101 protein-coding genes, 1 tRNA gene, 2 pseudogenes and 1 riboswitch (2 of these 105 running past the window's edge) are annotated in these 115,343 nt (G+C 36.5%); of the genes and pseudogenes, 56 read left to right on the top strand and 48 right to left on the bottom strand.

Annotated elements, in window-relative coordinates; genetic code table 11:
* The 4 genes from MMF97_RS09305 to MMF97_RS09290 form a co-directional block, all read right to left on the bottom strand.
* Positions 1-363: the 5' portion of a pyridoxal-phosphate dependent enzyme gene (locus MMF97_RS09305; RefSeq protein WP_243361786.1), read on the bottom strand. It extends 999 nt beyond the left edge of the window; the window shows 363 of its 1,362 coding nt (coding positions 1-363); its start codon is at positions 361-363; its stop codon lies beyond the left edge, outside the window.
* A gap of 131 nt (positions 364-494) precedes the next feature.
* Positions 495-1,586 (bottom strand): DNA-processing protein DprA, encoded by a 1,092-nt coding sequence (gene dprA / locus MMF97_RS09300; RefSeq protein ID WP_243361785.1) that lies wholly within the window; start codon positions 1,584-1,586, stop codon positions 495-497.
* 239 nt (positions 1,587-1,825) lie between these two features.
* Complete coding sequence (rsmG, locus tag MMF97_RS09295) at positions 1,826-2,461, bottom strand: 16S rRNA (guanine(527)-N(7))-methyltransferase RsmG (protein ID WP_243361783.1); 636 nt, start codon at positions 2,459-2,461, stop codon at positions 1,826-1,828.
* Positions 2,462-2,476: 15 nt separating this feature from the next.
* Positions 2,477-3,598, bottom strand: a complete 1,122-nt coding sequence (locus MMF97_RS09290) for a glycosyltransferase (protein ID WP_243361781.1) — start codon at positions 3,596-3,598, stop codon at positions 2,477-2,479.
* Positions 3,599-3,766: 168 nt separating this feature from the next.
* Between MMF97_RS09290 and tgt the strand changes: the two genes are divergently transcribed.
* The 5 genes from tgt (at position 3,767) to MMF97_RS09265 (ending at position 11,801) form a co-directional block, all read left to right on the top strand.
* Positions 3,767-4,897 (top strand): tRNA guanosine(34) transglycosylase Tgt, encoded by a 1,131-nt coding sequence (gene tgt / locus MMF97_RS09285; protein WP_243361779.1) that lies wholly within the window; start codon positions 3,767-3,769, stop codon positions 4,895-4,897.
* Complete coding sequence (locus MMF97_RS09280; RefSeq protein WP_243361777.1) at positions 4,898-6,001, top strand: LptF/LptG family permease; 1,104 nt, start codon at positions 4,898-4,900, stop codon at positions 5,999-6,001.
* A gap of 1,370 nt (positions 6,002-7,371) precedes the next feature.
* On the top strand, positions 7,372-10,008 hold the full coding sequence (locus MMF97_RS09275; protein ID WP_243361775.1) for a TolB family protein: 2,637 nt from the start codon (positions 7,372-7,374) through the stop codon (positions 10,006-10,008).
* A 21-nt stretch (positions 10,009-10,029) separates the two neighbouring features.
* On the top strand, positions 10,030-10,314 hold the full coding sequence (locus tag MMF97_RS09270) for a LapA family protein (RefSeq protein WP_243361773.1): 285 nt from the start codon (positions 10,030-10,032) through the stop codon (positions 10,312-10,314).
* A 182-nt stretch (positions 10,315-10,496) separates the two neighbouring features.
* Positions 10,497-11,801, top strand: coding sequence for a sensor histidine kinase (locus MMF97_RS09265; protein ID WP_243361772.1), 1,305 nt, complete (start codon positions 10,497-10,499; stop codon positions 11,799-11,801).
* Here MMF97_RS09265 and MMF97_RS09260 read toward each other — a convergent pair whose 3' ends face one another.
* The gene (locus MMF97_RS09260; RefSeq protein ID WP_243361770.1) at positions 11,802-13,253 is read right to left on the bottom strand and encodes an ATP-dependent DNA helicase; all 1,452 of its coding nucleotides are present in this window, start codon (positions 13,251-13,253) and stop codon (positions 11,802-11,804) included.
* A gap of 52 nt (positions 13,254-13,305) precedes the next feature.
* Here MMF97_RS09260 and MMF97_RS09255 point away from each other — a divergent pair, with 52 nt between their 5' ends.
* Positions 13,306-14,133: a DUF3822 family protein gene (locus tag MMF97_RS09255; RefSeq protein WP_243361768.1), complete on the top strand. Its 828-nt coding sequence runs from the start codon at positions 13,306-13,308 to the stop codon at positions 14,131-14,133.
* Positions 14,124-14,657, top strand: a complete 534-nt coding sequence (locus MMF97_RS09250) for an RsmD family RNA methyltransferase (protein WP_243361766.1) — start codon at positions 14,124-14,126, stop codon at positions 14,655-14,657. Before MMF97_RS09255 ends, MMF97_RS09250 begins: the two co-directional genes overlap by 10 nt.
* Positions 14,658-14,716: 59 nt before the next feature.
* On the opposite strand, the gene tamL is transcribed toward MMF97_RS09250, so the two are convergent.
* Positions 14,717-17,134 carry a translocation and assembly module lipoprotein TamL gene (gene tamL / locus MMF97_RS09245; RefSeq protein ID WP_243361763.1) on the bottom strand — a complete coding sequence of 806 codons (2,418 nt, stop codon included), beginning with the start codon at positions 17,132-17,134 and terminating at the stop codon, positions 14,717-14,719.
* On the opposite strand from tamL, the gene MMF97_RS09240 reads away from it, so the two are divergent.
* From MMF97_RS09240 to MMF97_RS09220, 5 genes are all read left to right on the top strand, one after another.
* A complete protein-coding gene (locus tag MMF97_RS09240) occupies positions 17,125-17,877 on the top strand; it encodes a TrmH family RNA methyltransferase (RefSeq protein WP_243361761.1) in 753 nt (250 codons plus the stop codon). The genes tamL and MMF97_RS09240 overlap by 10 nt on opposite strands.
* A gap of 75 nt (positions 17,878-17,952) precedes the next feature.
* Positions 17,953-18,023: transfer RNA gene (locus MMF97_RS09235), tRNA-Cys, on the top strand.
* A 39-nt stretch (positions 18,024-18,062) separates the two neighbouring features.
* The gene (locus MMF97_RS09230) at positions 18,063-18,233 is read left to right on the top strand and encodes a spore protein (protein ID WP_243361759.1); all 171 of its coding nucleotides are present in this window, start codon (positions 18,063-18,065) and stop codon (positions 18,231-18,233) included.
* Between the two features lie 60 nt (positions 18,234-18,293).
* Positions 18,294-18,354, top strand: a riboswitch (Fluoride riboswitch).
* 29 nt (positions 18,355-18,383) lie between these two features.
* Entirely contained in the window at positions 18,384-19,625 is a 1,242-nt protein-coding gene (locus tag MMF97_RS09225; protein WP_243361757.1) for a chloride channel protein, read from the top strand.
* A 24-nt stretch (positions 19,626-19,649) separates the two neighbouring features.
* Positions 19,650-20,075 carry an SRPBCC family protein gene (locus MMF97_RS09220; protein ID WP_243361756.1) on the top strand — a complete coding sequence of 142 codons (426 nt, stop codon included), beginning with the start codon at positions 19,650-19,652 and terminating at the stop codon, positions 20,073-20,075.
* Here the strand turns inward: MMF97_RS09220 and MMF97_RS09215 are convergent.
* Positions 20,072-21,100: a quinone-dependent dihydroorotate dehydrogenase gene (locus MMF97_RS09215; RefSeq protein WP_243361755.1), complete on the bottom strand. Its 1,029-nt coding sequence runs from the start codon at positions 21,098-21,100 to the stop codon at positions 20,072-20,074. The two genes, MMF97_RS09220 and MMF97_RS09215, sit on opposite strands and share 4 nt — an antisense overlap.
* A gap of 150 nt (positions 21,101-21,250) precedes the next feature.
* Positions 21,251-22,663, bottom strand: a complete 1,413-nt coding sequence (locus MMF97_RS09210; RefSeq protein WP_243361754.1) for an APC family permease — start codon at positions 22,661-22,663, stop codon at positions 21,251-21,253.
* A 269-nt stretch (positions 22,664-22,932) separates the two neighbouring features.
* On the opposite strand from MMF97_RS09210, the gene MMF97_RS09205 reads away from it, so the two are divergent.
* Positions 22,933-25,182, top strand: a complete 2,250-nt coding sequence (locus tag MMF97_RS09205; RefSeq protein ID WP_243361753.1) for a sodium-translocating pyrophosphatase — start codon at positions 22,933-22,935, stop codon at positions 25,180-25,182.
* 112 nt (positions 25,183-25,294) lie between these two features.
* The gene (locus MMF97_RS09200) at positions 25,295-26,725 is read left to right on the top strand and encodes an amino acid permease (RefSeq protein WP_243361752.1); all 1,431 of its coding nucleotides are present in this window, start codon (positions 25,295-25,297) and stop codon (positions 26,723-26,725) included.
* Between the two features lie 86 nt (positions 26,726-26,811).
* Here the strand turns inward: MMF97_RS09200 and MMF97_RS09195 are convergent, their stop codons facing one another.
* Together MMF97_RS09195 and MMF97_RS09190 are read right to left on the bottom strand one after the other, a co-directional pair.
* Positions 26,812-27,018, bottom strand: a complete 207-nt coding sequence (locus MMF97_RS09195; RefSeq protein WP_243361750.1) for a hypothetical protein — start codon at positions 27,016-27,018, stop codon at positions 26,812-26,814.
* A gap of 58 nt (positions 27,019-27,076) precedes the next feature.
* Complete coding sequence (locus tag MMF97_RS09190) at positions 27,077-27,589, bottom strand: PH domain-containing protein (RefSeq protein ID WP_243361748.1); 513 nt, start codon at positions 27,587-27,589, stop codon at positions 27,077-27,079.
* A gap of 88 nt (positions 27,590-27,677) precedes the next feature.
* Here MMF97_RS09190 and MMF97_RS09185 point away from each other — a divergent pair, with 88 nt between their 5' ends.
* Positions 27,678-28,253, top strand: a complete 576-nt coding sequence (locus MMF97_RS09185; protein ID WP_243361746.1) for a MarC family protein — start codon at positions 27,678-27,680, stop codon at positions 28,251-28,253.
* Positions 28,254-28,391: 138 nt separating this feature from the next.
* On the opposite strand, the gene MMF97_RS09180 is transcribed toward MMF97_RS09185, so the two are convergent.
* From MMF97_RS09180 to MMF97_RS09160, 5 genes are all read right to left on the bottom strand, one after another.
* Positions 28,392-29,561, bottom strand: coding sequence for an RsmB/NOP family class I SAM-dependent RNA methyltransferase (locus tag MMF97_RS09180; protein ID WP_243361745.1), 1,170 nt, complete (start codon positions 29,559-29,561; stop codon positions 28,392-28,394).
* Positions 29,562-29,566: 5 nt separating this feature from the next.
* Positions 29,567-30,802 (bottom strand): ABC transporter substrate-binding protein, encoded by a 1,236-nt coding sequence (locus MMF97_RS09175; protein WP_243361743.1) that lies wholly within the window; start codon positions 30,800-30,802, stop codon positions 29,567-29,569.
* Positions 30,759-32,285, bottom strand: coding sequence for a glutamine-hydrolyzing GMP synthase (guaA, locus tag MMF97_RS09170; RefSeq protein WP_243361741.1), 1,527 nt, complete (start codon positions 32,283-32,285; stop codon positions 30,759-30,761). Before guaA ends, MMF97_RS09175 begins: the two co-directional genes overlap by 44 nt.
* A gap of 86 nt (positions 32,286-32,371) precedes the next feature.
* Positions 32,372-32,827 carry a deoxycytidylate deaminase gene (locus MMF97_RS09165; RefSeq protein ID WP_243361740.1) on the bottom strand — a complete coding sequence of 152 codons (456 nt, stop codon included), beginning with the start codon at positions 32,825-32,827 and terminating at the stop codon, positions 32,372-32,374.
* On the bottom strand, positions 32,820-34,100 hold the full coding sequence (locus MMF97_RS09160) for a sugar MFS transporter (RefSeq protein ID WP_243361739.1): 1,281 nt from the start codon (positions 34,098-34,100) through the stop codon (positions 32,820-32,822). Before MMF97_RS09160 ends, MMF97_RS09165 begins: the two co-directional genes overlap by 8 nt.
* Before the next feature lie 209 nt (positions 34,101-34,309).
* On the opposite strand from MMF97_RS09160, the gene MMF97_RS09155 reads away from it, so the two are divergent.
* Positions 34,310-34,936, top strand: coding sequence for a LysE family translocator (locus tag MMF97_RS09155; protein ID WP_243361737.1), 627 nt, complete (start codon positions 34,310-34,312; stop codon positions 34,934-34,936).
* A 70-nt stretch (positions 34,937-35,006) separates the two neighbouring features.
* Here the strand turns inward: MMF97_RS09155 and MMF97_RS09150 are convergent, their stop codons facing one another.
* From MMF97_RS09150 to ubiE, 14 genes are all read right to left on the bottom strand, one after another.
* Positions 35,007-36,908: a class II glutamine amidotransferase gene (locus MMF97_RS09150; RefSeq protein ID WP_243361734.1), complete on the bottom strand. Its 1,902-nt coding sequence runs from the start codon at positions 36,906-36,908 to the stop codon at positions 35,007-35,009.
* A gap of 113 nt (positions 36,909-37,021) precedes the next feature.
* Positions 37,022-37,846, bottom strand: coding sequence for a glutamate racemase (gene murI / locus MMF97_RS09145; protein ID WP_243361733.1), 825 nt, complete (start codon positions 37,844-37,846; stop codon positions 37,022-37,024).
* Between the two features lie 58 nt (positions 37,847-37,904).
* Positions 37,905-38,513: an OmpH family outer membrane protein gene (locus MMF97_RS09140; protein ID WP_243361731.1), complete on the bottom strand. Its 609-nt coding sequence runs from the start codon at positions 38,511-38,513 to the stop codon at positions 37,905-37,907.
* Positions 38,514-38,549: 36 nt separating this feature from the next.
* Entirely contained in the window at positions 38,550-39,080 is a 531-nt protein-coding gene (locus tag MMF97_RS09135; RefSeq protein ID WP_243361729.1) for an OmpH family outer membrane protein, read from the bottom strand.
* A gap of 16 nt (positions 39,081-39,096) precedes the next feature.
* Entirely contained in the window at positions 39,097-41,634 is a 2,538-nt protein-coding gene (gene bamA / locus MMF97_RS09130; protein WP_394801160.1) for an outer membrane protein assembly factor BamA, read from the bottom strand.
* A 63-nt stretch (positions 41,635-41,697) separates the two neighbouring features.
* Positions 41,698-42,438 carry an isoprenyl transferase gene (locus MMF97_RS09125; RefSeq protein WP_243361727.1) on the bottom strand — a complete coding sequence of 247 codons (741 nt, stop codon included), beginning with the start codon at positions 42,436-42,438 and terminating at the stop codon, positions 41,698-41,700.
* A 23-nt stretch (positions 42,439-42,461) separates the two neighbouring features.
* Positions 42,462-43,265, bottom strand: coding sequence for a type IX secretion system protein PorG (gene porG, locus MMF97_RS09120; RefSeq protein ID WP_243361725.1), 804 nt, complete (start codon positions 43,263-43,265; stop codon positions 42,462-42,464).
* Between the two features lies 1 nt (position 43,266).
* Entirely contained in the window at positions 43,267-44,148 is an 882-nt protein-coding gene (locus tag MMF97_RS09115; RefSeq protein WP_243361723.1) for an NAD kinase, read from the bottom strand.
* Between the two features lie 4 nt (positions 44,149-44,152).
* A complete protein-coding gene (locus tag MMF97_RS09110) occupies positions 44,153-44,815 on the bottom strand; it encodes a CBS domain-containing protein (RefSeq protein ID WP_243361721.1) in 663 nt (220 codons plus the stop codon).
* Positions 44,815-45,579, bottom strand: coding sequence for an alpha/beta fold hydrolase (locus MMF97_RS09105; protein ID WP_243361719.1), 765 nt, complete (start codon positions 45,577-45,579; stop codon positions 44,815-44,817). The genes MMF97_RS09110 and MMF97_RS09105 overlap by 1 nt, the downstream gene beginning before the upstream one ends.
* 106 nt (positions 45,580-45,685) lie before the next feature.
* Positions 45,686-46,132 (bottom strand): GatB/YqeY domain-containing protein, encoded by a 447-nt coding sequence (locus tag MMF97_RS09100; RefSeq protein WP_243361717.1) that lies wholly within the window; start codon positions 46,130-46,132, stop codon positions 45,686-45,688.
* Between the two features lie 11 nt (positions 46,133-46,143).
* Positions 46,144-46,902, bottom strand: a complete 759-nt coding sequence (locus MMF97_RS09095) for an SDR family oxidoreductase (RefSeq protein WP_243361716.1) — start codon at positions 46,900-46,902, stop codon at positions 46,144-46,146.
* 46 nt (positions 46,903-46,948) lie between these two features.
* Positions 46,949-47,698 (bottom strand): type IX secretion/gliding motility protein PorT/SprT, encoded by a 750-nt coding sequence (gene porT / locus MMF97_RS09090; protein WP_243361714.1) that lies wholly within the window; start codon positions 47,696-47,698, stop codon positions 46,949-46,951.
* Positions 47,695-48,423, bottom strand: a complete 729-nt coding sequence (gene ubiE / locus MMF97_RS09085) for a bifunctional demethylmenaquinone methyltransferase/2-methoxy-6-polyprenyl-1,4-benzoquinol methylase UbiE (RefSeq protein ID WP_243361712.1) — start codon at positions 48,421-48,423, stop codon at positions 47,695-47,697. The genes porT and ubiE overlap by 4 nt, the downstream gene beginning before the upstream one ends.
* Before the next feature lie 113 nt (positions 48,424-48,536).
* On the opposite strand from ubiE, the gene yihA reads away from it, so the two are divergent.
* Positions 48,537-49,172 carry a ribosome biogenesis GTP-binding protein YihA/YsxC gene (gene yihA / locus MMF97_RS09080; protein WP_243361710.1) on the top strand — a complete coding sequence of 212 codons (636 nt, stop codon included), beginning with the start codon at positions 48,537-48,539 and terminating at the stop codon, positions 49,170-49,172.
* Between the two features lie 21 nt (positions 49,173-49,193).
* On the top strand, positions 49,194-50,051 hold the full coding sequence (locus tag MMF97_RS09075) for a UbiA-like polyprenyltransferase (protein ID WP_243361708.1): 858 nt from the start codon (positions 49,194-49,196) through the stop codon (positions 50,049-50,051).
* Here the strand turns inward: MMF97_RS09075 and MMF97_RS09070 are convergent.
* Positions 50,048-52,024 (bottom strand): KUP/HAK/KT family potassium transporter, encoded by a 1,977-nt coding sequence (locus MMF97_RS09070; protein ID WP_243361707.1) that lies wholly within the window; start codon positions 52,022-52,024, stop codon positions 50,048-50,050. The genes MMF97_RS09075 and MMF97_RS09070 overlap by 4 nt on opposite strands.
* A 200-nt stretch (positions 52,025-52,224) precedes the next feature.
* On the opposite strand from MMF97_RS09070, the gene MMF97_RS09065 reads away from it, so the two are divergent.
* From MMF97_RS09065 to bcp, 4 genes are read left to right on the top strand one after another with little or no spacing between them, the layout of a single operon-like run.
* Positions 52,225-52,740: a T9SS type A sorting domain-containing protein gene (locus MMF97_RS09065; RefSeq protein ID WP_243361705.1), complete on the top strand. Its 516-nt coding sequence runs from the start codon at positions 52,225-52,227 to the stop codon at positions 52,738-52,740.
* 26 nt (positions 52,741-52,766) lie between these two features.
* Positions 52,767-53,378, top strand: coding sequence for a fumarylacetoacetate hydrolase family protein (locus tag MMF97_RS09060; protein ID WP_243361703.1), 612 nt, complete (start codon positions 52,767-52,769; stop codon positions 53,376-53,378).
* Between the two features lie 3 nt (positions 53,379-53,381).
* Entirely contained in the window at positions 53,382-55,133 is a 1,752-nt protein-coding gene (locus MMF97_RS09055) for a M23 family metallopeptidase (RefSeq protein ID WP_243361702.1), read from the top strand.
* A gap of 11 nt (positions 55,134-55,144) precedes the next feature.
* Complete coding sequence (gene bcp / locus MMF97_RS09050) at positions 55,145-55,606, top strand: thioredoxin-dependent thiol peroxidase (RefSeq protein ID WP_243361700.1); 462 nt, start codon at positions 55,145-55,147, stop codon at positions 55,604-55,606.
* Positions 55,607-55,663: 57 nt separating this feature from the next.
* Here the strand turns inward: bcp and MMF97_RS09045 are convergent, their stop codons facing one another.
* From MMF97_RS09045 to MMF97_RS09030, 4 genes are read right to left on the bottom strand one after another with little or no spacing between them, the layout of a single operon-like run.
* The gene (locus MMF97_RS09045; RefSeq protein WP_243361697.1) at positions 55,664-57,646 is read right to left on the bottom strand and encodes an OmpA family protein; all 1,983 of its coding nucleotides are present in this window, start codon (positions 57,644-57,646) and stop codon (positions 55,664-55,666) included.
* A gap of 9 nt (positions 57,647-57,655) precedes the next feature.
* Entirely contained in the window at positions 57,656-58,630 is a 975-nt protein-coding gene (locus MMF97_RS09040; RefSeq protein ID WP_243361695.1) for a PorP/SprF family type IX secretion system membrane protein, read from the bottom strand.
* Positions 58,631-58,634: 4 nt separating this feature from the next.
* Positions 58,635-59,816 carry a gliding motility-associated C-terminal domain-containing protein gene (locus MMF97_RS09035; RefSeq protein ID WP_243361693.1) on the bottom strand — a complete coding sequence of 394 codons (1,182 nt, stop codon included), beginning with the start codon at positions 59,814-59,816 and terminating at the stop codon, positions 58,635-58,637.
* 5 nt (positions 59,817-59,821) lie between these two features.
* Positions 59,822-61,966 (bottom strand): collagen-like domain-containing protein, encoded by a 2,145-nt coding sequence (locus tag MMF97_RS09030; protein ID WP_243361689.1) that lies wholly within the window; start codon positions 61,964-61,966, stop codon positions 59,822-59,824.
* 213 nt (positions 61,967-62,179) lie between these two features.
* On the opposite strand from MMF97_RS09030, the gene MMF97_RS09025 reads away from it, so the two are divergent.
* Genes MMF97_RS09025 through MMF97_RS09005 form a run of 5 tightly spaced genes read left to right on the top strand, consistent with a single transcriptional unit; the run spans position 62,180 to position 65,708 of the window.
* Positions 62,180-63,025, top strand: coding sequence for a transketolase (locus tag MMF97_RS09025; protein ID WP_243361687.1), 846 nt, complete (start codon positions 62,180-62,182; stop codon positions 63,023-63,025).
* 47 nt (positions 63,026-63,072) lie between these two features.
* The gene (locus MMF97_RS09020; protein ID WP_243361685.1) at positions 63,073-64,032 is read left to right on the top strand and encodes a transketolase family protein; all 960 of its coding nucleotides are present in this window, start codon (positions 63,073-63,075) and stop codon (positions 64,030-64,032) included.
* 5 nt (positions 64,033-64,037) lie between these two features.
* Complete coding sequence (locus tag MMF97_RS09015; RefSeq protein ID WP_243361683.1) at positions 64,038-64,589, top strand: RNA polymerase sigma factor; 552 nt, start codon at positions 64,038-64,040, stop codon at positions 64,587-64,589.
* Positions 64,590-64,631: 42 nt separating this feature from the next.
* Positions 64,632-65,255 carry a hypothetical protein gene (locus tag MMF97_RS09010; RefSeq protein ID WP_243361681.1) on the top strand — a complete coding sequence of 208 codons (624 nt, stop codon included), beginning with the start codon at positions 64,632-64,634 and terminating at the stop codon, positions 65,253-65,255.
* Between the two features lie 3 nt (positions 65,256-65,258).
* Positions 65,259-65,708 carry a hypothetical protein gene (locus tag MMF97_RS09005; protein WP_243361679.1) on the top strand — a complete coding sequence of 150 codons (450 nt, stop codon included), beginning with the start codon at positions 65,259-65,261 and terminating at the stop codon, positions 65,706-65,708.
* A 13-nt stretch (positions 65,709-65,721) separates the two neighbouring features.
* Here MMF97_RS09005 and MMF97_RS09000 read toward each other — a convergent pair whose 3' ends face one another.
* The 3 genes from MMF97_RS09000 to MMF97_RS08990 all read right to left on the bottom strand — a co-directional run bounded on the left by MMF97_RS09000 (position 65,722) and on the right by MMF97_RS08990 (position 69,509).
* Complete coding sequence (locus tag MMF97_RS09000; protein WP_243361678.1) at positions 65,722-68,412, bottom strand: hypothetical protein; 2,691 nt, start codon at positions 68,410-68,412, stop codon at positions 65,722-65,724.
* A gap of 1 nt (position 68,413) precedes the next feature.
* Positions 68,414-69,187, bottom strand: coding sequence for a GLPGLI family protein (locus tag MMF97_RS08995; protein ID WP_243361676.1), 774 nt, complete (start codon positions 69,185-69,187; stop codon positions 68,414-68,416).
* A 67-nt stretch (positions 69,188-69,254) separates the two neighbouring features.
* Complete coding sequence (locus MMF97_RS08990) at positions 69,255-69,509, bottom strand: hypothetical protein (RefSeq protein WP_243361674.1); 255 nt, start codon at positions 69,507-69,509, stop codon at positions 69,255-69,257.
* Positions 69,510-69,656: 147 nt separating this feature from the next.
* On the opposite strand from MMF97_RS08990, the gene MMF97_RS08985 reads away from it, so the two are divergent.
* From MMF97_RS08985 to MMF97_RS08975, 3 genes are read left to right on the top strand one after another with little or no spacing between them, the layout of a single operon-like run.
* Positions 69,657-70,847, top strand: coding sequence for an aspartate aminotransferase family protein (locus tag MMF97_RS08985; protein ID WP_243361672.1), 1,191 nt, complete (start codon positions 69,657-69,659; stop codon positions 70,845-70,847).
* Between the two features lie 30 nt (positions 70,848-70,877).
* Entirely contained in the window at positions 70,878-71,555 is a 678-nt protein-coding gene (locus tag MMF97_RS08980; RefSeq protein WP_243361670.1) for a response regulator transcription factor, read from the top strand.
* A gap of 4 nt (positions 71,556-71,559) precedes the next feature.
* Positions 71,560-72,879 carry a sensor histidine kinase gene (locus MMF97_RS08975; RefSeq protein ID WP_243361668.1) on the top strand — a complete coding sequence of 440 codons (1,320 nt, stop codon included), beginning with the start codon at positions 71,560-71,562 and terminating at the stop codon, positions 72,877-72,879.
* A gap of 159 nt (positions 72,880-73,038) precedes the next feature.
* On the opposite strand, the gene MMF97_RS08970 is transcribed toward MMF97_RS08975, so the two are convergent.
* A complete protein-coding gene (locus MMF97_RS08970) occupies positions 73,039-73,959 on the bottom strand; it encodes a DUF58 domain-containing protein (protein ID WP_243361666.1) in 921 nt (306 codons plus the stop codon).
* A gap of 47 nt (positions 73,960-74,006) precedes the next feature.
* Here MMF97_RS08970 and MMF97_RS08965 point away from each other — a divergent pair, with 47 nt between their 5' ends.
* Positions 74,007-74,942: a DUF3078 domain-containing protein gene (locus MMF97_RS08965; protein WP_243361665.1), complete on the top strand. Its 936-nt coding sequence runs from the start codon at positions 74,007-74,009 to the stop codon at positions 74,940-74,942.
* An 82-nt stretch (positions 74,943-75,024) separates the two neighbouring features.
* Here MMF97_RS08965 and trxA read toward each other — a convergent pair whose 3' ends face one another.
* Together trxA and dnaE are read right to left on the bottom strand one after the other, a co-directional pair.
* A complete protein-coding gene (gene trxA, locus MMF97_RS08960) occupies positions 75,025-75,342 on the bottom strand; it encodes a thioredoxin (protein ID WP_243361663.1) in 318 nt (105 codons plus the stop codon).
* Between the two features lie 74 nt (positions 75,343-75,416).
* Entirely contained in the window at positions 75,417-79,847 is a 4,431-nt protein-coding gene (gene dnaE, locus MMF97_RS08955) for a DNA polymerase III subunit alpha (protein WP_243361662.1), read from the bottom strand.
* Between the two features lie 144 nt (positions 79,848-79,991).
* Between dnaE and MMF97_RS08950 the strand changes: the two genes are divergently transcribed.
* The 7 genes from MMF97_RS08950 (at position 79,992) to MMF97_RS08920 (ending at position 85,731) form a co-directional block, all read left to right on the top strand.
* Entirely contained in the window at positions 79,992-81,422 is a 1,431-nt protein-coding gene (locus tag MMF97_RS08950) for a right-handed parallel beta-helix repeat-containing protein (protein ID WP_243361660.1), read from the top strand.
* Positions 81,423-81,535: 113 nt separating this feature from the next.
* The gene (mdh, locus tag MMF97_RS08945) at positions 81,536-82,474 is read left to right on the top strand and encodes a malate dehydrogenase (RefSeq protein WP_243361659.1); all 939 of its coding nucleotides are present in this window, start codon (positions 81,536-81,538) and stop codon (positions 82,472-82,474) included.
* A gap of 1 nt (position 82,475) precedes the next feature.
* A complete protein-coding gene (locus MMF97_RS08940) occupies positions 82,476-82,898 on the top strand; it encodes a retropepsin-like aspartic protease (RefSeq protein ID WP_243361657.1) in 423 nt (140 codons plus the stop codon).
* Positions 82,899-82,908: 10 nt separating this feature from the next.
* Positions 82,909-83,565: a peptidoglycan recognition protein family protein gene (locus tag MMF97_RS08935; protein ID WP_243361655.1), complete on the top strand. Its 657-nt coding sequence runs from the start codon at positions 82,909-82,911 to the stop codon at positions 83,563-83,565.
* A gap of 47 nt (positions 83,566-83,612) precedes the next feature.
* Positions 83,613-84,146 carry an SRPBCC family protein gene (locus MMF97_RS08930; protein ID WP_243361653.1) on the top strand — a complete coding sequence of 178 codons (534 nt, stop codon included), beginning with the start codon at positions 83,613-83,615 and terminating at the stop codon, positions 84,144-84,146.
* 186 nt (positions 84,147-84,332) lie between these two features.
* The gene (locus MMF97_RS08925; RefSeq protein ID WP_243361651.1) at positions 84,333-85,121 is read left to right on the top strand and encodes a sulfite exporter TauE/SafE family protein; all 789 of its coding nucleotides are present in this window, start codon (positions 84,333-84,335) and stop codon (positions 85,119-85,121) included.
* A gap of 7 nt (positions 85,122-85,128) precedes the next feature.
* Complete coding sequence (locus tag MMF97_RS08920) at positions 85,129-85,731, top strand: methyltransferase domain-containing protein (RefSeq protein ID WP_243361649.1); 603 nt, start codon at positions 85,129-85,131, stop codon at positions 85,729-85,731.
* A gap of 108 nt (positions 85,732-85,839) precedes the next feature.
* Here the strand turns inward: MMF97_RS08920 and MMF97_RS14675 are convergent.
* From MMF97_RS14675 to MMF97_RS08900, 5 genes and pseudogenes are all read right to left on the bottom strand, one after another.
* Positions 85,840-85,982, bottom strand: a pseudogene (locus MMF97_RS14675) (RHS repeat-associated core domain-containing protein); the annotation flags it as partial.
* Positions 85,983-86,297: 315 nt separating this feature from the next.
* Complete coding sequence (locus tag MMF97_RS08915) at positions 86,298-88,274, bottom strand: RHS repeat domain-containing protein (protein ID WP_243361647.1); 1,977 nt, start codon at positions 88,272-88,274, stop codon at positions 86,298-86,300.
* Positions 88,275-89,096: 822 nt separating this feature from the next.
* A pseudogene (locus MMF97_RS14670) lies at positions 89,097-89,471 on the bottom strand (DUF6443 domain-containing protein); the annotation flags it as partial.
* Between the two features lie 288 nt (positions 89,472-89,759).
* The gene (locus MMF97_RS08905) at positions 89,760-90,323 is read right to left on the bottom strand and encodes an outer membrane beta-barrel protein (protein WP_243361644.1); all 564 of its coding nucleotides are present in this window, start codon (positions 90,321-90,323) and stop codon (positions 89,760-89,762) included.
* Positions 90,324-90,516: 193 nt separating this feature from the next.
* Positions 90,517-91,677, bottom strand: coding sequence for an AraC family transcriptional regulator (locus tag MMF97_RS08900; RefSeq protein WP_243361642.1), 1,161 nt, complete (start codon positions 91,675-91,677; stop codon positions 90,517-90,519).
* Between the two features lie 189 nt (positions 91,678-91,866).
* Here MMF97_RS08900 and MMF97_RS08895 point away from each other — a divergent pair, with 189 nt between their 5' ends.
* The 6 genes from MMF97_RS08895 to MMF97_RS08870 all read left to right on the top strand — a co-directional run bounded on the left by MMF97_RS08895 (position 91,867) and on the right by MMF97_RS08870 (position 99,477).
* Positions 91,867-94,293: a heavy metal translocating P-type ATPase gene (locus MMF97_RS08895; RefSeq protein ID WP_243361641.1), complete on the top strand. Its 2,427-nt coding sequence runs from the start codon at positions 91,867-91,869 to the stop codon at positions 94,291-94,293.
* 215 nt (positions 94,294-94,508) lie between these two features.
* The gene (locus MMF97_RS08890) at positions 94,509-95,429 is read left to right on the top strand and encodes a ketopantoate reductase family protein (protein WP_243361639.1); all 921 of its coding nucleotides are present in this window, start codon (positions 94,509-94,511) and stop codon (positions 95,427-95,429) included.
* A gap of 10 nt (positions 95,430-95,439) precedes the next feature.
* Positions 95,440-96,375 carry an NADP-dependent oxidoreductase gene (locus MMF97_RS08885; protein WP_243361637.1) on the top strand — a complete coding sequence of 312 codons (936 nt, stop codon included), beginning with the start codon at positions 95,440-95,442 and terminating at the stop codon, positions 96,373-96,375.
* A 223-nt stretch (positions 96,376-96,598) separates the two neighbouring features.
* Positions 96,599-96,787 carry a hypothetical protein gene (locus tag MMF97_RS08880; protein ID WP_243361635.1) on the top strand — a complete coding sequence of 63 codons (189 nt, stop codon included), beginning with the start codon at positions 96,599-96,601 and terminating at the stop codon, positions 96,785-96,787.
* Between the two features lie 141 nt (positions 96,788-96,928).
* Positions 96,929-97,708, top strand: coding sequence for a hypothetical protein (locus MMF97_RS08875; RefSeq protein ID WP_243361633.1), 780 nt, complete (start codon positions 96,929-96,931; stop codon positions 97,706-97,708).
* Positions 97,709-97,719: 11 nt separating this feature from the next.
* Positions 97,720-99,477 (top strand): hypothetical protein, encoded by a 1,758-nt coding sequence (locus MMF97_RS08870; protein ID WP_243361631.1) that lies wholly within the window; start codon positions 97,720-97,722, stop codon positions 99,475-99,477.
* Positions 99,478-99,637: 160 nt separating this feature from the next.
* Here MMF97_RS08870 and MMF97_RS08865 read toward each other — a convergent pair whose 3' ends face one another.
* Both MMF97_RS08865 and MMF97_RS08860 read right to left on the bottom strand, forming a co-directional pair.
* Positions 99,638-99,940: a hypothetical protein gene (locus MMF97_RS08865; RefSeq protein ID WP_243361629.1), complete on the bottom strand. Its 303-nt coding sequence runs from the start codon at positions 99,938-99,940 to the stop codon at positions 99,638-99,640.
* A gap of 11 nt (positions 99,941-99,951) precedes the next feature.
* Complete coding sequence (locus MMF97_RS08860) at positions 99,952-102,870, bottom strand: FAD-binding and (Fe-S)-binding domain-containing protein (RefSeq protein WP_243361627.1); 2,919 nt, start codon at positions 102,868-102,870, stop codon at positions 99,952-99,954.
* Positions 102,871-103,258: 388 nt separating this feature from the next.
* Between MMF97_RS08860 and MMF97_RS08855 the strand changes: the two genes are divergently transcribed.
* The 6 genes from MMF97_RS08855 to MMF97_RS08830 all read left to right on the top strand — a co-directional run bounded on the left by MMF97_RS08855 (position 103,259) and on the right by MMF97_RS08830 (position 107,184).
* Positions 103,259-104,086 (top strand): hypothetical protein, encoded by an 828-nt coding sequence (locus MMF97_RS08855; protein ID WP_243361625.1) that lies wholly within the window; start codon positions 103,259-103,261, stop codon positions 104,084-104,086.
* A gap of 291 nt (positions 104,087-104,377) precedes the next feature.
* On the top strand, positions 104,378-105,022 hold the full coding sequence (locus tag MMF97_RS08850) for a hypothetical protein (protein WP_243361623.1): 645 nt from the start codon (positions 104,378-104,380) through the stop codon (positions 105,020-105,022).
* Between the two features lie 80 nt (positions 105,023-105,102).
* Entirely contained in the window at positions 105,103-105,507 is a 405-nt protein-coding gene (locus MMF97_RS08845) for a hypothetical protein (RefSeq protein WP_243361621.1), read from the top strand.
* Between the two features lie 50 nt (positions 105,508-105,557).
* Positions 105,558-106,439 (top strand): hypothetical protein, encoded by an 882-nt coding sequence (locus tag MMF97_RS08840; RefSeq protein WP_243361618.1) that lies wholly within the window; start codon positions 105,558-105,560, stop codon positions 106,437-106,439.
* A gap of 231 nt (positions 106,440-106,670) precedes the next feature.
* Entirely contained in the window at positions 106,671-106,925 is a 255-nt protein-coding gene (locus MMF97_RS08835; protein WP_243361616.1) for a type II toxin-antitoxin system Phd/YefM family antitoxin, read from the top strand.
* Between the two features lies 1 nt (position 106,926).
* A complete protein-coding gene (locus MMF97_RS08830; protein WP_243361613.1) occupies positions 106,927-107,184 on the top strand; it encodes a Txe/YoeB family addiction module toxin in 258 nt (85 codons plus the stop codon).
* A 155-nt stretch (positions 107,185-107,339) separates the two neighbouring features.
* Here MMF97_RS08830 and MMF97_RS08825 read toward each other — a convergent pair whose 3' ends face one another.
* The gene (locus MMF97_RS08825) at positions 107,340-107,543 is read right to left on the bottom strand and encodes a hypothetical protein (protein WP_243361612.1); all 204 of its coding nucleotides are present in this window, start codon (positions 107,541-107,543) and stop codon (positions 107,340-107,342) included.
* Positions 107,544-108,055: 512 nt separating this feature from the next.
* Between MMF97_RS08825 and MMF97_RS08820 the strand changes: the two genes are divergently transcribed.
* From MMF97_RS08820 to leuC, 6 genes are all read left to right on the top strand, one after another.
* Complete coding sequence (locus MMF97_RS08820) at positions 108,056-108,946, top strand: branched-chain amino acid transaminase (protein ID WP_243361610.1); 891 nt, start codon at positions 108,056-108,058, stop codon at positions 108,944-108,946.
* A 215-nt stretch (positions 108,947-109,161) separates the two neighbouring features.
* Positions 109,162-110,844, top strand: coding sequence for a dihydroxy-acid dehydratase (ilvD, locus tag MMF97_RS08815; protein ID WP_243361608.1), 1,683 nt, complete (start codon positions 109,162-109,164; stop codon positions 110,842-110,844).
* A gap of 19 nt (positions 110,845-110,863) precedes the next feature.
* Positions 110,864-112,612, top strand: coding sequence for a biosynthetic-type acetolactate synthase large subunit (ilvB, locus tag MMF97_RS08810; protein WP_243361606.1), 1,749 nt, complete (start codon positions 110,864-110,866; stop codon positions 112,610-112,612).
* A gap of 47 nt (positions 112,613-112,659) precedes the next feature.
* Positions 112,660-113,292, top strand: a complete 633-nt coding sequence (ilvN, locus tag MMF97_RS08805; protein ID WP_243361604.1) for an acetolactate synthase small subunit — start codon at positions 112,660-112,662, stop codon at positions 113,290-113,292.
* Between the two features lie 134 nt (positions 113,293-113,426).
* Entirely contained in the window at positions 113,427-114,908 is a 1,482-nt protein-coding gene (gene ilvC, locus MMF97_RS08800; RefSeq protein ID WP_243361601.1) for a ketol-acid reductoisomerase, read from the top strand.
* 31 nt (positions 114,909-114,939) lie between these two features.
* A protein-coding gene (gene leuC / locus MMF97_RS08795) for a 3-isopropylmalate dehydratase large subunit (protein ID WP_243361599.1) crosses the window boundary here: on the top strand, positions 114,940-115,343 show its 5' end (the start). The gene runs 994 nt beyond the window's last position; the window shows 404 of its 1,398 coding nt (coding positions 1-404); it begins with the start codon at positions 114,940-114,942; its stop codon lies off the right edge, out of view.

Here is a 115,343-nt window from a genome sequence, read left to right as displayed (position 1 = left end):
GGGTTCAACGTTGGTAGGACAAACAATTACTTCGGCTCCAAAAGCACGTAAAGCATCTACTTTTTCTTTAGATTGCTTATCTGTAGTGGTAAAAATACATTTGTAACCTTTTATAATAGCGGCCATAGCCAGTCCCATACCGGTGTTACCAGAGGTTCCTTCTATAATGGTACCACCCGGTTTTAATTTTCCGCTTTTCTCGGCATCTTCAATCATTTTAAGCGCCATACGGTCTTTAATAGAGTTACCAGGATTGGTTGTTTCTATTTTGGCCAAAACCGTAGCAGGAATATCTTTAACGATTTGATTAAGTTTTACCAATGGCGTGTTGCCAATGGTTTCTAGAATATTGTTATACCACATGCTGCAAAAATAAGGATATGCTTTTAGTATTAAGGTAATTATAAAGCAATTAGAATATTATTTTAACGAGATTTTTAGCAGAAAATTTTATTTCATTTTTAACCTTAAAAGTCAGGCGAAAAAGTGATTAATTAGGCAAGCTTATAAATTTTACCCGGCAAAGAAACGATTACACCTTTCATTTCCAGCATGAGCAGTTGAACAGCCAGCTTACTTTGCTGAATGTTCAGTTTAATCTGTAAATCATCTACACTTAAGAGTTTTTCTGTCAATGCATTTACAATCAATTGCTCTTCTTTAGACAGATTAAGCGTTAAAACGGCCTGTTGTACAGGTTCAGGATTTAACGGCCTTTCCCAGCCCATATAATACATCAGATCTTTGGCCTGATGAATTAAAGCTGCCCTATTGGTCTTGATTAAAAAATTGCATCCTTTTGAATACTCATCTGTTGTACGCCCCGGATAAGCAAATACATCCCGGTTGTATGAATTGGCAATTTCTGCGGTAATTAAAGCCCCTCCTTTAGCAGATGCCTCAACAACTACAATAGCATCGGCCATACCTGCAATGATCCTGTTTCGTTTAGGAAAATTTTCTCTGTCGGGATTGGTACCGGGCAAGTATTCTGTAAGTAAGCCACCATTCTTCGCCATTTTTCTGGCCAGTTCTGCATGGCTGGCAGGATATATGCGATCTAAGCCATGGCCCAAAACACCCACAGTAGGTATATCGCAATTTAAGCTTTCTTTATGCGCTATGGCATCTATACCATAAGCCAGGCCACTAACAGTAAGCACATTTTGCTCACGCAAGCCCTCTAAAAGATCTTTACATAACTGTTTGCCATAAGTTGTGGCATTACGTGTACCCACAATGCTAACTACGCGTTTATGGTTAAGATTGGCATTGCCTTTATAATACAAGATCAAAGGTGCATCAATGCAATTGCGCAAACGTTTAGGATATTGCTCATCTGCATAGAATAAGACTTCTATCTTGTGTCTTTCTATGAAATTAAGCTGTTCTTCTGCTTTTTTAAGAGCTGTGGTCTGCAAAATTGCCTTGGCGGTTTTCTCACCTACACCTTCTGTCTGTACAAGCTGATGATGTTTAGCATCAAATACAGCTTGTGCCGTTCCGAATTTCTGAAGCAGGTTTTTAGAAAGCCGCGGCCCTACACCGTGGATCATTGAAAGCGCTATCTTAAATTGCATATCCATAGGATGATAAAGCCGTTTTAATGGCTCGAATAAAAACAAATTAAGATACTAATTATGAACAAATTAACAAACACCTGTATATTGGTTTTAACCCAAATTATGCAACCCAGCTTTTTAACCACCTTAGAAACCTAAGAACCATAATCCAATTTTTCAAAATAACCTTTTATTTCTTAGGTGGTTTATAGACTTAAACTTACTGAATATAGTGCAGCTAAAAAACCTAACTTGCATTAAGATTACTGCGGTATGTAAACCACGTATTTGGTATCAAAGAATTCTTCTTCAAAATAATCTGAAAGCGGGTACAGTTCTGCTTTTAATTTCGATTCTTTGATTTCTTCTGTTAAATCACCACCTTTTAGATACAAAATACCGTTTTGAATGGCATTCAGATTTTCTTTGGCAAATTTACCTCTTACCCAAGGATAAAAATCGGCCAGACGTGTTACCGCACGAGAAACCACAAAATTGTATTTATCTGTAATTTGCTCTGCTCTACTGTGGCTGGCTTTTACGTTTTTTAATCCCAAAGCCTGAGCTACCTCTGTTACAACCTTAATTTTTTTACCAATAGAATCTACCAGATGAAATTGGGTTTCAGGAAACAAGATAGCTAATGGGATACCAGGAAATCCTCCCCCTGTACCTACATCCAATACTTTTTCACCTTTTTTAAAGCTGCAAAATTTTGCAATAGCTAAAGAGTGTAAAATATGACGTTCATAAAGTTCCTCAATATCTTTTCTAGAAATCACATTAATCTGTGCATTCCAAAAGCTATACAATTCAAATAATTTTTCAAATTGAGTCTTTTGTTCAGGACTCAGATCCTTAAAATACTTATAAACGATATCGGGTTTAACTTGCGTCATTTTTAAAATTAAAAATTATTTCCAGCTTACTTTTTTTACAAAGATAGACAGAATAGCATTAAAGACTAAGAACAGGACTAACAATACATCCAAAAACGGAAACCACCAACGTAATTCTTTATAATTAAGCCTGTATAACAGCTTAGGATAAACAAAACTCCTAATGATGATATTCAACACCAAAACACCCAAAGCTATCAGCTGCGTGGCTTTAAAACATAACAAGGCTACAAACAACGCATAAAATAAAAATTGAGTTACAATCTGTAAGCTTAGAATAAATTTATGTTTGGGTTTATAGAGCTTACCAGCACCTATGTGACGCTTTTTCTGCCTGATGTAACTTAAAAAAGTCTGTTTAGGTTCGCTCCAAACATGTGTTTCGCGATTAATCTGTACAATGGTATTATCGGCAGTAGCATTTGCATTTACAAACAGGTCATCATCGCCCGATGGCACGTGCATATGTGCGGCAAATCCCTTGTTCCTAAAAAACAGTTCTTTCCGGTAAGCCATGTTTCTGCCTACACCCATGTAAGGCATACCTTTAAGGGCAAAAGAAAGGTAATTGACTGCCGTAAAAAAGGTTTCAAAACGAATTAGCACATTCAATAAGCTTCTTTTCTTTGTATAGGGCGAATAACCCAATACAATTTCTATGTCCCTGTTTACAGGTTTTTGCATACCCGAAAGCCAGTTTTCCGAAGCAGGCACACAATCGGCATCGGTAAATACAAGCCAGTTATATTGAGCTGCTTTGATGCCCATGGTAGCGGCAAATTTCTTTCCGGCAATAAAACTGCCGCCTTCGCTTACCGTTACCACTTTAAGGTTAGCATATTGTTTGGAAAATTCTTCTAAAAGCTCTTTTGTACCATCCCATGATCTGTCGTTAACCACCACTACCTGAAACTGGTCATAGTTTTGGCTAAGCAGTTTAGGCAGGTTTTCCCTGAGGTTCTCTGCCTCATTCCTGGCACAAACAATTATACTTATAGGCTCACGTTGCTCAGCATCAATTTCCGCAATTTTATAACGGGCCAATTTAACATGTACAAACAAAGTATAATAAAGCTGTATCAGCAGACAGATAACAAGCGCAATTAAAAGCGTAAATTCAATTAAATTTAGTTCCACAATGATGATTACAAGCTAGCAAATTTCGTTTTTTAATCTGTATTATTGCCTGATGTTGAAAAATATGCGCTTTTAACAATCAAGCTTGAACCATCCCAAAGTTTTAAATGCGGTTAAGAAGAATTTTCTTTTTACTTTTGTTCGATTTTTTGAGGAATAAGACAGGATATGAAATTTGAGTTAAGCGCAGCCGATCCGCATTCTAAGGCCAGAGCAGGGAAAATAACCACTGCACATGGCGAAATACAAACCCCTATTTTTATGCCGGTAGGTACAGCCGGTTCGGTAAAGGCGGTACATCAAAGAGAGCTGAAAGAAGATATTAAAGCCCAGATTATTTTAGGCAATACTTATCACCTGTACCTCAGACCGGGCTTAGATATTCTGGAGCCTGCCGGAGGATTACATAAATTTATTGGATGGGATAAACCCATTTTAACCGATAGTGGTGGTTATCAGGTTTATTCTTTAAGTCAGGTGAGAAAAATCAAAGAAGATGGCGTTACCTTCAGATCACACATTGATGGCTCAAAGCATCTTTTTACGCCTGAAAATGTAATGGATATACAACGTACCATCGGGGCCGATATCATTATGGCTTTTGATGAATGTACACCTTATCCATGCGATTATAAATATGCTTCTAATTCGCTGAACATGACCCATCGCTGGCTAAAACGCTGCTGCGACAGGTTTGACAGCACCGACCCTAAATACGGCTATGAGCAAACACTTTTCCCTATTGTACAGGGCTCTGTATATAAAGACCTTAGGATAAAATCTGCCGAATTTATTGCCAGTATAGACCGCGAGGGAAATGCCATTGGCGGATTATCTGTTGGAGAGCCTGCAGAAGAAATGTACGCCATGACAGAAGTAGTATGCGATATATTACCTCAACATAAACCCCGTTATTTAATGGGTGTAGGTACACCGATAAATATATTGGAGAATATTGCTTTAGGTGTTGATATGTTTGATTGCGTAATGCCCACAAGGAATGCAAGAAATGGCATGTTATTTACCAAAAACGGTGTAATCAATATTGGCAACAAGAAATGGGCAAATGATTTCAGCCCTATAGAAGCAGATAGCGATCTGTTTGCCGACCAGGTTTATACTAAAGCCTATTTAAGACACCTGATGCATTCTAAAGAAATTTTAGGCTCGCAAATTGCTACCTTGCATAACCTTCACTTCTATTTATGGCTGGTGCAACAAGCCCGTGAAAAGATATTGGAAGGCACTTTTTATGAATGGAAAAACAAAATGGTAAAAGTATTAGGCACTAAATTGTAAATGAAAGCAATCAAACAGCGTTTAAAAATTATCGATGCCTTTATTATTGGCAAATATCTGGGTACTTTTCTCTATACGCTGGCTGTATTTATTGTTATCATTATCATTTTTGACCTTTCAGAAAAGCTGGATGATTTCTTAAAAAGCGGACTGAATCTTTGGGGCGTGATTACCAAATACTATGCAGGGTCAATTCCTTTTTATGTAAATATGCTTTCGCCGCTGATGAATTTCATCGCGGTAATTTTCTTTACGGCAAAAATGGCCGATCAGACTGAAATTGTACCTATACTAAGCGGTGGGGTAAGTTTTAACCGCTTCTTAAGGCCTTATTTTATTTCGGCATTTATCATTTTTTCGGCCAACCTGGTATCAAACCTGTACATTCTGCCCTATACCAACCGCATTAAGAACAAGTTTGTAAACGAAGTTGTAAACAAGGATGATCCCTTTACAAAATTCAATATCCATATGAAATTAGATAAGAATACCTATATCTATATGGATAATTTTGACAACCGCAGCAATATTGGTTATCGTTTCACCTTGGATAAATTTAAAGGTGATACATTAACTAAAAAGCTGGTTGCTGAACGTATCGCATATGATTCAGTAAAACGGGTATGGAAAATTTCTAATTATTCGGTGCGTAATATAGATGGACTGAAAGAAAACTTCAGCTCTTATCTCAATTCTACAAAAGATACTATTTTAGACATGGCACCAGAAGATTTTTCTGTGTATGATAATGTGGTTGAATCTATGAGTACCAAAGAATTAGGCGTAAAGATTGAAAAAGAAAAAATAAGAGGCTCAGGCATGATGAACGACCTTTTATTTGAGTATTACAAACGATGGGTACAACCCCTTTCTGCCTTTATCTTAACGCTTATAGGCGTTGCCTTATCTTCAAGAAAAGTAAGAGGTGGCGTAGGTCTCCCGTTGGGTATAGGTATTGTTCTAAGCTTTGCTTACATCGTTTGTGACCGCTTTGCTAAAATGTTCTCTACCAAAGGCGGATTACATCCTTTATTGGCCAATTTAGCCCCTGTAATCCTGTTTGGCCTGCTGGGTTATTACCTGTTAAGGAGAGCACCAAAATAAACAAGCTACACTGACCTAAAAAGCTTTCTTATTGCAATAGGATTCTGAAGGTTCTAAAATAATGGTTAATTCTGGTGTATTTGGAGAGGTTTTTGGTTAGCTTTGTCTATAAATACCTTATTTAAAAAAGGTAAATCTGGAAAATTATCATAAATATCATTTGTTAGCACACGTCTTTCTGTTAATATTCTGTTTACATTTATCTTTTAATTTTTATATGCACACGCGACACTTTTGAACAAAACAAGTCTTAATAACAAAAAATAAAGATAAAAATACCGCCTAATAAACCCAATAAAATGACTTCTTAAAGAGGTTTAATTAAGCAGAACTTATCAAGTACAGTAGAACTACTCAGTTAAAAATTAAGATTAAAAACAAGTGTCAAAATACGTGTTAAGAGCAACAAAAAAAATCTAAATCTACCTTCTATTTATCGCATAAACACACACTTAATCTATCTAAAAAACCATTAAAAAAAGTGTAAAAACAGCAGCTTTTGCAAAAAAATTCTAAACCTTTTTGAGGTTTAGACATCTATAAAAACATATCTATTTAGACTATATTTTCACGTCTTAAATAAGTAATCACCAGATTAAACAACAGTTTTTTACAAAAAATAAAATACACTAAGTAAACAAATTAAATATTTAAAAAACAAAAGAAGTTAGCCAAATAGCAAACAAAAATCACAAAGCAAATATTATAAAATGGTTAAAAATTTTACTAATTATTGTCAGTATAAAAAGCAATTAACCAAGCTAAAATAAGCCCCAAAAAACAACAGAAAACCACTACTCAAAATAGCTCAATTTCATAACTTAAATAAACTCAAGCAAACAAAAATCACAGTAAAAAACAGCACAAAATCTCAGTATAAAATAGGTCTATTCCATAAAAAAACACAACCAAAAATCTATACAAATTAAAAATATGAACTAAAAATAGGCAAAGAAATCAGCCATAATTAGTGTACATAAAATTTACTATATAATACATTTATTTTTTTGTATGTTTGATATATAAAAACCAGCAAAACCCAAGTAAAAACAACAAAAAAAGCTGATTTAAATTTAAAATAAAATAATTATAAAATTTTAAATATCAGTTAATTATATAATTCAAATAAAATTCAGATCGAAATAAAAAATCAAAAAAATCAAAACAAAAACTAATATTTTTAGCAAACAAGCCTTATGCATCAAAATAAAACATATAAATATTTAAAAATCAGAATATTAGTTTTTACAATATCAATAATAAATTCACATTTTAGTTTTGCACAGATTTTCGACTCTTCACAAAGTCCACTTAGTGTAAAATGGAGACAAATAACTGCAGAGGGCTTTAAAATCATCTATCCTGTCGAAATGGAAAAAGAAGCTCAGAGAATGGCCAATACTTTCACCACCTCCTACCCTCTTATCGGCGCCGACTATAAGCAACAAAAAACACGCATCCCAATCATCCTTCAGAACCAGGGAATAAGCGCAAATGGCTTTGTTCAACTGGCTCCTAAAAAGTCGCAATTTTATACTACACCACCTCAATATTTTGACAGTCATGATTGGCTAAATAACCTTACCGTTCATGAGCTAAGACATGTGGCACAGTTTGATAAAGTTACCGGAATAAAAGGCTATCCTTTTCCAGAAGAAATACACTTTGCCTACTTAGGGTCAAGCATCCCTACTTGGTACCTCGAAGGTGATGCGGTGTTGACTGAAACCATATTGACCAACTCAGGAAGAGGCAGGCAACCCAACTGGATCATGCCCTACCGCGCCTCTCTTCTTAGCGGTAAAAAATTCTCTTATTCGAAAGCTTATTTTGGATCCGATAAAGACCAAACTCCCGGCTATTACCAATTGGGTTATTTACTCGTTTCTAATCTTAGAGAAAAATTTGGCAAAGACATCAATGATCAGCTGCTTACTGATATCAATCAAAGGCCGCTCAGACTTTATCCTTTTTCGTCGAGCTTAAAAAAAATCACAACATTTAATACCAATCATTTTTACCAGGAAACTTCGGCTACATTAAAACAACAATGGCAAAAACAAGATAGTTTAACTAACAGTAAATCTTATTCGCTTTCTAATCGCAAAAGCAATTTTGCAAGCGACTATTTTCTTCCGGCACAAATAAGCAAGCAGTATATTTTAGCTCTTAAACAAAGCAAGGCCGAAACCTCTAAATTTGTACTTATAGACAGTGTTAAAAATGAAAGAACTTTATTTCATATCGGCTACCAAGAACAGCCTTGGTTTAGTTATGCCAACCATAAAATTGTTTGGGATGAAACACGCTATGATCCTCGATACAAGCAAAGAAGTTATAGCGTAATCTGTATCTACGACTTTCAAACCAAAAAGAAACGTCAGATTACTTTCAAAAGCAGATTATTTGCGCCAAGCCTTTCTGGTAATGGCGAGAAACTAATTGCCGTGAGCATTGACAAATCCAATCGATCTGAATTAGTGTTTGTGGATCTCAATAGTGGAAAACTCATAACAGCTTTCTTAAATAATGAAAATGATATCCTGCAAACTCCTGCCCTGAATTTTGACGGAACCGAAATTAGCTGGATCAGTGTTTCTGAACAAGGAAAAGCACTTTGGCTAAAAAATTTGGACGGGAAAACAGAGAAAGTTATTGATTATACAAGAGCCCAGTTAAGCAGACCTGTATTTTCAAACCGCCAAATCGCTTTTAACGCTCATTACAACGGAATTGATAATATTTACAGCATAGACCCTCAAAACAAAAAAATAGTGGCGCTAACAGCCGCAAAATATGGCGCCTTTAATCCAACGTTTAACCACAATAAGAATTCCATCCTTTTCAATCTTTATACCGAGCAGGGCTACCAAATAGCAGAAACCCCACTTGAAACTCTGCCTTTACAGGAAAATCATTTTGTTTATTTTGCCCAGACAGCCCAAAATCAGGAAAACATCCACCCTATTTTTGAAAATATTCCTGATAGTACTTTTAAAAGCAAGCCTTACAAAGCATTCTTTCACACTTTTAACCTGCATAGTCTTACACCCACAACAGACGAAAAAGAGAAAATAGGTCTTGAGCTAAGATCTAATGACCTGTTAAATACCACCAGCCTTTATGGAGGTGCATCATACAACACCAGCTTGAAAAGATTTGAATACAGTGCGGGTTTAATTTACAAAGCACTTTATCCTGTTTTCAGCGTAAATTTCACGAACAGGCCCCGTACGCAGTTCTACAGATACAAAAACCAGATCAATCAGGCTAACTGGCGTGAAGATTACATCAATTTTAAAGTCAATCTGCCTTTGAGCGGCAGCTATTTAAATCATAACTATGGCATTAATCCCGAGGTCAGTACCTACTATGTCAAACGTTTTTTCGAACCTAAGGAACAAGGTGTTTTACGCGATGCGGTTAAATTTCCGATGAAATACAGGCTCAACCTGAGCCACAGCTTACGAATGGCCCAACGAGATATTGCGCCCAGATTTGGCCAAAACATCATTGTACAATATCTGAACCAACCTTTTGACAAAACTTTAAAAGGCGAATTGTTTTCGTTTGAAAGCTATTTCTATTTCCCCGGTATAGCTAAAAATCACTCAGCCATGATCAGCTTTAATTATCAGAATGAAAGTGGTATTTTTAATGGATCAACAGAAATCCAAACAGTATTTGGCTACAGCCAGATTAAAGCAAAGAGTCTGTTAAAAAACTCTTTGTTATTTAACTATCGTTTTCCTTTCTTGTATCCCGATCTTGAAATAGGTCCTTTAGCTTATATCAGAAATGTAAGAGCTACCCTATTTAGTCATTATGAAAATTTTGGTACCGAAACCAATCTTTCACAACCTAAAACCTATGGTTTTGAATTGAGAAGTGACATGAATTTGCTCAGGTATCAACCCATCGTAGATTTAGGCTGCAGAGTTATTTTTGTTAATAAAATCTACAACCAAAACCCTATATTCGAGTTATTATTTAATTATAGCTTTTAAAACTCCTTAATATCCTTAAAAATGAAAGGAAAAACTATTTTCATTATCGTTGTAACCGCTTTACTGACCATTTTCTTAATGGTTAACAACGAACCTGTTGACTTTAATTTTCTAATAGGCTCACCCGTAGCTGTTTCAAAACTGATTGTAATCGGTGTATGTATTCTTATTGGTTTTATTTTAGGTTTTATTGCCGGCCGACCAAGAAGCACTATGAGCAGTTACAATGATGAAATCGAAAAAAATCAGGAAAATGAGCAAAACAAAAGCACTTTATCTGACGAAGACCGTGACTATATCAATTAATAAATAATTCTCATACTCACCTTGATACTGAATCTTTGCAAAAAGTTTATAGATTCTTAAAAATAAAGTCGCTGATATACTCCATTTTAGAATATTTCAATATTAATATTACTTACCTAACCTCTTTAAAAACACATTTTTAAAAACTGTTTTGCTATTTTTGCTATATAAAATATAGTCCCTTGCTTTCTTTTATATTATATAAAACACCACAAAAATATTTTAAGGCCTTTGATACCCACTACAGCTTAATAAATCTTAAACAAGTTAAAGTAATCAGTGCCTGTATTTTGGTTTTAGCTTTATTTGCCCGTCTTATAGGGGTTCTTTTTTATGCAGAAACAAGCAGAATACCAAATTATGATGAATACTCTCTCAGCAATTGGATACAATTATTAGGCAGTGGTCTGTTTTGGTCTGTTAGCTCATACATCTTAAATGTTCAAAAAAACAGCCTTACACAACGCAAAATCACTGTTTTTCTTTTCATCCTATTTCAGTTACTTATTTCATTAGGTATAAGCTATACCGTTTCTCATCACAATACTAAAAATACACTTACAATGCTATTGGTAGGCATATTGGTGGTGAGCATTTTTTTCGTCATAGAATTGAGAGAAATCATTTTCATTTCAATCTTCCTTGCTTTAGCTTTTATTTTTGCCATTGTTTTTCCCAAAATAGCATTAGAAGAAAAGCTTATCAATATTATTGCAGGTGTTACATTAAGTTTTATTCTCTTTTGTTTTTCAAGGCACACTTATCAATCAAGGTCGGCACATTTTATTAAAATCAAAGAATTAGAAGAGAAAAATGAAGAAATTGCTTTATTGAACACACAAAAAACCAATATTTTATCTTTTGTAGCTCATGATCTGAGAGGACCTTTAAACAACATTGATGCACTTAGCAGTTTAATGCTTTTGGAGAATGAAGACAATGCTGAAGCTAAAATGATCCAGTCCTCAGCATCACAGGCAAAGAACATCATCAATGACCTGATAGAAGGTATTAAGCAAGGAGACGATGATTTTAAAAAGGAAGAGATTTCTTTAAATGACCTGTTGCAACAAATTGTAAAAAAATGGAAGATCAACAGCGACAGATTAATCAACTTTACGTTACCAGAAGAAGAAACTTTTATTATGGCTAATCCTTCTAAATTAGAAAGGGTTTTAGATAACCTTATCAGTAATGCTTTAAAATTTTCACCTAAAAGCACTGCCATTAAAGTTAATTTATATCAAGAAGAAAACCATGCTGTTGTAGGGATACAAGACTTTGGTATTGGCATAAACCAGAATATGCAGAATTATATTTTTGATCAGTTCTCTAAAGCTGGCAGAAAAGGTTTATTAGGCGAAAAATCCATTGGTTTAGGCCTTTATATTTCAAAACAACTTATTGAAAAACATGGAGGAAGTATTCAGTTTACAAGCGAACAAAACCAAGGGACTACTTTTACCATAAAACTACCTATCGCCTGATTAAAAATCTTCCTCAATTCTATCTTTAAAGAATGATTTACCAAAGTTTACCAAAAACAACTCTTTTTTGGCACGGGTTACAGCAGTATATAACCAGCGTAAGAAATCCAGATCAAGCATATCTTCCGTTAAATACCCCTGATCTACAAAAACCGAATCCCATTGCCCGCCTTGTGCTTTATGACAGGTTACGGCGTAAGCAAACTTAATTTGCAGCGCATTGTAATAAGGATCCTGCTTTATAGCAGCCATTTTAGCCTTACGGTTAGTAATATGATCATAATCCAATAAAAGACCTTCATACAATTGCTTAGCAGCAGAGAAAGGAAGATTGGGACTCTCAACCTGAAGCGTATCCAATATCACCTTACAAGTTATAGCGCCTAAATCAGGATAATCCAACAATTCTATCTGTGCTTCGGCAAACCTGAATCCATAACGTTCTTCTTCTCTACGCACCCGAATGATTTTAGCCATATCTCCATTTGCGATAAAAGAAGCATCACTATTTTCGGGCAACCAGAAATAATTGTTACGTACGATCATGATCAGGTCTCCGCCACCCAATTCATCATCTTTATACAAGATACGAGCACGAATTTGGTTATTATAAGCATTTGCCGATTTGTTTGACCTGCAAACCACCAAAGTACTTTCTACGCCATATTTGCGGTAAGCATATTCCAAACCTTCTGTAAATTTATGCCCATTCATGCTAAAAATGTCTTTATAAGCCTTAGTTGCAAATTTTGGAACTCCAGACTCACGATGTTGAGAAAGATGGATCATTTTTCGCAACATCGTGGCATTTTCAAGTATGCCCGACTTCTTTTCCTGCCTCACCACTTCTGTTAGCTCTATGCTCTGCGTATCCAGTCCAAAGTGATCAGCTAAATATTTTTCATTTAACGCGGGGCTTTCTATGCTGCCTACTGGCGGAAGCTGTGCCGTATCTCCAACAAAAAGCAGTAAGCAATTTTTCTCACTCCCATCTTGAGCAGGCTGATATACATATTCTATTAAATCCTGCAGGAGAGAGGAGCCATTTTGTGTATTATATTCATCCGCAATCATCGAAGCCTCATCTACAATAAACAAGGTCTGCTTAACAAGATTTGGTGCCAAACCAAATCGTGTATCCATTTCGTTAGAAGTTTTTTTCCTATAAATTTTCTTATGAATGGTATATGCTTTCTTTTGCGTATAACTGCTCATCACCTTGGCCGCTCTACCGGTTGGCGCCAATAATAGGGGTTTATATCCAAATTTTGGGAGAGCTTTTACCAACGCCGCAACCGAAGTTGTTTTTCCCGTACCAGCATAACCCCTCAGAACAAAACAGCTTTCTAGCTTTCTAGCCGTTAAAAACCCAGCCATTGCTTCACAAAATTGCAATTGTTGCTTAGTTGGATTAACATTGTAAGCCTGTGCTATAATTTGTCCGTTTTGCATTTGGCAAATATGCAATGGTAATCTTATAGAAAAAAACTTATTTTTGCCTAACATGAACGAGAATAACAGCATTTTATTGATCGATCCCAATTTTCATCCTGAAACAGCCGCATCTTGCAGCCTGATCGTAAAAATAGGTTCCGGTAATTTATCATATGCCATCATCAATAATGACGAAGCCCGGGTTATTGCTCTTTATGACGAACCTGAATGCACAAACAGCATCCAGAAATTTAACCAGCTCTTAAAAACCGATACTTATTTGACCTTGCCTTATGCAAAAATCAATGTAGCGGTAAATACAGGTAACATTGCCTTTATTCCTAACGAACTGTTTGATGAAGATGAAGTAAATACATATACCCAGTATTTTTCAGAAGACAGCGCCAAGCAGGTTTTTCTACAACCAGACCATGCTGCTGGTTTTACTACTGTTTTTTCACTGCCTTTACTTACCGAAAAAAGTATTTCGGGTGTATGGTCTCATTATAAGGTGTATCAACAAAATCAGGGATTGATTGCATTGGCAAAAAACTTTGAAAAGCAGAACCTCCTGCTGGATTTTTCGGCCAATACTTTTGAAGCTTTGGTATTTAATGATGGTATTTTGCAATTTCAGCAACATTACGAGTTCGACAACAACGAAGAGTTTGTGTATTACCTCCTGCTCATTACGCAACAATTAAATCTTGATTTTAACCAAACTAGCGTTTCAGTAAGCGGAATTATCCATTTAAACGATGAAAAATGGAGTAGCATCAAGAAATATTTTACCAACTTAAATTTCTTGAACATCGATATTCCTTTAAACAGTTATGTGATCGAAGACATGCCTAAACATTATTACGCAGGACTATTATCTATTTACACATGCGGATAATTGGCGGAAATCTTAAAGGAATTTTTATAAAAGCACCCGATAAGCTTCCTGTAAGGCCTACTACCGATATGGCTAAAGAAGCCTTGTTCAATATTCTAAACCACTCTTTTGATTTTGGAGAATGTGATATCTTAGATTTGTTTAGCGGAACGGGCAATATCAGTATAGAATTTGCTTCACGTAACGCAAAGCGTATTACATCTGTAGATAAACATCCTGCCTGCGTGCAATGGATCAAAAGTATTTCGCAAAAGCACCAGCTTACTCAAATTCATCCTTTAAAAGCTGATGTGTTTAAATATCTGCAACAGGAAAAACAGCAGCACGATATTATCTTTGCCGATCCCCCTTATGATCTACCTAATATACCTGCAATTGCACAATTGGTTATTGAACACAATTTATTAAAACCTGATGGCCTGTTGATTATAGAACATCCTTCTATGCTTAAGCTAGACCAAAAACCGGGCTTTTCTGAATGCCGTAAATACGGAAATTCTTCATTCAGCTTTTTTAGGAATTAGTTGATTGGTTATCGTTCTGATTTCCAACCTCAGACTTCCGACTTTTAACTCTTTACTTTTTAAAAAGGCATGCCTATACCAAAATTGTATTGTAAAAAGCGGTACCTATCCGGGCTATGTGTAAGCTCATAAGCTGCTTTAAACGCTTTTGCTCCACTCAGGTATTTGCTGATAACCCACTGTTCTCCTGGCGCAAACTGAGGGTCTTTCAACTTCAAACCCACATCAAACCTAAAAACAAAGTACTGCACATCATATCTGAAACCTAAACCTGTTCCCAAGGCAATTTGTTCATGCAGTTTTTTAAAGTTAAAATAAGTTTGCGGTTGCGGGTTGCCCGGTGCAATATTCCAGATATTTCCGCCATCTAAAAAGGTAGCACCTCTCAATTTACCACCAAAAAATTTCGAGGCTAAGATAAATCTGTATTCCAGATTGGCTTCAATACGCATTTGCCCTAACTGGTCAATACCAAAAGAAGATGCACGTACTTCTGGACTTGAAATCACTTCACGGTTATAATTACCCGGACCTAAAGTACGGGCCTGCCAGGCTCTAACCCCACTTGAACCACCTGCATAAAACAATTTATCAAATGGCATGGCTAAAGAGTTGCCATATGCATAACCTACACCTGCGTTTATACGTGCTACAAATTGCTTTTCATTATCAAAATTCTTATACCATCTAATATCTACTTCAGGTCGTAAGTATTGATTATACGGCAAACCTAAAACCTTTCCGTAATTACCGGTTGTGGGATCAGGTTTTTTGCCAAAAACCCTGTTGCTTAAATACAAAAGATTACCGCCTATTTCCATATTTCCTTTAAAGTAAATGAAAGTGCGCTGCTGCGAAAGCTTTTCAGCATTTAAGCTATAGGCATATTTCATACCCAGCGTTACGTCTTTACGTCCAAGCAAAGTGATGTTATAGGAGTTTTTCTCGAAAAGTTCTTTATTATCAAGATACTGCTGATAATTTGTCTTATCAGTAGTATCTATCAGCACACTACCAAATCGGTATTCAAAATTTAAAGGGGTAAATGAATGTAATTTAGATTTGGTTTCAACCCAGTCATAACTAATGGAATTGATAAAAATACGTCTTACCGTTATATCTTTCTGTAATGCATAAAGATAACTACTTGAAAAAGTGGTATAAGGAATACCATTTTTACCCATAAGCGGAATGTTAAACGGCACCATTAACCTTGGCACGGTTAAGCTTGCACTTACAGAGAAATCTCTCTGATAAATATCCGAAAACAAAGAAGTTCCTTTGGTATTTCTAGCCTGCAAGCCCCCTTTGATCTGGAACTGGAAACGCTCTGCGCCTTTAAAAATATTATTGTTTGTATAAGTGTTACTGATGTTAAACCCTACCGTAAAATCATTAAAAGGTATTTCGCCCTCAATACGGTTGCTCATTCTCTTTTGTGGCGTTAGCATTACCACCGGATTTACCTTATTTGTACTGTCTTTAGGCTTGTAATAATCTATTTTAACATTTTTAAAGACATTGAGATCATACATCCTATCATAAGTCAGAGTTTCTTTATCTATATCATAGATTTCGCCGGGTTTAATGAAGTTATAACGTATAATGGGGTTTCTTCTGTATTTATGAGAGAGATCCGTAAATCGTATATCTCTGAAAACACGTTTGTTAAGTTCTATAGAATCTGTAAACCCTTCATAGCTCGGCGCAATGATAATATTAGTCTCCCCTATGGTATAAATCTTGTGTTTGGCCGAGCTGTCTATAGGATTATCTATGATCAGTTTTACACTTACCTTATTGTTGTTCTGGTTAGAATCTGGTTCATACCTTACATAAGGGCGCACAAAATCGAAATATCCGTTCTGGCGCATGAGCTTATAGATATTTTCACGCTCGTAAACCAACGAATCTTCATCATATTGCATGCCTTCACTCAAATGAGTAAATCTCGATTTATTTCCCATATAAAGGTTTTTCACCTGTTCATCAGGTATTTCATAGTTAATTTTATTAACCATGAAAGGAGCACCTGTATTAGCTTTAAACTTAACGGTAGCCAGTTTATTTTTTACCGAAATTTCTGACTGTACTTTTGCATTAAAAAAACCTTTACTTCTCAGGTACTTTTCAATCTGTGTACGCGAGATTTCTACCAGCGCACTATCTAAAATTGCCGGAGGAGTGCCCAGAGGTTTAATGTTATGCGTTTTGTATTTTCCGTCCTTGGTATTAAATATATTATATATACCTTCGTTAAGTCCTAACCAACCGGCAGGCCGTATATCTTTCTGAACATAATTGTAGGCCGCTTCTTCATAAGGTTTTGAAATACTGTCTATTTCTACCTTTTTAACTATAGACTGGTAACTTTCAATATATTTAGTTGATGAGCATCCTACTGTAAAAAGCAGAATTAATAGTATTATTGCAAAGTGAAAATTCTTTTGCTTATAGTTTAGGTAATATGCTTTCAAAATCTCAAATCAGTTTTATAAAGTCGCTACATCAAAAAAAGTACCGCAATATAAACGGGTTGTTTATTATTGAAGGTATAAAAACATTAACAGAATTTTTAAAATCTGATTATACCCTACAAAGCATCTATTTTACACCCGCTTATGCCAAAGCTATTGCCACACTTAAAGTTGATACAAATATAAATTTATTTGAACTAAGCGATGCTGTATTAGAAAAGATTAGTACACTGCAAACACCACAAGGTGTATTGGCCATAGTTGAGATACCAAATACAGGAGCTATTGATCCTCAAACCCTAAAAAACAAATTTTCGTTAGTTCTTGACAATGTTCAGGATCCTGGAAATTTAGGCACTATTATCAGAACTGCCGATTGGTTTGGCATACAGCACATCATCTGCTCTGAAAACACTGTTGAGGCTTACAATCCTAAAACGGTACAATCTACCATGGGTTCTTTATGTCGGGTAAATATATCCTATACTTCATTAACCGATTTCTTAGGCCAAACCGCTTTACCTGTATTTGGAGCCTTGCTTGAAGGTGAAAATATTTACAAGGTAAATTGGAGAAATGAAGGACTAATTTTATTAGGTAATGAGGGACACGGCATTTCGCAGGAATTGATCAAAAAAATCAACATACCTGTAACCATTCCACGGATAGGCCAAACAGAATCGCTAAATGTGGCTGTTTCGGCAGCTATTTTTTGTAGTGAATTAGGCCGATTGAAATTTTAGTATAAATTATTCTAATTTTTCTCATTTCTAATTTGCAACCTCGCAATTAATTGTTATTTTTGCAGCCTTGAAAAAGGTCGAGTGGCCGAGTGGCTAGGCAGAGGTCTGCAAAACCTTGTACAGCGGTTCGAATCCGCTCTCGACCTCAAGATTAAAAATAATAAAAGGAATTAAAGCTTATTGTTATGGGAGTTACAAGATTAAAAAGAAAAGACAGATATAATAAAACTGTTTCTCGTTTAGAAGTTCAAGGGTTAAAATTAGCTACTAACTTAGAATTGGGAAGCCGTTCTAAACAATCTACAACTGACCAGTTAGCTAAAAACAACGCTATTTTAGCTGCTTTGTCTAAATAATCTTCTTTAAAGGAATTTAAAAAGCACGTGCTTATACGTGCTTTTTTTATAATCTTTATATTTTTGCTAGGCAATGATGTCTGCCTTGAACCGCCCTGGTGCTGATGATATCTACTTAACATACTATTAAATTAGTGTAGATTTTTTATCATGGACATTAAAATTTATAATTTCCTGTTTTACATTCTTAAATGGCTGTTTATTGCTCTGCTTATCAGTGTTCTGGTGGGTTCTGCTTCAGCTCTGTTCTTATATACTTTAGACCTAGCAGGAAACTTCAGAGACGGTCATCCTTTAATTATCATTCTACTACCTTTTGCCGGCCTGATAATCGGCTATATGTATTTTAAGTATGGTAATGATGTAATTAGAGGCAACAACCATCTAATTGATGAGTTTCACACCCCAAGATCGGTCATTCCCTTTAAAATGGCTCCTATGGTTTATATAGGAACCTTACTTACCCATTTATTTGGTGGTTCTGCAGGACGAGAAGGAACAGCTGTACAAATGGGCGGAGCCATAGCTGATCAGTTTACGGCTCTATTCAAATTGTCAAATAACGAACGCAAAACAGTATTGATCATAGGCATAAGCGCAGGATTTTCATCTGTTTTTGGAACACCTCTGGCTGCAGCTGTTTTTTCCCTAGAAGTATTAAGTTTCAGAAAGCTGAAAAGTTTAAATGTATGCTTAGCGCTGGCTGCTGCTTTTATAGCCGATTACATCTGCCGTTTATACCCGATACAACACAGTCATTATACCCTATCTTCTTTCCCATACTTCAATTTTAAGATTTTATTTTGGTGTATCGCTGCAGGTTTAATATTTGGCTTAGCTGCTTATTGTTTCTCTGGTTTGCTAAGATTTTTTGAAAGTACATTTAAGAAATTAATCAAACATGTTGTTTTAAGACCTGTGATCGGTGGAGCAATTATTGTCATAGCGATATATTTTATGGGCACCAGATATATAGGCCTAGGTGTGCCTGTAATCAATAGCAGTTTTGAGAATCTCCAGAACAACTATGATTTCTTACTCAAGATATTATTTACCACTTTTACTTTAGGCGCTGGTTTTAAAGGAGGAGAAGTTACGCCTTTGTTTTTTATTGGTGCCACATTAGGTAATATCTTAAGTTGCTTTGTCCCTTTGCCTATGGCTCTTTTAGCTGCTATGGGTTTTGTTTCTGTTTTTGCAGGTGCAACCAATACACCTCTGGCCAGTTGTTTTTTAGGGTTTGAACTATTTGGTGCTCCTGGTATTTTATTTATCTCTATTTCCTGCATAACGGCTTATTTATTTTCCGGCAAAAAAAGCATTTACCATTCTCAGTTACCTTTAGGCCCTAAGTATCTGATCTATAAAAAGCTCAGAAATTTTAAAAAGTAAAGCAAATTGCTTAATTTAAAAGTTATGAAAAATCAGGATATAGAAATAACCGTTTCAATTAAAGCACCCGTAACGAAGGTTTGGAATGCAATTTCTTCTGCTGAAGAAATGAAGAACTGGTATTTTACCCTGAAAGATTTTAAGACTGTGTCTGGATTTAAATTTGAATTCTGGGCAGGTCCGGCTGAAAAACAATATTTACATTGTTGTGAGGTAATTGATGTAGAACCTCTCCAAAGACTTAGCTATACCTGGCGTTATGAAGGTTTTCCCGGCAACTCTTTAGTTATCTGGATACTTGATGAACAGCAAAATGGCCAAACACTACTTACCTTAAAACATGTAGATGTAGAAACACTCAAAAATGAAGATCCGGCTTTTGATGCTGAAAATTTTGTGACTGGATGGGAAGCCATCACCCAAAATCTAAAGGCATACTTAGAACGTTAGCACAAGGCTTTACATATCCGTTTGATCAAACCCGGCCCTTCGTAAATAAAACCGGTATACAATTGAACCAACGAAGCGCCTGCCTCCAGTTTTTCTTTTGCATCCTGAGCTGTGTGAATACCGCCTACGCCTATAATAGGGAATTTACCTTCTGATTTGGTTGAGATATAACGGATTACTTCAGTAGATTTTTTAGTTAAAGGTTTACCACTTAATCCACCTGTTTCACGTTTTAACCCATCTGCTGCATATAAACCATTCCTGTCAATCGTGGTATTTGTTGCAATTACACCTGCTATTTTGGTTTCATTAACGATTTCTACAATATCGTCTAATTGCTCAATAGTTAAATCAGGAGCTATCTTTAATAAAATAGGTCTTGAAATGCCTTCTTTATTGTTTCTAAGTTGCAGCGTGTTAAGAATATGCATTAGAGGTTCCTTTTCTTGTAATGCTCTTAAACCCGGTGTATTAGGTGAACTTACATTCACCACAAAATAATCTACCACATCAAAAAGCCTGTCGAAACATTTAATGTAATCATTCACAGCTTCCTCGTTAGGTGTATTCTTATTCTTGCCAATATTACCACCTACCACAATGTTAGAATGCTTACATTTTAGCAACCTCAAACGCTCGGCCATTACATCCACACCTTTATTGTTAAAACCCATGCGGTTAATGATCGCTTCATCTTCTTTAAGCCTGAACATCCGCGGTTTATCATTGCCTGGTTGAGGTAAAGGCGTAACTGTACCCACTTCAATAAAACCAAAGCCTAAATTGCTCAATGCCTCTACAAACTCTCCGTTTTTATCAAAGCCTGCAGCCAGTCCTACCGGGTTTTTAAACTTCAGTCCAAAAACCTCACGTTCCAGCTCTTTACTGTGCAGGTGATATGATTTTCGCAGAATTTTCTTTCCCAAAGGGAAAAAGTCATGAAACCATTTTAAACGCTTAACCACAAAGTGATGCACCCTTTCAGGATCAAATTTGAAGAAAACAGGTTTTACCAAACGATACATGGCACGAAGATAGAAAAAAGCCCGATATAATTTTTAGAAAGCGCTTGCTAAACAGCGTATATCTGTGTGCAAATATAATAAAATGAGCCTGATACATTGCAAAGAATAACTTTATCAATTTGTATCAGGCTCTGAAAATCTATTTAAGGTTTATTGCTTAGGTTTACTTAAATAATAAACCGGAATACCAATTAACATGATCAGCACGCCCCAACCGCAGGTACTGGTTTTAAATACCAATAAAGAAACACTGATTGCACTTGCACAAATAATATATAATGCAGGTAGAACCGGATAAGCAAAAGCTTTATATGGTCTTTCTGCATCCGGCATTTTCTTTCTTAATATGAAAATACCTAAAATGGTAAGGATGTAAAAAATCATTACGATGATGATCACGAAATCAAGCAGATCACCATATTTACCAGTAAGACATAATGCCGAAGCCCATACACACTGTGCCCATAAAGCCCATGCAGGCACATTGAATTTATTTAAATGGCTTGCTTTTTTAAAGAACAATCCATCTTTAGCCATCGTATAATACACCCTTGCCCCTGCCATGATCAAGCCGTTGTTACAGGCAAAAGTAGAAATCATGATCATGATAGCTATAATATAAGTCCCCATACTACCAAATATAGGCTGAGCGGCTGCAACAGCTACCCTGTCATCGGCAGCGGTTGCTATTTCCTGTAAAGGCAATACAGCCAAGTACATCACATTGGCTAAAATATAGATTACGCTTACAATTAAAGTACCCAAAAACAAACTCAAACCTACATTACGCTGAGGGTTTTTAATTTCTCCGGCAATAAAGGTTACGCCATTCCAGGCATCACTACTAAATAAAGAACCTACCATTGAGGCTGCTATACCTGATACCAGCGCTACTCCTGTAATGTTAACCCAGTCACCCGTTCCCATATCAAATGCTCTTGGTGTCCAGGCATCTTGCCAGTTGGCATTCCATACCTCAGCTTTGGCACCTAACATAAATCCAAATACGATAAGGCCGAATAGTGAAAGGATTTTGATAATGGTTAAAAAGGTTTGCAAAATCTTACCGTCTTTAACACCTCTACTGTTTATAAATGTTAAGATGATAATGGTTACTATAGACACTAGCTGAGCTGCATTCAATTTAAAAGAACCGATTTCATACAGTACGTTTTTATCACTGAAAGCCGGAAAAAGATAGGCTGCAAATTTAGAAAAAGCCACACCTACCGCTGCAATGGTACCCGTTTGAATTACGGCAAAGAAACTCCAGCCATACAAAAAGGCAATCAGCTTATTGTAAGCTTCTTTTAAATATACATATTGTCCACCTGCTTTGGGAAACATGGCGCTTAGTTCGCCATAGCTTACAGCAGCGATCATGGTAATTACCGCGGTTAGTACCCAAATTAAAATAAGCCATCCGGCAGACCCTACCTGTCTGGTAATGTCAGAGCTCACAATAAAAATACCCGAGCCAATCATTGAGCCCACCACAAGCATGGCGCCATCAAAAAGTCCTAATTCGCGTTTAAAAGATTCTTCTTCTTTTGGATTTTCCATAATTCAGTTTAGTTCTGGTTAATAGTTTAGTAATAGCGAATATAAAAGAACCCTTTAATTTTTTTACATCCTGTAAGCATATTAATTATAATTTTTTTATGACATAGACCAAATAATCTTTGGTTCGAGCTAAAACTACAATTACTTTTCCAATGTAAAAAAGCATTTTTTATTTCATTTTGAGAAAAATTTGTTTATTAAGCAAACAAAATTATCTTTGTTTAAACCACTTAAACTCAACCTAAAACTAAAAAAACTAAAACGTAAGTATGACTTTTTTACAAACCAATTTAATTTATCTGATACCCGTATTAGGGCTCATAGGCATTATGGTAATGGCCGTAAAAAGCGCATGGATCAACAAACAGGATGCTGGTGATGCCAATATGAAAGAACTTGCCACTTATATTGCCGATGGCGCCATGGCTTTTTTAAAGGCCGAGTGGAGAATACTAAGCATATTTGCTGTTATAGCTGCCGCTCTATTGGCTTATTCAGGTACTATAACCCATATTAATGGTAAAGAAATACACTCAAGCTGGATCATTTCCATTTCCTTTATTATTGGAGCTGTATTTTCGGCAACAGCCGGATATATAGGAATGAAAGCTGCTACAAAAGCCAATGTAAGAACTACCCAAGCAGCCCGTACCAGTTTAAAGCAAGCCTTAAAAGTTAGTTTTAACGGCGGTACGATAATGGGATTAGGTGTAGCTGGATTAGCCGTTTTAGGATTAGGCGGTTTATTTATCGTTTTTTTAAAATATTTTAACGTAATCAGTCCTAACAGCAATGAGTTAAGAACAGCTATAGAAGTATTAACCGGATTTTCATTAGGTGCAGAATCTATTGCCTTATTTGCCCGTGTAGGCGGTGGTATCTATACTAAAGCTGCCGATGTGGGTGCTGATCTTGTAGGGAAGGTAGAAGCAGGTATACCTGAAGATGATGTGCGTAACCCTGCTACCATTGCCGATAATGTAGGCGATAATGTAGGCGATGTGGCCGGTATGGGTGCCGATTTATTTGGTTCTTATGTAGCTACGATCTTAGCCACAATGGTTTTGGGTCAGGAAATTGTATCTACCGATTCTTTCGGCGGTATGGCTCCCATATTGTTACCTATGCTGATTTGCGGTTTAGGTATTTTAGCTTCTATTGTAGGCACATGGTTTGTAACTATTAAAGATGAAAAATCGAACGTACAGAATGCCCTTAATTTGGGTAACTGGTCTTCAATCATCATCGTTGCAATCACATCTTTCTTTTTAACCAAATGGATGCTACCAGAAACACTTAGTTTACGTGGTTATGAATTTAGTAATATAAACGTTTTCTATGCAATTATTGTAGGTCTTGTAGTGGGTACAATTATGAGTATTGTTACCGAATACTATACTGCTATGGGAAAATCTCCTGTAAATTCTATTATTCAGCAATCGTCAACCGGACATGCGACCAATATTATTGCCGGACTTTCTGTAGGGATGAAATCTACCGTAGTTCCGATCTGTGTTTTAGCAGCAGGAATTATGGCTTCTTATCACTTTGCAGGTTTATATGGTGTTGCTATTGCAGCCGCAGGTATGATGGCCACTACTGCCATGCAATTGGCTATTGATGCTTTTGGCCCTATTGCCGATAATGCAGGTGGAATTGCCGAAATGAGCCAATTACCTCCCGAAGTTCGTGAAAGAACAGATAATTTAGATGCAGTAGGTAATACCACTGCCGCTACAGGAAAAGGTTTTGCCATCGCTTCAGCTGCTTTAACTTCTTTAGCATTATTTGCCGCTTTTGTGGGTATCGCAGGTATTACGGCTATCGATATTTATAAAGCTGATGTTTTAGCCGGTTTATTTGTAGGCGGTATGATTCCATTTATATTTTCTGCATTATGTATCCAAGCTGTTGGAAAAGCTGCTATGGATATGGTACAGGAAGTACGCCGCCAGTTTAGAGAGATACCGGGTATTATGGAGTATAAAGCCAAACCTGAGTATGAAAAATGCGTTGCCATTTCAACACAGGCTTCAATCAGAGAGATGATGCTTCCGGGAGCCATTGCTTTGATTACCCCAGTAGCCGTTGGCTTTTTATTTGGTCCTGAGGTTTTAGGCGGCATGTTGGCTGGTGTAACGGTTTCGGGCGTTTTAATGGGTATATTTCAATCTAACGCAGGTGGTGCATGGGATAATGCCAAAAAATCTTTTGAAAAAGGTGTTGAAATTAATGGGGAAATGCATTATAAAAAATCAGAGCCCCACAAATCTTCGGTTACAGGCGATACAGTGGGCGATCCTTTCAAAGATACCTCTGGCCCTTCTATGAACATTTTGATTAAACTGATGTCTATCGTATCTCTGGTTATTGCGCCTTACATTGCTGTAAATGCTTCAAAAACAGGAAATCAGGTAGAAATCAAAAAAGAAGTCAGGATCAGTAAAACCATAGATTCTTTAGGTAATGAGAAAATTGATACCCTAAAAAATGAGACTGATACTCTCTTGTATCAATAAATTGTTACTCAAAAACGAGGCTGTAAACAAAATCCGTTTTTCATTTTAAATAATTTTTATTTAGGTTTACGCCTCAAAAACAATCAAACTAATCAAAACTTAATAACGTATTATGAATTTGAAAAAGCCCATTGATGTGCTAGTTGCCGAGTCGGCAGAGAGTGGAGAGGGCACACTTAAGCGAACCCTAAGCAGTACCAGTCTTATTGCGCTTGGTATTGGTGCCATTATTGGTGCTGGCTTGTTTTCTTTAACAGGAATTGCAGCAGCAGAACACGCTGGTCCTGCAGTTACATTATCTTTTATTTTAGCCGCTGTGGGCTGTGCATTTGCAGGTTTATGCTATGCAGAATTTGCTTCTATGATCCCTGTTGCAGGTAGTGCGTACACTTACTCTTACGCAACAATGGGCGAGTTTATGGCTTGGATTATTGGATGGGATTTAGTACTTGAATATGCCTTGGGTGCCGCAACAGTTGGTGTTTCTTGGTCTGGTTATTTCAACAAATTACTACATGAATTTGGTTTAGAGATGCCACTTTATTTAACTAAATCTTTTGCTGAAGTTGATGGAGGTGGAATTAATCTGCCTGCCGTAATTATCGTTTCTTTATTATCACTATTATTGATGCGTGGCACTAAAGAATCGGCTACTTTAAACAACTTTCTAGTAATTGTAAAAGTTGCAGTTGTATTATTATTTATTGCCTTAGGCTGGAAATTTATTAACCCGGCAAACCATACGCCATACATTCCTAAAAACACTGGCGTTTATGGCGAATTTGGTATTTCTGGTATTGCTGCTGGCGCTGCATTAGTTTTCTTTGCCTTTATCGGCTTTGATGCTGTATCTACTGCTGCACAAGAGGCAAAAAATCCTCAAAAAGGTATGCCAATCGGTATCTTAGGCTCTTTAGTAATCTGTACTATCCTTTATATCTTATTTGCTCACGTAATGACTGGTTTAGTTCCTTTTAGTGTTTTCAAAGGAGACGCTTCACCAGCGGCAACGGCATTTAAAGTTACGGGCTATACTTGGTTACAAATGGGTTTAATCATAGCTATTTTGGCTGGTTATACTTCTGTAATACTCGTAATGTTAATGGGTCAGTCTAGGGTATTCTATACGATGTCTAAAGATGGGTTATTACCAAAATTCTTTGGAAGCATACACGCAAAATTCCGTACGCCATATAAAACCAACTTATTTTTCATGGTGTTTGTGAGCGTTTTTGCAGGTTTTGTTCCTGTAACTGATTTGGGTCATATGGTATCAATAGGTACTTTATTTGCATTCTCTTTAGTATGTATCGGTGTAATGATTTTACGTAAAACAGACCCAGATAGAGAACGTCCTTTTAAAACTCCATTAGTGCCATTAGTTCCTATTTTAGGTGTTATTGTTTGTGTTTACTTAATGTACTCATTACCTTGGGAAGCTTGGGTGCGTTTAGCAATTTGGATGGCTCTAGGAGTTGTAATTTATTACTTCTACGGAAAGAAAAATTCAGTTTTAGGGAAAAAACAATCAGAAAATTCTTAAATAGTTATCAAACATAACAAGAAAGCCACCTTAAAGGTGGCTTTCTTGTTTTTATATATTGACGTTTTATAACAATAAATCTAAACTTACTTATTTTCTTTGCTCATTTTCTTAATCCAGGAATAAACAGAGAAAATAACGGTAACAATAAATAATAAGATAAAGATCACACGGTTCTGATAAACAAAATCGTGAAAACAAGCTCCTACCAAAATATAGGCGCTAGCAATACATAACTTTAATGGAATAAATTCTCCATTAGACCATGTGGTTTTACGGTTAAAGAAATTCATACAATCATATTTTCAGTAAACAAATTGTTAATTAAATATACCAATAACTGCATTCGTTCTACCAACCCTTTACACCCTGTTCCAATTTTTCTAGCATAGAGCGATCATCAGGGGTAATTACAATTTTTTTATGCTGCTTGGTTATAATTAAAATCCTGTTTTTTCTTTGAGTGGCATATAAGGTCATATTCCCTATTTTATTCGCATAATATTTTCCAAAGTACCCAAAAAGACCTCCAACACCAAATGTCCGGATCAGACCATTCATTTCTCCTTCTTCAACTGCACGAACCTGATCTAGATCATCAAATTTCAGATTGATCTTACCAATTATTCTGTTAACAGAGAGTCCTGTTTCATCTATACTATACGACTGAGGTGCATAGAGGTAGCAAAACAGTAGTGTAGCAACGAGAAACAAAAGTATAGCAGCGTGAATAAGGATTACTCCTCGGTCTGCACCTGCATGTATAATGGTACGGACATTATTTTGCCCTATAAAAAGAAAAAGAATCAGTACCCCTGTAGATATGATCTTAACAGGTTTATCTGTAGATGCGCTGTATTTCATATATGGTTCATCAATTGTGTAATCTAGTTTACAGCTTTTTAATTAATTTGTAACAATTTAAATTTACTTTTGTAAAAAAATTGAAACAATGGAATATCTGAAATTTGACTTCAACCAGATCTTATCTACCTCGATGATTTTATTTGCGATTATTGATATTTTGGGTTCTATCCCCGTTATCATCTCGTTGCGTACAAAAGCGGGTCATATACAATCTGAGAAAGCTTCGATAGTAGCAACGGTTTTGATGGTGTTGTTTTTATTTGCAGGTGAATCATTGTTAAGCGTAATTGGAGTAGATGTGCAATCTTTTGCTATTGCGGGATCTCTGGTTATTTTTTTCATTGCCATGGAAATGGTGTTAGGGATTAACTTCTTTAAAGAAGAAGCTCCTGAAACCGTATCTATTGTTCCCCTGGCTTTTCCTCTTATTGCAGGGGCAGGAACTATGACTACCTTGCTTTCGTTAAAAACAGAATATCATACACAAAATATATTGATAGGTATTTTATTAAACATGCTTTTTGTGTATTTTGTACTTAAGAATACGGCCAAGCTTGAAAAACTTTTAGGTAAATCGGGCTTAAATGTTTTAAGAAAAGCTTTTGGCGTAATCTTATTAGCTATAGCGATTAAATTGTTCAGATCAAACGCTGGTCTGTAACAAATGTGGCTAAGCAGCATCTTATAACAAAAGACATTTGATTATGAACCCTTTCGAAAAATATACCGTTGTAATTGGCGCATTAGCCATACTACTGGAAGCCGTTCAGTATATCAAGAATAAGATTAAGCGTCTGTTCTAATCTGTTTGCCTGATTAATCGGGCAGCAAACATGCTGTCTGCTTTATGGTTATAACCTTTGATCAGTTCCATTTTTTCTAATTTTAAAGGATAATTTTCCAGCAGATAAGCCACTACATCTTCATTTTCGGCCTTAAATACCGAACAGGTCATGTATATTAAAGGTTTCCCGGGTTTGAGGTACTTAATTACATTACCAGCAATGGTCTTCTGTAAGTTATTGAAATAAGACACCTTTTGCGCATTAAAACTGGTCAGCATTTCAGGGGTACGTCCCCATGTGCCCGAACCCGTACAAGGGGCATCGAGTAATATGCCGTCAAAACTAAAATCATGCAATACCTGATCATTGTTCTGCAAAAGATCCAGAACTTTTTTCTGGTATTTTTTTATACCTGCGAGTCTAAATCTTTCTTCGAGGTTAATCAGGCTGCTTTCTCTTACATCACTTACCAAAAGATTAATATCAGGTTGTAAATCATGTAAAAGCAGTGATTTCCCACCGGAAGCAGCACAGCAATCCCACCAATATTCGTAAACATGAGGTTCAAAAAAAGCAGAAGTTTGCTGTGAGGATAAATCTTGTATGTGATATAAGTGTTGATCAGAGATTATTTGGTCTAACTTGGTACCATTAGACACACTTAAGGTAACGGGCGAAATTTCATTTACCGGTACATCATGGTCGGCAAGCATATTTTTTACCAAAAGCAAATGCGCTTCTTTTACTCGGATAAACAAATCGGGCTGAATAAAGAAAGAACGCAAAAATGCTGTTTTATCTATTGTAGCAGATAGAGTTTCGGTAAATGGAAATACCTGTTCTATGTTAAAATCTTTATAGATTTCTTTTATATGATTAAGCTTAACTTCTAAAAACTGTTCAATTTCTGAAACAAGGCTTGGGAGGTATTCGCTGATGACAAGGCTCAATGTAGGATTACATAAAAAGTCTGCAATCGCTAAACGCTCAACCAAAGGCAAATCTGATAAAGCATTACCCAACCTAAAATAACTGTATAAATACCTACTGGCCCATCTCCTGTCTGAAGAGCCCATCTGCTTATTTTGTTTGTAGTAACTTATCAAAAAGCGATGCAGAGGGAGTTTATGGTCATATTCTGCTAATATCTTTTCGAAGGTTCTGAGCTGATGATGTACTTTCATAAAGATTAATCAATTACATTAAGCATCAGGTTTCTATATTGTAATAGCATCAGGCTTTTATTATAGTAACCATAAAGAGGATCAAAATCGAACTCAAAATCATTGTGTAGTCCCTTATATTTCTCTTTCCTGATGAAATCAAGATAATTACGACCATGTTTTACCATCAGTTTACCAAAATAAAAACCAATATCAAAGCCTTTAAAAGCATATTCAGTTGGTTCTACCTGATATTTAGCTCGGTATCTTTTTACAAAATTTACCACCTCTGTAGATTTGTAATCTACAAAATAAGAAGAGCTTATAATAGCATTCAAGCTCTGTAATTGTTCAGTACTATAATTCTGCTTTATCCAGTTCGGATGCCCAAAAAGATTAATCTGATAACCTGTATTAGGTAAAGTTTTCAGTTTATACAGTTTTGCTATAGATGGTGTTACAAAAGGTACATCCTGCGAACAAATGATAACTGCGTACTTTTTATCCTTGATCATCTTTGTTTCAAAAATATTTACAGAGGTATATTCTTGTACCAAGAAGTTAGGATAATGCTTTTTAAACGTTTCTTTTATGGGATCAGCAAATTGCTTGTCTAAGGTTTTTTGTGTGTTAATTAAAACCACAATACTGTTTGCAGTATTGTAATGCTTGGCGATATATTCGGCTATTTTAATGCCATGTTGATCAATATCATTTACTATAGAAATCAGATTAGGGTTATTAAATTCCGAAGGCTTTGAGGCTGCCAAAGGTGACACTACCGGAAGATCATTGGCAATAGAGAAATTGGTCATGTATTTTAACCCATCAGGAAAAACAGGACCAATAATCAGGTTACTTTGCTTAATGGTATTATCTTGCAATAAACTACCTAAACGGGCATTATTATCCCTAGTATCAAATACATTTAATTTAAAGTTTAAGCCTGAATTAGCTGCCGAATCAAAACCATAGGTTAAGCCCTGATAAAAATCAATGGGCATTTCAAATTTCTCGAACTGCTTTTTGGTTACAGTATTTGGGTTAAACTCATTGAGTTTAAAAGGAACAAGTATACTTACTTCTGCCTGCGTAAAATTATTAAGGCCTACTGTCTTTTCCGGTTTAACTACAGGAACGGTTACAGGCTCTTTTTTTTGCACTACCTTAGGTGAACAGGCACCTAAGGTAATTATGCAACACAGTATGATTAAAAACTTATTCCCATTCAATTGTAGCCGGTGGTTTTGAGCTAATGTCATATACAACCCGATTAATTCCTCTTACTTTATTGATAATTTCATTAGAAATTTTTGCGAGTACATTATATGGTAAATGGCACCAGTCTGCAGTCATTCCATCTAAGGACTCAACTGCTCTCAGGGCAATCACATTCTCATACGTACGCTCATCACCCATCACGCCTACAGATCTTACCGGTAAAAAGATTGCACCCGCCTGCCATACTTTATCGTATAATCCGGCTTCTTTTAAGTTATTGATATAAATATGATCTGCTTCCTGCAATATAGCAATTTTTTCGGCAGTAACCTCGCCAATGATCCTGATACCTAAACCTGGACCCGGAAAAGGATGACGGCCTAAGATGAAACTTTCTAAGCCTAAAGCAGCTCCCACTCTTCTTACTTCATCTTTAAACAAAGTTTTAAGAGGTTCTACTACTTTTAGTTTCATAAAGTCTGGTAAACCACCCACATTATGGTGCGATTTAATGGTAGCTGACGGGCCTTTTACCGAAACTGATTCGATCACATCAGGATAAATGGTACCTTGTGCCAGCCATTTTACATCTTGTATCTGGTGTGCCTCATCGTCAAAAACCTCGATAAATACACGACCAATTATCTTGCGTTTTTTCTCAGGATCTTCAACTCCGGCAAGTTCGCTTAAGAACCTGTCTTTTGCATCAACACCTTTGATATTTAATCCAAAATTTTTGTACTGCTCAAGTACACTTTCGTATTCATTTTTACGCAAAAGACCATTATCGACAAAAATACAGTGTAAATTTTTGCCGATGGCTTTATGTAATAATACGGCTGCAACGCTTGAATCTACTCCTCCCGAAAGGGCTAAAACCACTTTATTATTACCTAACTGTTGCTTCAAATCTGCAATTGTAGTTTCTACAAAAGCATCAGAAGTCCAATCTTGTGCACAACCACAAATAGTTGTAAGGAAATTACTTAACAAAATTTTTCCATCTACACTATGAGTTACCTCAGGGTGGAATTGAATCGCGTAAATATCTTTCCCCTTTAGCTGATAACCGGCTACCTTAACATCTGCTGTACTTGCAATAATCTCGAAATCTTCAGGGATATGTGTAATAGTATCGCCATGGCTCATCCAAACTTGCGAATCTTGCTGAACGCCTTTAAACAATTTGTTATCAGCGTTTACATAGTTCAGGTTAGCTCTGCCATATTCTCTGCTTGCCGATGCTTCTACATTACCTCCATGCTGTTGTGCAATAAACTGCGCACCATAACATACGGCCAGAAGCGGATAATCTTTAAACAAATTCAGATCAACATAAGGTGCATCTTCCTGTCTTACCGAATAAGGGCTACCTGATAGAATGATGCCTTTAACAGTTGAATCTAACTCTGGAATATGATTAAAAGGGTGGATTTCACAGTACACGTTTAATTCGCGAACGCGACGAGCAATAAGTTGTGTGAACTGAGAACCAAAATCGAGGATAATGATTTTTTCAAGCATGTGCAAAGGTAGGCTTTTTCAATGATTTTCACATCAAAAAAGCGGCAAAAACACAACAATTTAAAGATGTATTAAACTTTTACCTGTTATTTTTCAAGCTGGGCGATATTAACTCCAAAACGTTCTAAGAAGTCAACACCTTCATCGCTATTTAAACCTTTATATGCGGCATATGAATCTTTGTAGTACACCTGACTAATACCTGACGATAAAATCAGCCTTGCACAGGCAATGCATGGTGAAAGCGTAGTATATAAGGTTGCACCTTCTATCTTGGAGCCATTTTTTACAGCATATAGTATCGCATTTTCCTCTGCATGTAAAGCCAATGAACAGCTTCCTTTGCTATCACGATCGCAACCTTTTTCAGGCCACTCTTCATCACAATTATGCGTACCTGACGGCGGACCATTATACCCTATAGAAATGATACGGGTATCTTTGGTAAGTACAGCACCTACCTGGGCTCTCACACAATGTGAGCGCCCAGCCAGGTCTGTAGCTAAATTCATGAATATCTGGTTAAAACTAGGTTTATGCATCTTTTAAGCCTGCTTTATAACCTTTAACTGCGTAATAGAATATATAGATATAAGCAGGCAACATGCAAATTAAGAATGCCATGTTATTTGGAACACCAAAGTCTTTTTTCAAATGTCCGTAAATTTGCGGAATGATGGCGCCACCCGCTATACCCATGATTAACAGGGCAGAACCAGTTTTGGTAAAACGACCTAATTTATTAATGGCTAAAGGAAAAATAGCCGGCCACATTGGCGCATTTGCTAACCCTAATAAAGCTATAAAGGTAACCGCTGTATAACCATCAGTAAAATAAGCGCCTAAGGTAAATGCAATCCCTAAGATTGCTGCTAATTTTAAACTGGTTTGCTGACTGATAAATTTAGGAATAGTAAGAATACCGATAATATATCCTGCTAACATTGCGATCAAGGTAAAAGTAGTAAAGTACTTGGTTTCATCTAAGCTCATTCCCATAGAACGACCATAGTTACCTATAACATCACCTGCCATTACCTCCACTCCTACATATAAAAACAAACAAATTACACCTAACACTAAATGAGGATAAGAGAAAACCGATGATTTTGCAGGTAAAGCTGTACCTGTTTCTACTGTTTCTTCTTTATCTGTATCAATTTCAGGCAATGCTGATTTTTTAACTAAAAATGCAACCAATGATAATACTGCAGCTAATACAATGTACGGCATAATTACTTTTCCTGCCAGTTCATTTAATAAAGTAGTTCTTTCATCAATTGTGATACCTGTCATATTGATTTTTTCCTGAACAGCATTTGCGCCACTTAATACCAAGGCACTCAATACCAACGGACTAAGGGCTCCTGCTATTTTATTACAGATACCCATAATACTTATACGTTGGGCGGCACTTTCCATTGGGCCAATAATTGCCGCATAAGGATTAGATGCTGTTTGTAATAAAGCTAAACCAGCGCCCTGAATAAATAATCCAGTTAAAAACAAAGTAAAATTACGTTGCTGAGCAGCAGGTATAAAAACCACACAACCTATAGCCATTACAAAAAGACCTAAGGCCATTCCATTTTTAAATCCCGTTTTTTTTAGGATTGATGAAGACGGTAGAGCAAATACTGCATAAGCAATATAAAAGGCAAAGGTTACAAATAATGCCTGATGTTCATCTAAATCACAGGCCAGTTGTAAAAAAGGTATCAGTGTACCATTAAGCCATGTTATAAAACCAAAAACAAAAAATAATGCACAAATGATTACCATTTGCTGAACATAATTGGAAGATCTCTTTTCCATAAAAATAGTTTAGGTTGTTTGAAATTTTGGCCTAACTTAAAAAATTTATAAATGCTAACCTATTTTTGTTAAAAATAACGTAAAAAGTATCGCTTTTTTTCAAAAAGAAAGTATCGAAACAAAGGGGCTTTTACAGATGTTAAAAATTAAAAAATGTATTTTTAACTTACAAAAGTGCATATTAGCAAAAATTTTTACGGCAGATATTAATGTTTGAAGCGATTATTTTAGGTCTTGGTGCAGGGTTAATTTCCTCATTTATAACTGGTCCGGTTTTCTTTGCCATGATTAAAACAGCTATTGAAAGAGGCTTTAAAGCTGGCTTTTCTTTAGCCATAGGTGTTTTTATCAGCGATATTATTTTAATCAGTATTGTTCTTTTTGGCAGTCAGTTTTTTGTGTACAGAGAAAATTTAGATAAGTATATTGGCATTATAGGTGGTCTTTTTCTACTGGGGGTTGGTATTTATTATATCTCCTCTCGTATATCGCTAAATTACCAGGAAAACAGTCTGGTTAAGATCAGTAAGCGGGGTTATATCATCAAAGGTTTTCTGATGTGTATCTTAACACCTTCTACCTTCATGTTTTGGGTGGTAGTAAGTGGTATTATCTCTGTTAAGCTTAACAATTTAATGTATGAGAAAATTATTTGTTTTATCATAGCTTTATTTACTCAGCTTAGTATTGATGCCGTTAAAACTTTTTATGCGGGCAAATTGCGTTATCGTATTCATGAAAGCCATCTTAAACTGCTTAACAAACTGGCCGGGGTCATCATCATCGCTTTTGCTGTATGGCTTATTTCAAAAACCTATTTACAGTTTTATCTATAGTTACAAATAAAATAAGGCATCATAAAAAAAGCAGTGTTAAAAACACTGCTTTTTTTATTTATGGGGAGTTTTAATATGCTCTTTGGTTGTTACCTTCTTTCCAGTTTACAAAAGCTTTATTTACCACTTTATTTCCTCCGGCAGTAGGGTAATTCCCTGAGAAATACCAGTCGCCAGTATGATGGGGCGTAGCCAGATGAAGATTATCTAAAGTCTGATAAATCAATTGTACTTCTGCGTTTGTGCCTTCAGGAGTAATAATTTCAGCTATTTTATCAGAAATTTCCTGTTGTTTAAACGGTTTGTAAATTTCTTTTACGTGATTTACAATCTGATCTTTAGGCAATAATAAAGAAGCCTTACATTTCTGGTAAACTTCTTCAATAATATGTTCCATCCCTCTTTCTTTCAATAATTGTATAGCTGCATCAAAAGCCACAAATTGTCCCATTCTAGACATATCAATGCCATAACAGTCAGGGTATCTGATCTGCGGAGCAGAAGAAACGATAATTATTTTTTTAGGGTGTAACCTGTCTATAATTTTAATGATACTTTGTTTAAGGGTTGTACCTCTTACAATAGAATCATCTATAGCCACCAAAGTATCTACATGGTTTTCTATAATACCATAAGTGGTATCATATACGTGCGCCACCATTTCACTACGATCTGCATCCTGCGTAATAAAAGTACGCAACTTAACATCTTTGATTGCCAGTTTTTCAACTCTTGGCCTTAATGACAATAATTCATCCAACTGCTCATCATTTAAGTTTTCTTTATTCTTAATGAGCTTTTCTTTCTGGAGATTTCTGATGTATTCATTTACACCTTCTACCATACCATAGAATGATACTTCGGCAGTATTAGGAATAAAAGAGAATACTGTATTTTTAATATCGTGATTAACCGCCTGTAAAACCTGAGGGCAAAGTAATTGGCCTAATTTTTTACGTTCTTTATAAATATCTGCATCACTTCCTCTTGAAAAATAGATACGTTCAAAAGAACAGGCTCTTTTTTCTACAGGATCGCGGTATATTTCCTGACTTACTGTTCCATCTTTCTTTACAATCAGCGCATGTCCGGGTTCTATTTCCTTTACATCTTTAATTGGGATGTTAAAAGCGGTTTGTATAGCCGGACGTTCTGATGCTGCCACTACAATCTCATCATCTGCATAATAAAAAGCCGGTCTTACTCCAGCCGGATCACGCAGTATAAAAGCATCGCCATTACCTACAATACCACAAATGGTATATCCTCCATCCCAGTTTTTGGCCGAGCGACGTAAGATATTAGCAATATTAAGATTTTTAGAGATTTTTTGAGTGATTTCTACATTGCTTAAGCCTTCTTTTTTATATTCATCAAAAAGCTCCTGATTTTCATCATCTAAGAAATGGCCAATCTTTTCTAATACGGTTACGGTATCAGCTTTTTCTTTAGGATGTTGTCCCAGTTCATAAAGCTGCTCTAACAATTCATCTACGTTGGTCATGTTAAAGTTACCAGCTATAACCAGGTTTCTGGTCATCCAGTTATTTTGACGTAAAAAAGGATGGCAGTTTTCAATACTGTTCTTTCCATGCGTACCATAACGCAAATGCCCCATTAAAACCTCGCCAACAAAACTTACATTTTGTTTAAGGTATTCAGCATCTTTCATTAACTCAGGTGTTTCTTCCTGTATGCTTACAAATTTGTTTTGTACATAGCTGAAGATATCTGATACTGCATTTTGGGCCATTGAGCGGTAACGGCTAATATAGCGGTTACCTGGTTTCATATCAAGTTTAATGGTAGCGATACCCGCGCCATCTTGTCCGCGGTTATGCTGTTTCTCCATTAAGAGATAAAGTTTATTCAGGCCGTAAAGTGTTGTACCGTATTTTTCCTGGTAATATGAGAGAGGTTTTAACAAGCGGATAAAGGCTATTCCGCATTCGTGTTTGATCTGATCGCTCATTGATTTGTATTGAAGCGCAAATTTACCCTTTTAAAAATTAAAAACTAAAAACAAGGGTGATAAAAATTCAGTTGCATCATCATTTTTATGTTATATTTCTGGATCTTAATTGTTTACCACTCCATTTTTAAGGATGTTATAGCCTGTTCTAAGAAAATGGCTGCATGCTGATCAAAATTTTCTGTATCTCCTGATGTATAGAATACACGCTTCTGGTTTTGGAGCAATTCATTTTCTATTTCAGGATGTCTATATAGATAATTAAGAAGGCTTTGGGCTACAATATCTGCTTGTGCCACTATTTTAACTTGTTCAGGAATATATTCGGCTATTTTAGAAATCATTAAGGGATAATGTGTACAGGCTAACAACAACGTATCTATATCTTTAGATTGAACAAATAATTCATCTAAATATTTTTTCACAAAATAATCTGCTCCTTCATTCAGATGCTCATTGTTTTCTACCAAAGGTACCCACAAAGGGCAGCTTTGTTGAAATACCTCAACATCAGGAAAAAAATGACTGATTTCTATAGGATAAGAGTTTGAACGAACTGTTCCTCTTGTGCCTAATACACCTACTTTTTGGGTTTGGGTAAAATCTCCTATAATTTCGGCAGTGGGTCTAATTACCCCTAAAACTCTGTGTCCGGGATATTTTTCAGGCAGAACCAGTTGCTGTATATTTCTAAGTGCTTTTGCTGAGGCTGTATTACAAGCTAGTATAACCAGTTTACAGCCTTTATTAAATAACCATTCTACACTTTGCAGCGTATAATGATAAACGGTTTCAAAGCTATGGTCTCCATAAGGAGAACGGGCATTATCACCTAAATAAATGTAATTGTAGTCTGGCAGGGTTTCTATAATAGATTTAAGAACAGTTAATCCACCGTAACCTGAATCAAAAACACCTATTGAAAATTTTCTTTCCATAAAAAAACGGAATTGAAGCTATCTTCAATTCCGTTTTCAAATTTAATAAAATCTGTTACTAATTTTTAGGTTTTGTAGTTCCTGCAGCTGGTTTAGTGGCAGCTGGTGCTGTTGTAGCTGTTGCAGAAATACCTAATTTTGATTTAATTTCTGCAGTAAGATCTTCTCCTCCATCAGAATAAATAATATTGTTGAAACCTTGAGAAGCAGCAATATCAAATACATAAGCGAAACCTTTTTCTTTCGCTACAGTTTTAATGATGTTTCCTATTTTGGTATGCAAAGGTGAAAACAACTCCTGTTGTTTAGTTTCAATGTCTTTTTGAGCTTTTTCTCTTGCAGCCTGAATTCTGTTTTGCAAATCATTAAGCTCTTTACCCATTTTCTCTAATTCCTGGTTAACTTGCGCCTGGTTAGAAACACTTCTTGAATCTTCTTTATCCTGAGCAGCTTTAAGCTTAGTCTGGTACTCGCCCATCATTTTATCGATCTCTTGCTGCTTAGTATTAGAAAGGTTATTAATTTCTGTAGCCGCTTTTGTCCAATCTCCCCAAACACTTAAAATTGCTTCAGAATTGATGTGCCCTAATTTTTGTTGTGCATTTGCCACACTTACGCTAAGCATCAAACCCGCCGTTACGCAAATTACGTTAATTAACTTTCTCATTTTTTCTTATTTTCCTAATTTAATTTTCTAAAAATACTATTTTACTACAGTTCCTGGCTTAAAGCCTAATTTAACAATCACATCATTACTGATATCAAATGATGCACTTGCATAAATCATCATGGTAGATTCGCTGCTTTTATCAAAAACAAAATCAAGGTATTTGATTTTAGCAACCTCTCCTACAGCTTTCGCCACTTTTTCCTGAATAGGTTTTAAAAGCTTGGTACGCATTTGAAACAGATCTCCTTCCGGACCAAATTTTTGTCTTTGAACTTCTTTTGCTTTTTTCTCTTTCTCTATAATCTCATTCTCACGTCTTTTGCGCATATCGTCTGTTAATAATACCTGATCTGCCTGATATGCACGGTACATTTTATCTACCTCTGCAAACAACTGATCTACGTCTTTCTGGTATTGCTGCGATAATCCTTCCAGTTGTGTTTGTGAAGATTTATAATCTGGCAGATGTTTTAAAATATATTCTGTATCTACATAGGCAAACTTTTGTGCCGATACAGTTAAACCACCTAACAGAAATAAACAGGCTAAAACAATTTTTTTCATGTGCGTTATTTTTTGTTTAGTTAAAACCTCCCAGCTGTTGCGCTATACTAAAGTGGAATTGTCCTTTATTAGCATCTGGCAAACCTGGTATTTTATCAAAACCGTATCCATAATCAATACCTAACAATCCAAATATCGGCAAAAATATTTTAGCTCCAACACCTACAGAACGTCTAACATTAAACGGATTGAAATCACTAAATCTGTTCCACGTATTTCCGGCCTCTGCAAACGCTGTTAAAAATGCTGTTGCCTGTTGCGAATTGATAACCGGATGTCTTAACTCCATTACATATTTAGTAAAGATAGGACTTCCTGAACTTTGCGCAATGTTAGGATCTGCTCCAACCGGAATAACAGAGTTATTTGAATAACCACGCATTGCTATAATTTCTGATCCCTGTAAAAAGTCAAAACCTTGCATACCATCACCACCTAATTTAAAGCGTTCAAAAGCCGACTGACCTACCGCACTATTATATGAACCTAAGAAACCAAACTGAGCCTGTCCTTTAAACACCAGTTTACCAACCAGGGTTTCAAACCATTGTGCTTCAAATTTCCATTTGTGGTATTCAGTAAACTTATAACGTTGTTTATCGGATGCTATTGCATAGTTAACGTTATTCAGCAATGAATATGGTGGAGTTGCCTGTACTGTAAATTTAATATAAGAACCTCCGGTAGGGAAAATATTATGATTTCTTGAATCACGGCTGATCTCCTGAGTAAAGTTCAGGTTGTATGATGTACCTGTACTAAATAAATATCCCGGATAATTCTGTAATATATATTGGTTCAGGTTAATTGAATGCACTAAGGCAAACCAGTTATCAGGCCATTTTAATTTTCTCCCTAAACTTACCGAAACTCCGTTTAAGCGTATTTTATAGAAACTTGCATTAGATGATGATAAACCATTTGACTGCAATGATGTAAATCCACTTAAACCAAAGCTAACTGGCTTCTTACCTCCAAACCAAGGTTCAGAGAATGAGAAACTGTATGACTGGTAATATTTTCCGTTGGTTTGTCCGCGTAAACTTAAACGTTGCCCGTCTCCTTTAGGAAGTGGTCTGTAAGCTTCGCCTTTAAACAAATTTCTTAATGAAAAATTGTTGAAAGTTAAGCCCAAGGTACCAATTACACGGCCACCGCCAAAGCCTCCTGATAATTCTATCTGGTCTGATGGTTTTTCCTCAACATGGTAAACAATATCTACTGTACCATCTGCAGGGTTTGGTTTTGGAACCGGATTGGTTTTAGCCTCATCAAAGTTACCTAACTGGCCAATTTCACGAACACTTCTAATTAAAAGGTCTTTAGAGAATTTCTCGCCCGGTTTGGTACGGATCTCTCTGATTACTACTCTATCGTTAGTAATGGTATTACCCTGTACAGAGATTCTATTGTTGGTATATTGCGGACCTTCATAGATACGCATTTCTATATCAACCGTATCTTTTCTGATTTTGGTTTGCACCGGATCTACATTAAAGGTCAAGTAACCATCATTCAGATAAAGACTTGATACGTCATCGCCATTTGCACTTCCACGAAGTTTCTTTTCTAATTTTTCTTCGCTAAATATCTCTCCTTTTTCTATTCCAAAAATTTTCTCTAATACGCTGGTAGGATACTTTGCATTACCTATCCAGTTGATATTTCCGAAATAATATTTAGGCCCTTCGTATAGATCTATTTTGATACCAACAGTCTTATCATCGTATTTGTAAAGACTGTCTTTGATGATGGTAGCGTCACGGTATCCTTTTTCATGCATTTTTGAGATAAGTTTCAGCTTATCTTCTTCGTATTTTTCTTTATTGAATTTACCACTACCAAAAATCTTATAAAATGCACGCTGTTTGGTCTTTTTAAGATATGACCTCAGTTTTCTTGACGAAAATTCTTTATTACCGGTAAATTCTATCTTCTGTACTTTAACTCTACGTCCTTTGTTTACATCAACTACAAGTATAACGCTGTTCTCCTGATTTGGATCAGGTTTTTGTTTATAATCTACTGATGTATAGAAAAACCCTTTTTCATACATGTATTTGGTTATAACAGATTTTGTAGTATTAAAAAGGTTATCGTTTATGATACTTTTACCTGCTTTATCTGCTAATTTTTCTGAGATATCATTCTTTTGAGATTTGGTTAAACCCACAAACTCAAAACCACTTAACCTGGGTTTTTCAACAACAGCTATGTTAAAATATACGGTATCGCCGTTTACTTTGTCTACGTTTACCTCAATATCATCAAACAAGCCCTGTACCCACAGGTTTTTAATAGCATTGGCAGTAGCTTCACCTGGCAGCATTACACTTTCTCCTTTAATAAGTTTGGATAATGTAATGATCACGTCTTTATCCAGATATTTAGTTCCGGTTAAAGTTGTTCCGCCTATTATATATTCTCTCGGATTAAAATAATCTAAATCAGAGCCTTGCACCTTTAAAGAAGGCATGGTTTGCATATTTCTGATTTGCGCCATTGCAGGCAAACCAAAAAACACCAGAAAAATGAATTGATAAAAGATTCTCATTTATAATTTGTAATAGGTGGCTAAGTTAATTTAAAGTCATGTTAAAAAGTGTTAAAAGAAAAATTAGTTTAATTGCTCACTAATTTTGCCAAATCTGCGTTCTCTTTTTTGATAATCTACAATAGCTTCAAAAAGATGTTCGCGTCTGAAATCAGGCCAAAGCGTTTCAGTAAAATAAAGTTCTGTATAAGCTAACTGCCATAACAGAAAATTACTTATTCTGTGTTCGCCACTCGTTCTGATCATTAATTCCGGATCTGGAATGTTATGTGTGGTTAATTGTGCGGCAAACTCCTGTTCATTAATGTCATTCAGGGCTAATTCGCCGGTTTTAACTTTTGCTGCTATTTTTTTTGCGGCTTCAACAAGCTCCCATTTAGCGCTATAACTCAATGCCAATGTAAGTGTACATTTATCATTATTCTTGGTTTTTTGCATGGCATCATGCAAATCATCGATACACTTTTGCGGTAAAGAATTGATATCACCTATGGCATTAAGCCTGATATTATTTTTGTTCAGAGTTTCTGCTTCCTGGTTGATAGTTGAAATGAGTAATTCCATTAATGCATTTACTTCTTCAATTGGTCTGTTCCAGTTTTCTGTAGAAAATGCATACACGGTAAGATATTTAACGCCCACTTCTATACATCCTTCTACAATATCTTTTACGGATAAAACACCACTCTCGTGTCCAAATACTCTAAATTTTCCTTTATTTTTTGCCCATCGCCCATTTCCATCCATTATAATGGCAATGTGCTGTGGTAATTTGGTTAAATCAATTTGTTCTTTAAAGCTCATGTATATTTAGCGATCCTATTAACTTAGAAGCACTTTTGGCTCACAAAGGTATAAGTTATGCCAATACCAACAAATAGATAAGTATCTCTTTTTCTAAAATCTCCACGTTGTGTATTGGGCTTTCCTATATAAATTCCTGTATTTTCGCCAGACCTGTCTGAAAAAACTTTTTGCAAGTGCGATATATTGCTGTCTTTACTCAACTGCGAAGGATCAGGGTAATACCCACTTACATCATCCAGGTAATCGGTATAGGCATTTCTATACCCGAGGCTTGCTGTTGTGCTCCAGTTGCCTGCTATATTGTATTTTACGCCAACTCCATAAGGAATGGCCAATGCGTAATTCTCATACATTTTGTCCTGCCCTTCTGTTAAGTAATATCTCAATTCATAGGTTTTATCCATATACCTGGTTTTTGGATTAAACAGTGCCATTCCTACACCAGCATATAAATAAGGTGTTACTTTATGACGTCCTCCTTCAAGAATATAGTCTAAAAAATTAAAATCAACCATCAAGGCAAATTCTGTTAAAGGTGTATAGAAACTCAGGTTACGATCTCTGAATTGTTGATTTTTTGAGGTTGCATCATCCCCTTTTATTTTTGAGGTAGTAACGTACAAGCCCAGAGACCAGTAAGGGTTAAAATTATTTTTGATAAAACCACCTGCTGCAAATCCACTTATTTTTAAGGGGTTATCAGGGTTTAAGTCTCCCATATAACCTGCGCCACCACCAAAGCCTCCAATCTCTAAAGTTTGGGCAAAACTTACGGTTTTAATGGTTAATAAGAAGAGAAAAATAATTAAAGCCTTTTTAAGCATGCTAATAGTTTCGCGTATCTATACCCCAAAGCAATTTATTCCTTAACGTAGTTAAAAAGGTTTCATTATTTAATCGTACTAAATTTATATAAAAATTAGCTTTACTAATGTTTATTTCTATTTTGCGATCAACCGTTTCGGTTCTTGAATCGCAGGTTAAAAGAAATTTTGTACTTCTGGCTTCTACCTGAAAAGTAAGGCGTACATCATCGGGTACAACAACAGGTCTTACATTTAAGTTGTGCGGAGCTACGGGGGTAATAACAAAATTTTGCGCACTGGGTAAAATGATAGGGCCACCGCAGCTTAAAGAATAAGCGGTAGATCCTGTTGGCGTTGCTATGATTAAGCCATCTGCCCAGTAAGAGTTTACAAACTCTCCATTCATATAAGCATGAATGATCATCATGGCAGAATCATCTCTGCGATGAATGGTAATATCATTTAAAGCAAAATTCTCTTTTCCAAATAAGTTATTAGGCGATTCGAGATTTAATATACTACGTTTATCTAAAGTATATTCTCCATTTACAAGTGCCCTGATGGCTGCTTTGATATCAGCTTTGTTGATACTCGCTAGAAAACCTAAACGTCCAAAGTTTATCCCTATTACAGGAATTTTAGAATCTCTTATCAGCGTTAAAGTATCTAATAAAGTACCATCGCCTCCTAAACTTAAAAGAACATCTGTACTATTTAACAATTGGGTGTGTTCCTGAAAAGTTTCTGTATCTGCAGGTAGTTGTACTTTTTGGTGTATGAAATTGAAAAACTTTTGAAAAACTGTAATCTTTATATTGTACTCAGCTAAGCTATCAAATATCTCCTGTACATAGGGTAGTACATTATCATTAAAGTCTCTACCGTAAATAGCTATTTTCATAGGTTTATACATTTAAATAGTTCATAAAGGACTGGTATCTGTCCCATGAACCATCATCATAAGCGGTATTGTTAAATACTGCTCTTATTTCGTAATCATATCGTTCAAAAGAGGCTATAATAGCCGAAAGATCTGTTTTATTTATCTTTAATGTAACTTCTAAACGTGTAGAGTCTGGAAAAGACCTGATATAGGATGAAAGGATTTGTGCGTTATCTGATTCTACAATCTGCGCCATGTGTGCCAATGAGTTATTTCTGTTGCTTATGGATAAAGCAATAATACCTCCCGGTTCATTCACAGAAAAGATAGAGGCCGTATAATTGATCAGGTTATTGATCGATATAAGCCCCAGATAATTATTCTTTTGATTTAAAACAGGCATTATCGATAACTGCAATTGATGAAACAACTTTATAACATCATATATATGCGAATTATCAAATACAAAAGGATTAATAAGGGATAATGATAATGCCCCTATTGGTGTTTGCGGATCTCTTACCTCTATCAGTTCTTCTTCAGATACCAAACCCAGAAACTGGGCTTCGTTTACAATAGGAAGGTGAAAAATTTTGAACTCACTCATTCTCTCTAAAGCTTTCTGAGCCGTATCAGAGGTCTTTAGAGGGGGTATAATATCCGAAATGAGTTCTATAGCAAACATTATTTCAATAATACTCGTTTTAAAAACTTATCTAAATAAGCATTAAATTCTTCAGGATGCTCCATCATTGGAACGTGCCCACATTTATCGATCCAGTTAAGCTCAGAATTAGGCAGGCATTCATGAAACTCATTGGCTACCTCTGGCGGTGTGATTTTATCCTGTTTACCCCAGATCAAAGATACAGGGATTGTTATTTTTGTGAGCTCTTTAGACATATTATGCCTGATAGCCGATTTAGCCATAGCTAAAATCCTGATTACTTTTGCCCTATCGTTAATGGTAGCAAAAACTTCATCTACCAGTTCTTTGGTGGCAATAGCTGGATCATAAAAGGTAAAAGCAACTTTCTCACGCACATAATCATAGCTCTCTCTTCTTGGAAAAGAGCCTCCAAAGGCATTTTCATATAAACCCGAACTTCCGGTTAATACGAGTGCTTTTACGTATTCCTGATGGTTGACTGTAAAAACCAATCCTACGTGTCCGCCTAAAGAGTTACCTACTAAAACAGCTTGATTTATTTTTTTAAATTTCAAAAATTTAAGTAAATATTTAGAAAGCGCTTTTACGCCCAGCGTAAGTATAGGTAAATCATAAATTGGCAGAATTGGCACAATAACCTTATAATTCTGCTTAAAGTGGTTTATTGTATATTCCCAATTGCTTAACTCTCCCATCAAGCCATGAAGTAACACCAGCGGATCGCCCTCACCTGTCTCAATGTATTTAAAACCATCTTCTTGTATTACTTCGTATGTCATAAAATCTGCGTTATATAAATTTGGTATGTGTCACTAAGTTAACAATATTCGGATAGAGTAATTTAAATTTATTACAATTATAATTATTCTTTAAGAATACGAAATATTAAGATAACCTGCTTTTTACAATTTCTCCGATCAGTTTGCCTTCTGCCTTACCTGCCAGTTCTTTATTAGCAAGGCCCATAACTTTGCCCATATCTTTAACGCTCGTTGCTCCGGTTTGGGTAATGATATTTTGTATAATCTCCTCGATCTCTGCTCTTTCCAGTTGTTTAGGCAAATACTGACTAATTACATCTATTTCTTCCTGTTCTACCTGAAGCAGATCTTCTCTACCCTGACTTTTATAGATATCTGCCGATTCTTTACGTTGTTTTACCAGTTTCTGTAAAATTTTTATTTCGGCATCTTCTGCCAGGTCTTCTGCTCCTCCTTTTTCTGTTTTTGCCAATAAGATTGCCGCTTTAATAGCTCTTAACCCTCTTAGCTTAACCTGGTCTTTGGCCAGCATAGCCTGTTTTATTTCCTGATCTATATTTTTTGAAATCATTTTTCTGTTGTTTAATTTCTGTTTACAATTGAACCATTGGCCTGTGCAGTAGGCATAATTAACATATCATTAATATTTACATGTGGAGGTCTGCTAACCACAAACCAGATTGCATCTGCAATATCTTGTGCAATTAGAGGTTCCAAACCATCGTAAACTTTTTTTGCCCGGCCTGTATCTCCTTTAAATCTTACAATTGAGAATTCAGTTTCTACCATACCCGGATTAATCGCCGTAACTTTAATTCCATGTGGTAATAAATCTATACGCATACCTTTGTTTAATGCATCTACCGCATGTTTAGTTGCACAATAAACATTACCATTGGCATATACTTCTTTTCCTGCTATAGATCCAATGTTGACGATATGGCCTTTTTTTCTTTCAACCATCCATCCCGAAACTGCCTTGGTAACATATAGTAAACCTTTAATATTGGTATCTATCATCGTATCCCAATCGTCTGTGTTACCTTTATCAATAGGATCTAATCCTTGGCTTAAACCTGCATTATTCACCAATACATCAACTTCTTTCCAATGCGCAGGTAATGTTTCCAATACGTAAGAGATATTCTCTTTATCTCTTACATCGGCCTGTATCTTTTTAACCTCGATCTGGTGTTTTTGTTTCAGGGTTTCAGCTAATTTCTCAAGCAATTGCTCTCTCCTGGCAATTAAAATTAAATGGTATCCCTGTTCTGCAAACGTGTGTGCACAGGCTTCGCCTATACCTGAAGTTGCACCGGTAATTAATGCAATTTTAGCCATTACTCTAAGATTTTAATGCAAAAATAAAGTTTTTATCAGAAGGTCTTTACTCGAAAAACAAACTAAATGTAAAATTGCGTAATATCGCTTTCTCTATTGGGGTTGCATAAGGTGTATTTTCTCTTTTCATTACATTTCCAATGGAATGAGAAATTTTTATCTCGGGCGACATTTTAAAATATTCAAAATAGAGGTCGAAACCGATGCCCGCTTCATAAGAAAAGAATGCTTTCTTATTCTTAAGGAACTTATCTATAGCCGCAAAATCTTCATCTTTGGCTTTTTTACCCGATGCTAAATCCATTGAGTATTTACCACCTCCAAAAAAATATGCTCTAAAATTATTTTGACGGTTCGATTTTACTTTTAACAGTAAAGGCAAATCTAACATGGTTGACTGCACTTTTTGCTGCTTTTCTGAGAATGCTGTATTGATAACAGATGGGATTTCGTATTTATAATCAACAAGCCTATCGTTAAAAACAATTGAAGGTGTAAATCTAAGATCTGTGTTTTTGTTTATGCTGCGATTTAATACAAAGCCTATTCCAAAACCGGCTGATAAAGGAGAAGATATAGAGCTTAAAGGGTCTGTTACCGGAATGCCTCCCTGTTCTGCATCCTTAAAAGGCGCTCTCCAGTTAGGTGTTTTTATAATCTTGAATTCAGAAGCGACGTATTGAAAGGTAAAGCCCCAGTTAAAATCTTCATCATCTATCCCTCCACCCCAGTTCTGAGCTTTAACATATAGGCTAAAACAAGATAATAATAAAAAGAGGGTTAAGAGTTTTCTCATTTAATACCGGTATAAATGGCACTTATACCAAACGTTAAAGAACGATGTTTGGTATTTTTATAGCCTATTTTTTGCATCAGATCGGTAAAACGCTGCCCATCTGGAAAAGCGACAACCGATTCTTGTAAATAGGAATAAGCTTTTTTATCCTTAGAAAATAATCCTCCAAAAAATGGGGTGAGGTATTTAAAGTAAATATGATAAGCCTGTTTTACTGGAAATGCAGTAGGATTCGAGAATTCTAAAACAACCACTTTACCTCCAGGCTTTAACACCCTTAGCATATCAGACAGTCCTTTTTCAAGATTCTCATAATTTCTTACACCAAAAGCTACTGTAATGGCATCAAAAGTATTGTCTTCAAAATGCAGACCTTCAGAATCTCCTAACTGTACAGTAAATACTTCTCCTAAATTTCTGTCTGCTATTTTCTGTCTGGCTACTTCTAGCATACCTTCAGAAATATCAACTCCCGTAATTTTGTTAGGTTTTAAGATCTTGATCGCCTCAAAAGCAAAATCTCCCGTACCTGTGGCTACATCTAAAATATGCTGAGGTTTATCGGTTAAAAGCTCTTTGATCGCTTTTTTACGCCATATAATATCAATACCTAAAGAGAGAAAATGGTTTAAAAAGTCATAGGTCTTTGAAATGTTATTGAACATGCTTGCAACCTGCTTTTTCTTGGTATCGTTACTTGCGTATGGGGTGATTTCTGAATTCATAATATGCTGCAAAGATAGAAAAGAATGATCTATTTTTTTGTGAAATGATGAAGTAGCCTATGCATCTTAAGCGCTTTATCTGACTTCACCAACTAAATTACTACCTTTGCCCTATGCTTATTAAATCAGCAACATTTGTTGTCAGTAACACTAAAATTTCGGCTTTGCCTGCTCCAGATATGCCCGAATATGCTTTTATTGGGCGTTCAAACGTAGGCAAATCTTCATTGATCAATATGCTGGTTAACCAAAAAGGATTGGCCAAAACCTCTCAAAAACCAGGTAAAACGCAGCTGATCAATCACTTTTTAATTAACGGTAGTTGGTATATTGTAGATTTACCTGGCTATGGTTATGCAAAAGTTTCTAAATCAAGCAGAGAGAAATGGGAAAAGTTCATTAGAAATTACTTGACCAAAAGAGAGAGCTTGCAATGTGTTTTTGTACTGGTAGATAGCAGATTGGAGCCACAACAGATTGATCTTGATTTTTGTTGCTGGTTGGGCGAATGTGGTATTGCTTTCGTTATTGTTTATACAAAAGCCGATAAACAGTCTATCAATAAATCAAAGCAAAATATGGCTGCTTTTAACAAAGCTTTGAAACGCTGGTTTGAAGAGGTGCCTGCTTCTTTTTTAACCTCATCTGAAAGCGGACTGGGCAAAGACGATATCTTAACTTTTGTAGAAGAGGTAAACAGCAATTTTGTATTGCCTGATGTAGCAATTAAAAATCCCGAAACAGAATAAATTTAAAGATCAGAATTGAACATGAAGAAGTATTTTTCATTGGTATTATTTGCACATTCTATTTTTGCTTTACCCTTTGCCATGATCGGTTTCTTTTTGGGTGTAAATAGCACCGAAAAACCCTTTAACTGGCTGTTATTTATTGCTGTGCTTTTGTGCATGGTATTTGCGCGAAATGCCGCAATGGCATTTAACCGTTATTTAGACCGTAGTATTGATGCTAAAAACCCACGTACGGCCACTCGTGATATTCCTGCCGGTAGAATAAGTGCAAAAGAAGCTTTAAGTTTTGTAATCGTAAACTGTATTCTGTTTATTGCGGCTACATGGTTTATTAATCCTTTATGTTTTTACCTTTCTCCTATTGCTTTGTTTGTAGTGCTTTTTTATAGTTATACCAAACGTTTTACCGCTTTATGCCATTTGGTTCTTGGAGTTGGTTTAGGCCTTGCCCCTATAGGTGCTTACATTGCCGTAACCGGTCATTTTAGTATTGTACCTGTTCTTTATGCTTTTGCTGTATTGTTCTGGGTTAGCGGTTTTGATATTATTTATGCCCTACAGGATGAAGAGTTTGACAGAGGCGAAAAATTACACTCCATACCTGCTGCATTAGGCAGAAAAAATGCTCTGCGTTTATCTGAATTCTTGCACCTACTTTCGGCTACCTGTGTTATACTGCCTTTAGCTTTTTACAACTTCGGATGGGCTTATTATATCGGCATTGCTTTCTTCTGCTTTATGCTGATCTATCAGCATTTATTGGTTAAGCCTACCGATATCAGCAAGGTAAATAAGGCATTTGCCACCACAAATGGTTATGCTTCTTTGGTTTTTGCCATTTGTTTTCTGACGGATGCCTATTTAAGAACGCATTAAACAGGCAATCTGTTCAATTCTATATCATCAGGCGATACAAAAATTAAAGGTACTTTTTCTACTTCAACATAACTGGAATCGAGCCCAAAACTTGATACCTCTGATAAAGCAAAACGTTTAAGTATGAAATAGTAATCCATGATGCTTCTTTCATAAAAGCTCAGATTTGTAAACTTGCTCAAGTGTTTTTCTAAAAGCACAAACCTGAAATCTCCTGCTATTTTATGCTTGTTTAAAGAAGTGTACTGGCTGGTAATATCAACTTCGTTATTTTTAACAAGTTCTTCAATTACTTTACGATATAATAGGTTTACACGTTGCTCTATTCTGAAACCTAATTTAAAATCTATTCTGATCAGTTTACCCGGTATCAGGAATTCAACCTTATAATCCATGGTATAAGGCTCATCCATTACATCAACATGCACCAACCAGTAAACATCTGCCCTTTTAGGTTCTTTCTGTATAATAGAATAAATGATCTTTGATTCGATTTCTGTTTTAAAATTAGCACTTGTTAAATACACCAATTGAGAAGAATATTTAGGTACACTCTCATCAACACTTAGCTCTTTAATAATTTCGAAATAATCTTCTATCTCTACATATTTTACAAATCTGTTTTTGATTTTTCTTGAACTATACCAGGTCCACATTACACTTAACAAAACCGAACTGATGAGAAGTGTTACCCAGCCTCCATGTACAAATTTAGACATGTTACCTACCAAGAAGGCCATTTCTATCACGCCATAAATCAGTACAAAAAGAACAATAAGGTATTTTGGGAATTTCTTTCTCAGCATAAATACGGTTACCAAAATGGTGGTCATTAAAAAGGTAAGGTTTATGGCTAAACCATACGCTCCCTCCATATTGTCTGAAGTTTTAAATACACTTACCACAATTATACAGCCCACAAATAAAATCCAATTGATTGAAGGCACATACAATTGTCCTTTTTGAATGCTTGGGTAATTGATCCTTACTTTTGGCCAAAGGTTTAAACGCACTGCCTCTGAGATAAGGGTAAAAGAACCAGATATCATAGCCTGAGATGCAATTACCGCTGCCGTTGTTGCCAAAGCAACCATATAAACCACTAAACTTTCTGGCACAAGTTCAAAAAACGGATTTACCACATGCGGGTCATAAGTAGGATTTTTCAATACCCATACGCCTTGTCCTAAATAGTTGAAAATGAGCATGAGCTTTACAAAAGTCCAGCTCACTCTTATATTGTCTTTACCGCAGTGACCTAAATCAGAGTAAAGTGCTTCGGCACCCGTTGTACAAAGGAAAACACCACCTAAAATTGCTAAAGCACCCGGATTGGTAACCAATAAATGTACTGCGTAATAAGGATTAAGTGCTTTAAAAATACTTGGATCGTGAATGACCTGTGCTAAACCTGCCACACCCAATGTGGCAAACCAAACAAACATTATAGGGCCAAAAAACTTACCAACCAGATTAGTTCCAAATTGCTGTATAATAAACAATACCGTAACAATAGCCAGTACAATAGGTAATACTTGTACGTGTGGAAATTTTACTTTTAACCCTTCAATAGCAGAAGTTACCGTAATACTTGGGGTAATAATTCCATCGGCAAGCAAAGCAGCTCCGCCAATAATTGCTGGGATAACCAACCATTTTGCTCTTTTACGCACCAACGAGTACAGAGAGAAGATTCCTCCTTCACCTTTATTATCGGCTCGGAGTGTAATCAGTACATATTTTATGGTTGTTTGCAGCGTTAAAGTCCATATAATACAGGATAAAGCACCTAATACCAGATCGGGATTAATGTAATTACCAGCCGCATGTGTAGTTTCTGAGACCTCTTTTGCCGTTTTAAAAATAGCTTTTAATGTATATAGCGGAGATGTTCCTATATCACCGAAAACAATACCTAAACTAACTAAAACACCTCCGGCAGTAAGTTTATTTACGTTACTAAATTTTGACACTTCTGTTTCTTTAATTTTGCCACAAAATTATGAAAATATAATTCACTTTATCTCCTGCATATCATAAACACCATTCTGTATTAAAAGTTTATATTATCAGAAACTTAAACAAGGCTGTTAAATTTTGTTAAAATGCTTTCAAATACGTTTCCCGCTTGATAATTTCAATATTTTTTTTATATTTTTGTTGCCATAAATCAATGAGAAACTACTTAAAAATAGCGCTCAAAAATAAAGTCATTTACCTTTCGGTATTGCTGATGAGTTTTGCTTTTGCTGTTTTTGCCCAAAAAGTAGACTCATCATCAATAAAAAGCGGTTTCAAAAATTTTATTCCCAAAACACCACAGATCAAAGCCAATATTACACCTTATAAACCTAAAGCTTATATGGGTGCATTATCTGCTGCAAAAGAAACGAACATTACTGCAGCTTCAAATAGTAAAAGTGGTAAAACATTAACCGTATTAAAAATCTATCCTAATCCGGTGGTTGATCAGTTAAATGTTAACCTGAGGCTCGATAGAGAGGTAAATCTTTCTATAAAAATTACTGATTTACTGGGTAATGATGTAGTAACATTAGCTAATGAAAAAGCCCCTCATGGTGAGCAGACCAAAACTTATACGCTGCCCAATAAATTAAATCCCGGCATCTATTTTCTTAAGATCATAGCAGGAGGCGAACCTGTAATAAAACGTATTTCAGTACTCTAAATATCTTTTCTTTACTATTTTTGTTTATGAAAATTATTGCAATAGGCAGAAATTATGCCGCTCACGCTAAAGAATTAAACAACGAAATACCAACCAAACCTGTTATATTTTTAAAACCCGATACAGCAGTACTTAAGGATAACAAGCCTTTTTACATGCCCGATTTTTCTTCAGACATTCATTATGAATTGGAAATCGTGCTGAAAATATGCAAAGAAGGCAAACATATTTCCGAGAAATTTGCATCGGGTTATTATGATGAAATTGGATTGGGAATAGATTTTACCGCTCGTGATATACAAACTGAGCACAAGCAAAAAGGATTACCCTGGGAATTGGCCAAAGCTTTTGATCATTCGGCTGTGATCAGTAATTTTTTACCTAAAAATAAGTTTAAAGATTTATATGATTTAAATTTTGAGCTGGACATCAATGGCGAGAAACGACAAAAAGGACACACGGCTAATTTGTTGTTCTCTTTCGAAAAGATAATTGCTTTTGTATCTCAATATATCACCTTAAAAAAAGGTGATCTGATTTTTACAGGAACACCTGAGGGTGTAGGGCAAATTAACATCGGCGATCATTTAACAGCTCATTTAGAAGGCACCGAATTACTTAATTTTCATATCAAATAAAAAATGCATAACTGGCGTTTATACAAATTCAATATATACACTGGCTTATTACTGTTTTCAATTACCTGTTTAAACATCAGCTTAAGTAAGGCTCAACAAGTTTTCAGTAATAATAAATATCCTTTAACAGATTTCAGATATCCACTTGATATTGTTCCCCCTGAGCTTGCCGGCTCATTTGGTGAACTAAGGGCTAATCACTTTCATTCGGGCATTGATTTCAGAACCAACCAACGTACTGGTTATCCTGTTTATGCTACTGCCGATGGATACGTTTCAAGGTTAAGGGTACAAAACAGCGGTTTTGGACTGGCTCTTTACATTACACATCCCAACGGTTATACTTCTGTTTACGGACATTTATCAAGATTTAACCCTAAAATAGCTCAAATTGTAAAACAGTTACAATACGCAAAGAAATCGTATGAAATTGATGAATTTCCTAATGCAGATCTGATTCAGGTACGTAAAGGTGAGGTCATTGCCTATTCTGGCAATACAGGTAGCTCAGGTGGTCCTCATTTACATTTTGAATTACGTGACAGCAAGACAGAAGCTACGATTAATCCGCAGTTATTGGGCATTGAAATACCAGATCATATTCCTCCGGTTATACATGCCATGTATGTTTACCGTTTAAATGGCCTGACTTTTAATGAATTTACACCTAAGCAATATTTCCAGGTTGCAGGTGGCAACGGAACTTATACACTTAACAAGGTTAACACTATAAATTTAGGAGGAGAAGTAGGTTTTGGTATTGTAGTTAACGACAGACATGATGGCGCATCGGGTAATAATGGCGTATATAGCATTGAACTGTTTGTAGATGACATTGCAGTTTATACTTCTGCTCTGGAGCGTTTCAGCTTTGAGAATAGCAGAGCTATCAATTCACATATAGATTATGCTACAGCACTTAAAACCAAACAAAATATTCAGAAAAGCTTTGTTGACCCAGGCAATCCTTTAAAAATCTACTATAATCTGGTAAATAATGGGCGAATTGACTTTGCAGATGAAAAATTACATAAAGTAAGGTATGTAATTACCGATGCAAAGGGAAATAAAAGCACACTTTCTTTTAACGTACAGGCTAACAATAAAGCAACAATAGCTTCTCCTAAAGCTGGCGATGGTATTTTGTTTCCTTACAGCCAAATGAATGAATACACTACTGAAGATGTTAAAATTGTACTACCTAAAGGCACTTTATATAACGATTTGAGTTTTGTTTATAAAAAACACAGCCGTCCACAGGGTAACGCTTTTTCAGCTATACACCAAGTACAAAACACCTTAACACCATTGCATACCGGCTTTGATATCTGGATTAAACCGGATAGTTCTTTAAATAAATATCAAAGTAAAGCACTCATTGTAAATAGTAGTTATGTTTCGCAGGGTGGCATTTTTGAAAATGGCTGGGTTAAAGCAAGCCCAAGAACTTTTGGAAATTTCTTTGTTGCTATAGATACCATTGCTCCTAGTATTGTTCCTGTTAATATTTCAAATGGCAAGAATATGGCTGGACTGGCTAAAATGAGTTTCAGAATTAGTGATAACCTTTCAGGAATAAAAAGTTTTAACGGTTACATTGACGGAAAATGGGTCTTAATGGAGTTTGATACAAAAACAGCAAACCTGTGGCATTCCTTTGATGAAAATACTAAAGCTGGAAAACATAGTTTTGAGCTGATTGTTGTTGATATGAAAGATAACGTAAAACGTTATGCAATTGATTTTTACAGATAAAGCGAAATAAAATGAACGAGTTAAAAGCAGGCGACAAAGCGCCGTCATTTACAGCAAAAGACCAGGATGGTAATGCCATTACGCTTGACCAATTTAGAGGCAAAAAAGTAATCTTATATTTTTATCCTAAAGACGATACCCCGGGATGTACAACGGAAGCCTGCGATTTTAGGGATAATTATCAAAGTTTAAAAGCTAAAGGCATGGAAGTTTTAGGTGTAAGTGTTGATGATGAAAAATCTCATCAGAAGTTTATCAGTAAACATAGCTTACCTTTTACCTTATTAGCCGATACCGACAAACAAATTGTTGAAGCATATGGCGTATGGGGCGAAAAAAATATGTATGGCAAAAAATACATGGGTACAAACCGTAAAACATTCATTATTGATGAAAATGGCAATATTGCTCATATCATTAATAAAGTAGATACCAAGAACGCTTCGCAACAGGTTTTAGAAGCTCTAGCTTAAAAATAAAAATACTGTCCTGTTTTTCGGGACAGTATTTTTTTAAATGATTTCTAAGAGCTATTTAGAATCCAATAAGGATGTACCTGTATGCTTTATCAATGCAACAGGGGTAATTTTAATAATCTTAAATTCTGTACGACGGTTTAACTGATGCTCGGCTTCCGTACATTTAACACCATCTGCGCATTGATTAATCAATTGCGTTTCGCCTTTTCCAATCGGTTTTAGCCTTTGTGCATCTATACCTTTTCCAACTAAGTAATTCATAGCGCTAATTGCTCTTTTTTCAGAAAGCTTCTGATTGTAGGCAGCGGTTCCTCTTGCATCTGTATGAGCTACCAGTTCCAGATTAATCTGAGGCATGTTGTTCATAAACTGATCAACCTTATTTAATTCTGCCTCTGCATCTTTTCTAATATTCCACTTATTAAAATCGTAATAGATATTATTGAGAGTAATAGTATAAGCATTCTTAGATTTTTCTAGTTCAAACTTGATTTCAAATACCGTAGACTGCTTAATACCTTTTGTAGAAATATCACCTTTTTGGGAGGTAAAGTATTTATCTGAGTTACCGCTCAGCACGTAATCTGTTTCTTTATCAAGCTTGAAACTGAATTTCCCCTGATCATCAGAATAAACACTGGTTTCCTGGCCGTTATTTTTATTACGTAGAATAACCTGCAAACCAATAATAGGTATATTACTACCTTTCTCAACAGCAATACCCTGAACTACATAAATGTTCTCAAGAGGTTTTTCTTCTACTTTGATTCCTAATTTAAAGCTATAAATATCGTCCATGCCAAGCCCTCCTGCTCTGTTGCTTGATAAATAGCCTGTTAAGTTATCTTCATTAAATACAATGCCAAAATCATCTTTGGGCGAATTAAGCGGAGCCCTTAGATTTTCTACTTTTGAAAAGTTATTTTTAGAACCTTCAGCAGAAAAGATATCTAATCCGCCCATACCTATATGTCCTTTTGAAGCAAAATAAAATTTCCCATCTTTTCTTACCGAAGGAAAAACATCATCTTCAGAAGTATTGATTTCACTCCCACAATTTACAGGTGCAGACCAAGTACCATTAGTCTGCTTTTCTGCATAGTAAATATCCATTCCGCCATAACCACCAGGCATATCAGACACAAAATACAATATCCTGCCATCGGGTGATAAAGCCGGGTGTTGAACAGAAAACTTGCCATCGGCATTAAAAGGAAGCTTGTCTTTAACCATCCAGTCGCCGTTTTGTTTAACTGCCATCAAAAGATACTGGCGCCCTGGATTATTACTGTTATTCTTATTTTTAAAAGGTACTGAACGGGTAAAAATCATTGTATCTGCCGTTACATTAACAACTGCCGGGCCGGTATGAAAACCGCTGTTTATTTTCTTATTTAAGGCTTCTATCTGCTTGTTTTCACTATGCAATGCATATAATTTTAAATAGGGATTACCCGTCCATCCATACACTTTCTCTCCCTTCATCTCTTTTTGCCAACGGTCTGATACAACTAACAAATCTTTGCCTGCCCATACCGGACTGAAATCTGAATTTTCAGAGTTCAATGCTTTTTCGTTTTTAATGCTGGCTCCAACATCAGGATTTTCTGTCCAGAATTTAGCTGTACGACAAACTTCTGCCTGTTGTTGTGCTTCTGTATTTACACTTTGATCTTTTTCTCCCCAGGTTAGATAGTTATGTTCTGCTTCTTCAAACTTGCCATTTTGCTTAAGCACATCAGCTAAATACTTATAATTATAAGCAGGTGCATCTGGGTATTTCAATGTTTTTTTGTACCAGGTTTCGGCCTTTTCGGTGTTATTGATAAATCTATAGCAGTTGGCAATCTTTTCGGCTACTTCCATACTTGGACTGCCTTGCATTACTTTTTCATAGATCTCTAAGGCAAACTTATAATCGAGAGATTTATAGAGCTTATCTGCATCCTTAATATCGTCTGAAAATAGCAGCGAAGGCATAAGGTAAACCAAGAGGAAAGCAAAAAAGAAACGTGTAAATTTTCTTAGTGACATAGGATGGGTTTAAAAGTAACGCGGAGAGGTCAAAGCGTTATATTTTTCTTTTTTACCTATGGTAAGTCCTACCGAAATTTCATGACTACCACCGGTATAACCATTTAATTTTGAAAGACTATAATCAAATGCGTAACCAACACGTACGCTTTTAGCAATAAAAACTTCAACCAATCCTATCAGCGAATTTTGCTGAAATGTTTTATTTATATCCTGGTTATTTTTCAACATATCAACACCCATACGATACGAAGCTCCCAACCATAAAGTTTCTTTAATCAGAAAAGAAAGATTGGTATCAAAATTACCATAACCATTAGGATCTTGACGTAGCATTAAAGAGGGCTTGAATTTGAGACTTTCATTTACGTTTAACAATCCTCCAACTGTTAAAAAGAAGTTTGTTGGAGGCAATATCACATATTTAGCTCTTTCTTTATTTTCATTCAATATTTTGGTTAATGCATTGTTAACCGAAGCACCCGCATAGAAACGGTCGTTACTAAAGTAAATCCCAAAACGGGCGTCTGGAGAGAAATAGGTCTGTTGTCCTGAAAAATTCCGGTCACTTCCATCTCCAACCACGGCATTATTTCCATTCAGCGTAAATTGTATGGCACCCAAACCCAATCCAAAGCTTAATCTTGAATTTTCGCCAACAGGCAATCTATAGGCATAGTTTGCCATAAAAGAGGTTTGCCCCTGTATGCCTACTTTATCATTCATTACAGACAAGCCCAAACCCACATTTTTGTTATTAAAAAAAGCTCCGTCTATAATAAAAGACTGGGTAGTTGGCGCATCTTTTATGCCCACCCATTGGTTGCGATTCAATAAAGTAATATTGATATCTTCTTTATATCCTGCATAAGCAGGATTGATCAACAGGTTATTGAACATATATTGGCTATAAATCACCTCATGTTGTGCACGAACCAGACCTGCACTTAAACAAAGAAGCAATAGAAAGATCATTTTCTTCATAGCACTATTTTTTAACAACAGTTACAGTTCCTTTATACACCTTATTCTCTCCATTAATACCAACTCTTAGAAGATAGATATAAGTTCCTGCACTTACATTTGAAGCATCCCAGGCTGATGTATTCTGATAATTAGTTTTTTTGTAAACAAGATTTCCAGATCGGTCAAATATCTTCAGATCATTATCGGGGTACAGATCTATATTTTTAATTTCCCATCTTTCGTTTACTCCATCACCATCAGGTGAAAAAGCATTATAAAGTTCTATAGAATTCAAAGTTGCAGAAAAAGCAAAAGGTATTTCTTTATTGTTTGATGCCATTAATTTATAGACAGCAGCAGCATTTAGCTGTGGCAATAAAGTTGCTACATCTTTTCTAAATATAGCCGGTGCGATATCCCAAATGTTTTGATCGGCCCAGCTTACCAGATTATTGAACTCATCTGCTTCTGTACCCGCATAAAACAATAAATCGGCATTACTTTTACCTTCTGCCTGCATAATCTTATGATAAAAATTATCATTGATACTGCCTATTCCTGATTTTTTAACCATTCTGCTATAACCATCATCACTTGGGTCTCTGTCTATAAATGAAGCTCCATAAGTATTTACAGCCGCATCTTTGGGGGTTATAGCTACTGGCCTTTTTAAATTGAGTTTATCTGAACCAAAAGGAAAAATATAGGTTCCGGTTTGCCCTGTTTTGCGGAACAAGAAACTTCCTTTCTGAGTATAAAAGAAACCTTTATTATACATTAAAGCCTGTACATCAGGATTAAATATGCTTAAATTATAGCCATTTGTTCTTATTTCGGTATCTCCAATGCTGATATTATCGCCTACTTCTATATGGTTATTAAGATCAAAAACCCCATCTCCCGTAAAGCTTACTTTAGGAAAGAAAGTAGACTTTTTCCCATCTAATATTCCTTTTCCACCTGCAAACCTTACTAAACCAACTGAGCCATTATCCAGTAGCTTTGAACCTGTATTGTTTATCCATTTATTCTCAACTACGATCTCTCCGTTATTAATCAATGTACCATTGTTATGGGTATAAGATTCATTCACATACAATAAACCCTGTTTTTCTACACTAATTGTAGTTCCTGTATTGGTAACCTGCGCATATGCAATGTTAACCAGGAAATGCAATACTATTATGATAAGGTTTTTTTTCATAATAACTATTCAACAGCACTGATATAAAATTGCATAGATGGCAGATCTATACTTGCTCCGCTCAGATTTGTAAATTTAATTTCTACAACTCCGGTAACCGATACTCTTGCATAAGCGATCAATAAACCATCAGGAAGTTCTTGCGAAGAGGATACTGAAACACTTGCTGTTTTAGCAATTCCACTTATAGAAACAGTTTGTTTATATGAAGCTCCTGCGGCAATTAATGGCAGATCTATAGTATTTGTACTTTTGTAAATAGCAGTTAGAGGTGTTCCATTCTCTCCTATTTTTACCTGTCCATTTATTTTTATTCTTATGGCCTCTGCTCGATTAGCCGCAATAACAACTTCTTTATCATCGGTTGTGCCAATAAAATCTCCAAAAACACCTGGATTGGTAGTTCCTCCAGTACTTCCTAAGCCATTTCCTGTTCTTAGCCAGGCGGCCGCACTTCCTGAAGGACCTTGTGGGCCTTGAGGACCAGCTTCTCCTGCATCTCCTCTGTCACCTTTATCTCCCTTATCACCTTTTGGACCGATAGGACCTATTGGTCCGGCTGGACCTGTATCACCTTTAGGGCCAACTGAACCTGTTGGTCCGGCAATACCCTGAGGGCCTTGCGCTCCAGCATCGCCCTTATCTCCTTTGTCACCTTTTGGTCCGGTTGGCCCCTGAGTTCCAGTATCGCCTTTAGGGCCTGCTGTTCCTTGTAAACCTGTATCTCCTTTGTCACCTTTATCACCCTTAGGACCGGTAGGACCTGTTGGTCCGGCAACACCTTGAGGACCTTGTGCTCCAATATCTCCCTTATCACCTTTATCGCCTTTAGCTCCGGCAGGACCTTGAATTCCTGTATCTCCTTTTGGACCTGTGGCCCCCTGCAATCCTGTATCTCCTTTGTCACCTTTATCGCCCTTAGTACCTGTAGGGCCTATTGGTCCAGCAACACCTTGAGGGCCTTGAGCGCCAACGTCTCCCTTATCGCCTTTAGCTCCGACAGGACCTTGCGGGCCTGTTAAACCTTGTGGACCTTGAGGGCCCTGCGGGCCTGCCGCACCTTGCAAACCTGCAGGGCCTTGATCTCCCTTATCGCCTTTATCTCCTTTAGGTCCAACTGGGCCCATTAAACCTTGCGGTCCTGTAGCACCTGTTAAACCGGTTGGACCGGCAGGACCAATAGGGCCTTGCAAACCCTGTACTCCCGGCAAACCAGTATCTCCTTTATCTCCTTTCGAACCTGCAGGACCTTGCGGACCTGCATCTCCACGATCGCCTTTCGGGCCTTGTATTCCCGTGGTTAAATTCGCTATAATGGCCCAAGTTCCATCTGCCTGTCTCTTGTAAACATTACCTGTATTATTGTTGAGATACAAATCTCCTTCTTTCACTCCTGCGGGCTCTGTAGATTGGGCCGGAGGATTTAAAGCCCCGTTATACCATTGAGCTCCGGCAGGTCCAACAGGGCCCACTACACCTGTAGTTAAATTTGCTACTTCAACCCAACTGTTATTTACTTTTAAATAAACTTTGCCATTATTGTTATTCAGATAATAATCACCATTTTTAGCAGATGAAGGTTCAGATGCAGCAACGGGAGGATCTAAAGTACCATTATACCATGCTGGCCCTGCGTCTCCTTTATCGCCCTTATCGCCTTTTATTCCTGGGTCGCCCTTATCACCTTTCTGCCCATCTAACCCACTTTCTCCCTTCGGCCCCTGAGGTCCGGTAGCTCCGTTAATGCCATTCACACCATTTACCCCTACCGCTCCAGCGTCTCCTTTATCTCCTTTTACTCCAGGATCGCCCTTATCTCCTTTGTCACCCTTATCGCCTTTATCACCCTTTGCTCCTACATTATTTCCACTAAAGATTTCTTCCCAATCCGTATCTTTCCAAACATTAAATCTATTTGTAGTCGTGTTAAAAATCAATAATCCGTTTATCGTCTGATTATTAGTTCCTGGAGCCTGTAGTGCATCACGCTGTACTGTGGATAATCGGGGTATCAGTAAACCTTTTTCAGTAGACGAAATATCTAAAATAGATTTAGGATTTGGATTTTCCGTTCCTATACCCACGCCTCCCTTTTGGCCAAGTGCAGACAGGCCAAACATCAAGAGTGTTAATAAAGCAAAGATCCTCATAAAAGCGAAATATTTGTTGATTTTTGGGTAATTATTTACTCAAATATAAACAGTTTAAATAAAACAACAAACTTATCAACAAACATTATTTGAAAATGTTGATAAACAGCCTCATACAATCTATTTTTAAATGTTAATAAACTGAATTTTCACACAAAATGCCTGTGCTTTATTTATTTAGCTTAACTTTGCTAGTAATCAACTTTTATTTTAATGAAACATACTATCAGCGAATTAGAAAACATCGCATCGCAAGTTAGAAGAGACGTTTTAAGAATGGTACATGCCGTACAGTCTGGTCACCCCGGAGGGTCTTTGGGTTGTGCCGATTTTTTTACGGCTTTGTATTTCGAAATTCTTAATCACAAGCCTGAATTCAATATGGATGGGATAGGAGAAGATCTTTTCTTTTTATCGAACGGACACATATCTCCGGTTTGGTATAGCGTTTTGGCAAGATCAGGATATTTTGAAGTAAGCGAACTGGCTACTTTCAGAAAGATCAATTCGAGATTACAGGGCCACCCTACTACCCATGAAGGCTTACCAGGCATACGCATTGCTTCGGGTTCTCTGGGACAGGGCACATCTGTAGCTATTGGCGCTGCTTTAGCTAAAAAACTCAATCATGATAAATCGTTAGTATATGTTTTAACGGGCGACGGCGAGTTACAGGAAGGCCAGAATTGGGAAGCTTTTATGTTTGCTCCTCACCATGAAGTTGATAATCTTATTTTAACTGTTGATTACAACGGTCAGCAAATAGATGGTCCTACCGAAAAAATATTATCACTAAAAAGCCTTCAGAACAAATTTGAAGCTTTTGGATGGCAGGTAATTTCCTGCGACGGCAATAACATGGAAGAAGTTTTGAAAGCCATGCATTATGCCAAATCATTAACAGGTAAAGGAAAACCTATTGTTAACTTGATGAGCACACAAATGGGCTACGGAGTTGACTTTATGCAGGGCAGCAATAAATGGCACGGTGCTGCGCCTAATGATGAACAACTTGCAAATGCTTTAACTCAGCTTAAAGAAACCTTAGGAGATTATTAAAAACTGCTCTTTTATCAATTAAAAGCTTCTATTATTTAGTTACAGTAATGAAAAAATATACATATACAGAAAAAAAAGATACCCGTTCTGGTTTTGGAGCCGGCTTACATGAAGCAGGTAAAAGAAACGAAAATGTTGTTGCGCTTTGTGCCGACTTAGTGGGTTCTTTAAAAATGGACGCCTTCATTAAAGATTTTCCTGAACGTTTTATCCAGGTTGGTATTGCAGAAGCAAATATGATGGGTATTGCTGCCGGGTTAACTATTGGCGGAAAAATACCTTTTACGGGAACTTTTGCCAATTTTTCTACGGGTAGGGTTTATGACCAGATTAGACAATCTATTGCTTACTCAGGCAAGAATGTAAAAATATGTGCTTCACATGCCGGTTTAACGCTTGGTGAAGATGGCGCAACTCATCAAATTCTGGAAGATATAGGCATGATGAAAATGCTCCCTGGAATGGTGGTCATCAATCCTTGCGATTACAACCAGACTAAAGCAGCTACTTTAGCCATTTTAGAACATGAAGGTCCTGTGTACTTACGTTTTGGCAGGCCTACAGTTCCTGTATTTACACCTGAAGATCAAAAATTTGAGATTGGTAAAGCATGGATGGTAAACGAAGGAACAGATGTGACTATTGTTGCTACAGGCCACATGGTTTGGAGAGCTATTGAAGCTGGTGAAAAACTGGCTGAAATGGGTATTGATGCTGAAATCATTAACATCCACACCATAAAACCATTAGATGAGGAAGCTATCTTAAAATCAGTTAAGAAAACCGGATGTATCGTAACCTGCGAAGAGCATAATAAATTGGGTGGTTTAGGTGAAAGTGTTGCACATTTACTGACAACTACTTATCTTGCACCTCAGGAATTTGTTGCAGTAAATGATAGCTTTGGCGAGAGTGGAACACCTGATCAATTAATGACCAAGTATAAGCTAGATCCTTCTGATATTGTTGCTGCCGTACAAAAAGCAATATCAAGAAAAACCAAATAATTTAAATGAAGCAGGTTGAAGACGAAGAAATTCTTTTGAAATTCAAAGATGAGCAAACACGTACGTTAGCCTTCAATCTGCTTCTTCAAAAATATCAGCAAAAAATCTACTGGCATATCAGAAGATTAGTTATAGATCATGATGATGCAGATGATTTAGTGCAGGAAACCTTTGTTAAGATCTGGAAAAACCTGGCAAATTTCAGGAACGACTCTCAACTCTACACCTGGATCTACCGCATAGCCACAAACGAATCTATTACCCACCTCAACAGAAAAAAAAATAAAAACAACATTTCTATTGATGAGGTAAACACAGAACTGGCTGAAACATTGGCCGCATCTACTCATTTTGATGGCAATAAAATTCAAAGGCAATTGCAGGCCGCCATACTTACCCTACCTGAAAAACAGCGTATAATTTTTAACATGAAGTATTTTGACGATATGAAATACGATGAGATTTCTGAAGTATTAGGTACAAGTGTAGGTGCATTAAAAGCCTCATTTCATATAGCAGTCAAAAAAATTGAGCTTTTTTTAAAAAATGTTGATTAAAGTATTAAACCTTTTACAAAAAAACGCATCAATAAATGTGTAATGAATAGAGTTGATGAAAATATGGAATGGAAAGATGAAGCACCAACACTCGCTCAGCTACCTGCAAGCAATCCATATCGTGTGCCCGATAATTATTTTGACACCTTAACAGAACACATCCATAATAGCATTTTTATAGCTGAACTGGATAAAAATTCAACTGGAGGCTTTAGTGCCGGAAAAAACTTTTTTGAAGAACAGAAGCAGCAGATTCTTAATCAGGTTTCTCTTTTAAATCAAACTACAGCCAATACAGGTTTTAATGTACCTAAGAGTTATTTTGACCAGTTAAATAGCGCTATACTTGCTAAAACGGCCAACACGAATACTTCCAGACCTAAAACAGTTAAACTGTGGATTTCTGTTACAAAATATGCTGCTGCTGCTTGTGTAATACTTATTGGTTCAATATTCTTCTACATCAATCAGCAGTCAAAAATTGAAAAGAAAAAATTCTTAGCCGATACTGCTACAGAACGTATGCTTTATGATATAGATGAAACCGCAATCATTGATCATATACATGAAACACAAAAGACACCGGTTACCCAGGTTTCTAATACTGATGTAGAAAAGTATATCCTAGAGAATTTTTCAGCAAACGACATTACCAACAATTTGTAAAAAATGAAGTATTTATCAATCTTATTTCTATTGTTTTTACTTCCTTTTTGTTCAAAATCTCAAGAATCGAGAAGCGAGATAGAAGAAAAAATGGAAGCCAATAAAGTGGCATGGCTTACCACTAAACTGGACCTTAACCCAGATGAGGCTAAGGTATTCTGGCCTATTTATAATGATCTTGTAAGAGAACAAAAAGCATTGAGAAACGAGCGCTTTCAAAAAATGATCAGCTTTAGAAAAATCAAGGAAATTGATGATTTAAGTGATAGCGAAATCCAAACCTTGATTTTAAACGACTTTGACTTTAAGCAAAGGGATTTAGACATCGAAAAGAAGTATTATAACAGATTCAAATCCAGATTATCTCCTAAAATAGTAGGCAAATTTTACAGGGCACAAGAAACCTATAAAAAAGAACTGCTTAAACAATACAGAAGAGGCCCGCAATCTTGATTATAAAATCTTATTAAAACTGGAAATCTGCCTTAAATAATAATGTTCGCCCTCTTAATGTATAATTAGAGTTGAGCAAATAATTATTTGTATAGCTGTAACTTGTATAATTTTTTACATTAAAAATATTTGACAAAGTTGCTGAAAGATCAATTTTCTGTTTTTTAAGTGTTTTTTGAATTCCAAAATCAGCAAAGAAATAATTAACCGGTTTCAGATACTTTGCGTCATTATAATAGTGTTCTAAATTTAATTTAGCTGTATAATCGTTGAATAACGAAGCTTTGAGATTACAGTTCTGGTTAAAAAAATGAACCGGATCATATTCAATATAATTCCCATTTTGTTTTGAAGTATTTTTATATCTGGTAAATTCTAAACTATGATTTAAAACAAGCCATTTATTAGGTTGGGTATTAATTCTAACAGTCAGTTTCGATGTTTTATTTAAAAAATTATTTATAGCTCCCTGTTGTATTTCTTTAAATTTAGTAAACGCATAATTTACACCAATATCTATCCCTGTTTTAATAGACAAATAGTACTTATTCACGTTTCCAGAAAAATTCAGTTTATCAGAAGGATTATCCTGAACAATAGCTGTCTGGGTTATCAAATCCTGATCAAACTTAGATTTCATTAAGATATTGCTATTCTTTCGAGAAAAGCTTATGCCTAAATTGGCAAACATAGCTGTTACTATATTTTTATAATTCAGGCTATAATTAATGCTCTTATCCCATGTCTTATATAAGGGAATTTCATAACTTACCAAACTTCTATAGTTCTGTAGCACAAAACTGGCATTGGACATATATGTTGCATCTCTTTGAACTGTTATATTAAGGCTATTGGTAAAAAATTGATTAATATCATACTTTGATCTGATGCTATAATTAAAAAAGATTTCATTTTCACTTTGTTTAATTCCTCTATCATTATTGCTCAAATGAGTAGGACTTATATTTAGGATTGTAACAATACTGGCTTTTTTCATTCTATAGGTTAATGCTGTTTCATTATATAATTTAAGCTGATTTCGCTCAATATCATTTTGAAAAGAACCTGTAGGTGAGAAAATGACATCTCCTGTAAATAAGTCTAAATTATTGTTCAGGTGTTGCAGATTAGCTAATACTCCTAATTTATTATTGACATATAATTTATTGATTTTTTTGCCAAAGGATACAGAGTTATTTAAAAAGAAAGTTCTTGATTGTATTTTCTGCAATAAGCCATCATATTCCTGATCATTATTAAGTAACTTCTTATATTGACCGGGAGTAACATTTAAATATTGTGGTAAATCACTATAACTTATATAAGAATTAACTCCTAACAGATTATTCTTAATCTTAATTACTGAACTAAAGTCATTATATAAATTAATAAACGGGTTACTCAATTTCTGGTTAACAGCATTAGAAGAAATATAATTATATTCTGAGCTCCAAATCCTTTGGAAGTTAAAAATATCTTTAAAAAAGATTTTTTGTGTATTAGCTTCTATGCCTAATCTGGAAATCAGTTTATGATATGTATTATACCCAGTTTGATTTTCATTTATAACAATTGTATCTGAAGGAAGATAAACCTGAGTAATAGCATCTGAGTTATTTATTAGTTTATCGTTCTCATATGCAATGTTATATTTTAAGGTAAATAATTTGCTAAGAGGAAAAATCTGATTACTTGATGCTAATGTATTATTATTAAAAGTATATCGTTCGGTATTTACAGGCGGGGTTGGTGCTTTAATAATGTTTACCAGATTTTGTGTAATACCTCCACTCAGTATCGTATTCAAATTTAGATTAAGATCATTTAATTCTTTATCCAGGTTTACGCCAACATTATTATTTTTTACAGCGTTGATGTACTGCATGTTTTGGTTAAACTTTAATAAGGCCACATTGTTATTACGAAGAAAAGGGCTTAAACCTAAACCTGCATTTACATTCCCTATTAATTTCATTCTAGCATTTGCATTTAACTTTATATTCAATGCTGCTCTGTCTGTTTCTTCAATTCCCTCAAGCATCCTAACTGGCTGGTGATTTTCTAATATCTGTACAGCATCAACAGCATTAACAGGAAGGTTATTAGTTGTTAGGTTATATCGTCCCTCCAAAAGATCCTGTCCTTCAACATAAAATTTATTGATAGCCTTATTCTGATATAAAATCTGCCCGCTTTCAGTTACTTTTATGCCTGGCAAATTTTTAATAACATCTATAATAACTCTGTCGTTTTTATTAGCAAAGGATTTAATATTATAATTAATGGTATCCGATTTTTTAGTAATCGGACGCTCATCTTTAATAATAATCTCTGGCAAAGTATTTACAGCCGTTTTAACCTGAACATTTACAAGCTGATAAGACTTGGAAACTAAAAAAAGTATTTTTCTTTCATAGGCGAGACCTATGATTTCTAACCTGATACTATCCGTAGCAACATTTGGATATTTAATTGTAAATCTTCCTCTTTCATCTACTCCCCCATATCCTAAAATGTTTTCTCCTGTTCGCGGATATAAGATCAGATTGATATTGTTTACTATTTTACCTGTTTCATCTTTTATGGTTCCTTGAATAACATTTTGACTATAACCCTCAAATGAAATGGTTACAAGCAGGCAGATAATAATCTTATTAGGAAGAAAGACTGTAAGATTTAGTATTATTCTGTATAAAAAAAGCACATTAGTTTTGTTTTCTTCCGGTATTAGGCGATGCTCCCCCTATCTGACGTGAGGCTTTTGCGTTTTCAACTGCTTTTTTAAAATCAGTTTCACTTACCAATGCATAATCGATAATGTCCATTTTCTTTTTATCATCTTTATTATAAGTGATACCTGTTAATTCTGATTCCCATCCGTCAGAAGATGAAGTCTTAACAATCAGGCCGGGTAATCCAAAGAAAGAGAAGGGTCCTGCCTGAAAAGGTATATCTTTACAAAACCACCCTGTAATTATAGAAGAAGATCGCTCCAATATTGCTTTTTGGCATTTCAATCCATTTATACTCATCGTATCCGGTTTTATTTCCCAATTATTGGTATATCCTGCATCAACATATCCCAGCATCTGGTTACCAACACTCTGTATATTAATTGTTTCTTTTTTACTAAATGAATGTAATTTATAGAATCTGTAAATTTTAGTAATAACAAAATCAGCAGCATTAAAATTAGGTTTTACCCCTGTTGCACTTGCCTTTTCAAAAGCTTCTTTCATTTTAGCTATATTTTCGGCTACATTTTTACTGTAAAAAAAACTATAGTTTTTACTTATGTCCATCAAGCATACATCGTTTATTAATGTTTGTTGATTTCTTACCTGGCTTATTTTATAAGTTACAGTAGCCAAAACTGTTTCATTTTTCTGAGCATAATTTTTTTGAGAAAATGCAAAGAGCAAGATTAAGATTAAGTACTTCTTTAAAACCATTTTATTGATATGAGTATGAGTGTGCATTAACTACGATTTATATTTAAAGAATTACCGCTAGACAATAAGATTGCCTAACGGTAAAATTGACCTTTTAGCAGTCGTTACCTTCTTCTACCTCCACATAATCTACAGCGGTACCACATGCGGCTTCCATTTTCGCCCATAAAGCCATATGGCAACCCCATGAAAGTCCCTCAGAAGTAGTTACATCCCACACTTCTCCACAACTACTCGTATACGTGTAGTCTGCAAAGAATTTTTCTGAAGCAACTTGTTCTGTTTTTGGAGTTTCGCTTTTAGCAGCATAAGCGCCTACCGATAGGAAAGCGAAGCAAGCGAGAATCATTAATTTTTTCATAGCTTTTAAGTTTTGAAGGTTAATTATTTGATTAGTTAATTCTAATTTAATTATCCTATTTGCCGAACTCCAAATATTTAATGTGAATATTTTTCACAAAAAGAAACTAAAAAATAAATGCCTTAACTTTGTAAAATGCTAACACAACGTCAATTATTTTTAAAACATAACGCCCAAACTTCCCCTAGCCCACTTTTATTAGCCTTTACCCGTGCCAAAGGCATTTACATGTATGATAAGGATGACAAACCTTATATCGATTTAATTTCAGGCATTGGTGTAAGTAATGTTGGCCATTGCCATCCCAATATTGTAGAGGCAGTGCAATTACAGGCACAAACCTATATGCACCTTATGGTATATGGCGAATATGTACAAAGTCCACAGGTAAATTTTGCCAAAGCTTTAGCCGAAGTATTGCCTGAAAATTTAAACTGCACCTATTTTGTAAACTCAGGAGCAGAAGCTGTGGAAGGCGCTATGAAATTGGCAAAAAGATACTCTGGAAGAACCGAAATCATTGCCTGTAATAACAGTTATCATGGCAGCACACATGGAGGTTTAAGCTTAATGGGCAACGAAACATTTAAGCAAGCCTACCGTCCATTGCTACCAGGAATCAGTTTTATTAAATTTAATCATCTACCTGATTTAGAAAAGATCACTACGCAAACTGCAGCAGTTTTTATAGAAACCATACAAGGCGAAGCCGGAATTGTTGTTCCTGAATTGGATTATATGCAGCAATTGCGCAAAAAATGTACTGAAACAGGAACGTTGCTCATATTAGATGAAATTCAATGCGGTTTTGGTCGTACAGGAAAATTGTTTGGGTTTGAGCATTTTGACATTGTACCAGATATTTTGTTGTTAGCCAAAGGTATTGGTGGTGGCATGCCTATAGGTGCATTTATTGCATCTTCAGAAATCATGTCGGGGTTTACAGAAAACCCAGTATTGGGTCATCTGACTACATTTGGTGGGCATCCGGTTAGCTGTGCTGCAGGTCTGGCTACGCTTCATACCATTTTACAGGATCAATTGGTTGATGACGTTGAAAGCAAAGGACAATTATTTAAGGATTTGCTAAAGCATCCGGCTATATTAGAAATCAGAGGAAAAGGGTTGATGTTAGCCATAGCGTTTAACAGTTATGAAACCAATAAAAAGATTATTGATGCCTGTATTGAAGATGGCGTAGTTACCGATTGGTTTTTACATTGCGATAATGCGATGCGTATTGCTCCTCCACTCATAATTACAAGTGAAGAAATCAAAACTGCATGCGAAATCATTTTGCGTAATATTGAAAAAATCTGCGGATAAGTTATATTAGTAATCACAAACAGGCAAAATATGAATGTACTTATTGTAGAAGATGAAAAAAGTCTGGCTTTGGAAATGAATGAGTTTCTGAGTAAGGAAGGTTATATTGTAGAACATGCCTGGAAAAAATCTTCGGCAGAAGAAAAAATCTTCGTTAATAATTATGATTTTGTACTGTTAGATCTGGGTTTACCCGATGGAGATGGATTTGAAGTACTGGAGGGTTTGAAAAAATTGAAAAACCGGGAAGATGCCGTTATTGTTTTAACTGCCCGCAGTGCTGTTGACGATAGGATAAAAGGACTTGAAGCCGGTGCAGATGATTATTTACCCAAGCCTTTTTCTCTAAATGAACTTCTGGCTCGTATGCATGCCATTATTAGGCGCAAACATAAATTAGAAAAAAACGAGGTAAGAGTACATGATTTTGTCTTAGATATACAAAACAGAACTGTATCATACCAAGCAGAACGTGTGACACTTACCAAAAAAGAATTTGAAATTCTGAATTATCTGGTATTGAACAAAAATCGCGTGGTATCCAGGGTAAGTTTAACCGAACATGTTTGGGGCGATATTCTTGAAGTAAATTCTGATTCTAATTTTGTAGATGTCCATGTTAAAAACCTGCGCAAAAAACTAAGCCAGTTCACTAAAATAGATTGGTTTGAAACCGTAAGAAGTATAGGCTACAGGGTAAACATTTAAACAAATGAAACTCCAAGCAAAATTTGCACTGTACAATGCCATAACCAAAGTAGGTATTATCCTTGTTTTGGGCGTAATCATTTTGCTTTCTATCGATAAAATCTCTACCAACCACTTAGATAACCGCTTAAATAAAAAACGATTAAAGATTGTAGAGAATTTAAACGAAGAAGAAATCAAAAATCTCTTACAAGAAAACCAGACTTTTACCGATTATAACATCTTAAAAGACGAATTCATTGTACTGAATGTAATCCCCAAAAAGAAAGCATTAAACAGTGAACTTTTCTTTTCTACCGAGCATCGTGAGATTGAGAACTATATAGAAGTTTACAGGATTTTAAGTGAGGAATTTGAATATAACGGACAGCGTTACCAACTGGAAATTGGTGAAAGTATGACCGCCATGGAAGCCATTAAAAACACCATTGGTTTTTACATGCTCATTGTACTCTCCTTAGCCATTTTTGTTACGCTGATTATCGATTTTGCTTTTACTCATTACCTGTTAAAACCATTTTATAAGATCATAGATCAAAAAATCAATAAAGTAAATGATCCGATTTCTTATAGTTATGATCATATACCTACTACCACCACAGATTTTAAAATTCTGGATAACAGTATTAATTCGTTAATGCAAAAACTTTCGGGTTTATTCTTATTAGAGAAACAATTTATAGCCAACGTTTCTCATGAATTGCTTACACCTATATCGGTATTGAGTACACGTTTAGAAAATATACTTGCCGATGAAGGTTTGAGCGAACAACATGAGAATAAAATACTGTCTTCTCTCAAAACATTGAATCGTTTAAAAGTAATCATCAACAGCTTGTTACTCATCTCTAAAATTGAAAATGAGCAGTATGTTAAACACGATCAGATTTCTATTAAAACGGAAATAGAAGAAATTTATGAAGAGTTAGAAGACCGTATAATCGGCAAGAACATCACTTTTGAAAATAACATTGCTACAGATTTTATTTTTAAAGGCAGTCAGCCTTTGATCCGTACACTTTTGATCAATGTGATTAACAATGCCATTAAGTACAATCAGGTTGGAGGTAAAATAAGTATTGATGCAGAAATGGAAAATCATCAATACCTGCTTCATATAAAGGACACAGGAATTGGCATGAACGCAGAGGAAATTAAAAAAGCTTTTGAAAGATTTGAACGTGTTCAAAACGAACATGAAGAAGGATTTGGGCTGGGCTTAGCTATCGTAAACAGTATTGCCAAATTTCATAATTTAAAGCTCAATATAGAATCTGTCAAAGATTCTCATACCTTGTTTACCATTACTTTTCCAACAACTTAAACTCTTCATCAAAACTTCATAAACAAGCTACATATTTGTTTTAACAAAACATCAGAAATGATTTTGTTTTGTGATCTAAAAAATATCCATATATAATTTTTTAGTTTTCCGGTTACCTTATCTAACCTCCTCATAAAACCTTATGTGGAGGTTTTTTTATTAAGCCATTTTCTGTCTTTTGATCAAATAAGCCTGCAACATCTGCTCAAACCCTTCCTCAATATTTGCATCAATGAGATCTATTTTATATTGGGCACATTTTAAGGCCAGGTTTTGACGATAGTTTTCTATCTGCTTAAAATACCCTTCTTTAACCTGGTTAGGATGCAGTTTAACTTCATCACCTGTTTCCATATCTACAAATAAATAAGGCCGGTTATCAAAGCTAAAATCGAGCTCTTTAGCTTTATGTACCACGTTAAAAACAATCACTTCGTGTTTATTAAATTTAAGGTGTTGCAGGGCAGAAAACAATTGGTTCTGGCTTTCTTCATCATGATGATTTTGAAACATATCGCTCAATATCACCACCAAGGATCTTTTATGAATGGTATCTGCTATCTGATGTAAAGCTTCGGCTGTATTGGTTTTTAATGGTGTTTGCGGCTGCCTAATAAGCTGCTCTAAAATGGTAAACAAATGTTTTTGATGTGCAGTAGTAGATCTAGCCGGTGTATTGATGTATAAATTATCATTGAAAAGACTTAAACCAAAGGCATCGCGTTGTTTCTTAAGCAGATAAATCAATGCAGCAGCGCTTTGTATAGAAAAGATCAGTTTATTATACTTTTCTTCAGGAAAATACATGGAAGAAGAAGTATCTATTACAAACTGGCATCTTAAATTGGTTTCTTCTTCAAAACGTTTGCTAAACAGCTTATCTGTTTTAGCGTACAGTTTCCAGTCTATGTTTTTTACGTTATCACCAGTATTGTACAAGCGATGCTCGGCAAACTCTACCGAAAAACCATGAAAAGGGCTTTTGTGTAAACCTGTAATAAATCCTTCTACTACCTGTTTAGCCAAAAGCTCCAGGCTGGTATTAAACTGTACACTATCTGGTTTCAAAGCGGTTTGCATGTAGTAAAGCTAAAAAAAGATTTTTATTACTTTTGTAAAAAAACTCCATGAAAAAACATTTACTTATCGCTTTCTGTATTCAATTGAGCGTTTATGCTTCTGCCCAAACCATCCAAGGTGGAAAAGTAAATACCGAAAGCGCAAAATTAGCAGCAAAATTAGATACAGCTAAGAAAGCTGAAGGATGGACAGTTAGAGGTACCAATACCTTACTTTTAAATCAGGCAGCATTTTCAAACTGGGTATCTGGTGGTATTAACTCTGTTGCGCTTACCGGAAGGATTGATTATGAATTTAACCTTAAATCAGGTAAAAATCTTTGGGAAAACAGAATTTTAATGGGTTATGGCTTACGCTCTGAAGAAGGTAACCAAGCGACTAAAGTAGAAGATGTAATTGATCTTACCTCTAAATATGGTTATCAATTAGGTACAAGCAATTGGTATACCGCCGCCGCATTAAATTTAAAAACCCAGTTTGCCAAAGGTTACGATTATGGTAATCCTAATCAGGGTTATATTTCAAATTTTATGGCTCCGGGTTATGTAACCTTAGGTGTAGGTCTTGATTATATTCCAAACGATAACTTCCAGTTAAGCATACACCCTTTAACCTCAAGATTTACCATTATTGCCGATAAAGCTGTTTTTGATCCTGATCATGATGGCATTTTAACCGATGCCTTTGGGGCAAAACCTACTGAAAGTCTGGTTTACCAGTTAGGTGCTTACATAGGTGGGCGCTACAAGGCAAAATTAATGGAAAACATTTTATTGGATAACCGTTTTGGTGTGTTTAGCAATTACCTGAAAAAACCTCAGAATATGGTTCTTTCTTATTCGGCAATTTTAGATATGAAAGTAAATAAATTCATTTCTACACAGGTTACCGCAGATCTGTTTTATGATGATAACCAGATTGGCAAACTACAGTTAAAAGAAACTTTAGGTGTAGGAATAACTTATAAGTTTGGCAAGTATTAATCGTTTCAAACTTTATTAAAACAAAAAAAGGCCGGATGTACGTACATCCGGCCTTTTTTGTAAGGTAATTTACCTTTATATCTTATAATTGACTGTTCAATTTACCTGCTAAAACAGATTTAGGCACTGCGCCTACTTGTTTGTCAACTACCTGTCCATCTTTAAAGTATAAAAGCGCAGGGATATTACGGATACCAAACTGCATAGAGATTTGCGGGTTGTTATCTACGTTTACTTTACCTACAATCGCTTTACCTTCGTATTCTTTAGCTATCTCATCAACAAGAGGACCTACCATACGGCAAGGACCACACCATTCTGCCCAAAAATCTACTAATACAGGTTTATCTGATTTTAATACTACTTCCTCGAAGTTAGCGTCTGTTATTTCTAAAGCCATAACTAAATTTATTTAATGTGTTACAAATATATAATCAATTGTGGTGCCAACAATACACTTATGTCATTTTGACACTAATTCAACCTGTAATCAACTACGTTAAGTCGTTGTATCTGAGCTAAAAACTGGTTGTTAGGGTTTATCTTTAAATTTTTAGATGGTAAATCCAATTTTAATCCCTTTTCTCTATCGTAAACCTCAAAGTTAAGTTTACAATTCTGATTTTCGCTAATTTCTTTATTTTCCTCTAAGATATAAGCTATTTTATCCATCAGGCCGGTATCTACAGATTCAATAGGGAATAATAAAGTTAATGATTTGGTAAGTTTATCTCTTAAGCCCGACAGCAAATCTATAGCAGTAATTTTAAACTCCCAATCTCCTTCTTTGCCATAGCGTAAACCTACTTTTCCTCTGATCTGTAAGAAATAGCCTTCTGTTAAAAACTGCTTGAATTTCAGAAAATCTTCTCCAAAAAGAGCAATCTCGCAACTGTCGTCATAATCTTCAAACGTAAAAGTTCCAAAAGGTCGCCCGGTTTTGGTAATACGCTGTGATGCCATGCCAACCAGTCCGCCTACCACCAATTCTCTGTTCTTTAAGCCTTCAAACTCTGCCAATACTTCTTCATTGGTATCGCCACTACGCACCTTATTGATGATACTGATATCTTTTACTTTATGCTGGCAGAACTTTTCCAGTTCAAACCTGTAATCATCTAAAGGATGGCCAGAAAGGAATATACCGATGGCATCTTTCTCATATTTTAGCTTATCAATTAAGCCCCACTCCTGCGCCGCTGCAAAGGTAGGCTCAAGAATAAGATCTGCTTTTGAACCACCAAATAACGAAGATTGTGCCGAATTCTGGTTATTCTGAAAATCGTTCGCATATTTGATCAGCTTTTCTATGCCATTCATTTTATCGTTTGCACCAATATAAAAATACTGGGCTCTATTGTAGCCAAAAGCATCGAATGCCCCACTGTACACAAAACTTTCATAGGCTTTTTTGTTTACGATACGGGTATTAGAACGTTTTGCAAACTCAAAAATACTTTGGTAAGGGCCATTGGCCTGGCGTTCTTCTATGATACTCTCTACCGCTTTCTCTCCTACACCTTTTACTGCCGATAAACCAAAACGAATTTCCCCATTAGCATTTACCGAAAACTTAAGATCAGATTCATTTACATCTGGCCCTAAAACTGTAACTCCCATTTGACGACATTCTTCCATAAAGAAGGCAACCTGTTTAATATCGCTCATGTTATTGGAAAGTACGGCAGCCATATATTCTGCCGGGTAATGCGCTTTTAAATAAGCAGTTTGGTAAGCTACCCAGGCATAACAGGTTGAGTGCGATTTATTGAAAGCATAAGAAGCAAAAGCTTCCCAGTCTTTCCATATTTTTTCTAATATAGCTGGAGCATGACCTTTTTCTGCGGCCTGTTGAACAAATTTTGGTTTCATTTTATCCAGCACGTCTTTCTGCTTCTTACCCATCGCCTTACGCAAAACATCGGCCTCACCTTTGGTAAAACCAGCCAGTTTTTGCGATAAAAGCATCACCTGCTCCTGGTAAACTGTAATACCATAGGTTTCTTTCAGGTATTCTTCACAAGCATCTAAATCGTAGGTAATGGGTTCTAAACCATGCTTACGCCTTACGAAACTTGGGATGTACTCCATTGGCCCTGGTCGATACAGCGCATTCATGGCGATCAAATCTCCGAAAACCGTTGGCTTAAGCTCTTTCATGTATTTCTGCATACCCGGACTCTCGTACTGGAATATACCAATCGTTTCGCCGCGTTGAAAAAGCTCATAAGTTTTTACATCATCTATCGGGAAATTATCAGGATCTAAATCTCTCCCATGTCGCTTTTTAACCAGTTTTACAGTATCTTTTATCAGGGTCAAAGTCTTTAACCCCAAAAAGTCCATCTTTAACAAACCGGCGCTTTCTACCACCGAGTTATCAAACTGGGTAACATACAGATCAGAATCTTTTGCCGTAGCTACAGGCACAAAATTCGTAATATCATCGGGCGTAATGATCACCCCGCAGGCGTGAATACCTGTATTACGCAACGAGCCCTCTAATACTACAGCCTGCTCAATAGTTTCAGATGCCAAACTTTTAGCTCCTGCTATGTTTTTAAGTTCATTTACTCTTTCAAACTCATCGGGCCGTAAAGCAGATTTCAATTCTTTTTCTTCAAGATTAAAAATCTTAGCCAGCTTCATATTAGGGATAAGCTTGGCTATTTTATCGGCTTCGAACAAAGGCAGATCCAGTACACGTGCTGTATCTCTTATGGATGATTTTGCAGCCATAGTACCATAAGTAATGATTTGTGCCACCTGACTGGAGCCATATTTATCAATCACATAATCCATTACACGACTACGACCCTCATCATCAAAGTCGATATCAATATCGGGCATGGAAACCCTATCTGGATTTAAGAAACGCTCAAAAAGGAGATCATATTTTATCGGATCTATATTGGTAATACCCAAACAATAAGCAACCGCTGATCCTGCTGCCGATCCACGACCCGGCCCAACAGATACATCTCTGTTACGGGCTTCGGCAATAAAATCCTGTACAATGAGGAAATATCCCGGATAACCGGTTTTTTCAATGGTCTGTAATTCAAAATCCAGACGTTCGGTAATATCAGGTGTTAATTCTTCATATCGTTTTTTAGCACCTTCGTAAGTTAAATATCTTAAGTATTTGTTCTCTCCTCGTTTACCTCCATCCAGTTCATCTTCGGCCACCTGAAATTCTTCAGGAATATCAAATTTTGGTAAGAGTACCTCACGGGCAAGTTTATAAGCTTCAATTTTATCTATAACTTCCTGTATGTTCAGAATAGCCTCAGGCAGATCGGCAAAAAGCGTTTTCATCTCATCGGCCGATTTAAAATAATACTCTTGGTTAGGCATACCAAACCTAAAACCGCGACCACGACCTATAGGCGTTGTTAATTTCTCACCGTCTTTAACACACAGCAAAATATCGTGTGCATGTGCATCTTTTTTACCAATATAATAGGTATTGTTAGTTGCAATCAGCTTAACACCATGTTTGCTTGCAAGTGGTATCAAAGCTTCATTTACACGGTCTTCATTTTCCTGACCATGACGCATAACTTCAATATAGAAATTATCGCCAAATCGCTCTTTCCACCAAATCAGTGCTTCTTCTGCCTGTTTCTCGCCAATATTTAACAGCTTACTAGGTATCTCTCCGTACAAATTACCAGATAATACAATGATATCATCTTTGTATTGTTCTACCACCTTCTTATCTATCCTTGGAACGTAATAGAAACCTTTGGTATAGGCAATAGACGACATTTTAGCCAGATTATGATAGCCTTGCTTATTTTTAGCCAGAAATACAACCTGATAACCATCATCTTTACGGGTTTTATCGGTATGGTCATCACAAACAAAAAACTCTACACCTATAATCGGTTTAATGGTTTGCCCTTCGGGCTTTTCGCCCTTCTCTATGGCTTCTGCATTTTTGGCTTCAATACCTTTGTTGTATTTCAGCACTTCGTTCACAAAATGAAAGGCTCCCATCATGTTCGCATGATCGGTTAAAGCAACTGCGGGCATATTTTGTGCGGCCGCGGCTTTTACCAGAGCACTTATGCTTATGGTACTTTGCAGTACAGAAAACTGGGTATGGTTATGTAAATGCACAAAGGTAGCATCGGCCAGAGCCGCTGCATCAGCAGCAGAAGTTTTTCTTTCTGCACCTGCTCCACCAGCCTGTGTACGTTTTCTGATTTCATCAGAGGCTGCTTTTAAATTAATATGCTTTAAACCTACCGGTTCAAATGGTAAAGGATTGGCGTCTTTAAAACGTAAGAAGTAATCGGTATCTACCTGCAGTTCTTCTTTTGTAAAAATGCCTTTTTTTACCAGTTCAAGAAAACAACGGGTGGTAGCCTCTACGTCGGCAGTAGCATTGTGTGCTTCGCTAAAAGGCACGCCAAACAAATACGAATGTAGCTCGGTTAAGGTTGGTAATTTAAACTTACCTCCCCTACCACCGGGTATTTTAAGCAATTCGGCTGTAATTTCGGTACAGGTATCAAGTACCGGCATGTTAGCCAGATTATTTTCTATACCTAAACGGTAAAATTCACAGCCTATAATATTAACATCAAAGCCTACATTTTGCCCTACAATAAATTTAGCCTTGCCCAAAACTTCTTTAAATTTTTCCATTGTTTCGGCTAGGCTAATACCCTGTTCATCGGCAAGTTCTGTAGAAATACCGTGAATACGTTCAGAATCATAAGGGATATTAAATCCATCGGGTTTAACCAGATAATCCTGATGTTCAATTAAATTACCTAATTCATCATGCAGTTGCCATGCTATTTGAATACAACGCGGCCAGTTATCCGTATCGGTAATAGGTGCATTGAAATTACGGGGCAAACCGGTGGTTTCTGTATCAAAAATCAAGTACATAATCGGGAAAAATTTAGCTATCAAAAATAGCAAATTACCCTAGCTAAACCGTCAGTTAATTATCAACAAAGAGAACGATTCCTCTTACAGAGAATTTAAATATAATATTTGAGTATTTTTAAACACAAAATCATGCATTAGCTTATGAAAAAACTATTAACCCTATTTTGCTTCCTTTCTTTCTTGGTTATTTCAGGCTATAAAAGCGATGGGAAATCCTTAGAAAAAAGCCAGAAATATTACATCGATGCAGAATCAGGTAAAGATTCTAATTCCGGAACATCGGCCGATCAGGCTTGGAAAACTTTAGAAAAAATCAATTCATCTGTTTTTAAACCAGGAGATAGGATTCTTTTAAAAAGAGGTTCGGTTTGGATTGGTCATATCGAATTAAAGCAATCTGGATTATTTAAAAAGCCTATAACTATTGCCGATTATGGCGATGGCGATTTACCTAAAATAAATGTTAACGGAACTGCAAGAGATGGCATTTTGCTTAAAAACATAAGCCACATTACCGTAAAAAATGTAGAAATCACCAATTTTGATGCTTCAGTAGATGTTCAGAAAAACGGCCCAACCGGTGTTAGAATTTTAGCAGAAAACATTGGAACCATCTCCTACATTAACTTATCCGGCTTGTATATTCATGATATAAACGGCGATAATAAAAAAGGCAGCAATGAAGGCAATGGAATTTACTGGGAATGTAAAGGTCCGGCAAAAAGCAATATCGAAAACTTAAAAATCGAAAAATGCACCATTAAGAAAGTAGATAGAAACGGAATTAGGGGCAATGGAACTTTCGCTTTTAGAGACAATTGGTTTCCAAATAAAAAATTAACTATAAAAGATTGTTTATTAGAAGATATTGGCGGCGATGGCATTGTGGTTAAAGCTTTTGATGGTGCTTTAATAGAACATAATAAACTTTTTGGAATGCGGGCCAGAGCCAAAGATAACGCGGTTGCCGTTTGGCCACATAGCAGCGACAATACGGTTATTCAATATAACGAAGTGGCTTTTACCAAAAACCAAGATTGGTCTAACGATGGGCAATCTTTTGATATTGACGGCAATTGTAATCATACCACCATACAAAACAATTACAGCCACGATAACGAAGGTGGTTTTATGCTGGTAATTTCTGATGACATCAGCGCAAAAAGTATGCTAACCAAAAACAACGTTATCAGATATAACCTCAGTGTAAATGATGGTTTAAACCGAAAACGGCTCTTCAATTTTGCAGGTACAACAGATAGCACCTTAGTTTACAACAATATTTTTATAAACAACAGTAAAACCAGTTTAGAGATGGAATTGGTAGATTTAGAGCACAGCTTACCCAAAAATATTATTTTTAAGCAAAATGAGTTTAGATATAACGATGGTGTATCGGCAAAATTCAGCAAGTCGAACAAACAATATCAAACCATACAATGGATAGGAAATCTATTTACAGGTAAATTTTTAAGTAAAGATTTATTGGTAAATAATGTTGAAGGAAAGGAAAGTTTACCCGTAAATTTAAAACGTTTTCCTTGGAAATTTATGCCAAAAACAACGAATTAAGCCACAACATAAAAATTACATAACATATAAATAATTACAAAAAAACATTTTTAAAACTAACTCAAATCAATATATTAGACCAATAAACATTAAATCTTAAACCTATCCATAATATGAAAATTACTGTAGTAGGTGCTGGCGCCGTAGGAGCCACATGTGCCGATAACATTGCAAGAAGAGAATTAGCTGAGGAAGTTATTTTATTAGACATTAAAGAGGGTTTTGCAGAAGGTAAAGCAATTGATATGATGCAAACTGCTACCTTATTAGGCTTTGATACTAAAATTAAAGGTGTAACCAACGATTATTCTGCTACTGCAGGTTCTGCCGTTGCTGTAATCACTTCAGGACTTCCACGCAAACCGGGTATGACCCGCGAAGAACTGATCGGTATCAATGCGGGTATTGTAAAAGGTGTTGCCGAAAATATTCTTAAACATTCACCTGATGCGATTATCGTTGTGATCAGCAATCCAATGGACACCATGACTTATTTAGCCTTAAAATCTTTAGGCTTACCTAAGAACCGCATTATTGGTATGGGCGGAATTTTAGACAGCTCACGTTTTAAATATTATTTAAGCCAGGCTTTAAACTGCAATCCTAATGATTTACAAGGCTTTGTAATTGGCGGACACGGCGATACAACCATGATCCCTTTAACCCGTTTTGCAACTTACCAAAGTTTGCCGGTTAACAATCTATTAGATCATGCTACTTTAGAAAAAGTTGCTGCCGATACAATGGTTGGCGGGGCTACTTTAACAGGCTTATTGGGTACTTCTGCCTGGTATGCACCAGGTGCCGCAGGTGCGGCTTTAGTTGAAGCTATTGTACGCGACGAGAAAAAATTATTTACCTGCTGTGTAGCTTTAGATGGCGAATATGGACAGAAAGACATTTGCCTGGGCGTTCCGGTAATTATTGGGAAAAATGGCTGGGAAAAAATCATTGATTTTAAATTAAATGATGATGAACAGGCCAAATTCAATAAAAGTGCAGATGCGGTACGCAACATGAACAATGTACTTACAGAAATGAACTTGATTTAATATGAGAACAGTATCTGTTCCATTACATCTTATTAATTTACAAAACGACGGTTTCCACCTTTTGGTGGAAATTGTTGTTTTTAACGAAAAAGTTTTTGCCGTTTTAGATACCGGAGCATCGAGAACCGTATTGGATCAAAGCCTAATGAAAAGGCATTTGAACGATCTTGTACAAAATAGTGAAACACAGGCCGCAACTATTTTTAGCAGTGCCACAACCATACACGGTATCATTCCGGTTTTAAAAATAGGTAGCCTTAAACTTAAGAATTATGAAGCCGTTGCCATTGATTTGCAAAGTGTAAGCGAAACTTACTTACAGCTTGGGCATCCTGAAATTCATGGCATTATAGGTGGCGATATTTTAATGAAGTATCATGCCAAAATTGATTATAAAAGCAAAATATTAAGATTATATGTATAAAAAGATTTTAATGGCTACATTATTTCTAAGCAGTTATACAGCTTCCTTTGCGCAGCAAATTAAAATAGTTGATAAGCCTATCGTTTTTGACAGCACTCGTGTAAGGCTATCATTAGAGTATTTAAAAAACAGACATGACATTGTTAAAAGTACGCCTACTATAGAACCCAAAATCATTGTATTGCATTGGACCGCAGCCAAAACTTTTTCTTCTACGTTTAATGCTTTTAATACCGCTAAATTACCTGATGGAGACCGTAAGGATATTGCTACCGTGAGCAGTTTAAATACTTCTTCGCAATTCTTAATAGACCGCGATGGCACCATTTACAGGTTAATGCCCGAAAATTATTTTGCACGCCATGTAATTGGCCTGAACTATTGCGCTATAGGTGTTGAGAATGTAGGTAGTCGAGATTTTCCTTTAACGCCAGAACAATTAGCTGCAAATGAAGCTCTGGTAAGGTATTTAACTGCAAAATATCCTATTGAATACTTAATTGGGCACTACGAATATACTCGTTTTAAAAACACCCCTTTGTGGAAAGAAACCAATCCCAATTATCAAACCGGCAAGGACGATCCGGGAAAAGATTTTATGGAAAAGGTGAGAGAAGATCTTAAAGACCTCAATCTTAAAGGCGCACCTCAGCAAAAAAACAATTAAAATATTAAGGCTAATGTTTATCTTTAAGTAAAATCAAATACAACCATATGAAATTTTTAAAAATTCTTTTAGCAATTGTAGTAGTATTGATATTACTATTTTTTGTAGTTGGTGCATTTTTACCGAAAACCTATTCGGTTAACCGTTCTACCACCATTAATGCACCTGATAGTGTTATTTATGGAAACATTGCCAATTTTAATGAGTTTAACAAATGGAATCCGTGGATAAAGATGGAACCTACTGCCAAAACTACCATTAGCGGAGCAGTTGGCCAACCGGGTCACCTATTTGAATGGACGGGAGACAAAACCGGATCTGGACAAATGAAAATCTTAAGCGCTACGCCTTACAGCAATGTAAACATCGAATTAAAATTCATTAAGCCTTTTGAAAGCTTAGCCAATTGTAAATTTGATATCGTAAAAGAAAACGATGGAAACAAAGTTACATGGACCATGAGTGGTGAAAATCCGAATACTATGAGCAAATGGATGAGTTTAATGATGGACAGCATGGTAGGAAAAGATTTTGAGAACGGATTGGCTTCGTTAAAAGAAAAATCTGAAAAAGGAGAATAAAAATATCCTGTTCAAAAGGTGTCTAAATTAAATCCGTCATCCTGAACTCGTTTCAGGATCTTAAAGTATCCAAGATTTTTTAGACACCTTTTTTATGAGTGATACTCAAAAAAATAATGTTTTTGCAACTTAAGTAACTAATTTATTAAAATTGTTATTGCACATTTGCATAAACAACACACACAAATGATTTTTTTAGGTTACATCTTTTCGGTATTCATAGGCATATCATTAGGGCTTATGGGTGGTGGAGGCAGCATTTTAACTGTACCTGTACTGGTATATCTTTTCAATATTAATCCTGTTCTGGCAACCACTTATTCACTTTTTATTGTGGGCATGGGCAGCATGTTTGGTGTTTATGCTTATTTAAAGCAAAAATTGGTTAACCTTAAGGCTGTGCTTAACTTTGGTGTGCCTTCTGTTATTGCCATTTTCATTACACGTAAATTTTTACTCCCCAAAATTCCTTCCGTACTTTTCACGATCGATGGTTTTATGATAACCAGAGAATTGTTTCTAATGTTATTGTTCTCTGTTTTAATGATAGGCGCTTCTTATTCCATGATCCGTAAAGGCAGAACAGACCTATCTCTTACCGGAAAACCCAAACCTGCCACTATGGCTTTTCAGGGTGTAATAGTAGGTTTTCTTACGGGCGTTGTAGGTGTTGGAGGTGGTTTTTTGATTATTCCCTCATTAAATATACTGGGTAAATTATCTATGAAAGAAGCCATTGGCACCTCTTTGGCTATTATTGTATTGAATTCATTGGTAGGTTTTACCGGTAGTTTAGGACATTTTACCCCAGATTGGACTTTCTTATTATCTGTAACGGCAGTAGCTGTAATTGGGATATTTATTGGCACACAGTTATCTAAGAAAATTGAAGGTGCAAAATTAAAACCTGCCTTTGGTTGGTTTATCCTTTGCATGGGCATTTACATTATTGCCAAAGAAACCTTACTCAAATAATCAAAAAATGCTCAATCAGGATTACTGGCAAGATAGATGGCAGAACAAACAAACGCGATGGGATATTGGCTATGCCTCTCCTGCCATAACTACTTATATTGAACAGTATCAAAATAAAAACGCAGCAATCTTAATTCCGGGTTGCGGAAATGCCTACGAAGCCGAATTTCTGGTAAAAAATGGTTTTACCAATATTACTTTAATTGACATTGCACCCAAAGCTGTAGAAATATTAAAAGAAAAATTCTCAGCCTACCCTACGGTTAAAATCATCTGTGAAGATTTTTTTAAGCATGAAGGAAATTATGACCTCATCATCGAGCAGACTTTTTTCTGTGCCATTAAATCCAATGACAGAAAAGCTTATGCACAAAAATCAGCTGAGTTACTAAACCCTGAAGGTAAGCTTATAGGTCTGCTTTTTAACCGAATGTTTGCGCATGAAGGCCCTCCGTATGGCGGACAAGAAGTAGAATATCGAAATATTTTTTCGCCATACTTTGAAATCCAAACCATGGAGTTGTGTTATAATAGTATAGAAGCCAGAAAAGGTACGGAGCTTTTTGTTATTTTGAAGAAAAAGCTATTCTTTCTTCAACCCAAGACCTAATAATTATTGCGTTCGCTTGGCTGGCTTCAAACCATTGCTTATCTTTTTAAGTTTTTCTAGAAGTAAAAGCCTGTCTTGTTTAAGAAAACCATTTGCTTCGCTTTGTTTCCACCTGCCGATTATAGGGTCATAGAACCTTGCGCCATAATCGTACTGCGCTAGTTCATCCTGCAGCTCCTTGCCATTGTAAAGGTATTGGTTCGTACCTCCTACTTTTACTTCTTACGTTTGCCAAAGGCATAGTAATAATCAACATAACAGTCAATAGAAAATATCCATTTACACTTTGAAATATTGGCCAATAAAAAACTGGTACAGCTGAATGAAAAGTATAATTGAAAATGGTGAAGAAAAAATCACAAAAAACAGGCTGCATTTCTTATTTTTTACCACAAATTCTTTTTTAAAAATCCATCCTATTATTATTATTAGGGTCATTACTGTAGAAATTAACATTGCATTTATAAAGTACCCATAATTTTCATCGTATTCACTAAAATGTGCCCACTTCATTAATATATATATATATATGACAACTAAGAATATTAGAAACCTAAAAAAAACTATCATAATTCACCAACTAAAACATTTTGAATTTTTTTCTTTACCTCTTTATATACCTTATCGGGGATATTTCCATGGTTAACACCAGCACCTGTTTTGTCCTGATTATTAACTTTAGTCATTTTTGAATCTTTTGGCTTATTACGGCCTCCGTTTGATCCAGGAGAATTAGAAGTACCACTATCGCTATTTTTTTTGTTTTCACTACCTGATTTTTGAGACCCCGACGATCTTCCTGAATCTTTTGTTTGAAAAAAATTCAGATTCTCTCTTACATTGTTAGGTATATCTGTATTTACTGTAGCGTTTTGTAATGGTCCATCTGAAGCATCCACTGTAATAAGCAAATTAACATCAATTCCTTCTTTTTTTAATGCTTCTGAAAGTTCTACAGCAAAATCTCCCCCATAACTATATCCATAAATAATTACTTTCTGTCCTTCTGTATAATTTTCTTTTATAAACCCAATTGCATTATTAACCGAACTACCAGCAGTCCAACCTGGCGTGATTACTCTAGTATGTAATTCGATACCATTATCATCTGCAAATTTTTGGGCATCCATTATTACTCTTCCTGTAGATCCAGCATCTTTAGAGCTAGCACTTATTGTCTTTCCTCCTCCTGTAGGACCACCTGTAAAAGCCACTATGATATCTTGACCATCGATATCGACATATGCCAAGGGATTATTTATAGCATATGCATACGGCGAAAATTGGTGGTATTTTTCTGCTTTGTTATCTACCCCATTCCACCTACCAACAACCGGATCATAAAACCTTGCGCCATAATCATACTGCTCCAGTTCATCCTGCAGCTCCTTGCCGTTGTAAAGGTACCGGTTCGTGCCGCCTGATTGGACTTCCTTGCGCTTGCCAAAGGCATAGTAGTCATCCCGCTGCAGCATCCGCACAGCATTGTTATAAATATCGAAACTTGCCCGTACATTTCCAAGGTGGTCCGTAAGGTTGTACTGGTAGGTGTAAGTGCCGCCGCTGTTCAGCGCCCTGCCCTCCTCGGTCTGGATAAAGTCTATCGCTCCGTTAGTGTACTGGATGCCATTTATATAGTCTGTAGTGGTGGTACTGGTACCCGTGGCCGTTTTCCTCAGTTTCCTGCCCGTGGCATCATAGGTATAGGTGATATTGACCGGTCCCGTTACCGTACTCGGCAGGTTCAGGTAATTATAGCTCAGGGTTACGCCGTTCCTGCCATCGGTGGTCGCGTTGCCGTTGCCATCATACTGGTAATTTGTACCGGTCAGCCCCGTTACCGAGGACAGCCTGTTGCTTAACCCTCCGTTCTCATAGTTATAGGTCTTTGCCCCGGCATTGTCCCTGTTAAGGCTCGTAATGTTGCCCATCACATCATAGCTGATCACCTCGCTCATGCCCGTGGCCGCTGCCGTTGTCAGCCTGTTCAGCCTGTCGTACTGGTAGGTAAAGCCATTGCTATTGCTATTGGTGTAGGTCTGGTCTGCAATGTTGCCGTTGTACTGCGGGTAACTGCCAGTTTCATATTTCAGCTCCATGCTGAACTCGTTGCTGCTGCTCGTTCTCAGCCAGCCCCGTTCGTTGTAGCTGTATTGTGTACTCTGTCTGCCATCGGCCAGTTTCTTCTCCTTTAACTGCCCCAACTCATTGTAGCTATGCTCAGAGAGTACCGTGGCGGGTGCCCCGTTGATGCTCTGGCTGGTGGTCTTCTTCCTGCCCATGTGGTCATAGGTATAGGCAGTAGCAACCGTGGTAGTATTTGCCCCGGCATGGTGCACTCTCTCCGTACTGCTGAGCGTCCCATCAAATTCCCAGGTACTGGTCACCTCATCGTAATTGCCGCTGCTTACCGTACCGCCTTTATAGTGCTGGCCAAAGGTCTTCTTTACCCTGCCGTAGTCATCGTAATAGGTAACCGTGAGCAGGTTGTCTGTAGTGCCCAGCACGTTGACCAAACTGCCCGTGGCCAGTCCTTTGGTCATCTCGCTCCTGGCCGGATAGGGATAGGTGGAAGCACCGGGGAAGTCATAGCCGTCATAGTAGCTTACCGTAAGTCTGGTACAGGGGTAATCTGCGGCACGTGGGTAGGCCGCATCGGTATAATCGCTATTTAAAGGGCGGCTCTCCCATAGGGGGTGCTGTCCTGTTTCGGCATCTACTTCCGCCTGCATCTGCTGCTGGGTCATACTGGTGTTTTTGGCAAAATAGCCGGTCATCACCGTTCGCCCAAGTGCATCGTATTTGGTAAAGTACCATTTGTTCACCTGCCGCTGGTTGGCATCCTGGCTGAGCACCAATTGGTCAAGTGTATTATACACCATATATTCCCAGCCCTTGCCGGGCAGCTTCTTCTCTACAAGCCTCCTCCTGCCATCGTAACGGTAGCCGTAGATGTAGCTGTCAAAAACTGGCTGTGCCTCGGTAAAGCCCGTGATATTCTGTCCGTTCTCGTTTACCGCCGGGGGCAGTACGTAGCGCAGGTTACCGTAGCTGTCGTACACGTAATAGGTGCTCAGGCTCCTGGTATGGGTCTCCCAGGTCCGTTTCAGTACTACGCGGCCTTCCTGGTCCTTGAATTCTTCCATGGTCCCTGCATTGCCATCGGCCTGCTGCCAGTTCTCGTCCTTGCTGATGGTCTTATAAAGTTTACCGGCCTGGTAAGTGGTGGCATTCGCACCATTATTGGTACCGTTCAGTGTCCAGAGCTTTACCTCTCCATTGGTATTGGTGCCATAACCTGTTTTTACGCTGTGGTCATCGGCAGTGCCCGCAGCGGGCTGCCAGCTTGTGCCAGAGGCTCCCTGCTTCAGTACCCGGTTCAGCGGGCTCGGTTCGAATACGGTCTGGATGTAGGGATTGGCCGTCTTTGTTGCACCAGCGTCCCAGCCGCCGCCGGGCTGGTAGAACAGGCCCTGGTTGGTTATCCCGGACGGCTTATAGCTGCCGTCGGCAGCGGTCTGCTCGGCATAGGGCAGGTATTTTTTCACCTCCCTGCCCAGGGCATCATACTCGAATACCTGTACCAGGTCCCTGCCCGTGGCACTCCCCTGCCACTGCACCGTCTGCAGCGGACGGCCCAGCCCGTCAAAATACTGGATACTGCGGTTGGCCTGGCTTACGGGCAGCCCGTTCAGTGAGCTGATGGTGGTCTTGCCCGGTACCTTCACCACCGTCTCCATTACATAGTTCTGTGAAGTAGTGGGGCTTTGTGAATGAGTATAAATTGCAGATAAGACAGCGCTGAATATTAATATGATCTTTTTATACATAGAGCATTAATTATTGGATCTACCTATACAAGTATAATCAATTAATTAATCGATGCAAAGAAGTATTTAGTTAAGGTGCGGACGAACTTAATTTAACCAACCAGGTTGATGAATAATATGCTTTTGAACAACTATTACTTGATATAATTTTTGAAATAAATGCAGCCCTGTATATGAGCTGCATTCATTAAAATCGCATTACTTACTCTTCTTTCCACCACCAAAGAAGAAACCAATCTTAGCGGCCAAGTAACCGCCATCTTTAATCATATTATACTCTCCCGACATGCGAAAATGACCTGTTTCAAAACCTACTCTCGGAAAAAATCCAAATTGGGTTTCGCCGGGTATAATCTCTGTATTGCCATTTTGCATCGTGCTTTCATTTAAAGATACAGAAGCCGATTTAAAAAATCCCAAACCAGCACCCGCAAAAGGTCTGAAACTGCTTTTACCGAAATAATAATCGCCAGTAGCAGTATAAGAACTCAATACAGAAACTTTTGCATCCGAATCATCATTACCCGTATTATTTACACGTGCCAAAGCTGCGCCTTCAAATCTTAAACCCACCGCCAACTCATCAAATAAACGATAGTGAGGTTCTATGGTAAAAGTGAGCCCGGCTTTAGTGCCTTCACCCCCTCCAGTTGGTGTGGCATAGCCTAAACTCAGATCAACTTTAAAAGCTTTGTACTCTTGTGCAAAAACTGTAAAACTGCTACCGATGAAAAGAAGTAAAAAGAATAATTGTTTTTTCATTACTTAAATTGTTTGTAATTGGTTAATAAATTTGTTTGTTCGACAACTCAAAAGTAGATAGCCTCTTATACAAAAAAGGCTCACTTTATAAAGTGAGCCAAATAGTTATCAAACTGTATAACAATACATTACATACAAATACAGAACAAAAATGTTTATTCCTTATAGTTTTCAACCAAATTTACAGAAAGCATCAGGCTATATGCCTTAACTCCAATTCACGGTAAGTGCTTGGGGTCATGCCCGTATATTTTTTGAATGCCCGCTGAAAAGACGCTTTTGAATTGAACCCGCACATATAAGCCAATTCTTCGAGTTTAATATGCATAAACTGTTTATCCAGTAATTTCTCCTTAAAAGCATCAGTACGGTATGCATTTACGAAATCAAAGAAATTCTTGCCGAATTTCTGGTTGATGACCTGCGATAAAGAATGTGAAGGAATTTGAATCCGGTTAGCTAATCCCGACAAATTTAAATCTGGATCTAAATAACATTTTTCTTCATCAAAAAAGGTTAGGATTTGCAAAGCATACTCCTCAATTTTAACTGCTGAGAGATTAGAATGCGAATATTTTTCCTTTTGCTGATGCAGATACTGATTTAAAGGTGCATATTTTTCCTGAAACAAACGGTAATCATTTTCAGAGAAGATCATTCCGTAATTGTAACTCTTATACACAATGTAGAGATACATTACATTACCCAATAAAGGTATCCACACCAAGTCTATATAATAAAATGAAACAAAAGTAGAAAGCAGGATTAAGAGCACAATTTCTGCTATGATGATGATATTAAACTCAAAAATGTAGCCTATTCTTAGGCTTTCTAAATTAGAAAAAACCTCTTTGTATGATGCAATATGCTTAAAAACTATATGAGCAGAAGCCGCCACATAAATCAATACTATAGTTATGGGTGCCAAAGAAGACACCAGCATAGGCCAGGCGCTATAATTACCGTTATAGAAACTTTGCTCAAAAGCAATCTGTGTTTTATGTCCGACCAGTAAATAACAGGTAAAAAGTACAAGTACACTAAAAGACGGTAGCAGATGAAGTAATTTCCTCTTATCCATTTTAAATGGCTTACCTATCATCTGCAAGCAGTAGAACAGGTAAACGGGACCAAAAAAGCTAAAAATAATTTGCGATATAAATAAAGATGGCACAAAATATACCGAAGGTCCTTGGTAGAAAATATAATTGGAAATGATAGGGAATACCGGCAGCAATATCAACAAAGCTAGCATACGGTTTGCCAAAGAATTGTGTTTCCTGAAAAAGAAAAGCGGAAACAACAGTACTTTATTAATGATGGTGAAAATATGCAGGAATAAAATCCAATCCATTTTGGTATGCAGCGCTGATTATATATAAGCTAAATTGCTGATTATTTAGTTATTACGGAAATATATTTCACATTTATACAACTTTTAAGACTTAATCTTATTGCAAAATCATACAAACCTTTTAAAAAATAATATAAAAGATATACGGGGCATTGTGCCGACCTTTGTTTACATCATTGAAAAAATATCATGACAGCAAAAGAACAAGTTATAGAAATACCTTTACAAGATGTTGAAAGTGAGCATTGCGCCCTTATTGTTGATAAAGGTTTAAAAGATATTGATGGTATTGCCACACATGCGGTAGAATTGAACAACAGAAAAGCACTAATTACAGCTAAACAAAACCCTAAAGAAGTGGTACAAAAGGCTGTAGAAAAAATACGTGATCTGGGTTACAATGTGCCTACGGTTAAAAAAAGTTTTCCGGTATTGAGTTTATCTTGTGCATCATGTGCTGGTAATACTCAGGATGCGCTTAACAGTGTAACCGGTGTAATCAATGCCGAAGTAAATTATGCCAATGCCGTAGCCAAAGTAGAATATATACCGGGCTTAACCAATCCACAGGCATTGAGAACAGCCGTACAAGCTTCGGGCTACGACCTCATTATTGATGAATCTGAGGATGCCAAAGACGAATTGGAAAAAATTAAAGAAAACCATTACAAAACCTTAAAAGGCAAAGTAATCGGTGCTATGATCTTTGCTGTTCCTTTGTTTGTTATCGGTATGTTTTTCATGGATATGCCTTATGCCAATTACATGATGTGGGCCTTGGCTACGCCTATGCTTTTTTATTATGGCAGGCAATTTTTTACAGGTGCCTGGAAACAAGCTAAACACCGTTCTGCCAATATGGATACCTTGGTAGCCATTAGCACCGGAACGGCTTATATTTTCAGCGTTTTCATCACCCTGTTTCCTGATTATTTACATCACAAAGGTATTCATGCCCATGTTTATTTTGAGGCGGCCGGTATCGTCATTGCTTTCATTCTTTTGGGTAAATTACTGGAAGAAAAAGCCAAAGGCAACACCAGTTCGGCCATTAAAAAATTAATGGGATTACAGCCTAAAACCGTAACAGTTGTTCATGATGGCGGCCATCAAATGGAAATGCCAATCAGTTCAGTTAAAGTAAACGATGTTTTATTGGTTAAACCCGGCGAACGTATAGCCGTAGATGGGGAGGTGATCAACGGTACATCTTATGTTGATGAAAGCATGATCAGTGGTGAGCCTATTGCCCTTGCCAAAAATCAGGGCAGCCCGGTTTTTGCAGGAACCATTAACCAAAAAGGAAGTTTTCAATTTAAAGCCCAAAAAGTAGGTTCAGATACTGTACTTGCCCATATCATTAAAATGGTTGAAGATGCGCAGGGTAGCAAAGCGCCTGTACAAAAACTGGTAGATAAAATTGCCGCCATTTTTGTACCTGTTGTAATGGGCATTGCTTTGTTAGCTTTTATCCTATGGAATACTTTGGGTGGCGACAATGCTTTTGTACAAGGACTTATTGCATTTGTAACGGTATTGGTCATTGCCTGTCCTTGTGCCTTAGGATTGGCAACCCCTACCGCAATTATGGTTGGTGTAGGTAAAGGTGCCGAGCAGGGTATTTTGATCAAAGATGCCGAAAGCCTTGAGCTGGCTAAAAAAGTAGATGCCGTTATTTTAGATAAAACAGGAACCATTACCGAAGGTAAACCTACCGTTACTGCCTTAAAATGGTTTACTACTGCAAATGAGGAACAAAAAAACATCTTGTACAGCATCGAAAAATCTTCTGAACATCCGCTTGCAGATGCCATTGTTCATCATCTTAAAGAAGAAAGCAGGTTTATGGATGGCTTAACTATCGAAAACATGAGCGGTGAGGGTATAAAAGGTCAATATGGTGCTAACACCTATTATATCGGCAATCAGAAACTCATTTCTGGACTTCATATACAAGCAGATGCATCGCAGCAACAATGGATTGATGAACATTTGAATAAAGCGCAAACCGTAGTGCTGTATGCCAATAATCAAAACTTATTGGCTGCCATTGCTATTGCCGATCAAATCAAAGACAGTTCTGCCGAAGCCATCAATCAATTGCACAAACAAGGCATTAAAGTTTATATGCTAACCGGCGATAATGAGCATACCGCAAAAGCTGTTGCAAATCAGTTAGGCATAGATGCTTACAAAGCCAATGTTCTGCCTGCAGAAAAAGCTCAATTTGCCAAAACCTTACAACAAGAGGGCAAAGTGGTGGCCATGGTGGGCGATGGTATAAACGACAGTAATGCACTGGCACAAGCCGATGTAAGCATTGCCATGGGCAAAGGCAGTGATATTGCTATGGATGTAGCCAAAATGACCATTATCTCTTCTGATCTTTCTAAAATTGCAGATGCCATACGCTTATCTAAATATACCACCAATGCCATTAAACAAAATCTGTTCTGGGCCTTTATCTACAATGTAATAGGCATTCCAATTGCTGCAGGTCTATTGTATCCAATAAATGGTTTTCTGCTCGACCCTATGTGGGCCGGTGCCGCTATGGCATTCAGTTCGGTAAGTGTGGTTGCCAACAGCTTGCGCTTAAAATGGAAAAAGATATAGGCTTAAAAGCATATCTTTACCCTAAAATTTGGCGTTAATATATAAACAAGGCTTAAAAACTGTTTAAAGAAAGTGCACGTCATTCTGAACTTGTTTCAGAATCTTTTATAGAGCAGACCCTGAAATGAATTCAGAGTGACGGAGTATGTTATGATGAATTAAATTTAAACAGCTTTTCAAATTGAGACGGTTTCTTTTTTACAAGCAAGCATAACATGACAAAGATTATCATAGCAGGAATTGGCGGTGTTGGCGGTTATTTTGGTGGCCTGTTGGCTAAAGAATTTCACAACAACCCAACAGTAGAAATTGATTTCTTAGCCAGGGGCGAAAACCTTAAGGCTATCCAAACCAATGGCCTAACCATTACAAGCGGTACCGAAGAATGGCTTGTAAAACCTAAAATAGCAACAAACGACCCTGCTACTTTAGGAAAAGCAGATGTAATTATACTTTGCACCAAAAATTACGACCTTGAAGAAACTGTTTTACAGCTAAAACCCTGCATTTCTGATCAAACCATTATCATTCCTCTGCTCAATGGCGTAAACAGCAGAGAAGTTATTAAAAAATGTTATCCCAACAATCTAGTAACCGAAGGTTGTGTGTATATCATTTCGAGATTAACTGCAGCTGGAAGAGTTGAAAATACAGGTAGTACCGAAAACCTATTTTTTGGTTTGGATCAAAGCGAAGATGAACGTCTGGTACAACTGGAAAGTTTGTTTAAGCAAGCTGGAATCCATGCAAAGTTATCAAACGACATTTTAAAAATCATTTGGGAGAAATTTATCTTTATCTCTGCTACGGCTACTTCTACCTCATTTTATGATCAAGGTATGGGTGCTATACTCGAAGATCCCGAAAAGAAAAACTATCTTTTACAATTGGTTAAAGAAGGTGTGCAACTGGCAAAAGCCAAACAAATTCCAGTTTCAACAAATATCGAGGAAATTACCTTGAACAAATTGCAGGCCATGCCTGCCCTAGCTACTTCATCTATGCATGCTGATTTTGCAAATCATAAACAGCATACCGAATTAGAGTCGCTTACGGGCTATATGGTGCATGAATCTGAAAAACTGGGGTTACAAGCTTCAACATTTAAAAAAATGTATCAGGGCTTAAAAAGTTAATTTCTATACGATGAAAGCTGTTATCCTGAAAACGTTTGGTCCCGCCGAAAACCTGGAATATACCGAGAAAGAAATTCCTGTTATGGGTTCCGAAGAGGTTTTGATCCAAATAAGATCCATCAGCATAAATCCTATTGATGTAAAAGTACGTGCCGGCCAAAGACCTGCCTTTAAAGACAAGTTACCTCTAATATTAGGTTGGGATATTGCTGGTGATGTAGTAAGTACAGGTAAAAATGTACAAAATCTTAAAGCAGGTGACCGTGTTTTCGGGATGATCTGTTTTCCAAATCCGGGCAATGCCTATGCAGAGTTTACGGTTGCACCTGCAAAAGATTTAGCCCTTATACCTGATAATGTGGATTATGCTATAGCCTCATGTGCCGGTATAGCTGCACTTACGGCCTTACAGGCACTCAGAAATTTTGTCCCTGTACAAGCTAAGCAAAGAGTTTTGGTACATGCCGCAGCAGGCGGTGTAGGACATTTTTCCATACAACTGGCTAAACATTTTGGTGCTTACGTAATCGGTACGGCATCAGCAAGCAACAAAGATTTTGTTTTAAGCTTGGGTGCAGATGAATGCATCGATTACAAAACCACAGTTTTTGAAGACCAGGTAAAAGACATAGATCTTGTGATTGACACTATTGGTGGCGATTATATAGAAAGGTCTTTAAAAACCATGAAGCCCGGAGCCACAATAGTAAGTATTCCCAGTATTTTAAATACGCAGGTTGCTGCCTTGGCACAAGCACAAGGTAAACATGGCTATCCTTTACTGGTTAAACAAAATACGGAAGACCTGAATTTTATTGCCGAACTTTTGGGTAAGGGCATCTTAAAACCTTTCATCAGTCATGTTTTTGCTTTTGATGAAATGATAGCTGCGCACCAACAAATAGAAAGTGGTAAAACACGAGGTAAAATTGTAGTGAGCTTTTAAAAATTATGCCCTTCACTAAGAGATCTAAGGCATTTTTACTTTAGTCACCTAAATAAATATTCCAAATTTGAATTTTAAAATAGTAAAATTAATAGCCGATTACTATATTTATATTCAGGAGTTAACGCTACATCTTCAGATCGGTTATTACCGCAATCTACTTTAAATTATCAGAGTTGTTAACGTTATTCCTTTTGAGGCAACTCATAAGTATTATAATTATTTGACAATCATAAAATTAGGGATAGCCATGTATTTAATAGACTTTTCTTCCAGAGTTTCAAATTTTGTAGATGCAGCTGATGTAAATGGCAATATCAAGCATAATAGTTTAAGTTTACAATATTTAAATCAGATAGATAATGCCTGTAGAAAAGCAGAGATTAACAAACGGTATTTCTATAGGTGGTAGGTTTAATAATCAGTTACCACCATTATCCAATAGTGGATATTGTTCTTTCAGGCTTTATGAAATTATTATATTCAATAAACAACTAGACTTAACTCAGGTGGCACAAGTGCAGACATACCTTAAAATTAGATATAACAGATAATGATACTATTAGATAAAGGAAGATTACTGGTAGATTTTGATAAAGATGCTGAAAACATTATTAAGATCATTAGAGATGTTGATGGGGTAATGTTAACCGAGCCTGAAAGACTTTATGTAAATCATATTGTTAGTGGATTAAAAGGAATTGGTGTATGGACTAAGATAAAAGCCTTGTATGGTTTTGTAGGTGGAACAGCAGCCACTCATAAATGGAATTGGAAAGATATGAGAGATGCTGATAATGCTTTTAGAATTGCTTGGATTGGTACGCTTATTCATAACAACTTAGGTATAAAAGGAGATGGATTAACTGGAGAAGGCAATACATTTTTAAACGCCAATGCTGTAGGATTGGGTTCAAAAATTACTTTAGGTGCCACCAGTAATGAGGGTGATCAACAATTTTTAATTGGTGCGGGTTCCGGGCCAACCAGTATATGTGCATTATTTCAAGGGTCTTGTCATTATGATGCTAATGGAGCCTCGAACAGAAATTACAGTATTGGTAAAAGTACAAAATCTACATTTTTTTCTTATAATGTCCTTAATAATCCATATGTTAATTTTGATCATATAACCAATTATGCAAATACCACTGCCGGTACTCCTACAGGGATAGGGAATACAACTTTCGGAATACTTAGGCGCAGAGGTGCTGAACAATGGAGTAACGCCAGAATAACTTCATGTATCATAGCAGAAGTTACAACTCAAATAGAACTTAATAATATATCTCATATTATGAATACGGCACAAGGAATTTTGGGACGTAAATAACATTTATAAATATGATCGTAACATCAAGTGGAAAAATACTAGCAGGGCCAAACCGAATAATTGTAAGCGATACAATCAATGAATTTTTAGGTATTGTAAATAATTTATGGAATAATCCAGCCAACTGGAGTTTAGGTATTGTACCTGCAGCAAATCATATTGCGATTATAAAAGCTGATTGTCTCTTAAATACAACAGGCTCTGTAAGACAGTTAATTATTAATAACAATTTTACATTTACAAAGAGAGGAGCACTAACAATTGAAAACATAAGAATATATGGTACATTCAATGACAATAATGGCAATCAAACAACCATAACAAAGGGAAATGACAGTTATTGGAACGGGTATATAAGAACTGCAAATAGTAATATACAATTTAATAATTCTGGCCCTGTAATACCAGCTATTGATTATTATAATCTATATATAGGTTCTAATTTAACCAGTCCCATATTATTATTAAATAGTATCAGTGTTTTTAATACTTTAAGTGTAGGTGGGAATAGTCAATTTGATCTATCTGTTTATAATATAGATACCAATGATTTATCCCTTAGTAATAATAGCTATCTGATAGCTAAAAATAACAATTATATACGTATTAATAATTTAGCAACATTTAATACCAATACATTATTAGCTACTAATTTTGCATCGGGAACAGTTTTTGAATTTGTTAAAGGCATTCTTACCAATGCATCATCAATAAATGATTTCGGTCAATCAAAAATTATTTTTTCTACGAATAGTAAAACAATAACGACAAATTCAACTGAAAATGTTAATCCGTTTGTTATGAGAAATGTAGAAATTAAAGAGAATATAGAGGTTACATTAACAGGAAAGAAATTTACCTTATTTGAAAAAATAATTGGTTTAAATGCATCATCAAAATTAGATACAAGAGGAAATATTGACTGGCAAGGTAAATTAAATTCAGATTTACTTGTTAATAGTTTATTTTATGCCAATCAAAGCGATAATATTTTTTCATATAATTTTTCAGGTAATCAGGAAATAAGAATACCCAATGATGGAGGTTACAGAGAACTTAGATTACAAAATGCCGGAGTAAAAAAACTAACTGGAAATACAACCTGTGAACACCTTTATTTTGCCGGTACTGCAACTCTAGATTTAAATGGTTTTACGCTGACTGGATATACAAAATATACCGATGCTCGTAACAGAGCTTCAACAGTACCCTTAGGTAGTTATACGAATGTTGAGTTTAAAGATGAAAATTTAAATACTGTTCAAACATTAACAAGCGGTTCTACTGTTGATGAATTAATTTGGCGTGGAGGAAATTTTACTGTAGGAACTAATACACCTGTATTTGCCTTAAATGGTGTAAACCCGGCTCAATGGAGATTTATCAGACAGTTTTCCCAACAAATAAACAATATTGCTTTTACGTTTTCTAATGTTAGACTTGAAATAGAGAGTGGTACTCCAGGTGGACTAACATTGAACAATTCTAATATAACTATAACCGGTACACTAGATTTTAAAAGAAATGGCCTGATGATATTAAATGGTACTTCGTCAATAATCTGTAACACATTGTCACTTAGTCTTACTGGTGCTCAAGATATTCCAGCTAATGTTGGATTTACTAACCTTACAATAAGTGGAAGTGGAATGAAAACTTTAACAGGAAATATAGTAGTAACAGGAACTTATTATAGAGATACTGTTAATACAACATTTAACAAAAACGGCTTTACCATTAAAAATAGTAGTGGCGTAGATTTAGAATAAAAATCAATAAATGTTTTCCATAATTTCGACAGACTCAATGTGACATGTTAAGAAAGATTTATCCCAGACCGCCACTTATGATATAGAAATGAGCATTATAAATTTTCATGTATCAATTTTGCAAACAAGTTTGTACATGCTTGGGTAATTCAAACTGCTTTTATAAATATGAAAGCATAAATACACTAAGAGCAAATATACATCCGGCACTTAATGAAATCAACCAAAGTGCAGTCTTTCCTAACCCCAAATTATAATAAAACAGATATTCTCCTCTTCTACTGTAATCATAGAAGATATATTGATAAAATAAACTCAAGGGAATATAAGCCAATGCCACTCCCGGAACAATCTTATTTGTGGGCAGTGAAAATACAGCCAATAGCAATGCCGTAACTAAAGATGGCAAAATCAGTTTTTGATAGAAAATCCACCAAGCTTTAAATAAACGGCTGTATTTCATACTGCTTTAATTTAAACCAAAGCTTCCCACAAAATTTCTACCGGGTGTTGGGCTATACGTTGCGTACCATCTTTGATCTGGTGGCGACAACTTGTTCCGGCCGCTGCAATAATGGTATCGGTAGCTTGTTTTCTTACCTCAGGTAAAAGTACCAGTTCGCCCACTTTCATAGAAACATCGTAATGATCGGCCTCATAGCCAAATGAGCCTGCCATACCGCAGCATCCCGAAGGAATAAGCTCTACGGTATAATTTTGCGGTAAAGCCAGTATTTTTTCAGTTGGAGTTAAAGCATTCAACGATTTCTGATAACAATGTCCATGCAGTTTTACCAATTGTGTTTTTTGGGTAAAGGCTGAGGTATGGATGCGTCCGGCTTCTACCTCTTGCAATAAAAATTCTTCTACCAAAAAAGCATTTTTAGCCAAATGATTGGCTTTTTCTACCAAATGATCGTCAACCAGCTCTGGGTACTCATCTCTAAAAGTAAGCAAGGCCGAAGGTTCTATACCCAGTAAAGGTGTTTCTTCGGTAATTAATCTAGTTAAAAGCGAAACATTTTGGTTGGCCAATTTCTTGGCATCTCTCAGCAAGCCTTTAGATAAATAAGTTCTGCCACTTTCTTTATGCTGAGGAATAATCACTTCGTAACCCAGTTTCTCCAAAAGTTTTATGGTGGTAATTCCTATTTCAACATCGTTATAATTGGTAAACTCATCGCAGAACAGATAAACCTTTCGGTTTTTAGGTTGAACTACAGCTTCTTTATCATGTTTTTTCTTCCAGTGGCGTAAGGTGGTTTTGCCTACTTTGGGTAATGATCTACCTATAGCGAAACCAACGGTCTTTTTGATCAGTTTTGAAGTAAAACTATTGCTGATCAATGCATTGTACAAGCTCGGAAAAATTGTTGCCAGTTGCTGTGTTTTGGTAAAGTTGGCAATCATTCTTGCCCTGAAAGGTACACCATTGGCATCGTAATAATGCTGCAAAAATTCTGCTTTTAATTTGGCAACATCTACACTTGAGGGACATTCTGATTTACAGCCTTTACAACTCAGGCACAAATCCATCACCTCTTTTATTTCTTTATGGTTAAACGGATTTTCTTCTGTAGAATTGGTTAAAAACTGTCTTAATATATTGGCTCTGGCCCTGGTGGTATCTTTTTCTTGTCGGGTAGCCATGTATGACGGACACATGGTACCTCCTGTTACATGGGTTTTCCGGCAATCGCCAGAACCTGAGCATTTTTCTGTTAATCTTAATATATTTTCGCTCTTGCTGAAATCAAAAATGGTTTTTACGGGCTTGATCTTTTGATCGGCTTCGTAACGTAAAAACTCATTCATTGGTGGTGTGTCCACAATTTTATTGGCATTGAATACACCTACCGGATCAAACAGGTTTTTAACGTCTTTTAATAACACATAAACCTCTTCGCCCAATACGTCTTTAATAAACTCGCCACGCAAACGTCCGTCGCCATGCTCGCCACTTAAAGAACCGTTGTATTTTTTAACCAGCTGTGCGGTTTCTTTAAGCACCTGCCTAAAAATCTCTTTTCCCTCACTGGTCTTGAGGTTGATCATAGGCTCTATATGCAACTCCCCTGCTCCGGCATGTGCGTAATAAGAAGCATGTAACTGATAGCGGTTAAGCACTTCCTGCAGATCTTCTACATAAGCGGGCAAATCTTCGGGCGATACGGCGCAATCTTCGATCAGGTTTACTGGCTGTGTATCGCCTGGCAAGTTCCTGATCAATCCCAAGCCTGCTTTCCGCACATCCCAAGCCAACTTGGTTTGCTTATTCCCTTTTACGATCGGATAAGCATAACCCAATCCGGCAGCTTTCAGATCGGCAATCAATGCCGATGTTTTGGCTTCTAGTTCTTGTTCTGTATCGGCAAAAAACTCTACCATTAATAAAGCTTCTGGTTCGCCTTCTATAAAAAAGCGGTTATGCTGGTAAACAGGATGGCCTTTGGTAAAGTCCATGATGTATTTATCTACCAGTTCAGAAGCCATCGGCTTATGCTTAAGAATAATGATATTGGCCAAAAGCGATTCGGCCAGCGAATTAAAATGCACACATACCAAAGCTTCCTCTTTTGGCGGCAAAGGCAGCAGTTTAAGCTTGGCTTCGGTTACAAACGCCAATGTGCCTTCTGATCCTGCCAAAAGCTCGCATAAGTTAAAAGTTTCTTTTCCTTCCTCGGGGATTAAGAAATCAAGCGCATAGCCTGTATTTCTGCGGGTAAGTGTTTTTTTGGGATAACCTTTTTTAATGGCTGTTATATTTTCGGGTTTATTTACCAGTTCTTGTATGCCTTTGTAGATTACACCTTCAAGACTGTTCAGTTCAGCTTTTTCGGCTACCTCTTGTTTATTTAAAGCTTTAAATTCCGTTTCATCGCCATTGCTCAAAAGTACTTTTGCTTCGAGTAAGTTTCCACGGGTATCTCCCCATACAATAGAATGCAATCCACAGGAGTTATTGCCGATCATCCCTCCTATCATGGCTCTGCTGGCGGTTGAGGTTTCAGGGCCAAACATTAAGCCATAAGGTTTTAATACTGCATTCAAGTCATCTCTGATTACACCGGGTTGTACTCTTACCCAAGCTTCTTCCTGATTGATCTCTAAAATTTGCGTAAAGTATTTCGAAATATCTACCACGATACCATTCCCTACTACCTGTCCGGCCAAAGAAGTTCCTGCCGCACGCGGAATAAGTGAAACGCCTTGTACATTGGCAAAACGGATCAGTCTTTTGAGGTCTTCTTTGGTTTTAGGAATGGCCACTGCCAAAGGTTTTTCCTGATACACCGAAGCATCGGTTGAATACACCTTTTTCAATGCTTCATGTACGGTAGAATTATCATAGTATAACTCGCCTTCGAACGTGGTTTTTAAATTTTCGAACATCTTAATTTCAGCAATAATGGATTACAAAAGGTAAAATTAGAAAATAGTTATGGATAAAAACACCGTTTTTGGCAATAAAAAACAGTTCTAAATTAGCTATCGAACGATTTTGTATAATTACAAAATTGCAATCTTACTCCTGCTCAAAATAGGCTTTTTGTTCTCATTGTAATTGAGTTTAACGATTTTGGTTTATTATGAGATTAAAGGCAGTTCATGTATGTTTTGACCTTATATGAATTGCTTTTTAATCCATTCGAATTTTGAATATCATAAATTCAATAAAAATTTATCACACTATATATCAGCTATTTAACAGAAGTTACCATAGAAGAAAAGATTCGTATATTTGGGTGTTAGCTGACATTGCTAGACGAACCTTTCCCCAATGACTAAAAGAATAGACTACTACTACCTACCAAAAAAGTTTAGAAAAAAACACGACTTCTGTGAATTTGTAATTAATGACATTGAAAGATTAGTCATTGACGAAACTTTTGTAGAGTTAAAGACACAAATTATAAACCTTCCAGAGAATTTGAAAATCGAGAATGACACCCAAGACCACATTTTCGATATATTGCAGGCAAATGGGCTAAGAGTTGAACACAATCAAATTATAAGAACGCACCTACTTCTTTCACTCATAATGGAGACTTGTTATTTTCTCCAAGAAAGTCTTTTATGTAGTTTGAAGATGAGAATGACTGTTTGTTTTACGCTATTGAGAAAGCCTTTTTTAGAAATTTCGATATTGCTAATGCGAATATTGAATGAAAGTGATTTCATTGAAAGGTTTAGTAATGAAGATGGTTTTGACCCAATAAAAACGACTCCTAATCAAAAAAAGGGACTTATTGAGAAAACAAACAATTTTCTAAATAATAAGTTTCAACCTGACGATTTATTTGACTACATATTTAGCAAAGAATTTGGCGACAGTTTATTTAATTTAACAAACAACGCAATCCACCTTTACACAGACAGAAATCCAATCGTCGCAACAGAGAAACAAAATTTAAACTTCATTTTTAGCACTTGGGAAGACATTGAAGCACAATGGGAATATATCTACGAAAATTTACCGATGCTAATTTCTTTTATAGCGGACGTTATTGAAGTTTTAGTATTTAAATCAACATCTGTTGATGAGAAGATTTTTATTGGTAGATTAAAAAAAAGAGACAAAATGAGAAAAAAATACAACGTCAGCTAACATCGTATTAGCAATAAGCTGGGTTAAATGTATAATTGAAAAATTCTCCCCACTCTGGCGCAAGCATCCGCTTGTGACTAATCCGAGCACAAGCACCGCTACGCTCATACTTGCGCTAGACGAGTTTGCCAAAAGCGGGGCTGAAGTTTTTCGATCGAGCATTTGTTCAAGGTTCAAGATTAGTAATTCTATTGAACTTTTGTTCTAAAAATCCCCGCCTTCGGCAAGCCCCGAAACGTTATGCCCAATATTACAGCGACACACAACACAATTAAAAACGACAGACAAACAATGAAAAAAATCATTCTCCTATTGACAATTGTTTTCGGACTTTCGACCTTAAGTTACGCACAGACACAAACAAAAGAGATTAAATCTAAAGGAGTTTTTAAAGAAATTAACGTTGCTCGACACAATGAAGCAATTGAAATCTTAAACGGTAAAAACAAAAAACTTAAACAGCAGATAGTTGATAGTATTTTGAAAAACCCTAATTTCTATAATCCTCCAGTTATATACGCATTATCTCGAGAACTTTTTAACCAAGACCAAAAAGACGATGCAATGTATTGGTTTTATGTAGCACAACTAAGAGCAAGATATGACGCTAACTTGTGTGTGGACAATTCAGCAAAGCAAGCTGTTTCGGTTTTGAATGGAGAGTATGGACCAGACATTAATAAATATGCATTTCAAGACATTGACAAACTTGAGAAAACAGTAACTAAAGTAGTTGGCTTCGTTAGAGCCAATGAAGAAAATTACGACCAAAGATGGATAAATCTTCACGGTATGGACGCTGTTTTATCAGGCATGGACGACAACTCTGAAAAAAAAGAATTAAGTCAACCAAAAGAAAAATGGACTGAAATAAAAAAGAAAACAATAGACGACTATTACAACGGATTTATTGAATATGTTAAGAGCAAGAAGTAGAAGAAATACTAGGCATAACACGGGTTTTGCGTCAGCATAAGACAAACAACCGTTGACAACAAGTTAACACTAAAATGGATATGAGGAAATTTTTAATTTTTATTGGAGGTTTCGTTACAGGGATATTAGCAACGTTTTTTGCAATTTATGTATACTCAGGAGCCAACAAACCTAATGACGGTGGCTTAGTAGGTCTTACCATTTTTGAAGAAAGTGGGGAATGTATTTCCAAAAACGAAATAGAAATTTTTCAGGTAATTAATCAGAATACTGCATTAGCAAAAACAGTAGAATATGGGAAGTATGGTATTAGAAACTACTCTGATGAAATCGTAGTTTTAATCATTGATTATAATGGTAAAACATTCTACGATGAGCAAAAGATAAAAATACCCAAAAACAAATGTGCAAGACAAATAGGAACATATCAATACGAAACTAAAAGCGAATTTAGGAAAACTGTTCCAGCAGTAGTTATTGAATAGAAAATATACTATTTAAAAATATGTAGAATATGAAACCAAATAAATGAAGTATGTTGACATATAACGAACGTATCGAATTAAGGGAAAAGTTGACTAATGGAGAAATTTCATTAGAACTTGCCAAGGAACTATATTGGAAGGATTACAAAGAAGGACAACGGTCATGGCACACAAAAGATTGGAAAGAAAGACGAGCTAAAATTCTTAAAGAAAAATGCGAGATATGTGATAGTACAGACACTTTAACAATTCAGCATCTTTCGCACCCAAAAAAATATTCCGACTACGAAAGAGAAATAACAAGAAAATACACTCAAATTTTTAAAGAAACTAATTCTGACATTGATAAATCAGAATTTAAGAAACATATTGCAAAAAACTATGATTACATAGCCGTTCCTTTATGCACAAATTGTGGAGACAACCGACCTAATAAGAGAGTGAGGAAATTACCACAATATCGTTGCGCAGTATGCCAACACGAGTTTGATGAACCAATTTATAAATCCTTAGAAGAACTCATCACAATTTTTTATATAGACGAAGAAGCTCTTGATGTTCGAGACAAGTGTTTTGTATCTAAAAAATGGAAAAACAATCACAATTTATCGAATATAAAATATTGGTTTCAAAGAGAAAAAGCTAAAAACAAAGATGAAGAAATAATCGGGAAAGAAGCATTTTTACTCTATTTAACTGACGACATAAAATATCTGTCATTTGAAGACACAATAACAGCTTGTAGAAGATGTGCCTCTAACTATGATTTAAAAAATATGGAGTTATGCCCTAATTGTAAAGTACATTATAAAGGCATTCAGTATCCAACTTGCATACAATGCCTGCCAGAAGACAAACGAAAAGCTGTATTAGAAATGATTGAATTTGGGAAAGAATGGCATACAATGCACAAAGAACTTGGAATTGACTAACAACAAAAAATGCCGGACACATAACATCGGTTTGGGCAATATGGCGGCTGAAGTGCTTCTATGAAACATTTGAACAAGGTTACACAATAGTAATTTTATTGAATTTTTGTATTAAAAATCCCCACCTTCGACAAGCCCCGAACCAATAAATACAATAAGTCCCAAAAATTCCGCACAATTTGTTCAATAGAAAATTTGTACATATATTTGTACAAATAAAAATACAAAATCATGTTAATTGCAAGTGTTTCTGATTTTAGAAAAGACATAAAATCTTATTTAGATAGAGTTGCTAAGAATTTCGAAACTCTAATCATCAATCGTGGAAAAGATTCAGGAATTGTTGTCATGTCATTAGAAGAATACAATTCTCTAATGGCAACTAATTACGAATTATCTTCTCGGAAAAACGAAATGCGATTAGATTCCGCAATTGAAAAACTAAAAAGTGGAAAATCGTTTTCAAACGATTTAATTGAAGAATAAGATGAAGTACACTTTTGTTGACGAATCTTGGGACGATTATTTATATTGGCAGAAAACAGATAAAAAGAAATTAAAGAGAATCAATGATTTATTAAAAGATATTTCAAGAAGTCCATTTGAAGGAATTGGAAAACCAGAGCCTTTAAAACATAAATATTCTGGATTTTGGTCTCGTAGAATTGATGACGAACATAGATTGATTTACAAATATCAAGAAAATGAGATTCTCATTGCCAAATGTAGATTTCATTACGATTAGAAAAATTCTTACTGCTGTCAACAGCCTATTAGTAATAGGCTGGGTTAAATTCTCCCCTTTGGTTTAAATGTTTCGTAAGGCACTTAAATCTATCCTGAAAATAAGGTCTCCAGATTGGAATACACTACAAAACAATATTGATACAAGTCCTTTCCTCATAATGTACTTACAACGCTAAGTAGATAACCAAGCTTGATGTTACCGGATCCTCGTTCAGGTAGTTCAATCTTTGTACTATCTTTTTGTTTGTATTGATACCATTCCGGCCAAAATCTCCTTTCATTAAAAACAGCCAAAATTAGCCCAATATCACAAGCTAAATCCAAACCATTTTCAAGGCCAATTTCAGCAAACTTCACAGCACATTTTCTGGTTTTAAGCAGAAAATTAATATCAATACAATGCAAGCATAATATTTGAACCAAATACCAATTCTATATTTGGTTCAAATATTATATTTTTATATTCCTAAAAATAAAAATAAATCAAAATATAATTTCAAAAAACAACAAAAAAACCATCAATAATACTTTTTAATTTTAATTAAAATATTCTATTGCATTTAAATGAACCAAAAACTAAATTGGTTTTTGTAAAACACAGCGATTTTAAAGCAGCAGAAACACCCATTTAAAAAGAACCTAAAAAAGGGTGTTTTTTTCAGCAAAAAAATTGTGTTCTACCCCACACACAACTTGATAAATTAAAGGAAGCTGTTTAGACCTTTGAACTAAAAAAAATCCGTCATGCTGAACTCGGTTCAGCATCTTTCTGAAAGCCCTGAAAATAAACCAGCGCTTATTCAGAACAACGAATTAGAAACTGCTCAAGGTTAAATGGCTTTTAGAAAAATTCTTTTAAAAAGAAATTTATGAATTATTACAATTCGAACACGGTAATTTATTTGGACGATGAATTTGTTAAAGCACGGGATGCCAAAACAGATTTGTACGGACAATCGTTGCATTATGGCTATGCAGCTTTTGAAGGCATAAGAGCCTACAAAACACACAATGCTACCCGCATTTTTAAAGCCAGAGAGCATTTTGAGCGTTTAAAACGTTCATGCGATCTTACAGGCATTCCTTTTAATTGGGACATCAATGACCTGATTGGAAAAACCTACCGTCTGCTCGAATTGAATAACCTCAAAGACGCTTACATACGACCTTTGGTTTTCTGTGAACCCAATATGAGCTTAACCACCCCCAAAGCAAGCAACATTATGATCTGTGCTTGGGAATGGGGTTCTTATTTCGGCGACAAGCAATTAAAGGTATGTATATCCCCTTATGAGCGTCCTAACCCTAAATCTATTCATATAGAAGCTAAAATGAGCGGTCATTATGTAAACGCAATTTTAGCCAGCGGCGATGCCAAGAACAAAGGTTTTGATGAAGCACTTCTTTTGGATGCAAAAGGATTTATTGCCGAAGCACCCAGTGCAAACATCTTTATTGAAAAGAACGGAAAGCTTTATACGCCCGCTTTAGGCAACATTTTACCGGGCATTACCCGTGCAACCATTATTGAACTTTGCAAGATTTTAGATATAGAAGTAATCGAGAAACAGATCAGTACAGATTTTCTACACAATGCAGATAGTGCTTTCTTCTGCGGTACCGCTGTTGAAGTAGTGGGCATCCACACTATTGATGATGTGGTGTACCGTCCGCGCTGGCGCGACAGCATTGGTGCTACTTTGCAAAGAGCCTATAAAAATCTGGTGCTCGAAAAAGTAAACTACGAAGTAATTATTTAAAAGTTCTTTGTTTTAAAATTTTTGTTGTTAGTTTTGGGTTTACAAAAGCGAAGTAAAGTGATTTTAAACACCAATATTATTAACAACATTATTATTGTCATTTCTCAGAAAGAGAGGTGGAAACCGTTGTTTATATAATATTGATAGAAAAAATATTCAACGAACCGCCTCCTGCAAAGGGGCGGTTTTTTTTTGCCCTATTTTAAAATAAACCAATGGAATTAAACAAGTACAGTCGCATTTTTACACAAGACAAAACACAACCTGCAGCCAAAGCCATGCTTTACGGAATTGGTTTAACCGATGCCGATATGGATAAAGCGCAGGTAGGCATTGCCAGTATGGGTTACGATGGCAATACCTGCAATATGCACCTTAACGATTTAGCCAAAGTGGTTAAAAAAGGGATTTGGGACAACGGAATGGTTGGTCTTACCTTTAATACCATTGGCGTAAGCGATGGTATGAGCAACGGAACAGAAGGTATGCGTTACTCGCTGGTAAGTCGTGATGTAATTGCCGACAGTATTGAAACCATATGTGGAGGCCAGTATTACGATGGTCTGATCACCATTCCCGGTTGCGATAAAAACATGCCAGGATCATTAATGGCAATGGGTCGTTTAAACCGCCCTTCTATCATGGTATATGGTGGCACGATCAAAGCTGGCCACTACAAAGATGATCATCATTTAAATATTGTTTCTGCTTTTGAAGCTTTGGGACAAAAAATAGCAGGTACCATTTCTGATGAAGATTTTGATGGGGTAGTTAAAAATGCCTGTCCGGGCGCAGGAGCCTGTGGAGGCATTTATACCGCAAATACCATGGCCTCGGCTATCGAAGCTTTGGGCATGAGCCTTCCCTATTCTTCGTCCAACCCAGCTTTAAGTGAAGATAAAAAGCAGGAATGTTTAGCTGCCGGAAAAGCTATCCTCAATTTACTGGAAAAAGATATTAAACCTTCTGATATCATGACCCGGGCAGCATTTGAAAATGCCATTGTTACGCTCATGGTTTTAGGTGGTTCTACCAATGCCGTTTTACATCTTATTGCCATTGCAAAAAGTGTTAACGTAAAACTTACGCAAGACGATTTCCAAACCATCAGTAATCGTATTCCGGTACTGGCAGATATGAAACCAAGCGGCACTTACATGATGGAAGACCTCCACAAAATAGGCGGTGTACCTGCGGTAATGAAATACCTGTTAAAATTAGGTTGGATAGATGGCTCTTGCTTAACCGTAACCGGAAAAAACATTGCCGAAAATCTTGCAGAAGTACCTGAACTAGAGTTTGATGATCAGAAAATCATCATGCCTAAAGAAAATCCAATTAAAGCTACCGGACACCTTCAAATCCTATACGGCAATATTGCAGAAAAAGGTTCTGTAGCTAAAATATCAGGAAAAGAAGGCGAACGTTTTGAAGGACCTGCACGGGTATTTGATGGTGAGTTTGAATTGATAAATGGCATCTTATCAGGCAGGGTAAAAGCCGGAGACGTTGTGGTGATACGTAATGTAGGCCCTAAAGGTGCGCCCGGAATGCCCGAAATGCTAAAACCTACTTCTGCCATATTCGGTGCTGGTTTGGGCAGCAGTGTGGCACTCATTACCGATGGCCGTTTTTCTGGCGGAACACACGGCTTTGTAGTAGGTCACATCACACCCGAAGCTTATGATGGCGGCAATATTGCCATTATTCAGGATAATGATCCAATTGAAATTGATGCAACTACCAATACCATACAGCTTAAAATAAGCGAACAAGAAATAGCTGCCCGCAAAGCGCAATGGCAGCAACCCGAACTAAAAGTAAAAAGAGGCGTACTTTATAAATATGCAAAAAGTGTTTCAGATGCTTCTGAAGGCTGCGTAACTGACGAAGGATAAAACCAAAATACCTAAAACAATGGAACAAGAAACAACCTTTGAACCCACTACAAAAACTGCAACTTCTACTGTAAAAACAGTAAAAGCCAGTGGCTCTCAAATTTTATTGAACGGACTTATTGAAGAAGGCGTAACAACTATTTTTGGTTATCCCGGCGGTGCGATCATGCCCATTTATGATGCGCTTTATGATTACAATGATAAACTTAAACATATACTGGTGCGCCACGAACAGGGCGGTATCCATGCTGCTCAAGGCTATGCCCGCTCAAGCGGAGATGTAGGCGTGGTTTTTGCCACCAGCGGCCCTGGTGCCACCAATCTGGTTACGGGTTTAGCCGATGCACAAATAGACAGCACACCCCTTGTTTGTATTACCGGACAGGTTTTTGCACACCTTTTGGGTACAGATGCCTTTCAGGAAACAGATGTAATTAACATTACCACTCCGGTAACCAAATGGAACTATCAGGTAACCGATGCCAAAGAAATACCTGAGGTATTGGCAAAAGCATTTTATATTGCTAAAAGCGGTCGCCCGGGACCTGTTCTAATTGATATTACCAAAAATGCGCAATTACAGATAGAAGATTTTGGGCCATATGTAAAGTGTAATCACATCCGTAGTTACAGACCAAAACCACAATTGCGTTTTGAATTTATAGAAGAAGCTGCAAAGCTCATCAATGAAGCTAAAAAACCTTTTGTACTATTTGGACAAGGCGTAATATTAGGCAAAGCCGAAAATGAATTTAAAGCCTTTATAGAAAAGGCAGGCTTGCCTAGTGCCTTTACCATTATGGGCGATGGCGCTATTCCTACCTCCCATCCTTTAAATGTAGGTATGTTGGGCATGCATGGCAATTATGGGCCCAATGTGTTAACCAACGAAGCCGATGTGATCATTGCCATAGGGATGCGCTTTGACGATCGCGTAACCGGACGTTTAGACAAATATGCCAAACAGGCAAAGATTATACATCTAGATATTGACCCTGCCGAAATCGACAAAAATGTTAAGGCCGATGTAGGTGTATGGGGTGATTGCAAAGAAACCCTTCCGGTACTCACCAATCTGGTTCATAAAGCCGAACATACAGAATGGTTAGTCAAATTTAGAGATTACAACCAACAGGAAATAGATCAGGTAATTACGCCAGAACTTTATCCACAGGGCGGTGAAATGACCATGGGTGAAGTTTTACGGGTATTGAATGAAATAACCGGTGGCGATGCCATTGTGGTAACAGACGTAGGTCAGCACCAGATGGTAGCTTGCCGCTATGCTAAATTTAACCATACCCGCAGCAATATCACTTCTGGTGGATTAGGCACAATGGGCTTTGGCTTACCTGCAGCAATAGGTGCAAAATATGGAGCGCCTGATAAAACTGTAGTGGCCATTATTGGCGATGGTGGTTTCCAGATGACACCACAGGAATTGGGAACCATTATGCAATTTGGCGCAGAAGTAAAAATCCTGATCCTGAACAATAGCTTTTTAGGCATGGTGCGCCAGTGGCAACAACTGTTTCATGATAAGCGCTACTCTTTTGTGAACATTACCAGCCCCGATTTTGTGGCTTTGGCCAAATCATATTACATAGAGGCCAACAAAGTAAGCGAAAGAGCCAATCTGAGAACAGCTTTGGAAAACATGATTAACCACAAAGGTGCTTATCTGTTAGAAGTAGTGGTTGGCAAAGAAAACAATGTATTTCCAATGGTTCCACAGGGATGTAGCGTAAGTGAAATCAGATTGAAATAAAATTAAAGGCGAAAAGCGAGTAACGAACCACAATCAACGAAAAAGCAATGAGCAACACCATACAACACATAGCTGCCGACCCAAGTTACCAGGGCAAGCAGGAATTTACCATAACCGTTTATACCGAAAACAGGATAGGGATCTTGAACAGGATTTCTATCATTTTTTCGAAAAGGAAAATCAATATTGAAAGCCTGAACACTTCCTCTACAGAAATTGCAGGCATACACCGTTTTAATATCCTCATTAACGAGAGTTATGAGGTGGTAAGGAAATTAGCACGTCAGATAGAAAAACAGGTGGAGGTACTTAAAGTATATTTTAACACAAATGACCAGATCATTTGGCAGGAACTGGCCTTGTACAAAGTACCTACAACAGAAATAACCGAAAAAGTAACAGTAGAACGTCTGTTACGCCAGTATGGAGCCAGCGCAGTAGTAATCAGACAAGACTATACCGTTTTTGCGGTTACCGGACATAAAGAAGAAACCGATGCATTGGTAAAAGCCTTAGAACCTTACAGCCTGATAGAATTTGTACGCAGTGCCCGTGTAGCTATTATTAAAGAAAGTGCTGGTTTCCACGAAAAACTGAAAGAATTTGAATCTGTAGAACCTGGAGAAGAACTGGTTAAAAATGAGTTCTTAGACGAAGGTGATAAAGTATTTACGATGTGAGTGTTAGATATTAGATGTTAGACTAATAATATAAAACGATCAACAGAAAACGATAACGACCAACGAATACCATTTAACGTAAAACGAAAGACAATCAACGAATAAAGAACAAAAAAAATTAACCAATAAAAACAATGGCAAATTATTTTAACACCCTACCTCTCAGAGAAAAACTTAACCAATTAGGCGTATGCGAATTCATGGACAACAATGAATTTTTAGACGGCGTAAATGCGCTAAAAGGTAAGAAAATCGTAATTGTAGGTTGCGGTGCGCAGGGGTTGAACCAGGGATTAAATTTAAGAGACAGCGGACTTGATGTAAGCTACGCTTTACGTAAAGAGGCTATTGAAGCCAAACGCGACTCATGGAAAAATGCTACCGACAATAATTTTAAAGTGGGCACCTATGAAGAATTAATTCCAAGTGCTGATCTGGTAGCCAACTTAACACCCGATAAACAACATACTGCTGTGGTTAGTGCCATTATGCCTTTAATGAAAGAAGGCGCTACATTATCCTACTCACATGGATTTAACATTGTTGAAGAAGGTATGCAGGTACGTAAAGATCTAACAGTTATTATGGTAGCACCTAAATGTCCGGGATCTGAGGTAAGAGCCGAATATTTAAGAGGTTTTGGCGTACCTACATTAATTGCTGTACACCCTGAAAATGATCCGCAAGGCAAAGGCTTAGCGCAAGCCAAAGCTTATTGTGTAGGTACTGGAGGTCATAAAGCAGGTGTACTGAGATCTTCTTTTGTAGCTGAGGTTAAATCAGATTTAATGGGCGAGCAAACCATTCTTTGTGGTTTACTACAAACTGGTTCTATCCTTTCTTTTAATAAAATGGTTGAAAAAGGCATAGACCCGGGATATGCATCTAAACTGGTACAATACGGTGTAGAGGTTATTACAGAAGCTTTAAAACATGGTGGCGTAAGCGGTATGATGGATCGCCTGAGCAACCCTGCAAAAGTTAAAGCCTTTCATGTATCAGAAGAATTAAAAAAGATCATGCGCCCGTTGTTCAAAAAACATCAGGACGATATCATGAGTGGTGAATTTAGCCGTACCATGATGGAAGACTGGGCAAATAACGATGCCAATCTGTTAAAATGGAGAGCCGAAACGGGCGAAACCGCTTTTGAAAAAACCCCTGCCGGCAATGTGAAGATCAACGAACAGGAATACTTTGATAATTATACCCTTATGGTTGCCTTTGTAAGAGCAGGTGTTGAACTGGCTTTTGAAACTATGGTAGAAGCAGGTATTAAAGCAGAAAGCGCCTACTATGAATCATTGCACGAAACACCTTTGATTGCAAATACCATTGCACGTAAAAAATTATTTGAAATGAACCGTGTAATTTCCGATACAGCAGAGTACGGATGTTACCTGTTTGACCAAGCTTGTAAACCTTTATTGGCCGATTTCATGAAAACTGTTGATACCGACCTTGTAGGTAAAAACTTTAATGAAGGCAAAAACGGTGGCGTTGACAACAGGGAATTGGTACACATCAATGAAATTTTACGTGAGCACCCTGTTGAAATTGTAGGTAGAAAATTGCGTAAAGCCATGACAGCCATGAAGTCGATCAAGACAGCTTAACGAATAACAACTTAACTAAATATTTAGAACGATGTCAAAAACATTAGTAGAAAAAATTTGGGATGCACATGTGGTAAAACGTCAGGAGGGTTTTCCTGATATTTTATACATCGATACCCATCTTATTCACGAGGTTACATCACCGCAGGCTTTTGATGGCTTGCGCAAACGCGGTATTCCGGTTTTTAGGCCAAAACAAACCGTAGCAACTGCCGATCATAATGTTCCAACCCTGGATCAGCACCTTCCTATTAAAGAAGAACTATCAAGATACCAGGTAGATATGCTTACCAAAAACTGTAAAGAATTTGGTGTAGAACTTTACGGCTTAGGCCACCCTTACCAAGGTATTGTACACGTAATAGGTCCAGAATTGGGCATTACCCTACCGGGAAAAACCATGGTTTGTGGCGACAGCCATACCTCTACACATGG

This window comes from Pedobacter montanisoli, from assembly GCF_022809115.1.
Taxonomy (GTDB): Bacteria; Bacteroidota; Bacteroidia; order Sphingobacteriales; family Sphingobacteriaceae; genus Pedobacter; species Pedobacter montanisoli.
Note: the sequence above shows the minus strand (reverse complement) of the source record. Positions and strands in the feature narration are given on the sequence as shown.

Bases quoted from the DNA above. Each gene is read 5' to 3' on its own strand.
- dprA (WP_243361785.1), bottom strand. From the start codon at position 1,586: ATGGATATGCAATTTAAGATAGCGCTTTCAATGATCCACGGTGTAGGG.
- rsmG (WP_243361783.1), bottom strand. From the start codon at position 2,461: ATGACGCAAGTTAAACCCGATATCGTTTATAAGTATTTTAAGGATCTG.
- tgt (WP_243361779.1), top strand. From the start codon at position 3,767: ATGAAATTTGAGTTAAGCGCAGCCGATCCGCATTCTAAGGCCAGAGCA.
- MMF97_RS09280 (WP_243361777.1), top strand. From the start codon at position 4,898: ATGAAAGCAATCAAACAGCGTTTAAAAATTATCGATGCCTTTATTATT.
- MMF97_RS09275 (WP_243361775.1), top strand. From the start codon at position 7,372: ATGGAAAAAGAAGCTCAGAGAATGGCCAATACTTTCACCACCTCCTAC.
- MMF97_RS09270 (WP_243361773.1), top strand. From the start codon at position 10,030: ATGAAAGGAAAAACTATTTTCATTATCGTTGTAACCGCTTTACTGACC.
- MMF97_RS09260 (WP_243361770.1), bottom strand. From the start codon at position 13,253: ATGCAAAACGGACAAATTATAGCACAGGCTTACAATGTTAATCCAACT.
- MMF97_RS09255 (WP_243361768.1), top strand. From the start codon at position 13,306: ATGAACGAGAATAACAGCATTTTATTGATCGATCCCAATTTTCATCCT.
- MMF97_RS09250 (WP_243361766.1), top strand. From the start codon at position 14,124: ATGCGGATAATTGGCGGAAATCTTAAAGGAATTTTTATAAAAGCACCC.
- MMF97_RS09240 (WP_243361761.1), top strand. From the start codon at position 17,125: ATGCTTTCAAAATCTCAAATCAGTTTTATAAAGTCGCTACATCAAAAA.
- MMF97_RS09230 (WP_243361759.1), top strand. From the start codon at position 18,063: ATGGGAGTTACAAGATTAAAAAGAAAAGACAGATATAATAAAACTGTT.
- MMF97_RS09225 (WP_243361757.1), top strand. From the start codon at position 18,384: ATGGACATTAAAATTTATAATTTCCTGTTTTACATTCTTAAATGGCTG.
- MMF97_RS09220 (WP_243361756.1), top strand. From the start codon at position 19,650: ATGAAAAATCAGGATATAGAAATAACCGTTTCAATTAAAGCACCCGTA.
- MMF97_RS09215 (WP_243361755.1), bottom strand. From the start codon at position 21,100: ATGTATCGTTTGGTAAAACCTGTTTTCTTCAAATTTGATCCTGAAAGG.
- MMF97_RS09210 (WP_243361754.1), bottom strand. From the start codon at position 22,663: ATGGAAAATCCAAAAGAAGAAGAATCTTTTAAACGCGAATTAGGACTT.
- MMF97_RS09205 (WP_243361753.1), top strand. From the start codon at position 22,933: ATGACTTTTTTACAAACCAATTTAATTTATCTGATACCCGTATTAGGG.
- MMF97_RS09200 (WP_243361752.1), top strand. From the start codon at position 25,295: ATGAATTTGAAAAAGCCCATTGATGTGCTAGTTGCCGAGTCGGCAGAG.
- MMF97_RS09195 (WP_243361750.1), bottom strand. From the start codon at position 27,018: ATGAATTTCTTTAACCGTAAAACCACATGGTCTAATGGAGAATTTATT.
- MMF97_RS09190 (WP_243361748.1), bottom strand. From the start codon at position 27,589: ATGAAATACAGCGCATCTACAGATAAACCTGTTAAGATCATATCTACA.
- MMF97_RS09185 (WP_243361746.1), top strand. From the start codon at position 27,678: ATGGAATATCTGAAATTTGACTTCAACCAGATCTTATCTACCTCGATG.
- MMF97_RS09180 (WP_243361745.1), bottom strand. From the start codon at position 29,561: ATGAAAGTACATCATCAGCTCAGAACCTTCGAAAAGATATTAGCAGAA.
- MMF97_RS09175 (WP_243361743.1), bottom strand. From the start codon at position 30,802: ATGACATTAGCTCAAAACCACCGGCTACAATTGAATGGGAATAAGTTT.
- guaA (WP_243361741.1), bottom strand. From the start codon at position 32,285: ATGCTTGAAAAAATCATTATCCTCGATTTTGGTTCTCAGTTCACACAA.
- MMF97_RS09165 (WP_243361740.1), bottom strand. From the start codon at position 32,827: ATGCATAAACCTAGTTTTAACCAGATATTCATGAATTTAGCTACAGAC.
- MMF97_RS09160 (WP_243361739.1), bottom strand. From the start codon at position 34,100: ATGGAAAAGAGATCTTCCAATTATGTTCAGCAAATGGTAATCATTTGT.
- MMF97_RS09155 (WP_243361737.1), top strand. From the start codon at position 34,310: ATGTTTGAAGCGATTATTTTAGGTCTTGGTGCAGGGTTAATTTCCTCA.
- MMF97_RS09150 (WP_243361734.1), bottom strand. From the start codon at position 36,908: ATGAGCGATCAGATCAAACACGAATGCGGAATAGCCTTTATCCGCTTG.
- murI (WP_243361733.1), bottom strand. From the start codon at position 37,846: ATGGAAAGAAAATTTTCAATAGGTGTTTTTGATTCAGGTTACGGTGGA.
- MMF97_RS09140 (WP_243361731.1), bottom strand. From the start codon at position 38,513: ATGAGAAAGTTAATTAACGTAATTTGCGTAACGGCGGGTTTGATGCTT.
- MMF97_RS09135 (WP_243361729.1), bottom strand. From the start codon at position 39,080: ATGAAAAAAATTGTTTTAGCCTGTTTATTTCTGTTAGGTGGTTTAACT.
- bamA (WP_394801160.1), bottom strand. From the start codon at position 41,634: ATGAGAATCTTTTATCAATTCATTTTTCTGGTGTTTTTTGGTTTGCCT.
- MMF97_RS09125 (WP_243361727.1), bottom strand. From the start codon at position 42,438: ATGAGCTTTAAAGAACAAATTGATTTAACCAAATTACCACAGCACATT.
- porG (WP_243361725.1), bottom strand. From the start codon at position 43,265: ATGCTTAAAAAGGCTTTAATTATTTTTCTCTTCTTATTAACCATTAAA.
- MMF97_RS09115 (WP_243361723.1), bottom strand. From the start codon at position 44,148: ATGAAAATAGCTATTTACGGTAGAGACTTTAATGATAATGTACTACCC.
- MMF97_RS09110 (WP_243361721.1), bottom strand. From the start codon at position 44,815: ATGTTTGCTATAGAACTCATTTCGGATATTATACCCCCTCTAAAGACC.
- MMF97_RS09105 (WP_243361719.1), bottom strand. From the start codon at position 45,579: ATGACATACGAAGTAATACAAGAAGATGGTTTTAAATACATTGAGACA.
- MMF97_RS09100 (WP_243361717.1), bottom strand. From the start codon at position 46,132: ATGATTTCAAAAAATATAGATCAGGAAATAAAACAGGCTATGCTGGCC.
- MMF97_RS09095 (WP_243361716.1), bottom strand. From the start codon at position 46,902: ATGGCTAAAATTGCATTAATTACCGGTGCAACTTCAGGTATAGGCGAA.
- porT (WP_243361714.1), bottom strand. From the start codon at position 47,698: ATGAGAAAACTCTTAACCCTCTTTTTATTATTATCTTGTTTTAGCCTA.
- ubiE (WP_243361712.1), bottom strand. From the start codon at position 48,423: ATGAATTCAGAAATCACCCCATACGCAAGTAACGATACCAAGAAAAAG.
- yihA (WP_243361710.1), top strand. From the start codon at position 48,537: ATGCTTATTAAATCAGCAACATTTGTTGTCAGTAACACTAAAATTTCG.
- MMF97_RS09075 (WP_243361708.1), top strand. From the start codon at position 49,194: ATGAAGAAGTATTTTTCATTGGTATTATTTGCACATTCTATTTTTGCT.
- MMF97_RS09065 (WP_243361705.1), top strand. From the start codon at position 52,225: ATGAGAAACTACTTAAAAATAGCGCTCAAAAATAAAGTCATTTACCTT.
- MMF97_RS09060 (WP_243361703.1), top strand. From the start codon at position 52,767: ATGAAAATTATTGCAATAGGCAGAAATTATGCCGCTCACGCTAAAGAA.
- MMF97_RS09055 (WP_243361702.1), top strand. From the start codon at position 53,382: ATGCATAACTGGCGTTTATACAAATTCAATATATACACTGGCTTATTA.
- bcp (WP_243361700.1), top strand. From the start codon at position 55,145: ATGAACGAGTTAAAAGCAGGCGACAAAGCGCCGTCATTTACAGCAAAA.
- MMF97_RS09045 (WP_243361697.1), bottom strand. From the start codon at position 57,646: ATGTCACTAAGAAAATTTACACGTTTCTTTTTTGCTTTCCTCTTGGTT.
- MMF97_RS09040 (WP_243361695.1), bottom strand. From the start codon at position 58,630: ATGAAGAAAATGATCTTTCTATTGCTTCTTTGTTTAAGTGCAGGTCTG.
- MMF97_RS09035 (WP_243361693.1), bottom strand. From the start codon at position 59,816: ATGAAAAAAAACCTTATCATAATAGTATTGCATTTCCTGGTTAACATT.
- MMF97_RS09030 (WP_243361689.1), bottom strand. From the start codon at position 61,966: ATGAGGATCTTTGCTTTATTAACACTCTTGATGTTTGGCCTGTCTGCA.
- MMF97_RS09025 (WP_243361687.1), top strand. From the start codon at position 62,180: ATGAAACATACTATCAGCGAATTAGAAAACATCGCATCGCAAGTTAGA.
- MMF97_RS09020 (WP_243361685.1), top strand. From the start codon at position 63,073: ATGAAAAAATATACATATACAGAAAAAAAAGATACCCGTTCTGGTTTT.
- MMF97_RS09015 (WP_243361683.1), top strand. From the start codon at position 64,038: ATGAAGCAGGTTGAAGACGAAGAAATTCTTTTGAAATTCAAAGATGAG.
- MMF97_RS09010 (WP_243361681.1), top strand. From the start codon at position 64,632: ATGAATAGAGTTGATGAAAATATGGAATGGAAAGATGAAGCACCAACA.
- MMF97_RS09005 (WP_243361679.1), top strand. From the start codon at position 65,259: ATGAAGTATTTATCAATCTTATTTCTATTGTTTTTACTTCCTTTTTGT.
- MMF97_RS08995 (WP_243361676.1), bottom strand. From the start codon at position 69,187: ATGCACACTCATACTCATATCAATAAAATGGTTTTAAAGAAGTACTTA.
- MMF97_RS08990 (WP_243361674.1), bottom strand. From the start codon at position 69,509: ATGATTCTCGCTTGCTTCGCTTTCCTATCGGTAGGCGCTTATGCTGCT.
- MMF97_RS08985 (WP_243361672.1), top strand. From the start codon at position 69,657: ATGCTAACACAACGTCAATTATTTTTAAAACATAACGCCCAAACTTCC.
- MMF97_RS08980 (WP_243361670.1), top strand. From the start codon at position 70,878: ATGAATGTACTTATTGTAGAAGATGAAAAAAGTCTGGCTTTGGAAATG.
- MMF97_RS08975 (WP_243361668.1), top strand. From the start codon at position 71,560: ATGAAACTCCAAGCAAAATTTGCACTGTACAATGCCATAACCAAAGTA.
- MMF97_RS08970 (WP_243361666.1), bottom strand. From the start codon at position 73,959: ATGCAAACCGCTTTGAAACCAGATAGTGTACAGTTTAATACCAGCCTG.
- MMF97_RS08965 (WP_243361665.1), top strand. From the start codon at position 74,007: ATGAAAAAACATTTACTTATCGCTTTCTGTATTCAATTGAGCGTTTAT.
- trxA (WP_243361663.1), bottom strand. From the start codon at position 75,342: ATGGCTTTAGAAATAACAGACGCTAACTTCGAGGAAGTAGTATTAAAA.
- dnaE (WP_243361662.1), bottom strand. From the start codon at position 79,847: ATGTACTTGATTTTTGATACAGAAACCACCGGTTTGCCCCGTAATTTC.
- MMF97_RS08950 (WP_243361660.1), top strand. From the start codon at position 79,992: ATGAAAAAACTATTAACCCTATTTTGCTTCCTTTCTTTCTTGGTTATT.
- mdh (WP_243361659.1), top strand. From the start codon at position 81,536: ATGAAAATTACTGTAGTAGGTGCTGGCGCCGTAGGAGCCACATGTGCC.
- MMF97_RS08940 (WP_243361657.1), top strand. From the start codon at position 82,476: ATGAGAACAGTATCTGTTCCATTACATCTTATTAATTTACAAAACGAC.
- MMF97_RS08935 (WP_243361655.1), top strand. From the start codon at position 82,909: ATGGCTACATTATTTCTAAGCAGTTATACAGCTTCCTTTGCGCAGCAA.
- MMF97_RS08930 (WP_243361653.1), top strand. From the start codon at position 83,613: ATGAAATTTTTAAAAATTCTTTTAGCAATTGTAGTAGTATTGATATTA.
- MMF97_RS08925 (WP_243361651.1), top strand. From the start codon at position 84,333: ATGATTTTTTTAGGTTACATCTTTTCGGTATTCATAGGCATATCATTA.
- MMF97_RS08920 (WP_243361649.1), top strand. From the start codon at position 85,129: ATGCTCAATCAGGATTACTGGCAAGATAGATGGCAGAACAAACAAACG.
- MMF97_RS08915 (WP_243361647.1), bottom strand. From the start codon at position 88,274: ATGACCAAAGGACTGGCCACGGGCAGTTTGGTCAACGTGCTGGGCACT.
- MMF97_RS08905 (WP_243361644.1), bottom strand. From the start codon at position 90,323: ATGAAAAAACAATTATTCTTTTTACTTCTTTTCATCGGTAGCAGTTTT.
- MMF97_RS08900 (WP_243361642.1), bottom strand. From the start codon at position 91,677: ATGGATTGGATTTTATTCCTGCATATTTTCACCATCATTAATAAAGTA.
- MMF97_RS08895 (WP_243361641.1), top strand. From the start codon at position 91,867: ATGACAGCAAAAGAACAAGTTATAGAAATACCTTTACAAGATGTTGAA.
- MMF97_RS08890 (WP_243361639.1), top strand. From the start codon at position 94,509: ATGACAAAGATTATCATAGCAGGAATTGGCGGTGTTGGCGGTTATTTT.
- MMF97_RS08885 (WP_243361637.1), top strand. From the start codon at position 95,440: ATGAAAGCTGTTATCCTGAAAACGTTTGGTCCCGCCGAAAACCTGGAA.
- MMF97_RS08875 (WP_243361633.1), top strand. From the start codon at position 96,929: ATGATACTATTAGATAAAGGAAGATTACTGGTAGATTTTGATAAAGAT.
- MMF97_RS08870 (WP_243361631.1), top strand. From the start codon at position 97,720: ATGATCGTAACATCAAGTGGAAAAATACTAGCAGGGCCAAACCGAATA.
- MMF97_RS08865 (WP_243361629.1), bottom strand. From the start codon at position 99,940: ATGAAATACAGCCGTTTATTTAAAGCTTGGTGGATTTTCTATCAAAAA.
- MMF97_RS08860 (WP_243361627.1), bottom strand. From the start codon at position 102,870: ATGTTCGAAAATTTAAAAACCACGTTCGAAGGCGAGTTATACTATGAT.
- MMF97_RS08855 (WP_243361625.1), top strand. From the start codon at position 103,259: ATGACTAAAAGAATAGACTACTACTACCTACCAAAAAAGTTTAGAAAA.
- MMF97_RS08850 (WP_243361623.1), top strand. From the start codon at position 104,378: ATGAAAAAAATCATTCTCCTATTGACAATTGTTTTCGGACTTTCGACC.
- MMF97_RS08845 (WP_243361621.1), top strand. From the start codon at position 105,103: ATGAGGAAATTTTTAATTTTTATTGGAGGTTTCGTTACAGGGATATTA.
- MMF97_RS08840 (WP_243361618.1), top strand. From the start codon at position 105,558: ATGTTGACATATAACGAACGTATCGAATTAAGGGAAAAGTTGACTAAT.
- MMF97_RS08835 (WP_243361616.1), top strand. From the start codon at position 106,671: ATGTTAATTGCAAGTGTTTCTGATTTTAGAAAAGACATAAAATCTTAT.
- MMF97_RS08830 (WP_243361613.1), top strand. From the start codon at position 106,927: ATGAAGTACACTTTTGTTGACGAATCTTGGGACGATTATTTATATTGG.
- MMF97_RS08820 (WP_243361610.1), top strand. From the start codon at position 108,056: ATGAATTATTACAATTCGAACACGGTAATTTATTTGGACGATGAATTT.
- ilvD (WP_243361608.1), top strand. From the start codon at position 109,162: ATGGAATTAAACAAGTACAGTCGCATTTTTACACAAGACAAAACACAA.
- ilvB (WP_243361606.1), top strand. From the start codon at position 110,864: ATGGAACAAGAAACAACCTTTGAACCCACTACAAAAACTGCAACTTCT.
- ilvN (WP_243361604.1), top strand. From the start codon at position 112,660: ATGAGCAACACCATACAACACATAGCTGCCGACCCAAGTTACCAGGGC.
- ilvC (WP_243361601.1), top strand. From the start codon at position 113,427: ATGGCAAATTATTTTAACACCCTACCTCTCAGAGAAAAACTTAACCAA.